The sequence below is a fragment of the Streptomyces sp. NPDC030222 genome, assembly GCF_055573115.1.
The window spans coordinates 1-111,712 of sequence record NZ_JBVICA010000020.1 but is presented as its reverse complement, the minus strand read 5'-3'; the positions used below and the strand labels follow the sequence as shown (position 1 = coordinate 111,712).

103 protein-coding genes, 4 tRNA genes and 3 pseudogenes (1 of these 110 cut by a window edge) are annotated in these 111,712 nt (G+C 71.7%); 49 read left to right on the top strand and 61 right to left on the bottom strand.

Translation table 11 applies throughout. From position 1 onward, the window contains the following. Together ppdK and ACZ4Z5_RS25910 are read left to right on the top strand one after the other, a co-directional pair. Nucleotides 1–1,187, top strand: partial view of a pyruvate, phosphate dikinase gene (gene ppdK, locus ACZ4Z5_RS25915; protein ID WP_468266728.1) — the 3' end only. Its footprint begins 1,525 nt before the window's first position; 1,187 of the gene's 2,712 nt are visible here — the last part of the coding sequence; its start codon lies beyond the left edge, outside the window; the stop codon is at nt 1,185–1,187. A gap of 565 nt (nt 1,188–1,752) precedes the next feature. Continuing rightward, nucleotides 1,753–2,763 (top strand): ArsR/SmtB family transcription factor, encoded by a 1,011-nt coding sequence (locus ACZ4Z5_RS25910; protein WP_468266726.1) that lies wholly within the window; start codon nt 1,753–1,755, stop codon nt 2,761–2,763. Here ACZ4Z5_RS25910 and ACZ4Z5_RS25905 read toward each other — a convergent pair. Further along, entirely contained in the window at nt 2,729–3,889 is a 1,161-nt protein-coding gene (locus ACZ4Z5_RS25905; protein ID WP_468266724.1) for an alkaline phosphatase PhoX, read from the bottom strand. The genes ACZ4Z5_RS25910 and ACZ4Z5_RS25905 overlap by 35 nt on opposite strands. A 429-nt stretch (nt 3,890–4,318) precedes the next feature. Between ACZ4Z5_RS25905 and ACZ4Z5_RS25900 the strand changes: the two genes are divergently transcribed. Both ACZ4Z5_RS25900 and ACZ4Z5_RS25895 read left to right on the top strand, forming a co-directional pair. Beyond that, complete coding sequence (locus ACZ4Z5_RS25900) at nt 4,319–5,542, top strand: hypothetical protein (protein ID WP_468266721.1); 1,224 nt, start codon at nt 4,319–4,321, stop codon at nt 5,540–5,542. Between the two features lie 76 nt (nt 5,543–5,618). Continuing rightward, entirely contained in the window at nt 5,619–6,059 is a 441-nt protein-coding gene (locus ACZ4Z5_RS25895; RefSeq protein WP_468266719.1) for a VOC family protein, read from the top strand. A 29-nt stretch (nt 6,060–6,088) separates the two neighbouring features. Here ACZ4Z5_RS25895 and ACZ4Z5_RS25890 read toward each other — a convergent pair whose 3' ends face one another. The 4 genes from ACZ4Z5_RS25890 to ACZ4Z5_RS25875 form a co-directional block, all read right to left on the bottom strand. Continuing rightward, nucleotides 6,089–7,018, bottom strand: a complete 930-nt coding sequence (locus ACZ4Z5_RS25890) for an oxidoreductase (protein WP_468266717.1) — start codon at nt 7,016–7,018, stop codon at nt 6,089–6,091. Nucleotides 7,019–7,146: 128 nt separating this feature from the next. After that, complete coding sequence (nirD, locus tag ACZ4Z5_RS25885) at nt 7,147–7,473, bottom strand: nitrite reductase small subunit NirD (protein WP_468266715.1); 327 nt, start codon at nt 7,471–7,473, stop codon at nt 7,147–7,149. Beyond that, on the bottom strand, nt 7,470–10,046 hold the full coding sequence (gene nirB, locus ACZ4Z5_RS25880) for a nitrite reductase large subunit NirB (RefSeq protein WP_468266713.1): 2,577 nt from the start codon (nt 10,044–10,046) through the stop codon (nt 7,470–7,472). The genes nirD and nirB overlap by 4 nt, the downstream gene beginning before the upstream one ends. Next, nucleotides 10,046–11,524, bottom strand: a complete 1,479-nt coding sequence (locus ACZ4Z5_RS25875; RefSeq protein WP_468266712.1) for an NAD(P)/FAD-dependent oxidoreductase — start codon at nt 11,522–11,524, stop codon at nt 10,046–10,048. The genes nirB and ACZ4Z5_RS25875 overlap by 1 nt, the downstream gene beginning before the upstream one ends. Before the next feature lie 204 nt (nt 11,525–11,728). Here ACZ4Z5_RS25875 and ACZ4Z5_RS25870 point away from each other — a divergent pair, with 204 nt between their 5' ends. Beyond that, nucleotides 11,729–12,511, top strand: coding sequence for a sulfite exporter TauE/SafE family protein (locus tag ACZ4Z5_RS25870; protein ID WP_468266710.1), 783 nt, complete (start codon nt 11,729–11,731; stop codon nt 12,509–12,511). A 46-nt stretch (nt 12,512–12,557) separates the two neighbouring features. Here ACZ4Z5_RS25870 and ACZ4Z5_RS25865 read toward each other — a convergent pair whose 3' ends face one another. After that, nucleotides 12,558–13,187, bottom strand: coding sequence for a class F sortase (locus ACZ4Z5_RS25865; RefSeq protein WP_468266708.1), 630 nt, complete (start codon nt 13,185–13,187; stop codon nt 12,558–12,560). Next, nucleotides 13,184–14,560 (bottom strand): hypothetical protein, encoded by a 1,377-nt coding sequence (locus ACZ4Z5_RS25860; protein WP_468266706.1) that lies wholly within the window; start codon nt 14,558–14,560, stop codon nt 13,184–13,186. The genes ACZ4Z5_RS25865 and ACZ4Z5_RS25860 overlap by 4 nt, the downstream gene beginning before the upstream one ends. A gap of 284 nt (nt 14,561–14,844) precedes the next feature. On the opposite strand from ACZ4Z5_RS25860, the gene ACZ4Z5_RS25855 reads away from it, so the two are divergent. The 3 genes from ACZ4Z5_RS25855 (at nt 14,845) to ACZ4Z5_RS25845 (ending at nt 16,278) form a co-directional block, all read left to right on the top strand. Next, complete coding sequence (locus ACZ4Z5_RS25855) at nt 14,845–15,444, top strand: NADPH-dependent FMN reductase (protein WP_468266704.1); 600 nt, start codon at nt 14,845–14,847, stop codon at nt 15,442–15,444. A 91-nt stretch (nt 15,445–15,535) separates the two neighbouring features. Then, nucleotides 15,536–15,859: a divalent-cation tolerance protein CutA gene (cutA, locus tag ACZ4Z5_RS25850; RefSeq protein ID WP_468266702.1), complete on the top strand. Its 324-nt coding sequence runs from the start codon at nt 15,536–15,538 to the stop codon at nt 15,857–15,859. Next, complete coding sequence (locus tag ACZ4Z5_RS25845; protein WP_468266700.1) at nt 15,856–16,278, top strand: gamma-glutamylcyclotransferase family protein; 423 nt, start codon at nt 15,856–15,858, stop codon at nt 16,276–16,278. The genes cutA and ACZ4Z5_RS25845 overlap by 4 nt, the downstream gene beginning before the upstream one ends. A gap of 118 nt (nt 16,279–16,396) precedes the next feature. Here ACZ4Z5_RS25845 and ACZ4Z5_RS25840 read toward each other — a convergent pair whose 3' ends face one another. Further along, nucleotides 16,397–18,652, bottom strand: a complete 2,256-nt coding sequence (locus tag ACZ4Z5_RS25840; protein WP_468266698.1) for a molybdopterin oxidoreductase family protein — start codon at nt 18,650–18,652, stop codon at nt 16,397–16,399. Nucleotides 18,653–19,178: 526 nt separating this feature from the next. After that, nucleotides 19,179–19,910, bottom strand: coding sequence for a SanA/YdcF family protein (locus tag ACZ4Z5_RS25835; RefSeq protein ID WP_468266696.1), 732 nt, complete (start codon nt 19,908–19,910; stop codon nt 19,179–19,181). Nucleotides 19,911–20,100: 190 nt separating this feature from the next. Between ACZ4Z5_RS25835 and ACZ4Z5_RS25830 the strand changes: the two genes are divergently transcribed. From ACZ4Z5_RS25830 to ACZ4Z5_RS25810, 5 genes are all read left to right on the top strand, one after another. Beyond that, the gene (locus tag ACZ4Z5_RS25830; protein WP_468266694.1) at nt 20,101–21,009 is read left to right on the top strand and encodes a sirohydrochlorin chelatase; all 909 of its coding nucleotides are present in this window, start codon (nt 20,101–20,103) and stop codon (nt 21,007–21,009) included. A 37-nt stretch (nt 21,010–21,046) separates the two neighbouring features. Further along, nucleotides 21,047–22,336 (top strand): deoxyguanosinetriphosphate triphosphohydrolase, encoded by a 1,290-nt coding sequence (locus ACZ4Z5_RS25825; RefSeq protein WP_468266692.1) that lies wholly within the window; start codon nt 21,047–21,049, stop codon nt 22,334–22,336. Nucleotides 22,337–22,461: 125 nt separating this feature from the next. Then, on the top strand, nt 22,462–23,730 hold the full coding sequence (locus tag ACZ4Z5_RS25820; protein WP_468266690.1) for an NAD(P)/FAD-dependent oxidoreductase: 1,269 nt from the start codon (nt 22,462–22,464) through the stop codon (nt 23,728–23,730). Nucleotides 23,731–23,739: 9 nt separating this feature from the next. Then, complete coding sequence (dnaG, locus tag ACZ4Z5_RS25815) at nt 23,740–25,638, top strand: DNA primase (RefSeq protein ID WP_468266688.1); 1,899 nt, start codon at nt 23,740–23,742, stop codon at nt 25,636–25,638. Nucleotides 25,639–25,717: 79 nt separating this feature from the next. Then, nucleotides 25,718–27,082 carry an RNA polymerase sigma factor gene (locus ACZ4Z5_RS25810; RefSeq protein ID WP_468266686.1) on the top strand — a complete coding sequence of 455 codons (1,365 nt, stop codon included), beginning with the start codon at nt 25,718–25,720 and terminating at the stop codon, nt 27,080–27,082. 4 nt (nt 27,083–27,086) lie between these two features. Here ACZ4Z5_RS25810 and ACZ4Z5_RS25805 read toward each other — a convergent pair whose 3' ends face one another. The 5 genes from ACZ4Z5_RS25805 to ACZ4Z5_RS25785 all read right to left on the bottom strand — a co-directional run bounded on the left by ACZ4Z5_RS25805 (nt 27,087) and on the right by ACZ4Z5_RS25785 (nt 33,062). Then, nucleotides 27,087–27,278: a glycine zipper domain-containing protein gene (locus tag ACZ4Z5_RS25805; protein WP_468266684.1), complete on the bottom strand. Its 192-nt coding sequence runs from the start codon at nt 27,276–27,278 to the stop codon at nt 27,087–27,089. Between the two features lie 26 nt (nt 27,279–27,304). After that, the gene (locus tag ACZ4Z5_RS25800; protein ID WP_468266803.1) at nt 27,305–29,218 is read right to left on the bottom strand and encodes an ABC transporter ATP-binding protein; all 1,914 of its coding nucleotides are present in this window, start codon (nt 29,216–29,218) and stop codon (nt 27,305–27,307) included. Between the two features lie 20 nt (nt 29,219–29,238). After that, the gene (locus ACZ4Z5_RS25795; RefSeq protein ID WP_468266682.1) at nt 29,239–30,972 is read right to left on the bottom strand and encodes an ABC transporter ATP-binding protein; all 1,734 of its coding nucleotides are present in this window, start codon (nt 30,970–30,972) and stop codon (nt 29,239–29,241) included. 320 nt (nt 30,973–31,292) lie between these two features. After that, on the bottom strand, nt 31,293–32,726 hold the full coding sequence (locus tag ACZ4Z5_RS25790) for an FGGY family carbohydrate kinase (protein WP_468266680.1): 1,434 nt from the start codon (nt 32,724–32,726) through the stop codon (nt 31,293–31,295). A gap of 36 nt (nt 32,727–32,762) precedes the next feature. Further along, nucleotides 32,763–33,062: a YtxH domain-containing protein gene (locus ACZ4Z5_RS25785; RefSeq protein WP_468266678.1), complete on the bottom strand. Its 300-nt coding sequence runs from the start codon at nt 33,060–33,062 to the stop codon at nt 32,763–32,765. A 135-nt stretch (nt 33,063–33,197) separates the two neighbouring features. Here ACZ4Z5_RS25785 and ACZ4Z5_RS25780 point away from each other — a divergent pair. From ACZ4Z5_RS25780 to ACZ4Z5_RS25760, 5 genes are all read left to right on the top strand, one after another. Beyond that, nucleotides 33,198–33,270 (top strand) — tRNA-Asn (locus tag ACZ4Z5_RS25780). A gap of 5 nt (nt 33,271–33,275) precedes the next feature. Then, nucleotides 33,276–33,348: transfer RNA gene (locus tag ACZ4Z5_RS25775), tRNA-Asn, on the top strand. Nucleotides 33,349–33,547: 199 nt separating this feature from the next. Continuing rightward, a tRNA-Ile gene (locus ACZ4Z5_RS25770) sits at nt 33,548–33,621 on the top strand. 473 nt (nt 33,622–34,094) lie between these two features. Then, complete coding sequence (locus ACZ4Z5_RS25765; RefSeq protein WP_468266676.1) at nt 34,095–34,466, top strand: type II toxin-antitoxin system RelE/ParE family toxin; 372 nt, start codon at nt 34,095–34,097, stop codon at nt 34,464–34,466. After that, the gene (locus ACZ4Z5_RS25760; protein WP_468266674.1) at nt 34,466–34,804 is read left to right on the top strand and encodes a helix-turn-helix domain-containing protein; all 339 of its coding nucleotides are present in this window, start codon (nt 34,466–34,468) and stop codon (nt 34,802–34,804) included. The genes ACZ4Z5_RS25765 and ACZ4Z5_RS25760 overlap by 1 nt, the downstream gene beginning before the upstream one ends. 880 nt (nt 34,805–35,684) lie before the next feature. Here ACZ4Z5_RS25760 and fxsT read toward each other — a convergent pair. Continuing rightward, nucleotides 35,685–37,823 (bottom strand): FxSxx-COOH system tetratricopeptide repeat protein, encoded by a 2,139-nt coding sequence (gene fxsT, locus ACZ4Z5_RS25755; RefSeq protein WP_468266672.1) that lies wholly within the window; start codon nt 37,821–37,823, stop codon nt 35,685–35,687. 389 nt (nt 37,824–38,212) lie between these two features. On the opposite strand from fxsT, the gene ACZ4Z5_RS25750 reads away from it, so the two are divergent. The 4 genes from ACZ4Z5_RS25750 (at nt 38,213) to ACZ4Z5_RS25735 (ending at nt 40,775) form a co-directional block, all read left to right on the top strand. After that, nucleotides 38,213–38,659, top strand: a complete 447-nt coding sequence (locus ACZ4Z5_RS25750) for a sigma factor (RefSeq protein WP_468266670.1) — start codon at nt 38,213–38,215, stop codon at nt 38,657–38,659. 105 nt (nt 38,660–38,764) lie between these two features. Beyond that, nucleotides 38,765–39,382 (top strand): hypothetical protein, encoded by a 618-nt coding sequence (locus tag ACZ4Z5_RS25745; RefSeq protein ID WP_468266668.1) that lies wholly within the window; start codon nt 38,765–38,767, stop codon nt 39,380–39,382. After that, nucleotides 39,379–40,470, top strand: coding sequence for a cytochrome b N-terminal domain-containing protein (locus ACZ4Z5_RS25740; protein WP_468266666.1), 1,092 nt, complete (start codon nt 39,379–39,381; stop codon nt 40,468–40,470). Before ACZ4Z5_RS25745 ends, ACZ4Z5_RS25740 begins: the two co-directional genes overlap by 4 nt. Next, entirely contained in the window at nt 40,470–40,775 is a 306-nt protein-coding gene (locus tag ACZ4Z5_RS25735) for a hypothetical protein (protein WP_468266664.1), read from the top strand. Before ACZ4Z5_RS25740 ends, ACZ4Z5_RS25735 begins: the two co-directional genes overlap by 1 nt. A gap of 475 nt (nt 40,776–41,250) precedes the next feature. On the opposite strand, the gene ACZ4Z5_RS25730 is transcribed toward ACZ4Z5_RS25735, so the two are convergent. After that, entirely contained in the window at nt 41,251–41,913 is a 663-nt protein-coding gene (locus ACZ4Z5_RS25730) for a hypothetical protein (protein ID WP_468266662.1), read from the bottom strand. A gap of 86 nt (nt 41,914–41,999) precedes the next feature. Further along, nucleotides 42,000–42,437 carry a DUF6153 family protein gene (locus ACZ4Z5_RS25725; RefSeq protein ID WP_468266660.1) on the bottom strand — a complete coding sequence of 146 codons (438 nt, stop codon included), beginning with the start codon at nt 42,435–42,437 and terminating at the stop codon, nt 42,000–42,002. Nucleotides 42,438–42,531: 94 nt separating this feature from the next. Between ACZ4Z5_RS25725 and ACZ4Z5_RS25720 the strand changes: the two are divergent. The 5 genes and pseudogenes from ACZ4Z5_RS25720 to ACZ4Z5_RS25700 form a co-directional block, all read left to right on the top strand. Next, a pseudogene (locus ACZ4Z5_RS25720) lies at nt 42,532–42,651 on the top strand (helix-turn-helix domain-containing protein); the annotation flags it as partial. An 81-nt stretch (nt 42,652–42,732) separates the two neighbouring features. After that, a pseudogene (locus tag ACZ4Z5_RS25715) lies at nt 42,733–42,837 on the top strand (VapC toxin family PIN domain ribonuclease); the annotation flags it as partial. A gap of 520 nt (nt 42,838–43,357) precedes the next feature. After that, nucleotides 43,358–44,581, top strand: a complete 1,224-nt coding sequence (locus ACZ4Z5_RS25710; RefSeq protein ID WP_468266658.1) for an MFS transporter — start codon at nt 43,358–43,360, stop codon at nt 44,579–44,581. Between the two features lie 259 nt (nt 44,582–44,840). Then, nucleotides 44,841–46,196, top strand: coding sequence for a flavin monoamine oxidase family protein (locus ACZ4Z5_RS25705; protein ID WP_468266657.1), 1,356 nt, complete (start codon nt 44,841–44,843; stop codon nt 46,194–46,196). A 321-nt stretch (nt 46,197–46,517) separates the two neighbouring features. Further along, nucleotides 46,518–47,246, top strand: a complete 729-nt coding sequence (locus ACZ4Z5_RS25700; RefSeq protein WP_468266655.1) for a flavodoxin family protein — start codon at nt 46,518–46,520, stop codon at nt 47,244–47,246. Nucleotides 47,247–47,584: 338 nt separating this feature from the next. On the opposite strand, the gene ACZ4Z5_RS25695 is transcribed toward ACZ4Z5_RS25700, so the two are convergent. The 3 genes from ACZ4Z5_RS25695 to ACZ4Z5_RS25685 form a co-directional block, all read right to left on the bottom strand. Next, nucleotides 47,585–49,069: a carboxyl transferase domain-containing protein gene (locus ACZ4Z5_RS25695; protein ID WP_468266653.1), complete on the bottom strand. Its 1,485-nt coding sequence runs from the start codon at nt 49,067–49,069 to the stop codon at nt 47,585–47,587. Next, on the bottom strand, nt 49,062–50,513 hold the full coding sequence (locus ACZ4Z5_RS25690; RefSeq protein ID WP_468266651.1) for an acyl-CoA synthetase: 1,452 nt from the start codon (nt 50,511–50,513) through the stop codon (nt 49,062–49,064). Before ACZ4Z5_RS25690 ends, ACZ4Z5_RS25695 begins: the two co-directional genes overlap by 8 nt. A 209-nt stretch (nt 50,514–50,722) precedes the next feature. Then, entirely contained in the window at nt 50,723–51,502 is a 780-nt protein-coding gene (locus ACZ4Z5_RS25685) for a LysE family transporter (RefSeq protein ID WP_468266649.1), read from the bottom strand. Between the two features lie 69 nt (nt 51,503–51,571). Between ACZ4Z5_RS25685 and ACZ4Z5_RS25680 the strand changes: the two genes are divergently transcribed. Further along, nucleotides 51,572–52,003, top strand: a complete 432-nt coding sequence (locus ACZ4Z5_RS25680) for an Lrp/AsnC family transcriptional regulator (protein ID WP_468266647.1) — start codon at nt 51,572–51,574, stop codon at nt 52,001–52,003. A 43-nt stretch (nt 52,004–52,046) separates the two neighbouring features. Here the strand turns inward: ACZ4Z5_RS25680 and ACZ4Z5_RS25675 are convergent, their stop codons facing one another. The 3 genes from ACZ4Z5_RS25675 to ACZ4Z5_RS25665 all read right to left on the bottom strand — a co-directional run bounded on the left by ACZ4Z5_RS25675 (nt 52,047) and on the right by ACZ4Z5_RS25665 (nt 55,596). Next, nucleotides 52,047–53,483: a GAF domain-containing protein gene (locus ACZ4Z5_RS25675; RefSeq protein ID WP_468266801.1), complete on the bottom strand. Its 1,437-nt coding sequence runs from the start codon at nt 53,481–53,483 to the stop codon at nt 52,047–52,049. 53 nt (nt 53,484–53,536) lie between these two features. After that, nucleotides 53,537–54,580: a rod shape-determining protein gene (locus tag ACZ4Z5_RS25670; RefSeq protein WP_468266645.1), complete on the bottom strand. Its 1,044-nt coding sequence runs from the start codon at nt 54,578–54,580 to the stop codon at nt 53,537–53,539. A gap of 458 nt (nt 54,581–55,038) precedes the next feature. Then, nucleotides 55,039–55,596 (bottom strand): hypothetical protein, encoded by a 558-nt coding sequence (locus ACZ4Z5_RS25665; RefSeq protein WP_468266644.1) that lies wholly within the window; start codon nt 55,594–55,596, stop codon nt 55,039–55,041. Between the two features lie 172 nt (nt 55,597–55,768). Here ACZ4Z5_RS25665 and ACZ4Z5_RS25660 point away from each other — a divergent pair, with 172 nt between their 5' ends. Then, nucleotides 55,769–56,518, top strand: a complete 750-nt coding sequence (locus ACZ4Z5_RS25660) for an SCO2400 family protein (protein ID WP_468266642.1) — start codon at nt 55,769–55,771, stop codon at nt 56,516–56,518. Between the two features lie 388 nt (nt 56,519–56,906). Here the strand turns inward: ACZ4Z5_RS25660 and ACZ4Z5_RS25655 are convergent, their stop codons facing one another. Beyond that, nucleotides 56,907–57,350, bottom strand: a complete 444-nt coding sequence (locus tag ACZ4Z5_RS25655) for a MarR family winged helix-turn-helix transcriptional regulator (protein ID WP_468266640.1) — start codon at nt 57,348–57,350, stop codon at nt 56,907–56,909. A gap of 89 nt (nt 57,351–57,439) precedes the next feature. Here ACZ4Z5_RS25655 and ACZ4Z5_RS25650 point away from each other — a divergent pair, with 89 nt between their 5' ends. Continuing rightward, nucleotides 57,440–58,459, top strand: coding sequence for an NADP-dependent oxidoreductase (locus ACZ4Z5_RS25650; RefSeq protein ID WP_468266638.1), 1,020 nt, complete (start codon nt 57,440–57,442; stop codon nt 58,457–58,459). A 255-nt stretch (nt 58,460–58,714) separates the two neighbouring features. Here ACZ4Z5_RS25650 and ACZ4Z5_RS25645 read toward each other — a convergent pair whose 3' ends face one another. Continuing rightward, nucleotides 58,715–61,270 (bottom strand): M14 family zinc carboxypeptidase, encoded by a 2,556-nt coding sequence (locus ACZ4Z5_RS25645; protein WP_468266636.1) that lies wholly within the window; start codon nt 61,268–61,270, stop codon nt 58,715–58,717. 127 nt (nt 61,271–61,397) lie between these two features. Between ACZ4Z5_RS25645 and ACZ4Z5_RS25640 the strand changes: the two genes are divergently transcribed. Beyond that, on the top strand, nt 61,398–62,204 hold the full coding sequence (locus ACZ4Z5_RS25640; protein ID WP_468266634.1) for an EI24 domain-containing protein: 807 nt from the start codon (nt 61,398–61,400) through the stop codon (nt 62,202–62,204). Here the strand turns inward: ACZ4Z5_RS25640 and ACZ4Z5_RS25635 are convergent, their stop codons facing one another. The 3 genes from ACZ4Z5_RS25635 to ACZ4Z5_RS25625 form a co-directional block, all read right to left on the bottom strand. Beyond that, complete coding sequence (locus ACZ4Z5_RS25635) at nt 62,205–63,503, bottom strand: pyroglutamyl-peptidase I (protein ID WP_468266632.1); 1,299 nt, start codon at nt 63,501–63,503, stop codon at nt 62,205–62,207. A 109-nt stretch (nt 63,504–63,612) separates the two neighbouring features. Beyond that, the gene (locus ACZ4Z5_RS25630) at nt 63,613–64,197 is read right to left on the bottom strand and encodes a TetR/AcrR family transcriptional regulator (RefSeq protein ID WP_468266630.1); all 585 of its coding nucleotides are present in this window, start codon (nt 64,195–64,197) and stop codon (nt 63,613–63,615) included. Between the two features lie 339 nt (nt 64,198–64,536). Beyond that, the gene (locus ACZ4Z5_RS25625) at nt 64,537–65,466 is read right to left on the bottom strand and encodes an SGNH/GDSL hydrolase family protein (protein ID WP_468266628.1); all 930 of its coding nucleotides are present in this window, start codon (nt 65,464–65,466) and stop codon (nt 64,537–64,539) included. A 231-nt stretch (nt 65,467–65,697) separates the two neighbouring features. Here ACZ4Z5_RS25625 and ACZ4Z5_RS25620 point away from each other — a divergent pair, with 231 nt between their 5' ends. Next, nucleotides 65,698–66,192: a DUF3145 domain-containing protein gene (locus ACZ4Z5_RS25620; protein ID WP_468266626.1), complete on the top strand. Its 495-nt coding sequence runs from the start codon at nt 65,698–65,700 to the stop codon at nt 66,190–66,192. 320 nt (nt 66,193–66,512) lie between these two features. Here the strand turns inward: ACZ4Z5_RS25620 and ACZ4Z5_RS25615 are convergent, their stop codons facing one another. The 5 genes from ACZ4Z5_RS25615 to fasR form a co-directional block, all read right to left on the bottom strand. Next, nucleotides 66,513–67,784 carry a beta-ketoacyl-[acyl-carrier-protein] synthase family protein gene (locus tag ACZ4Z5_RS25615; RefSeq protein WP_468266624.1) on the bottom strand — a complete coding sequence of 424 codons (1,272 nt, stop codon included), beginning with the start codon at nt 67,782–67,784 and terminating at the stop codon, nt 66,513–66,515. Nucleotides 67,785–67,859: 75 nt separating this feature from the next. After that, complete coding sequence (locus tag ACZ4Z5_RS25610) at nt 67,860–68,108, bottom strand: acyl carrier protein (protein WP_468266622.1); 249 nt, start codon at nt 68,106–68,108, stop codon at nt 67,860–67,862. Nucleotides 68,109–68,168: 60 nt separating this feature from the next. After that, complete coding sequence (locus tag ACZ4Z5_RS25605) at nt 68,169–69,170, bottom strand: beta-ketoacyl-ACP synthase 3 (RefSeq protein WP_468266620.1); 1,002 nt, start codon at nt 69,168–69,170, stop codon at nt 68,169–68,171. 12 nt (nt 69,171–69,182) lie between these two features. Continuing rightward, nucleotides 69,183–70,121: an ACP S-malonyltransferase gene (locus ACZ4Z5_RS25600; protein ID WP_468266618.1), complete on the bottom strand. Its 939-nt coding sequence runs from the start codon at nt 70,119–70,121 to the stop codon at nt 69,183–69,185. Between the two features lie 89 nt (nt 70,122–70,210). Then, a complete protein-coding gene (gene fasR, locus ACZ4Z5_RS25595) occupies nt 70,211–71,392 on the bottom strand; it encodes a fatty acid biosynthesis transcriptional regulator FasR (protein WP_468266616.1) in 1,182 nt (393 codons plus the stop codon). A gap of 57 nt (nt 71,393–71,449) precedes the next feature. Between fasR and ACZ4Z5_RS25590 the strand changes: the two genes are divergently transcribed. After that, the gene (locus tag ACZ4Z5_RS25590) at nt 71,450–72,127 is read left to right on the top strand and encodes a pirin family protein (RefSeq protein WP_468266614.1); all 678 of its coding nucleotides are present in this window, start codon (nt 71,450–71,452) and stop codon (nt 72,125–72,127) included. 70 nt (nt 72,128–72,197) lie between these two features. Here the strand turns inward: ACZ4Z5_RS25590 and ACZ4Z5_RS25585 are convergent, their stop codons facing one another. The 3 genes from ACZ4Z5_RS25585 to ACZ4Z5_RS25575 are packed head-to-tail and all read right to left on the bottom strand — an operon-like array spanning nt 72,198 to nt 75,205. Beyond that, the gene (locus ACZ4Z5_RS25585; RefSeq protein WP_468266612.1) at nt 72,198–73,028 is read right to left on the bottom strand and encodes a serine hydrolase domain-containing protein; all 831 of its coding nucleotides are present in this window, start codon (nt 73,026–73,028) and stop codon (nt 72,198–72,200) included. 47 nt (nt 73,029–73,075) lie between these two features. Then, a complete protein-coding gene (locus ACZ4Z5_RS25580) occupies nt 73,076–73,387 on the bottom strand; it encodes a hypothetical protein (RefSeq protein ID WP_468266610.1) in 312 nt (103 codons plus the stop codon). Between the two features lie 9 nt (nt 73,388–73,396). Beyond that, nucleotides 73,397–75,205, bottom strand: coding sequence for a midas domain-containing protein (locus ACZ4Z5_RS25575; protein ID WP_468266608.1), 1,809 nt, complete (start codon nt 75,203–75,205; stop codon nt 73,397–73,399). 242 nt (nt 75,206–75,447) lie between these two features. Between ACZ4Z5_RS25575 and ACZ4Z5_RS25570 the strand changes: the two genes are divergently transcribed. Continuing rightward, nucleotides 75,448–75,888: a MerR family transcriptional regulator gene (locus ACZ4Z5_RS25570; protein ID WP_468266606.1), complete on the top strand. Its 441-nt coding sequence runs from the start codon at nt 75,448–75,450 to the stop codon at nt 75,886–75,888. Beyond that, nucleotides 75,885–76,898, top strand: coding sequence for an aldo/keto reductase (locus tag ACZ4Z5_RS25565; RefSeq protein WP_468266604.1), 1,014 nt, complete (start codon nt 75,885–75,887; stop codon nt 76,896–76,898). The genes ACZ4Z5_RS25570 and ACZ4Z5_RS25565 overlap by 4 nt, the downstream gene beginning before the upstream one ends. A gap of 720 nt (nt 76,899–77,618) precedes the next feature. Here ACZ4Z5_RS25565 and ACZ4Z5_RS25560 read toward each other — a convergent pair. From ACZ4Z5_RS25560 to ACZ4Z5_RS25545, 4 genes and pseudogenes are all read right to left on the bottom strand, one after another. Next, nucleotides 77,619–77,717: pseudogene (locus tag ACZ4Z5_RS25560) on the bottom strand (DNA-binding response regulator); the annotation flags it as partial. Nucleotides 77,718–78,212: 495 nt separating this feature from the next. Further along, nucleotides 78,213–79,067: a DUF4429 domain-containing protein gene (locus ACZ4Z5_RS25555; protein WP_468266602.1), complete on the bottom strand. Its 855-nt coding sequence runs from the start codon at nt 79,065–79,067 to the stop codon at nt 78,213–78,215. Between the two features lie 74 nt (nt 79,068–79,141). Continuing rightward, nucleotides 79,142–80,353, bottom strand: coding sequence for an alpha/beta hydrolase (locus tag ACZ4Z5_RS25550; protein WP_468266600.1), 1,212 nt, complete (start codon nt 80,351–80,353; stop codon nt 79,142–79,144). Nucleotides 80,354–80,529: 176 nt separating this feature from the next. Beyond that, nucleotides 80,530–81,195 (bottom strand): TetR family transcriptional regulator, encoded by a 666-nt coding sequence (locus ACZ4Z5_RS25545; RefSeq protein ID WP_468266598.1) that lies wholly within the window; start codon nt 81,193–81,195, stop codon nt 80,530–80,532. A 157-nt stretch (nt 81,196–81,352) separates the two neighbouring features. Between ACZ4Z5_RS25545 and ACZ4Z5_RS25540 the strand changes: the two genes are divergently transcribed. After that, a complete protein-coding gene (locus tag ACZ4Z5_RS25540; protein WP_468266596.1) occupies nt 81,353–82,957 on the top strand; it encodes an MFS transporter in 1,605 nt (534 codons plus the stop codon). 247 nt (nt 82,958–83,204) lie between these two features. Beyond that, complete coding sequence (locus ACZ4Z5_RS25535; protein ID WP_468266594.1) at nt 83,205–83,654, top strand: peptidase inhibitor family I36 protein; 450 nt, start codon at nt 83,205–83,207, stop codon at nt 83,652–83,654. A gap of 63 nt (nt 83,655–83,717) precedes the next feature. On the opposite strand, the gene ACZ4Z5_RS25530 is transcribed toward ACZ4Z5_RS25535, so the two are convergent. After that, nucleotides 83,718–84,551, bottom strand: a complete 834-nt coding sequence (locus ACZ4Z5_RS25530; RefSeq protein ID WP_468266592.1) for a potassium channel family protein — start codon at nt 84,549–84,551, stop codon at nt 83,718–83,720. A gap of 119 nt (nt 84,552–84,670) precedes the next feature. Then, the gene (gene aceE, locus ACZ4Z5_RS25525) at nt 84,671–87,418 is read right to left on the bottom strand and encodes a pyruvate dehydrogenase (acetyl-transferring), homodimeric type (protein WP_468266590.1); all 2,748 of its coding nucleotides are present in this window, start codon (nt 87,416–87,418) and stop codon (nt 84,671–84,673) included. A 456-nt stretch (nt 87,419–87,874) separates the two neighbouring features. Here aceE and ACZ4Z5_RS25520 point away from each other — a divergent pair, with 456 nt between their 5' ends. The 6 genes from ACZ4Z5_RS25520 (at nt 87,875) to ACZ4Z5_RS25495 (ending at nt 92,412) form a co-directional block, all read left to right on the top strand. Then, complete coding sequence (locus ACZ4Z5_RS25520) at nt 87,875–88,312, top strand: DUF3052 domain-containing protein (RefSeq protein WP_468266588.1); 438 nt, start codon at nt 87,875–87,877, stop codon at nt 88,310–88,312. Between the two features lie 120 nt (nt 88,313–88,432). Next, nucleotides 88,433–88,891, top strand: a complete 459-nt coding sequence (locus ACZ4Z5_RS25515) for a peroxiredoxin (RefSeq protein ID WP_468266586.1) — start codon at nt 88,433–88,435, stop codon at nt 88,889–88,891. A gap of 144 nt (nt 88,892–89,035) precedes the next feature. Then, nucleotides 89,036–89,611: a TerD family protein gene (locus ACZ4Z5_RS25510; protein ID WP_468266584.1), complete on the top strand. Its 576-nt coding sequence runs from the start codon at nt 89,036–89,038 to the stop codon at nt 89,609–89,611. A 91-nt stretch (nt 89,612–89,702) separates the two neighbouring features. Then, nucleotides 89,703–90,278 carry a TerD family protein gene (locus ACZ4Z5_RS25505; RefSeq protein WP_468266582.1) on the top strand — a complete coding sequence of 192 codons (576 nt, stop codon included), beginning with the start codon at nt 89,703–89,705 and terminating at the stop codon, nt 90,276–90,278. Between the two features lie 72 nt (nt 90,279–90,350). After that, on the top strand, nt 90,351–91,478 hold the full coding sequence (locus ACZ4Z5_RS25500; protein ID WP_468266580.1) for a DUF475 domain-containing protein: 1,128 nt from the start codon (nt 90,351–90,353) through the stop codon (nt 91,476–91,478). Nucleotides 91,479–91,677: 199 nt separating this feature from the next. Beyond that, a complete protein-coding gene (locus tag ACZ4Z5_RS25495; protein WP_468266578.1) occupies nt 91,678–92,412 on the top strand; it encodes a TerD family protein in 735 nt (244 codons plus the stop codon). Nucleotides 92,413–92,537: 125 nt separating this feature from the next. On the opposite strand, the gene ACZ4Z5_RS25490 is transcribed toward ACZ4Z5_RS25495, so the two are convergent. Then, on the bottom strand, nt 92,538–93,443 hold the full coding sequence (locus ACZ4Z5_RS25490) for a TerD family protein (protein WP_468266576.1): 906 nt from the start codon (nt 93,441–93,443) through the stop codon (nt 92,538–92,540). Between the two features lie 194 nt (nt 93,444–93,637). Between ACZ4Z5_RS25490 and ACZ4Z5_RS25485 the strand changes: the two genes are divergently transcribed. Genes ACZ4Z5_RS25485 through ACZ4Z5_RS25470 form a run of 4 tightly spaced genes read left to right on the top strand, consistent with a single transcriptional unit; the run spans nt 93,638 to nt 98,949 of the window. Beyond that, nucleotides 93,638–94,801 (top strand): HpcH/HpaI aldolase/citrate lyase family protein, encoded by a 1,164-nt coding sequence (locus ACZ4Z5_RS25485; protein WP_468266574.1) that lies wholly within the window; start codon nt 93,638–93,640, stop codon nt 94,799–94,801. Between the two features lie 6 nt (nt 94,802–94,807). Continuing rightward, entirely contained in the window at nt 94,808–97,303 is a 2,496-nt protein-coding gene (locus ACZ4Z5_RS25480; protein WP_468266572.1) for a phosphoribosyltransferase, read from the top strand. Beyond that, a complete protein-coding gene (locus ACZ4Z5_RS25475; RefSeq protein ID WP_468266570.1) occupies nt 97,300–98,250 on the top strand; it encodes an HAD family hydrolase in 951 nt (316 codons plus the stop codon). The genes ACZ4Z5_RS25480 and ACZ4Z5_RS25475 overlap by 4 nt, the downstream gene beginning before the upstream one ends. A gap of 39 nt (nt 98,251–98,289) precedes the next feature. Continuing rightward, nucleotides 98,290–98,949 (top strand): O-methyltransferase, encoded by a 660-nt coding sequence (locus ACZ4Z5_RS25470; protein ID WP_468266568.1) that lies wholly within the window; start codon nt 98,290–98,292, stop codon nt 98,947–98,949. Between the two features lie 184 nt (nt 98,950–99,133). Here the strand turns inward: ACZ4Z5_RS25470 and ACZ4Z5_RS25465 are convergent, their stop codons facing one another. The 4 genes from ACZ4Z5_RS25465 to ACZ4Z5_RS25450 all read right to left on the bottom strand — a co-directional run bounded on the left by ACZ4Z5_RS25465 (nt 99,134) and on the right by ACZ4Z5_RS25450 (nt 102,546). Then, a complete protein-coding gene (locus ACZ4Z5_RS25465) occupies nt 99,134–99,364 on the bottom strand; it encodes an FmdB family zinc ribbon protein (protein ID WP_468266566.1) in 231 nt (76 codons plus the stop codon). A gap of 10 nt (nt 99,365–99,374) precedes the next feature. Beyond that, nucleotides 99,375–99,974 carry a DUF4383 domain-containing protein gene (locus ACZ4Z5_RS25460; RefSeq protein WP_468266564.1) on the bottom strand — a complete coding sequence of 200 codons (600 nt, stop codon included), beginning with the start codon at nt 99,972–99,974 and terminating at the stop codon, nt 99,375–99,377. Nucleotides 99,975–100,366: 392 nt separating this feature from the next. Beyond that, on the bottom strand, nt 100,367–101,728 hold the full coding sequence (locus tag ACZ4Z5_RS25455) for a hypothetical protein (RefSeq protein ID WP_468266562.1): 1,362 nt from the start codon (nt 101,726–101,728) through the stop codon (nt 100,367–100,369). A 71-nt stretch (nt 101,729–101,799) separates the two neighbouring features. Beyond that, the gene (locus tag ACZ4Z5_RS25450; protein ID WP_468266560.1) at nt 101,800–102,546 is read right to left on the bottom strand and encodes a DUF4097 family beta strand repeat-containing protein; all 747 of its coding nucleotides are present in this window, start codon (nt 102,544–102,546) and stop codon (nt 101,800–101,802) included. A 255-nt stretch (nt 102,547–102,801) separates the two neighbouring features. On the opposite strand from ACZ4Z5_RS25450, the gene ACZ4Z5_RS25445 reads away from it, so the two are divergent. After that, a tRNA-Val gene (locus ACZ4Z5_RS25445) sits at nt 102,802–102,876 on the top strand. A 72-nt stretch (nt 102,877–102,948) separates the two neighbouring features. On the opposite strand, the gene ACZ4Z5_RS25440 is transcribed toward ACZ4Z5_RS25445, so the two are convergent. The 14 genes from ACZ4Z5_RS25440 to ACZ4Z5_RS25375 form a co-directional block, all read right to left on the bottom strand. Then, the gene (locus ACZ4Z5_RS25440; RefSeq protein WP_468266558.1) at nt 102,949–104,100 is read right to left on the bottom strand and encodes a site-specific integrase; all 1,152 of its coding nucleotides are present in this window, start codon (nt 104,098–104,100) and stop codon (nt 102,949–102,951) included. Beyond that, nucleotides 104,100–104,291, bottom strand: a complete 192-nt coding sequence (locus ACZ4Z5_RS25435; protein ID WP_468266556.1) for a helix-turn-helix domain-containing protein — start codon at nt 104,289–104,291, stop codon at nt 104,100–104,102. Before ACZ4Z5_RS25435 ends, ACZ4Z5_RS25440 begins: the two co-directional genes overlap by 1 nt. Continuing rightward, on the bottom strand, nt 104,288–105,712 hold the full coding sequence (gene repSA / locus ACZ4Z5_RS25430; RefSeq protein WP_468266554.1) for a replication initiator protein RepSA: 1,425 nt from the start codon (nt 105,710–105,712) through the stop codon (nt 104,288–104,290). Before repSA ends, ACZ4Z5_RS25435 begins: the two co-directional genes overlap by 4 nt. After that, the gene (locus tag ACZ4Z5_RS25425; RefSeq protein ID WP_468266552.1) at nt 105,709–105,942 is read right to left on the bottom strand and encodes a hypothetical protein; all 234 of its coding nucleotides are present in this window, start codon (nt 105,940–105,942) and stop codon (nt 105,709–105,711) included. The genes repSA and ACZ4Z5_RS25425 overlap by 4 nt, the downstream gene beginning before the upstream one ends. After that, entirely contained in the window at nt 105,942–106,127 is a 186-nt protein-coding gene (locus ACZ4Z5_RS25420; RefSeq protein WP_468266550.1) for a hypothetical protein, read from the bottom strand. The genes ACZ4Z5_RS25425 and ACZ4Z5_RS25420 overlap by 1 nt, the downstream gene beginning before the upstream one ends. A gap of 90 nt (nt 106,128–106,217) precedes the next feature. Then, nucleotides 106,218–106,781 (bottom strand): GGDEF domain-containing protein, encoded by a 564-nt coding sequence (locus ACZ4Z5_RS25415; RefSeq protein ID WP_468266548.1) that lies wholly within the window; start codon nt 106,779–106,781, stop codon nt 106,218–106,220. A gap of 88 nt (nt 106,782–106,869) precedes the next feature. Beyond that, the gene (locus ACZ4Z5_RS25410; RefSeq protein WP_468266546.1) at nt 106,870–107,166 is read right to left on the bottom strand and encodes a SpdD protein; all 297 of its coding nucleotides are present in this window, start codon (nt 107,164–107,166) and stop codon (nt 106,870–106,872) included. Nucleotides 107,167–107,189: 23 nt separating this feature from the next. Next, on the bottom strand, nt 107,190–107,345 hold the full coding sequence (locus ACZ4Z5_RS25405) for a hypothetical protein (RefSeq protein WP_468266544.1): 156 nt from the start codon (nt 107,343–107,345) through the stop codon (nt 107,190–107,192). Nucleotides 107,346–107,362: 17 nt separating this feature from the next. Further along, nucleotides 107,363–107,551, bottom strand: a complete 189-nt coding sequence (locus tag ACZ4Z5_RS25400) for a mobile element transfer protein (protein ID WP_468266542.1) — start codon at nt 107,549–107,551, stop codon at nt 107,363–107,365. Nucleotides 107,552–107,557: 6 nt separating this feature from the next. Continuing rightward, on the bottom strand, nt 107,558–107,812 hold the full coding sequence (locus tag ACZ4Z5_RS25395) for a hypothetical protein (protein WP_468266540.1): 255 nt from the start codon (nt 107,810–107,812) through the stop codon (nt 107,558–107,560). 12 nt (nt 107,813–107,824) lie between these two features. Continuing rightward, nucleotides 107,825–108,460, bottom strand: a complete 636-nt coding sequence (locus ACZ4Z5_RS25390; protein ID WP_468266538.1) for a DUF2637 domain-containing protein — start codon at nt 108,458–108,460, stop codon at nt 107,825–107,827. Between the two features lie 4 nt (nt 108,461–108,464). After that, nucleotides 108,465–109,811, bottom strand: a complete 1,347-nt coding sequence (locus ACZ4Z5_RS25385; protein WP_468266537.1) for an FtsK/SpoIIIE domain-containing protein — start codon at nt 109,809–109,811, stop codon at nt 108,465–108,467. A gap of 3 nt (nt 109,812–109,814) precedes the next feature. Beyond that, complete coding sequence (locus tag ACZ4Z5_RS25380; RefSeq protein WP_468266535.1) at nt 109,815–110,147, bottom strand: SCO3933 family regulatory protein; 333 nt, start codon at nt 110,145–110,147, stop codon at nt 109,815–109,817. Nucleotides 110,148–110,285: 138 nt separating this feature from the next. Then, a complete protein-coding gene (locus ACZ4Z5_RS25375) occupies nt 110,286–111,065 on the bottom strand; it encodes a GntR family transcriptional regulator (protein WP_468266533.1) in 780 nt (259 codons plus the stop codon). Nucleotides 111,066–111,083: 18 nt separating this feature from the next. Between ACZ4Z5_RS25375 and ACZ4Z5_RS25370 the strand changes: the two genes are divergently transcribed. Next, on the top strand, nt 111,084–111,593 hold the full coding sequence (locus tag ACZ4Z5_RS25370) for an NUDIX hydrolase (protein WP_468266531.1): 510 nt from the start codon (nt 111,084–111,086) through the stop codon (nt 111,591–111,593). The last annotated feature ends 119 nt before the right edge of the window (nt 111,594–111,712 follow it).

The following is a 111,712-nucleotide window of genomic DNA, read 5'->3' as shown; positions in this document are numbered from 1 at the left end:
TCGGTGAGGTCCCGGTCGTGCCGTCCCCGGTCGTCGAGTACTTCGAGGGCCGGATGCACGCCGGCGCCGACGACGCCGACGAGCTGGTCGCGGCCGTCCACCGGATCATGGCCTACGCCGACCGGGTACGCCGCCTGCGCGTACGGGCCAACGCCGACAACGCCGAGGACGCCGCCCGCGCCCGCCGCTTCGGCGCCCAGGGCATCGGCCTGTGCCGCACCGAGCACATGTTCCTCGGTGAGCGCCGCGAGTACGTCGAGCGCCTGATCCTCGCCGACACCGACGAGGAGCGCGAGGAGTCCCTCGAGGCCCTGCTGCCCCTCCAGAAGAAGGACTTCGTCGAGCTGTTCGAGGCGATGGACGGCCTGCCGGTCACGGTGCGGCTGCTCGACCCGCCGCTGCACGAGTTCCTCCCGGACATCACCGAGCTGTCCGTCCGCGTCGCGCTCGCCGAGGCCCGCAAGGAGACCCACGAGAACGAGCTGCGGCTGCTCCAGGCCGTGCACCGGCTGCACGAGCAGAACCCGATGCTGGGCCTGCGCGGCGTCCGCCTCGGCCTGGTCATCCCCGGCCTGTTCACCATGCAGGTCCGGGCGATCGCCGAGGCCGCGGCCGAGCGGAAGAACGCCAAGGCCGACCCGCGCGCCGAGATCATGATCCCGCTCGTCGGCACCGTCCAGGAGCTGGAGATCGTCCGCGAGGACGCCGAGAAGGTCATCGCGGAGGTCGAGGCCGCGACCGGCGTCGAGCTGAAGCTCGCGCTCGGCACCATGATCGAGCTGCCGCGCGCCGCCGTGACCGCCGGCCAGATCGCCGAGGCCGCGGAGTTCTTCTCCTTCGGCACCAACGACCTCACCCAGACCGTGTGGGGCTTCTCCCGCGACGACGTGGAGGCGAGCTTCTTCACCGCGTACCTGGAGAAGGGCATCTTCGGCGTCAGCCCGTTCGAGACCATCGACAAGGACGGCGTCGGCGCCCTGGTCCGCAGTGCCGTGGAGGCCGGCCGGGCCACCCGCCCCGACATCAAGCTCGGCGTCTGCGGCGAGCACGGCGGCGACCCGGAGTCGGTGCACTTCTTCCACGAAGTGGGCCTCGACTACGTCTCCTGCTCGCCGTTCCGGATCCCGGTGGCGCGCCTGGAGGCGGGCCGTGCGGCGGCGCAGTCCTCCGGCAGCGACAGCCGGTAGCAGACCCACCGGAGCCACTCCCCGCCTCCCGGGCGGGGACCCGCCGGTCCATCCGGACCCTCACCGGACCGGCGGAAGGCTCCGGTCAACCCGAAGCGGCGGCACCTTGTGCGGGGTGCCGCCGCTTCCCGTGTGTATGCCATACGTCCGTGCCGCCCGCGGGTGTCACCCGCGTCTGCCGATCGTTCATGCTGCGTACACCGTCTAATCCCGGGCCCGGTTGAATTACGGACTTCAGTATCCGTCAGCTGAATTAGGGCATTCCCTGGAGTAAACGCGCAGGGCACGGCCCGCGGGTCCCCACCCACGGGCCGTGCCCTGTCACTCGAGCCGGGCACGGAGCCGCCGACCTTTGCGGCCGCCGCCGAACGCTGCAAAGCCCCCCACGGTCTTCACTGCGTCTTTCCGGTCGCTCGGCCGGCGTGCCCGACGACGTACAGCTTTTCCCGTGACCCGCAGGTCGCGCGATGCCTTTCAACCCTGGCCGAAACATCGTGGTAACGTGCTGTGATTGAGTGCATACTCTAGGGCGGGGGGTGATTGCGGCTGCATAGGTGGGGGTTTGGTGCTTCGTATCCATTTCACAGAAGTGGACCTGGCGAGGGTGAGGTTGGCGACAGCACCCGACGCCTTGTGGGAAACGATTCTGAGCTTTCATCGATTGCGCGACCGCCGGGGCGCCCTCGTCTTCGGGGAATGGCGGAGGGAAACCCGCACCCGGTTGAACGGTGAAACACGGCTGCTCTCCGGGGTGGTGCCTTCCCGTGGCTATTTCCCGGATTTCCTGACGCCGTCCAGGGAACCCCTTGGCATCGACGCGGGACTGGAGCAGCTGCGCGAGACCCCGGTGAAGCGGCTGCGCCGGGAGCTCGGCGTGCTGGCCGGTGTCCGGCGCCTGCCCGGCTGGCTGGACGCGCTCGCCGACGGCCGCGCCGACGAGCTGACCCGGCTCATCGGCGCGCTGCGCAGCTACCACCGGGCGGCCGTCGACCCCTACTGGCCCGACATACGCACCAGGATAGAGGCCGACCGGGCCGCCCGCGGCCGGGCCCTCCTCGACGGCGGCGCGGACGAACTCCTCGCCTCCCTGCCGCCGATGCTCCGCTGGCGCGCCCCGGTGCTGGAAGCCGACTACCCCGTGGACCGCGAACTGCACCTCGACGGACGGGGCCTGCTGCTCCAGCCGTCCTACTTCTGCCGGCGCACCCCGGTCGCCCTCCACGACCCTGATCTGCCACCGGTCCTGGTGTATCCGGTCACCCACTGCTCGGCACCGGTGTCCGGGGGTTCGGAGCCGATTCCGTCGCTCGGCCGGCTCCTCGGGCACACCCGTTCCGCGGTCCTCCAGGCCATCAGCAGTGGCTGCACCACCAGTGAACTGGCCCGCAGGGCAGGGGTGTCACTGGCCTCGGCCAGCCAGCACGCCGCCGTGCTGCGCGAGGCCGGTCTGGTCTTCACCCTGCGGCACGGGAACGCCGTACTGCACACCCTGACGCCGCTGGGCGCCGCCCTGCTGCGCGGCAGCGCCCAGCCCGAGTCCGTTACGCGCGGAACGGTCCCGTCACCTCGTAGGTGATGCCGCCCGAGGAGCTGCCGCTCGTGCCGCGCTGGCTGGAGAAGTACAGCCGGTTGCCGGCGGGGGAGAAGGCCGGGCCGGTGACCTCGGACGAGGACTGGCCGTTGATCCGCAGGAACGGTGCGACGACGTCGTCCGGGGTGATGATGCAGATCTCCATGTTGCCGCCGTCCTCGGCGACGAACAGGTCGCCGGAGGAGGAGCCGGTGACGTTGTCGACGCCGGTCAGCGGGGCGCCGCCGCCCACCACCAGCGAGTCGTCGTAGGCGAGTTCGTAGGTGCTGTTCGTGAGGTTGAGCTGCCAGACGCGGTTGTCGCCCTTGGTGGTGAACCAGACGGTGTCGTTGGCGTAGTGGCAGCCCTCGCCGCCGTTGAACTTCTTCGACCCGGAGACCTGGCTGCGGGTCGCGGTCGGGGAGCCGTCCGGGTCCGGCACGTTCGCCCAGGTGAAGCTGCCGGAGGTGCCGGTTCCTGCCATGAGCACCTGGAGCGTGCCGGACGAGAGGTTGCCCCATGTGTCGGGGATGAAGCGGTAGAAGCAGCCGTTGCTCTCGTCCTCCGTCAGGTAGATCACCTGACGGACCGGGTCGGCCGCCGCGGCCTCGTGCTTGAACCTCCCCATCGCGTCCCGGCGTACGGCGGCGTTGACGCCGTAGGGGTCGGTCTCGTAGACGTACCCGAGGCTGACCTCCTCGCAGGAGAGCCAGGTGTTCCACGGGGTCTTGCCGCCCGCGCAGTTCTGGCGGGTGTTGGAGAGGATGCGGTAGGCGCCGGTGATCGCGCCGGTGGAGGAGAACACGACCGCGCTCGCGCCGCCCGACGGGTTGATCTCCGAGTTGGAGACGTAGACCCAGCCCGAGCCGTTGGCGAAGCAGGCGCCGCCGTCGGGGGCGTTGTGCCAGGTGTAGCCGGTGGAGGCGACCGTCCGGCCGGAGCGGGCGATGACCCGGCTGCTGAAACCGCTGGGCAGCTGGATGCCGTTGGCGTCCGCCGCACCGAGCGGTCCGTACGGTCCGGGACCGGGCTGGGCCGGTGCCGCGTAGGCCGCGCCGTGCATGAGGGTGCCGCCGAAGGCGGCCGCCGTACCGCCGATGACCGCCCCGCGCAGGAAACTGCGACGTTCCACTTGTCACTCCAGGAAGGTGGTGGTGGACCAGCCCGGCACCGGTCGGCGCCGGGTTCGCGCGGTACGGGAAGCTAGAAGGGGTGCGTGGCTGCCGCGGCAACGATCGGTGAAGCGCAGACGACGGTCAGCGGTTGACCGGATGCGACGGAGGGCTCCGGTCGGCCATGAGAGCCTCTGACCTGCGACGTATGCCTGTCATGGCTCGTCATGGGCTGGTTCGGGGACGGGTGGTGCGCAGATTTTCGGCCGTGCGCCGGTAGACGTCGGCCGCGCGGTTGACGTAGCCGAAGAGGACTTCCGGCTGGTCGGGGGTCAGCCGCACCGGAGGGGCGCAGGCCGGCCGCCGACGGTCCTCGGCCAGTCCGTTCGGCTCTTGTCCAATTGTTCGTCCCGCGGTGCGTCCGGGCACCCGGGCGCTACCGTGCCGGTATGTCGATCACCGCACACCTGCTCGGTTCCGTCCCTCTCCCCGACGCCTTCGACGTGGTCAACGGCGTCGCGCTGGAGAGCCGGGCAGGGCTGACGGGGCAGCGCCCGCAGCACCGGGCGCTGCTGCTGCACGGCACCACCCTCGCCGTCCACGACCTGGAGGCGCTCTTCGCCGGCGACACCCGGCCCTTCGTACGCTTCCCCTGTCCCTGGCCCGACTGGGACCAGGGACTCCACTCGGTGAGCCCCGACGGCACGTTCGCCGTGTTCTCGGGACAGCGCGCGGTACGGGCGGTGGACGCGGACGGCCGCACCCGGTGGGAGCTGCCCCACGGCTGCTGGGGCGTGCCGGCGGACCACGGGCACGACCGGAAGGACGGCGACGACGGGCGGCCGTGCGGGGGCCATGCCTCGGGGTCGTGCCGCATATCCGACGACGGCAGGTTCGTCTGGGCCCATGTCCCCGCCGCGCGCGGGGCGGACGCGTCGGGAGCGGCCTACGGCGGGGACGCGGCGGGCTCCGACGCGGCGTACGGCCCGGGTGAGGGGAATGTTCCGGGTGACGCGTACGAGGAGCAGTGGCTCGTGCTGGACGCCCGGGCCGGCACCGTCCTCGCCCGGCTCGCGCTGGACAGCGACACCTCCGGATCGAACCACCTCTCCCATCCGGACGGCGTCCACATGGGCCTCGGCATCGGCATGGTCGACGGCGCCCTCCTCCACTGGGGCAGGTGGGACGGGAGGGAGCTCACCAGCTGGGACGTCAACACGTCCATCGACCGGATCCTCGCCGACGTCCATCCCCGGTGCGACGGCTTCCTGACCGTGGAGCACCACGGCGGGGACGTGATGCTGCACGCCCTCGACGGCACGGTCCGCGCCACCGCGGCGAGTGCCGCCCTGCCCGCGCGCGGCGACGAGGACGACCTGCCCTACTGGGACCTGCCCTGCGGCTTCGTCGACGCCCGTACGGTCATCGCGACGACCGTCGAGTCCGACGACGACCCGGACGGGGCCCGCCACTGGCTGCTCGACGCCCGGGACCTGCACGTGCTCGGCACCGTCGGCTACCCCGAGCCGGTCGACGGCTACGTCAGGCCCCTCGGCGACGGCACCTGGCTCACCCACGACAGCGTCAACGACCTGGTCAAGCGCTGGACCGCGGCCGGTACCGAGCCCCGGCAGCAGTCACCCGGAGAAGAAAATCCCCCGGACGAGCGATGAGTTCCGCGAGGGCCGCCGGTCCGACCTCTCGAACGGCACGCCACCCGGGCGGGCCGGCCGCGAGACAGGGACCACCATGGCCACGCAGATCTTCGTCAACCTCCCCGTGAAGGACCTCGAGACCTCGAAGGCCTTCTGGACGGGACTCGGCTACTCGTTCAACCCGCAGTTCACCGACGAGAACGCGGCCTGCCTGGTCTTCAGCGACACGGTCTTCGCGATGCTGCTCACCGAGGCCCGGTTCAAGGACTTCACCCGGAAAGAGATCGCCGACGCCTCGAAGGCCACCGAGACCATCCTCGCCCTCGGCGTCGAGAGCCGCGCCCGGGTCGACGAGCTGACGGACGCGGCACTCGCCTCCGGCGGTCGGCCGGCGAACGAGCCGATGGAGTACGGCTTCATGTACGGCCGTTTCTTCCAGGACCCGGACCACCACCAGTGGGAGGTCATCTGGATGGACCCGTCCGCGGTCCAGACCGAGGGCCGGACCGATGCCCAGGCGGAGGCCCAGGCATAGGGGCCTGCTCAGCCGCCATTCAGGCCCGGTCAGCTCCCCTTCAGACCCTCGGCGGCCACGCCGGTCAGCTGCTCCGAGGCGACCCACAGCCGCTCGCCGGCCACGTCGTCCAGAGTCCACCTGGCCCGCGGGGACCTGGCAGGGGCACCCCGCATGTTCAGGAACGCCGGTCCGGTGAACGAGTCGGGGCGCACTCCGGGCGCGGTCGCCGCGTACAGCGTGGGCAGCGCCCCGGACTCGGCGGGCTGGGCGAGGATCCGGTTGCCCAGCTCCACGACGCGCTCGGCGAACCGGCGGCCCTCCATCCGGACGCCCGCCGTCTGCAGGTTGGTCGCCGCGTAGCCGGGGTGTGCGGCCGCCGCGACCACGTCGGAGCCGACGGCGGCCAGCCGCCTCGCCAGTTCGTGGACGAACAGCAGGTTCGCCGTCTTGGACCGGGCGTAGGCGATCCAGCGGCGGTAGCGGCGCTCGCTGTTGAGATCGCCGATGTCGATGTCGGCCAGGGCGTGCATGCCGCTGGACACGGTCACCACGCGCGCGCCCCGGGTGCGGAGCAGTTTGGGCAGCAGCAGCCCGGTGAGGGCGAAGTGGCCGAGGTGGTTGATCCCGAACTGGGTCTCGAAGCCGTCGGCGGTCCTGCCGTAGGGCAGGGCCATGACGCCCGCGTTGTTGACGAGCAGATCGAGGCCGGGCCGTTCGTACGACTCGGCGAACCGCCGTACGGACGCGAGGTCGGCGAGGTCCAGCGGCGCGAAGACGGCGTCCGCGCCCGGGACGTTCCGCCGGATCAGCTCGGCCGCCTGGGTGCCGCGGGCCTCGCTGCGGCACGCGAGGACCACCCGTGCTCCGTGCCGGGCCAGTTCGCGTGCCGTCACCAGTCCGATGCCGCTGTTGGCTCCGGTGACCACGGCGGTACGACCGCTCTGGTCGGGGATGTCGCTCGCACTCCAGCCGGTCATGCGGCGCTCCTCGTGAGTGGGGGAAGGATCAACGGCTTCCGTACTCAAGAGTAGGCGCGGACGGCAGTGGCGGGGGAAATGCCAGGTGCAGGTGCAGAGCCGTGGCCCGGGCCACGGCTCTGCAGCTTTCAGGCGGCCGCGCGGACCTCGTAGGTGCGCAGGGTCACCGTCTCGTCGTCGAGGCACCGGCCGCTGCCGAGGTCGAAGCGCTGCTTCAGCAACGGCGAGGCGACGAACGGCCGGCCGGACGAGGAGCCCACCAGGCCCCGGGAGAGGACCTGGGCGCCGGTGAACGGGTCGCGGTTGTCGATCGCGTACGGCCGGCCCGTACGGTCCAGGAAGAGCGCGGCCTGCCGGCCGTCCGGGAGCAGTGCGGCGACACCGCGCCCGGGGGTGAGGCGGTCGACGGGGCAGACCTCGACCCACGTCTCGTCCACGCGGACTTGGAGCGTCATCGGGCAATCGCCCCTTCCATGGGTTCCAGGGTGAGGATGGTCAGGTTCGGCTTGATCTGGCCGCGCTCGGGGACGAACTGCACCGTCGGGTCGGGCGTTCCGGGCGCGTTGACGAAGGAGACGAAGCGGCGCAGCCGGTCCGGGTCCTGCAGGGTGTCGGCCCACTCGTCGCTGTAGCCGGCGACGTGGGCGGCCATCAGGGCCTCCAGCTCGTCGCAGATGCCGAGGGAGTCGTGGACGACGACGTCCCGGACGTGGTCGAGGCCGCCCTCGATCCGTTCCAGCCACGTGGAGGTGCGCTCCAGTCGGTCGGCCGTCCGGATGTAGAACATCAGGAACCGGTCGATGAGCCGGATGAGTTCGGCGTCCGAGAGGTCCTGGGCCAGCAGGTCGGCGTGGCGCGGTGTGGCGCCGCCGTTGCCGCCGACGTACAGGTTCCAGCCGTTCGCGGTGGCGATCACACCGAAGTCCTTGGACTGGGCCTCGGCGCACTCGCGCTGGCAGCCGGACACCGCCGACTTCAGCTTGTGCGGCGCGCGCAGGCCGCGGTAGCGGAGTTCCAGGTCGATCGCCATGCGCACGCTGTCCTGCACGCCGAAGCGGCACCAGGTCTGGCCCACGCAGGACTTGATGGTGCGCAGCGCCTTCCCGTACGCGTGCCCGGACTCGAAGCCCGCGTCCACCAGCCGCGCCCAGATCTGCGGGAGCTGGTCCACCTGGGCGCCGAAGAGGTCGATGCGCTGGCCGCCGGTGATCTTCGTGTAGAGGCCGAAGTCCCGGGCCACCTCGCCGATCACGATCAGCTTCTCGGGCGTGATCTCGCCGCCGGGGATGCGCGGCACGACCGAGTACGAGCCGTTGCGCTGCATGTTGGCGAGGAAGTGGTCGTTGGTGTCCTGGAGCGCGGCCTGTTCGCCGTCGAGGACGTGTCCCTCGGCGCCGATCGACGGGGCCAGCGAGGCGAGGATCGACCCCACGGTCGGCTTGCAGATCTCGCAGCCCTCGGTGCCGCGGGCATCCTCCCGCCCGTGCTCGTCCAGCAGGGTGCGGTACGAGGTGATCTGCCGCACCCGCACGATCTCGTAGAGCTCCTGGCGGGTCAGGGCGAAGCATCCGCACAGGCCCTTGTCGACCTCGACGCCGGACGCCTCCAGTTCGGCGGTCACAAGCTGGCCCAGGACCTTGACGCAACTGCCGCAGCCCGTACCGGCCTTGGTGCACTTCTTCACCTCGGGCACGGTGGTGCAGGAGTGCTCGGTCACCGCACCACGAATGGTGCCCTTGGAGACGTTGTGGCAGGAGCAGATCACCGCGTCGTCGGGAAGTGCGGCGGGCCCCAGTGCCACCGGGGCGCCCGCGCCGGCGGGCAGCACGAGCTGGTCGGGGGCGATCGGCGGCACGGAGCCGGTGAGCGGGCGGAGCATTCCGTACGCCTCGGCGTCACCGACCAGCACTCCGCCCAGCAGCGTGCCGTCGGGGGACACCACGAGCTTCTTGTAGACGCCGGACCGCGAGTCGGAGTACACGACGTCCAGGCAGTCCTCGGTCGTGCCGTGCGCGTCGCCGAACGACGCCACGTCCACGCCGAGCAGCTTCAGTTTCGTCGAGGTGTCGGCACCCGTGAAGGGGCTCACCGTGCCGCCCGCGATCACGTCCGCGGCCGTGGCGGCCATCTCGTACCCGGGCGCCACCAGTCCGTACACCCGGCCGTCGGACGCCAGCGCGCACTCGCCGATCGCGAGGACGTGCGGATCGGAGGTGACGCAGCGCTCGTCGACCGCGATGCCGCCGCGCTCGCCCACGGCCAGACCGCAGTCCCGGGCCAGCTGGTCGCGCGGCCGGACACCCGCGGAGAAGACGACCACGTCGGTCTTGAGGACCGAGCCGTCCGACAGCGCCATGCCGGTGACCCGGCCGGCGTCGTCCGCGGTGACCTCCTGGGTGCCGGTCCCGGTGTGGACCGTCAGGCCCATGCCCTCGATGGTCCGCAGCAGCGCGGCGCCGCCGCCGTCGTCCACCTGCACCGGCATCAGCCGCGGCGCGAACTCCACGATGTGGGTGTCGAGTCCGAGGCCCTTCAGCGCGCCCGCGGCCTCCAGCCCGAGCAGACCACCGCCGACCACCGCACCCGTGGTGGCCGTCTTCGCGAACTCCTCGATGGCCAGCAGGTCCTCGATGGTCCGGTAGACGAAGCAGCCCGTGGCGTCCTTGCCCGGCACGGGCGGTACGAACGGGTACGAGCCGGTCGCCAGTACCAGGGTGTCGTAGGAGAAGACCTGCCCGGAGCGGGCGGTCACCGTGCGGGCCTCGCGGTCCACGGCCTCGGCGGGGTCGCCGACGTACAGTTCGATGCCGTGCCGCTCCATGAATCCCGGCTCGACCATCGACAGGTCCTCTGGGGTGCGGCCGGCGAAGTACGAGGTCAGCTGGACCCGGTCGTAGGCGGGGCGGGGCTCCTCGCAGAGCACCACCACCCGTGCGGTCTCGGTGACCCCGCGGTCGGCCAGGGCCTCAAGGAATCGCTGACCGACCATCCCATGGCCGATCAGGACGATCGTCGCAGTGCGCGTCATCAGCAGATGCCTCCGTCATCGGTGAGCAGGTGGAGCAGGTCTGTGGTGGTGGGCAGGGCCTCGTCGCCCGCCCAGGAACGGGCGAGGGCGCCCACCGTGGCCAGATCGCCGAGCAGGATGCCGCCGACCAGCCGGTCACCGCGGACCACGACCTTCCGGTAGGTGCCGCGGGTGGCGTCGGCGAGCCGCACCACGTCGTCACCGGGCAGCGGACTGGTCTCGCCGAACGCCGCGAGGTCGAAGGGCCGGGGCGGGGTGTCGCGTTCCTGTCCCGCGGGGTCGTGCGGGGCCGTGCCGGCGTCGGCCGTGTCGGTAGGGGCCGTGTCGGTACCGGGTGCCTCTGCGACGGCCACGTGCGGGCCGGAGCCGGGGCGGGACACCGGGTGGGGTTCGGTCCGGTCTTCCGGGCGGGATCCGAGGTGGGATGCGGTGGAGAGGTCCCCGGCGGCGCCGGTCCCGGGGGCGAGCGGGGTCAGTGTGAGCCGGGTCAGCAGCCGGCTGCCGGAGTAGCGCACCGAAGGGCCCCCGGCTCCGGCGGAGGCCACGGGGAGCGCCTCGGCAGCCAGTACCCCGGCCAGCACATCGGCCTGTTCGATCGCGGGACCCGCCAGGCCGTACACCGTCCCGGCGTGCTCGGCGCAGTCGCCGATCGCGTGGACGTACGGGTCGGAGGTGCGGAGTTCGTCGTCGACGACGATCCCGCGGCGCACCTCCAGTCCCGCCGCCTGCGCCAGACCGGTCCTCGGGCGCACACCGCAGGCCACCACCACGACCTCCGCGTCGAGCACCCAGCCGTCGGCGAGCTCGACACCCGTGACGGCACCGCCGTCGGTGCCGCGCAGACCGCGCACCCGGCACTCGGTGTGCACCTCCACGCCCAGCGACTCGACATGGCCGCGCAGCAGCAGCCCCGCACCCTCGTCGAGGTGGCCCTCCATCAGCCGGGTGCCCTGGTGGGCGAGGACCACGTCCGCGCCCCGCTCCGCGAGCGCCCGCGCCGCGGACACCCCGAGCAGGCCCCCGCCGATCACCACGGCCCGCACACCGGGCCGTACCGCCGAGGCCAGCGTGGTGCAGTCGTCGAGCGTCCGGAAGGGGAGGACGCCGTCCGGGAGGTCGCGGGCGCCGGGGGGGAACAGTCCGCGCAGCGGCGGGAGCACCGGGTTCGACCCCGTCGCGAGCACCAGCCGCCCGTACGGGACCACCGCGCCGTCGTCGCAGAGCACCAGCCGCTCAGCGCGGTCGATGCGCACGACCCGCACCCCGCGCCGGACCGACACGGACGGCCCGTCGGCGGCGGGAAGCGCGATCACCTCCGGTGCGTACCGTCCCGCGAGCACCTCGGCGAGCAGCACGCGGTTGTACGCGGGGTGCGGTTCCTCGCCGATCACCGTCACGGGAAGGCCGGCGGGCGCCAGCCGCTGGGCCAGCCGCGCCCCGGCCGTCCCACCGCCGATCACCACGATCTCCGTACTCATGTACGCAGACTGCGGCCTGCCTGTTTCCCGACCGCATCGCGGTCGTTTCCCCGGGGCAACGGCCCCCTCAGCGGCGACCCCGGTCCGTTGTGAGCCCTCGGGCGCACGGGGACGCCATCGGGGAGAGGACGGGAACCTCAGGGGTTGCTCAACAAAAAGGCGATCGTTGGACGGGGCATGTACCGCCTCCGTAGGGTCGTCGACATGCCCGACATATCACTGACCATGATCGTCGTCCTCTGCCTGGCGGCCGCCGCGGCCGGCTGGATCGACGCGGTCGTGGGCGGTGGCGGGCTGCTGCTCCTGCCGGCGCTGCTCATCGGCATGCCGCACGTACCCGCCGCACATGTGCTCGGCACCAACAAGGCCGTGGCGATCGTCGGCACCACCGGCGCCGCGGTCACCTACGCGCGGAAGGCCCCCGTACAGGTCGGCACGGCCGTCCGCATCGGGCTGATGGCCATGGCCGGCGCGGCGGCGGGGGCGTTCTTCGCAGCGGGCCTGCGCAGCGAGGTGCTCCGTCCGGTGATCCTGGTGGTGCTGCTCGGCGTCGCCGCGTTCGTCATGCTCCGGCCCACCTTCGGGACGGAGGCTCCTTCCGGGGCGAAGGTCACCCGCACCCGAGCTCTGGCCGCGGTGGTGCTGGTGGGCGGCGGCATCGGTTTCTACGACGGTCTGTTCGGCCCCGGCACCGGCACCTTCCTGGTGCTCTCGCTCACGGCCCTGCTCCACCTCGACCTGCTCACGGCGTCCGCCACGGCGAAGATCGTCAATGTGGGCACCAACGCGGGCGCCCTCGCGATGTTCGCGTATCAGGGTTCCGTGCTGTGGCAACTGGCCGCCTTCATGGCCGTGTTCAACCTGGCGGGCGGCATGATCGGCGCCCGTATGGCGCTCAGGAAGGGCAGCGAGTTCGTCCGGGGCGTGCTGCTGGTGGTCGTCTTCTCGCTCGTCGCGAAGCTCGGCTTCGACCAGTGGAGCGGCTGAGCGGCGTCCTCCGGTCAGGCGCACGGTCCGGGGCGGTCGTACCGGCTCACGCCGTCCCCGTCAGGTGGGCGTACGCCACCACGTTGCCCCGGTAACCGGTCCGCGGGTCGAAGCCGCCGCCGCAGGTGATCAGCCGCAGCTCGGGCCTGCCCACCGTGCCGTACACCTTGCGGTCGGGGAAGGCGTCGTTCGCGTAGACCTCCACGGCGTCCACGGTGAACACCGCCGTCCGCCCGTCCCGGCGCGCCACCTCGATCCTGCCGCCCCTGCGCAGCGACCCCAGGTGGTAGAAGACGGCCGGCCCCTCCGCGGTGTCCACATGGCCGGTGACGACCGACGTCCCGTCGGCACCGGGCGCCGTGCCGTCCCGGTACCAGCCGGCCGCATTGCCGTTCCCGGCCGGCGGTACGTCCGGGCTGCCGTCGGCGCCCAGGCCGAGGCGGACGACCGGGGCGTCCACCCGGATCGCGGGGATACGGATGCGTACCGGTTCCGAGGGCGGGATCGGGGCCTTGTCCCGCGCCGCCGACCGTGCGTCGGCCGCTCCCCGGCCCGGGGCGAAGCCCTGCGAGGCGTGCGGTACGGGCGGCAGCGGCGGATCGGAACCGTGCTGGATCAGCCAGATGCCGATGCACGCCGCCACTGCGACGGAACCGGCCCGGCCGCGCCGGTTCACGACTCACGGCGCAGCAGCAGCCAGGCTCCGGCCGTCCCGGCCGCGACCAGGACGGCGACTCCGGCCGCGATCTGCGCCGCATTGCTGTTCATGCTGCCGCCGACACCGCTCTTCACGTATCCCCTGGGCGCGTCGGCCGTTCCGGAGAGGTCCTCGTCCTGCCCTGTCCCTTCCTCGGCCTCCGCTTCCGCCTCCGTACCGGACTTCGAGCCCCTGGACCCGCCGTCGCCTGCAGCCGGGACGTTCTCCGCCGCCCGGCCGAGGTCTTCCGGGGCCTCGATGTCACTGCCCAGGTCGGGGTCTATCAGCACCTCGCCCTCGGTTTCCCGGCCGGGGGCGTCGGCCGGTGCGTCGTCCGCCGCCGCCCGGGAGCCTGCCTGCTCGTCGTCCTCGGCCGACGGTCCGGTGCCGGACGACGCGTCGTCGTCCCCGACCGTGCCGGTGTCCTCCGCGAGGGCGCCGTCGTCGCCCTCCGCACCGGAGTCGGGCGGCGTCACACCGCCCCGCGCCGGGTCCGGGCCGGTCTCCTGGCCCTCGTCCGTCCGCCGGTCCGGGCCGGTCTCCTGGCCCTCGTCCGTCCGCCGGTCCGGGCCGTCCGCCGCCTCGCCGTCCCGCCCGCCGCCGGAGCCGTCCGCCGCCTCGCCGTCGCGTACGTCGTCGGGGTGGTCCGCCGCGCCGCCGTCCCTTGCCGGGGCGGAGCCGGTCGCGGTCGCCGTGTCCGTGTTCATGCCCGTGTTGGTGTTCGTGTCCGTGGTCGTGGTCGTATCTGCGTCCGTGGCGCCCGGTGGTCCGGCGTCGGAGCCGCCACCGGCTGCGGGGCGGCGACCGGGGTCGGCTGCGGTGCCCGGCTCGGACGCGGAACCGGGCTCGGACGCCGAGGCCGTGCCGCCCTCCGTACCCCCGTCCATGCCGGCGTCCGGGCGCGCGGTGGTGTCGAGACCCGCGGCCGCCTCGGCGTTCTCCGGCCGGCCGACAGGTGCCGTGGGGGCTGACAGGACGGTCACGTCACCGGAGAGGTCCTTGCCGTCGGCGCAGGACACGTCGACCGCGTACGTCCCGGACCGTGCGTCCTCCGGCACCTCGAACCGGCCGACGGAGACCTCCCGGTGCGCCCCCGGCACCAGCCTGAAGCGGCCCGCGCCGACCGCCGCCGCGTCGCCGGTGCCCTCGCCGTCCACCCCGCACGCCGTCGTGCTCACGGTCACGGTGGTGCCCGGCGTGACGCTCCGCGGATAGACCTCGAGCGTGGTGTCCCCGCCGGTCGCGTACGCCGCCGACGCACCGCACAGGCCCAGGGCGGCGACCGCCACGGCCGCACCGGTGACCAGTCCCGGCCTCAGGACCGGACCCGACCTCAGCCCCACACCGCGCATGACCAAACCCTCCGAGTGAGCGACGACGTACCCCCTCCGAGCAAACGGCCCGGGCCGCCCCCGCGCACGTCATGCGCCGCCAATCGCTTGAGCGGGCGGGCCCCGGCCGTGCTCACCGGGTGCTTGCTCACCGGGTGGGGCCGCGACGCCCAGCACCCTGCACCCCGCACGGTTCCCCGGAGACGCGTGGGGCCGCCAACCTCCACCCGGCGGGGTGGCTGCCGGGAACGTCCCGGTCGAACCGGCTTGACCTCAATCAGACTTGAGGTACCAAGCTCTTCCGCATGGACACCACTTCCACCACGCAGAACCGCATCCGCCTCGCCGTCATCCTCGGCAGCAACCGCCAGGGCCGCTTCGGAACGGTCGTCGCCGACTGGTTCCTCTCCCACGCACGACTACGCGACGACATCGACATCGATCTCGTCGACCCGGCCGAGATCCTGCTGCCCACCGCCCTGTCGGCACAGCCGGATCCCGAGGCGCGGGCCGCCCTCGCCGCGGTCTCGCCCCGCCTCGCCGCCGCCGACGCGTTCGTCGTCCTCACCCCCGAGTACAACCACTCTTTCCCTGCGCCCCTCAAGAACCTCATCGACTGGCACCTCACCCAGTGGCAGGCCAAGCCCGTCGGCTTCGTCTCGTACGGCGGGATCTCGGGCGGTCTGCGGGCCGTCGAACAGCTCCGTCAGGTCTTCGCCGAACTGCACGCGGTCACGGTGCGGGACACCGTCAGCTTCCACAACGCCTGGAACCACTTCGACGACGACGGCAGGCCCAAGGACCCCGCCGCGCCCGACGGCGCGGCCAAGACCATGCTCGACCAGGTCGTCTGGTGGGCACGGGCCCTGCGCGACGCCAAGGCCGTACGGCCCTACGCGAGCTGATTCCGCGGGCGGGCGGTGGGCGACGGGCCGGACCGTTCGCCCGTCCAAGGCTTCAGGACGGTCCGGGCCGCTGCTGGGGTACGGTCCACCCGTGACGACGCTGACCGTACTGACCACGACCGACAGCGCGGAGAAGGCCGCGGCGCTGGCCCACGGCGCGGTCGAGGCGCGCCTCGCCGCCTGCGCGCAGATCTCCTCGCCGGTCACCTCCGTCTACCACTGGCAGGGCGCCGTCGAGACCGCCGTGGAATGGCAGGTGCTCTTCAAGACGACGGCCGCACGCTACGAGGAACTGGAACGCCATCTGCGGGCGGCCCACGACTACGACAACCCCGAGATCATCGCCACCCCGGTGGTGGCCGGCAGCGCCGCCTACCTCGACTGGATCGCGGAGGAGACGGAGGCGGGACGATGAGCCGTCTGCCGTTCTTCGTGTACGGCACGCTCCGGCCCGGCGAGTACAACCACGAGCTGTTCCTCAAGGGCCGCGTCGCGTCCCAGGAACCGGCCCGACTCGCGGACGCCGTGCTGTACGAGGGGCCCGGCTACCCGTACGCCCTCGCCGCGCCCGGCTTCGACGTCGCGGGCGACCTCGTGACGCCCGCCGCCGACGTGTACGACGAGGTGCTGGCGACTCTCGACCTCCTGGAGGAGCACTACGGGCCCGGCGACCCTCGGAACGTGTACGAGCGGGCCGCCCTCGACGTGGCGCGGGCCGACGGCAGCACGGTCCGCGCCTGGGTCTACCTCGCGGCGGGGGCCACGGCCCGCGGACTGCGGACGGCAGGAACGATCATCCCGGGCGGCGACTGGCGCAACCGCCGGCCGGGGTGACGGGTCCTCACCCGGCCGAGCAGGGTCGTCACATCGACAGGGCCGTCACACGGCCGACAAGGTCGTCATAGGGCTTGACGGCCCTCACGCGACCTCGGCCGCCCTCGAACGGCCGGCCTCATACGGCCTCGTCCGCCGGATCCGTGCGCTGCACCGGCTCCACCCGCACCGCGCACACCTTGAACTCCGGCATCCGGGACACCGGGTCGAGCGCCGGATTGGTGAGCGTGTTCGCCCGGCCCTCCCCGGGCCAGTGGAACGGCATGAACACCGTGTCCGGGCGGATCGCCGCGGTGATCCGGGCCGGGGCGACGGCCCGGCCGCGGCGGGACACCACTGCGACCGGGTCCCCCTCGGCCGCCCCCAACCGGGCGGCGAGCCGTGGATGCATCTCGACGAAGGGGCCCGGGGCGGCGGCGTTGAGCTCCGCCACCCGCCGGGTCTGGGCGCCGGACTGGTAGTGGGACACCACCCTGCCGGTGGTCAGCAGAACGGGGTACGCGTCGTCGGGCTCCTCGCCTGCCTCCCGGTGGCCCACCGGCACGAAACGCGCCCGGCCGTCCTCGGTGGCGAACCGCTCCAGGAACAGCCGTGGTGTCCCGGGGTGCACCGGGGGTGCGGCGGGCACCCGTGCGTCCCGGCCTGCTCCCGCGTTCCGCTTCTCTGCGTCTGCGTCCGTGTCCGCTTCCGTGTTCGGGTCCGCGTTGCTCGGGCACGGCCAGAACACGCCGTTCTCCTCGCCCAGCCGCTCGTAGGTGATGCCGGAATAGTCGGCCGGCCCGCCCGCCGAGGCACGTCGCAACTCCTCGAAGACCTCTTCCGGTTCCACGGGGAAGCCCTTCTCGTGCCCGAGCCGTGCGGCCACCCCGTGGAGCACCTCCAGATCGGTGCGTACACCGGGCGGGGGAGTGAGCGCACGCCGCCGGAGCAGCACCCTCCCCTCGAGGTTCGTCATCGTCCCCGCTTCCTCCGCCCACTGGGCGACCGGCAGCACCACGTCCGCGAGCTCCGCCGTCTCCGAGAGCACCACGTCCGCGACCGCCAGGAAGTCCAGCGAGCGCAGCCGGTCCTCCACGTGCGCGGCGCGCGGCGCCGACACCACCGGGTTGGAACCCGTCACCAGCAGCGCCCTGACATCCGTGCCGAGCGCGTCGAGCAGTTCGTACGCGCTGCGTCCCGGTCCCGGCAGGGAGTCGGGGTCCACCCCCCACACCCCTGCGACGTGGCGGCGCGCCTCCGGGTCCGTGAGCTTGCGGTACCCGGGCAGCTGGTCGGCCTTCTGGCCGTGCTCCCGGCCGCCCTGGCCGTTGCCCTGGCCGGTCAGGCAGCCGTAACCGGACAGCGGCCGCCCGGCCCGGCCGGTGGCGAGGCACAGATTGATCCACGCACCGACCGTGTCGGTGCCCTTCGACTGCTGTTCCGGACCGCGTGCGGTCAGCACCATGCCGTCCGGCGCGTCGCAGAACATCCGCACGGCCTCGCGGAGTGCGGGCACGGGCACGCCCGTCACCCGCTCGGCCAGCTCCGGCCAGTGCGCCATGACCGCGGCCCGCGCCTCCGGCCAGCCGCTCGTCCGGTCCCGGATGAACTCCTCGTCGGTACGCCCCTCCGCGACGACCAGGTGCAGCAGCCCGAGCGCGAGCGCCAGGTCCGTGCCCGGCCTCGGCGCCAGATGGAGATCCGCCTGCTCGGCGGTACGGGTGCGGCGCGGGTCGACGACGATCAGCTTCCCGCCGTTCTCCTTCAGCTCGGTGAGATAGCGCAGAGCGGGCGGCATCGTCTCGGCAAGATTCGAGCCGACGAGGATCACGCAGCCGGTCCGCGGGATGTCCTCCAGGGGGAACGGCATCCCCCGGTCCAGCCCGAACGCCCTCTGGTGCGCGGCCGCCGCCGACGACATGCAGAAACGGCCGTTGTAGTCGATCTGCGAGGTGCCCAGTACGACCCGGGCGAACTTGCCGAGGGCGTACGCCTTCTCGTTGGTGAGCCCGCCGCCGCCGAACACACCGACCGCGTCGGCGCCGTACCGTTTCCGCGTCCCGGCCAGGGCCCCGGCGATCATGTCCAAGGCCTCCTCCCAGGAGGCCGGTTCGAGCCTGCCTGTGGCGGGGCGTCGGATCAGCGGCTCGGTGAGGCGAACCCGGGAGGAGAGCACTGCGGGCGCTGTGCGGCCCTTTCCGCACAGCGCGCCCCGGTTGACCGGGAAGTCCGCCCGCTCCACCAGCTCGGCCACCTCGCCCGAACCCGGAAGGCCCGCCCGCAGGCTCATACCGCACTGGAGAGCGCAATACGGGCAGTGCGTCGGAACCGGTCCCGTGCCCGCGTCTGCGGCCGGGACGGGGGTGGGCGCGGAAGCAGCGAACGGTGCGGACATGACGTCAGCGTGCTCCGCCGGTGTTACACCGGGCGGCGTCCCGGGTTACACGACCGGAACACGCGGCTCAGCCACACGCCTACCGTCCCGTGAGGTGCGGCCGACGTGCCCACGGCCGCAGCGCCACGGCTGTAAGTGAGCCGGCGCGCCGAGGGCAGCCGGGCCATGGCTGTCCGTGAGGTGCCGCCGTCGCCGGGCGGTCGGCCGACGTCTGCACGTGAGCCGACGTGCCCCGGGGCGCCGGGCGACGGCTGTCCGTGAGGTGCCGCCGTCGCCGGGCGGTCGGCCGACGTCTGCACGTGAGCCGGCACATCCAGGTCGGCCGTCGGCCACGGTTGCCCATGAGGTGCCGGGCCACGACTCAGCGTGAAGCCGCCGCCGCAGGTACGAGGGCAGGCGCCAGCGCGAGCACGCCGAGGCTGCCATCCAACCCCGTCAGCGCGGTGACGCCCGAGCCTGGTCGCGCCCGGCACCGAGCCTCACGCCCGGCACCGCGAGTACGCGAGAGCCTCCCTCGTCACGCCCGTCACCGCGCGGACGCCAGCGCCTCCGTCACACCCCTCTCCTGGCGGCCCAGGAACCTCGGGTCCGGCTCGAACGTCGCGTCCAGCGCCGCCTTGCCCGCCGCGAACAACTCCCGCGTCCCGCCGTACAGCCGGGTCACGTCCCGGGGTTCCGCCACACCCACGCCGTAGGAATCGATCCCCGCGGCCTGGCACAGTGCGATCGCCCTGCGTATGTGGAAACCCTGCGTGACGAGCACGGCCCGCTCCACCCCGAATATCTTCCTGGCCCGCACGCACGAGTCCCAGGTGTCGAAGCCGGCGAAGTCGCTGACGATCTGCTTGTCCGGCACCCCACGCCGCGTCAGATAGATGCGCATCGCGTCCGGTTCGTCGTACTCCGCCCGGCTGTTGTCACCCGTCACCAGGACGACCTTCACCTTGCCCGTGCGGTAGAGCTCGGCCGCCGCGTCGAGCCGGTGCGCGAGGTACGGGGTGGGTCTGCCGCGCCACAGCCCCGCCCCGAACACCACCGCCACATCGGTACGCGGCGCCCCGGCGGTCGTCACGATCCGGTCCGACGCCACCGCGTACATCCACGTCGCCGGCATCAGCGCCAGCACACAGCCCAGCATCACGGCCTGCACCGCCCGCCGTCGCCCGCGCCGTGACCGAGGCAGCGTCCACCGCACCGAGCGCAACGCGCGCAGTACGCCCCACGGCCGCCCCGGCCGCTCCCCCCGCGCTCCCCGCATCGGAACTCCCCCTGCTCGCCCGCCACCCCGTGATCCACAGTGTCCGACGACCGGAGCCCGGAAAAGGTTCCCGTCCCCGTCACCGAACGTGACCGGTCTGACAGCTCCGGCCCGCTCGGCGTGAGCCGCCGGAAAACACCTGTCACTCCCGCGCAACGGCACGGCAACGTGCGCCCGTCAGCATCGGTTCATGACGGAGCCGGCAACGCACCGGGAGTCCTTCCCCCTCGACACCACGACCGAGCTGCTCACCCGCATCACCGTCCAGCTCGGCCGTCAGCTCAGCCACGTCAACCTGAACGGGAGCCGCAGGCACATGACCCCGACGCCCACCGCAGCCGCCGGCCCGCCGCCCGCTCTCGTCGCCGTCGCCCACGGCAGCCGCGAACCGCGGGCCCTGCAGACCGTCACGACCCTCCTCGAACGCGTCCGGGAACTGCGGCCCGGGCTCGACGTCCGGCTCGGCCACATCGAGATCGACGAGCCGCCGCTGCCCGAGACCCTCGCCTCCCTCGGTGCGGGACGCGCGGTGATCGTCCCGCTGCTGCTCGGCCGCGGCTACCACGTCAAGCACGACATACCCGCGGCGCTGGCCGACGCCCCCGCGCTGGAGGCCCGGACCGCCGCCCCGCTCGGCCCCCACCCGCTGCTCGTCGAGGCCCTCTACGCCCGGCTCGTCGAGGCCGGCTGGCGCACCGACGAGACCACCCTCCGCAGCGGCGGAGTCGTCCTCGCAACGGCCGGGTCCCGCGACCCCGAGGCCGTCGCCGACGCCCGTCGCACCGCCGGGCTCCTCAGCGAGCGCCTCGGCGGGGTCCCCGTGGTGCCCGCCTTCGCCTCCGCCGCCTCGCCCACCGTGCCCGAGGCCGTGCGCGCCCTCGCCGCCCGCGGCCGGTACCGCACCGCGGTCGCCTCCTGCTTCACCGCCCCCGGACGGTTCGCCGCCCAGTGCGCCGCCGCCGCACCCTGGATCGCCTCGGCCCCGCTCGGCGACCATCCGGCCGTCGCCCGGCTGGTCCTGCGCCGCTACGACACCGCCCTGCACACGTGGGCCACGGCCCCCTCCCGCATCCCCCACCGGCAACTGGCCTCCGTCTGACCACCCGGTCGTCACCCGGAGCGTCTACTGTCGGTGCATGGAAGGCTTCGAAGACCACCCGGGCTACACCCCGTCCGACACGGAACGATGGGCGGCCGAGCCAGACAAACGTCCGGGCCGTACCGCCTTCCAGCGCGACCGCGCCAGGGTGCTGCACTCCGCGGCCCTGCGCCGGCTGGCCGGCAAGACGCAGGTCGTCACCCCGGGCTCGCGCAGCCACGCCTGGGACCCCAGCCCACGCACCAGGCTGACCCACTCCCTCGAATGCGCCCAGGTCGGCCGGGAGCTCGGCGCCGCCCTCGGCTGCGACCCCGACCTCGTCGAGGCGGCCTGCCTCGCCCACGACATGGGTCATCCGCCCTTCGGCCACAACGGCGAACAGGCACTGAACGACTTCGCCAAGGACTGCGGCGGCTTCGAGGGGAACGCCCAGTCGCTCCGGCTGCTCACCAGGCTGGAACCCAAGCGCTTCGTCCCCGCGCCCGGCGGGGAGGAGACCAGCGTCGGTCTGAACCTCACCCGCGCCGCACTCGACGCCGCCACCAAGTACCCCTGGACGCGCGGCGGTCACCCTACCGATCCCGGATCCCCCAAGTTCGGTGTGTACGAGGACGACCTGCCCGTCTTCGACTGGCTGCGCCAGGGCGCCCCCGGCCGCCGCAAGTGCTTCGAGGCCCAGGTCATGGACTGGTCCGACGACGTGGCGTACTCCGTGCACGATTTCGAGGACGGCCTGCACGCCGGCCACATCGACCCGAATCTGCTGTTCGCCGAGCCGGAGCGGCGCGAGATCTGGGCCGTCGCGATAGGACGGTACGTACCCGAGGACACCGACCCCGGCGAACTCGCCGAGGCGCTCGACGGGCTCGTCGCCCAGGAGTGGTGGCCGCACGGCTACGACGGCACGGCCGTCGCCCAGGCCCGGCTCAAGGACGCCACCAGCCAGCTGATCGGCCGGTTCTGTCTGGCCGCGGAGGGCGCCACCCGCGAGGCGTACGGCACCGGCCGGCTCACCCGGTACGCGGCGGAACTGGTCGTTCCGCGCGCGGCCAGGAACGAGTGCGCGGTCCTGAAGGCCGTCGCGGACCGCTACGTGATGCAGCGCGAGGAACAGGAACGGCTCCGCGCCGACCAGCGCATCGTGGTCGCCGAGCTCGCCGACGCCCTCACCGCCCGCGCACCCGAGGGGCTGGACCCGCAGTTCCGCGCGATGTTCTCCGCCGCGTCCGACGACCGGGCCCGCAAACGGGTGATCGTCGACCAGATCGCCTCGCTCACCGACGACTCGGCGCGCACCCTGCATGCCCGGTTCGTCCGCCGGAGGTGACCGAAACACCGTCCCCGTCCCGGGTGAACCGCCGCTGAACGGAGCAGCCCCTCTTCCGCCATCACGCTGCGTGCGGGAGGCTCGCAGGTGGCGGCGAAGCGGGCAGACACACAGGAGGCACCCAAGTGGTCGACGCACACCAGACGTTTGTCATCGTCGGCGGAGGACTGGCCGGAGCGAAGGCCGCCGAAACCCTCCGTTCGGAGGGATTCACCGGCCGGGTGATCCTCATCGGTGACGAACGCGACCACCCCTACGAACGGCCGCCCCTGTCGAAGGGGTACCTGACCGGCAAGGACGAGCGGGACAGCGTCTTCGTCCACGAACCCGCCTGGTACGCGCAGGCCGAGGTCGAGCTGCACCTCGGCCAGCCCGTCGTCGCCGTCGACCGCGACGCCAGGTCGGTACGGCTCGGCGACGGCGCAACCGTCCACTACGACAAACTGCTGCTCGCCACCGGTGCCGAACCCCGCCGCCTCGACATCCCCGGCACGGACCTCGTCGGAGTCCACCACCTGCGGCGGCTCTCGCACGCCGAACGGCTCAAGGGCGTGCTGACCGCGCTCGGGCGGGACAACGGCCACCTGGTGATCGCCGGCGCCGGCTGGATCGGCCTCGAGGTGGCCGCCGCGGCCCGCGGCTACGGGGCGGAGGTGACGGTCGTCGAACCGGAACCCACCCCGCTGCACCGCGTCATCGGCCCGGAGATCGGGCAGCTCTTCACCGACCTCCACCGTGAGCACGGCGTCCGCTTCCACTTCGGGACCGTCCTCACCGAGATCACCGGCCAGGACGGCATGGTCCTCGCAGCCCGCACCGGCGACGGCGAGGAACACCCCGCGCACGCCGTGCTCGCCGCGATCGGCGCCGCGCCCCGCGCCGCCCTCGCCGAGGCCGCCGGCCTCGCCCTCGTCGACCGCGCACACGGCGGCGGCATCGCCGTCGACGCCTCCCTGCGCACCTCCGACCCCGATATCTACGCGGTCGGCGACGTCGCCGCCGTCCACCACCCGCTGCTCGACCTCCGGATCCGCGTGGAGCACTGGGCGAACGCCCTCAACGGCGGACCGGCCGCCGCCCGCGCCATGCTCGGCCAGGACGTGAGCTACGACCGCGTCCCCTACTTCTTCTCCGACCAGTACGACGTGGGCCTGGAGTACTCCGGCTGGGCGCCGCCCGGCTCGTACGACGAGGTCGTCCTGCGCGGCGACGTCGGCAAGCGCGAGTTCATCGCCTTCTGGCTGAAGGACCGCAAGGTCCTCGCCGGGATGAACGTGAACGTCTGGGATGTCACCGGCGACATCCAGGACCTGATCCGGGCCGGCGCGGCCGTCGACCCCGAGGCCCTCGCGGCCCCGTCCGTCCCGCTCAGCGGAGTCACTCCGGCCCCGTAAGATTTACGCGTGGCAGGCAGGATCAACGACGACGACGTGAAGGCGGTCCGGGACGCGGTCCCGATCGACGCCGTGGTCTCCGACTATCTGCAGCTGCGCAACGCCGGCGGCGGGAACCTCAAGGGGCTGTGCCCCTTCCACGACGAGAAGTCGCCCTCCTTCCAGGTCAGCCCCAGCAAGGGACTCTTCCACTGCTTCGGCTGCCAGGAAGGCGGCGACACCATCACCTTCGTGATGAAGGTCGACCACCTCACCTTCTCCGAGGCGGTCGAGCGGCTCGCCGCCCAGGCCGGCATCACCCTGCGCTACGAGGAGGGCGGCTACAACCCCGCCCACCAGCGCGGCGAACGCATCCGCCTGGTCGAGGCCCACAAGATCGCCGCGCAGTGGTACGCCGAGCAGCTCGGCAGCCCCGAGGCCGAGATCGGCCGCAGGTTCCTCGCCGAGCGCGGCTTCGAGCAGGCCGCCGCCGAGCACTTCGGGGTGGGCTACAGCCCGGCCGGCTGGGACCACCTCACGCGCCATCTGCGGGGCAAGGGCTTCAGCGACAAGGAACTGGTCCTCTCCGGGCTCTCCCAGGAAGGCCGCCGCGGGCCCATCGACCGGTTCCGCGGCCGGCTCATGTGGCCCATCCGGGACATCACCGGCGAGGTCGTCGGCTTCGGCGCGCGCAAGCTCCGCGACGACGACAACGGCCCGAAGTACCTCAACACCCCCGAGACGGCGATCTACAAGAAGTCGCACGTCCTCTACGGCATCGACCTCGCCAAGAAGGACATCGCCCGGACCAGCACCGCCGTCGTCGTCGAGGGCTACACCGATGTGATGGCCTGCCACCTCGCCGGGGTCACCACCGCGATCGCCACCTGCGGCACCGCCTTCGGCGGCGACCACATCAAGATCCTCCGGCGTCTGCTGATGGACAACGCCACCGCCGAGGTGATCTTCACCTTCGACGGCGACGCCGCCGGTCAGAAGGCCGCGCTGCGCGCCTTCGAGGACGACCAGAAATTCGCGGCGGAGACGTCCATCGCGATCACCCCCGGCGGTATGGACCCCTGCGAGCTGCGTCTTGCCGACGGCGACGAAGCGGTCCGGAAGCTTGTGGGCTCCCGCACCCCGCTCTTCGAGTTCGCCCTCCGCCAGGTGGTGCAGCGGCACAACCTCGACACCCCGGCCGGCCGGGCCGCCGCCCTCGACGAGGCCGCGCCCATCGTGGCGAACATCAAGAACATCGCCATCCAGCACGAATCGGCCGTCCAGCTCGCCGGAATGCTCGGGATCCTGGACACCCAGTTCGTCGTCAAAAGGGTCGCGCAGCTCGCCCGCTGGGCCCGGGAGCGCGGCGATCGCCGCCCCGCGCCGCCCGCCTCCGCACGGAACGGAGCCCCGTACGACTCTGTCCGGGCCCCGAGCGCACCCTCCGGCCCCGCCCTCAACCTGCGCAGCCCCGCCCACCGCACCGAGCGGGAGCTGCTGAAACTCGCCCTCCAGCACCCGGCACTGGTCTCACCGGCCTTCGACGCCTATGGAGTCGACGAGTTCACCGCGCCGCCCTACGCCGCCGTGCGCCAGGCGATCGAGGACGCGGGCGGCGCCGCGCAGGGCACGCCCGACTACGTCGCACGGGTGCGGGACGCCGCACCCGACGACACCGTCCGGGCCATGGTCACCGAACTGGCCGTGGAGGCCGTGCACTCCAGGACCGTCGACGAGGTGTACGCCGGGACGCAGCTCGTCCACGTCCGGCTGCGGGCGGTGGACCGCCGTATCCGCGACGTCCAGGGCACCCTCACCCGCCTGGGCCCGCATGCGGACCCCGAGCAGCTTGCCGCCGTGCAGAACGAGCTCTGGATCCTCCAGCAGTACGCGCAGTCCTTGCGCAACCGCGGCGCAGACGCCCTCTGAACCCGCCCGCCCCCGCGGCGGGTAACCGCCCGGTCACCTCCCGGACGCAAAAAGTCACCGCACGCCCCTACTGGCGGTGATGTGTCGTACTCCACACTGGTGGGCGGTGCTGAGTCCGCTGCCGCACGTCCCCCGGACGGCAGCGATCCCCCTGGAGGTCGCCCCCGTGCAGACCCGGACCCTGAGCGAGACCGAGATCCTTCCGGCCGTACCGGCACAGAGCCGGGCCGAGCACCACCCCGAAGCCGTCCCCGACGCCGTGGGGGATGCGGTGCCCGACGACATGCCCGATGCCGACGACATGCCCGGCGCGCCCGACCCGGCCGACAGCCGGGGCCTACCCGACGGCCCGGGCCTGCCGGACGCGGCAGACCCGACGGGCCTCCCCGACGGCCCGGGCCTGCCGGACGCGGCAGACCCGACGGGCCTCCCCGATGGCCCGGGCCTGCCGGACGCGGCGGATCCGGCGGACCCCACGGACCTCCCCGACGTGCCGGAGCGGGCCGCAGCCCGCGAACGGGCGGACGCTGCAGCACCGTCCTCGGACCTCTTCCGGCAGTACCTGCGCGAGATCGGCCGCATACCGCTGCTCAGCGCCGCCGAAGAGGTCGAGCTCGCCCGCCGCGTCGAGGCCGGGCTCTTCGCCGAGGAGAAACTGGGCAGCACCCCCGACCTCGACTCCCAGCTCGCCGTCGACCTCGACAAGCTGGTCGTGATGGGCCGGATGGCCAAACGCCGGCTCATCGAGGCCAATCTGCGCCTGGTCGTCTCGGTCGCCAAGCGGTACATCGGCCGCGGCCTGACCATGCTGGACCTCGTCCAGGAGGGCAACCTCGGCCTGATCCGCGCGGTCGAGAAGTTCGACTACGCACGCGGCTACAAGTTCTCCACGTACGCCACCTGGTGGATCCGCCAGGCCATGTCCCGTGCCCTCGCCGACCAGGCCCGCACCATCCGGGTGCCCGTCCACGTCGTCGAACTCATCAACCGCGTCATCCGCGTCCAGCGCCGGCTGCTCCAGGAACGCGGCTACGAACCGACCGCCGAGGAAGTCGCCCTCCAGCTCGACCTGCTGCCCGAGCGCGTCGGCGAGGTGCTGCGCCTCGCCCAGGAACCGGTGTCCCTGCACGCGCCCGTGGGGGAGGAGGACGACGTCGCCCTCGGCGACCTCATCGAGGACGGCGACGCCGCGTCCCCCGTCGAATCGGCCGCCTTCCTGCTGCTCCGCGAGCACCTGGAGGCCGTGCTCTCCACCCTCGGCGAGCGGGAGCGCAAGGTCGTCCAGCTCCGCTACGGCCTGGTCGACGGCCGGCCCCGCACCCTGGAGGAGATAGGACGGATCTTCGGCGTGACGCGCGAACGCATCCGCCAGATCGAGTCCAAGACCCTCGGCAAGCTGCGGGACCACGCCTTCGCCGACCAGCTCCGCGGCTACCTGGACTGAGGCCTCAGGAGTCGACCCGCTTCCCGCGGAACGCGTCGATGCCCAGGCCGACGGTGGTGCCCAGGGACATCCCCAGCGCGATGCCCAGTCCCACGTTGTCGGTGAGCACGCCGAAGGCGACACCCAGCGACATCCCCAACGCCATGCCCGAGCCCGTGGCCCCGCCGGACGCCGCCTTGCCCCCGCTGTCCTTCATGCTCCGGTCCTCCCCGTGTGATGCGGTCAGTCGACCTCGGCCACCGCCTGGGCGAACTGCGCCGCGTACAGACGCGCGTACGCGCCCCCGGCCGCCAGCAGTTCGTCGTGGGCGCCCTGTTCGACGATGGCACCATTCTCCATCACCAAGATCACGTCCGCGTCCCGGATCGTGGAGAGCCGGTGCGCGATCACGAAGGACGTGCGGCCGTGCGCCAGCCGTGCCATCGCCTTCTGGATCAGCACCTCCGTACGGGTGTCGACCGAGCTCGTGGCCTCGTCCAGGACCAGGATCACCGGGTCCGACAGGAACGCCCGGGCGATCGTGATCAGCTGCTTCTCGCCGGTGCTCACCCCCGTGCCGTCGTCGTCGATCACGGTGTCGTAGCCGTCCGGCAGGGTACGGACGAACCGGTCCGCGTGCGCCGCCCTGGCCGCCTCCTCGATCTCCTCCCGGGTCACCGGGCGCCGCGCCCCGTACGCGATGTTCTCGGCGATCGTGCCGCCGAACAGCCAGGTGTCCTGGAGCACCATGCCGATGGAGGCCCGCAGGTCGTCCCGCGGCATCGCAGCGATGTCCGCCCCGTCCAGTGTGATCCGGCCGCCCGTCACCTCGTAGAACCGCATCAGCAGATTGACCAGCGTGGTCTTGCCGGCGCCCGTCGGGCCGACGATCGCCACCGTCTGGCCCGGCTCCACCTTCAGCGACAGGTCCTCGATGAGCGGTTTGTCCGGCTCGTAGCGGAACGACACCTTGTCCAGCGCCACCGCCCCGATCACTTCTTCCGGGCTCTCCGCGGAGGACGAGACCGGGGAGTCCGGCTCCTGCTCGTCCGCGTCCAGCAGCTCGAAGATCCGCTCGGCCGACGCCACGCCCGACTGCACCAGGTTCGCCATCGACGCCACCTGCGTGAGCGGCATCGAGAACTGCCGGGAGTACTGGATGAACGCCTGTACGTCACCGATCGAGAGCGAGCCGGACGCCACCCGTAGTCCGCCGACGACCGCCACCAGTACGTAGTTCAGGTTCGACACGAACAGCATCAGCGGCTGCATCACGCCGCTGTTGTACTGGGCGCGGAAGCCCGCCTCGTAGAGCTGCCCGTTGTGCTCCGCGAACTCCCGGGCCGACTCGTCCTGCCGGCCGAAGACCTTCACCAGCGCGTGACCGGTGTACATCTCCTCGATGTGCGCGTTCAGCGAGCCCGTGGACTTCCACTGCTGCACGAAGTGCGGCTGGGACCGCTTCCCCACGTGCGTCGCCACGTACACCGACAGCGGCAGCGTCGTCAGCGCGACCAGCGCCAGCAGCGGCGAGATCCAGAACATCATCACCAGCACGCCGAGGATCGACAGCAGCGAGTTCGTCAGCTGCCCCATCGTCTGCTGCATGTTCTGCGAGATGTTGTCGATGTCGTTCGTGGCCCGGCTCAGCACCTCGCCGCGCTTCGCCCGGTCGAAGTACGCCAGCGGGAGCCGCGACAGCTTCGTCTGCACCTCCTCGCGCAGCCGGAACATGGTGCGGTTGATCGCCCGGTTCGACAGCCGGGTCGCCACCAGCAGCAGCAGGCCCGACAGCGCGAACACCACCAGCGCGGTCAGCAGGACGCTGCCGACCGCGGTGAAGTCGATGCCCTGGCCCGGCGTGAAGTCGGTGCCCGACAGCATGTCGGCGATCCCGTCGTCACCCTTCGCCCGCAGGCTCTCCAGCGCCTGCTCCTTGGTCGGTCCCGCGGTCATGGACCGCCCCACGATCCCGGCGAACACCAGGTCCGTGGCCGTACCGAGGATCTTCGGGCCGACCACGGACAGCGCCACGCTGCCCAGCGTCGCCACGAGCATCATCGCCAGCGTCAGCCGTTCCGGTGCCAGATGCCGCACCAGCCGCCTGAACGACGACCTGAAGTGCAGCGACTTCTCGACGGGCGGGCCGCCCGTCATACGTGCCCCGGGTCCCCCGCTCATGCAGCCTCAGCCTCCGTCAGCTGGGAGAGCACGATCTCCCGGTAGGTCTCGTTGCCCGCCATCAGTTCGTGGTGCCGCCCCGCGCCGACCACCCGGCCCTCGTCCAGCACCACGATCCGGTCGGCCTCCCGGATGGTCGACACCCGCTGCGCCACGATCACCACGGTGGCGTCCGAGGTTTCCTCGGCCAGTGCCGCACGCAGTGCCGCGTCGGTGGCGTAGTCCAGCGCCGAGAACGAGTCGTCGAAGAGGTAGATCTGCGGCCGGGCCACCAGCACCCGTGCGATCGCCAGCCGCTGCCGCTGGCCGCCCGACACGTTCGTGCCGCCCTGGGCGATCGGGGCGTTCAGACCGCCCTCCAGCGCCTCCACGAAGTCCCGCGCCTGAGCCACCTCCAGCGCCCGCCACAGGTCCTCGTCGGTGGCGTCCGGATTCCCGTACCGCAGGTTCGTCGCCACCGTGCCCGAGAACAGGTACGGCTTCTGGGGCACGAGCCCCACGGTGCGGGACAGCAGGCCCGGATCCAGCTCGCGCACGTCGATGCCGCCCACCCGCACCTCGCCGTCCGTCACGTCGGACAGCCGCGGTACGAGCCCCAGGAGCGTCGACTTGCCGCTGCCCGTCGACCCGATGACCGCCGTGGTCTCGCCCGGCCGGGCCACCAGGTCCACGGCCCGCAGGACCGGCTCCTCGGCCCCCGGATACCGGAACTCCGCGTTCCGGAGCTCCAGATGGCCGTGCCGGTCCAGCTCCCGCACCGGCTCGGCCGGCGGCACCACGCTCGTCCGGGTGCCCAGCACCTCCTCGATCCGCTCGGCGCAGACCTCGGCACGCGGCACCATCATGAACATGAAGGTGGCCATCATCACGGCCACCACGATCTGCATCAGGTACGCGAGGAACGCCGTCAGCTGACCGATCTCCATCGCCCCGCTGTCGATGCGGTGCGCCCCGTACCAGACCACCGCGACGCTCGACAGGTTCACCACCGTCATCACGGTCGGGAACATGAGCGCCATCAGCCGTCCGGTCGCCAGCGACACGTCCGTCATCGCGGTGTTGGCCCGGCGGAAGCGCTGCTGCTCGTACTCGTCCTTCACGAAGGCCCGGATCACCCGGTTGCCGGTGATCTGCTCGCGCAGCACCCGGTTCACCGTGTCCAGCCGTTCCTGCATGGCCCGGAACAGCGGCCGCATCCGCCGGACGATCAGCGCGATCGAGATGCCGAGCACGGGCACCACCGCCAGCAGCACCGCCGACAGCGGAACGTCCAGACCGAGCGCCATGACGATGCCGCCGACGCACATGATCGGCGCGGACACCATCAGGGTGAACGCCATGAGCACCAGCATCTGCACCTGCTGGACGTCATTGGTCGTACGGGTGATCAGCGAGGGCGCCCCGAACTGAGCCATCTCGCGCGCCGAGAACGACTGCACCCGGTCGAACACGGCGGCCCGCACGTCCCGGCCCAGCGCCGCGGCGGTCCGGGCACCGAAGTACACGGCTCCCATGTTGCAGATCACCTGGAAGACGCTGACGGCGATCATGATCCCGCCGAAGCGCAGGATGTAACCCGTGTCGCCCTTGACGACACCCTCGTCGATGATGTCGGCGTTCAGCGTGGGCAGATAGAGCGTGGCGCTGGTCTGCAGCAGCTGGAGCAGCACCAGCAGCCCTATCGGTTTCTTGTACGGACCGAGATGGGTCCGCAGGAGTCTGATGAGCACGGGCGTCTCTCGGGGGGTCGAGGGCGAGTCGGCAAGATCGGGCGGCGTTCCCCCCATCTTCCGGCAATCCGCCCCGCGAGCCCCAGGTGATTAAGCCAAGGAGGGGTCAAGAAGTACGGAGCCGGGGCGTCCGTCCTGGCCGGAGGCGTTCGCGGCGGGTACCTCCGGGCGGAGGCGCGGGCCCCGCCGTACGTCCGAACCGGCGGCCGGACCGTCCGCCGGGTGCCGGGTCCCGCCGCGGGGTGCCGGCTCCTGCCGGGTCCCGCCGGACGCTGCCGGGATACGCCGGGCGTCGCACGGCTCCCGCCGGGTCCCGCCCGTCAGGCGAAGGCACCTGGGTGGATCTGCTCGCGCGTCGCCACGTACTGCTGCCGCACGGCCTGGCCGACGGCCAGTTCGTCGCCCGGTTCGAAGACCTGGGCCGCCGCTCCCTGCCAGGCGGGCGGGGTGTGCGGGGCCAGCGTGCCCTGCGTCACGCCGAGGGCCCACGCCGCCTGGCGGGCGGCGCCAAGGGCGGTGTAGTCGGCCGGCTGCGGCACGACGACCTGCGCGCCGAGCAGCGCCGGGGCGATGGCCTGTACGGCGGGCAGCTCCGCTGCCTGTCCCAGCAGGAACACCCGGCGGACCTCCACGCCGCGGCCGCGCAGCACGTCCATCGCGTCCGCGAGCGAGCAGAGCATCCCCTCGACGGCCGCGCGGGCCAGGTGCTCGGGCTTCATCGACTCGCGCCGCAGCCCGGCCAGAGTGCCCGCGGCGTGCGGCAGCTGCGGGGTGCGCTCCCCCTCTAGATAGGGGAGCAGCACCAGGCCGGAGGAGCCCGGGGTGGACTTCAGGGCGAGCGCGGACAGCCCGTCGAGGTCCGTTCCGAGCATCTCGGCGGTGCCGCGCAGCGCCCGTACCGCGTTGAGCGTGTACACGACCGGCATATGCATCCCGGTCGCGTCGGCGAAGGAGGTGATCGTGCCGCTCGGGTCGGCCAGCGCTTCGTGGTGCACCGCCATCACGGAACCGGATGCCCCCAGCGACACCACGGCATCCCCGGGCCCGACCCCGAGCCCCAGGGCCGCGGCCATCGTCTCGCCGGTGCCGGCGGAGATCAGCAGCCCCTCGGGGGTGGTCCCGGCCGCCTCGGCCGGGGCCAGCACCTCGGGCAGCGCCGCCTGGTGCCCCAGCGCCAGTTCCACCAGGTCCGGCCGGTACGCGCCGGTGGCGGCCGACCAGTAGCCGGTGCCGGAGGCCGCGCCGCGGTCGGTGGTGCGCCGGACCGGCCTGCCCAGCAGCTGCCACACCAGCCACTCGTGCGGCTGCATCACCACGGCGACCCGCTGGGCCGCCTCGGGCTCGGAACGCGCCAGCCAGCGGAGCTTCGCCACGGGATGGGAGGCCTGGGGGACCGCGCCCACGGCCTCGGCCCAGGCCTGCCGGCCGCCGAACCCGTCGATCAGGTCGGCGGCGGCCACCTGCGCCCGCTTGTCGTTGCCGACCATCGCGAGGCGCACCGGGGCGCCCTGCCGGTCGAGGGCGACGAGTCCGTGCTGCTGCGCGGACACCCCGATCGCCTGAACGCCCTCCAGCAGCCCGCCGGTCGCGGCCTCGCCCAGGGACAGCAGCCATGCCTGGGGATCGACGTCCGTGGCCTTGGGCCCGACGGGATGCGCGGCGTAGCCCTGCCGCAGCACGGCACCGGTGTCCGTGTCGCAGACGACGATTCGTGTATGGGCGGAAGAGCTGTCCAACCCGGCGACTATCCCCATGCCACGATTCTGCCGTACGGGGGCAGATGCTCCGGTTCAGGTGTTACTGGTCCCCCAGTCGTCCTCGAAGCCGCCGCGGCTGCGTTCCCGCAGCGACCGGACCCGGTCGGCCACGCTCTCCGGCATCCGGTCGCCGACCCTGTCGCTCACGGAGGCGAAGGCCTTCCCCGCGACCTGCCGTCCGCTCTGGGCGGCCGACTCGGCGGCGTTCCGCACGGCGGGGTTCTGTGCGAGCTGCCGGGCCGACTTCTTCAGCGCCTCGTAACGCTCCCGGCCGGCTCGGGTACCGAGCACGTATCCGACAGCGAGACCGGCGATGAACGTGACGCGGTGCATGGCAGTCACCCTTCCCTGGTGCCCGGGGCGAACCGATTGGCGGAGCACCCCCCAGCTTGCGCTAATGTATGTGTCGCAGCGAGCGAGCGCCGCCCGGAGAAGTCCCAGGTAGGTACGTTCGGTGCAACGAGGCATTCCCCTGTAGCTCAATTGGCAGAGCAGCCGGCTGTTAACCGGCAGGTTACTGGTTCGAGTCCAGTCGGGGGAGCTCGGTCCCCTGTAGCTCAATTGGCAGAGCAGCCGGCTGTTAACCGGCAGGTTACTGGTTCGAGTCCAGTCGGGGGAGCAGCGGAAGAGGACCCTCCGGGGTCCTTTTTCATATCCCGGGCAGCCCTCGTCCGGGGCTGATTCCCCCTCCGGCGGAACCGCGCAGCCCGCAGCGCTGTCCTCATGGTCGTGCGAAGCCGACCATGCCGGAGCAGGAGATCGTATGAGCGGCTATGCTGCGGCAGACGGCGCGCACAAATGTGCGCGACGCGCCGTGAGGGGCGGTAGCTCAGCCGGTTAGAGCAGCGGACTCATAATCCGTCGGCCGTGGGTTCGAGTCCCACCCGCCCCACCGCAGAGCGGTGCCGCAGGATCGTTTCTACCTGCACAAACGTGAGAACGAGGGTCACCACTCGTGGGTGGCGACCCCCGTTCACTCCCTCAGACCAAGATCCAGGGACCCGTTCAGGGACCCGCGCCGCGTCCGAAATGCTGGTTTGGCTGGCCAACCTCTCAGGGCTCGCTGCCGGGCCGGTGCCACCGTGATGCGACCGTCGGGCGTGCAGCCGGCGGGGTCGGCCGGGGAGCGGCTTGCCGCCGGAGCGGACAGCTTCCCGCTCTCGCGGGCACTCGCCCGGGGTCGACGCGCACTTCGCCATCCATCTACGGCCGACCCTCGGCCGGCGATCATGTCGGGCCACCGCGGCACCGCGTGGCCGTCGCCAGCACCCCGCTTGCGGACTGCGTAACGCTTAACAGTCGTGCGAATATAACGCTGCCGGTGTATGCTGCTGATGTAATAAATCGCAGGTTCAGAGGGCGGGCGTGACTTGGAAGATCGTCGTGGTCGAACCGGCACTCTCGTGGCTTCACGCATTGCGTCGCACCGACCGTGAGACGCTCGTCCAGGTCAGCCAAGCCATCACTGCTCTCGCAGAAGAGGGGCCGGCACTCGGTCGGCCGCTGGTGGACACGATCAAGGGTTCCGTCCTGCCCAACCTCAAGGAACTGCGCCCCGGGTCCGCCGGGGCCACTGAAGTGCGGTTGCTGTTTGTGTTCGATCCTGATCGTCAGGCCGTGATCCTGGTCGGTGGTGACAAGGCAGGGAACTGGTCCGGCTGGTATCGCGTTGCCGTGCCCCAGGCGGAACAGGCGTACGCGGAACACCTGAAGCGAATCGATGGAGAGGACGGGTGATGACCGACCATCTGAGGGACCCGCAGGCCGTCTCCTGGGATGATCTGGCCGAAGATTTCGCCTTCACCGACGCCGAGAATGAGCAGATCGCGCAGGGAGCCCAGGCGATGATCACCGCTTCTCGGGCGCACCGTCTCGCGGAGTTGCGTAAGCGGCAGCACACCACGCAGGTGCAGGTGGCGAAGGCAATGGGCGTCAGTCAGGCTCGGGTCTCCCGTATCGAGAAGGGACAGTTGGAACGGAGCGAGGTCGATACGCTCGCTGCGTACGTCAAGGCTCTCGGCGGCAAACTGAAGATCGTCGCTGACTTCGGTGACGAAACCTACGTCCTCGGCTGACCGCACCCACCAGTCGGGTCGTGCCGCTTGGTGCCGACCGTGGCTGGCAACGCGTCGTCTCGCCCAGTGGTCGGCCTCGTGATCTGGCTGGCCGCTGCCCAGTGCTGTTCACCGCGCTGCGTTCGTTTCCACGATGGCCGCCACGCTCGCGCTGGGAAGATGCCAGCCTGTCTCAGCGTACCGGCAGTAGAGCACGAGGGCGGGACGCTGGCCACCGAGCCGGTCCGAGAGTCGTGCCGCGGCGACGGCGGCGACGGCGGCGCCAAGGTCGTGCAGGGGCCCCTGAGGGATGCCGAGGTAGGGGGCGAGCGGATTGTGACAGCCCGTCCTGCATCCGTGGATGCAGGCAGCCGCAGTTGCTCATCGAAAGATTTGCTCGAGGCCGAAGACGAGTTGGTGTGCCTGAGGCCATCCTGCCTCTACGAAGACATCGCAGATCTCGCGGAGGGCCGTGAGGCATTCCGGGTTGCGTAGGACGCCCCGGTGGTCGGCTACTGAAATTGAACTCGTGATGACGACCAGGCGCGCGCACAAGGACTCAGCGCCGCCCTGGCCGCTCGCAGCTCGCTGGACCCCGACTTCGACGCCAGCCTGCGGCAGTGGCACGAGGGGGCGAGGCTGATCCTCAGGGAAGGCGGCGACGTGCGCAACAGCATCAGCGGGGGCAACCAGTACGGGCCTGTGTTTCAGGGCCGGAACTTCTCCGGGCTCTCCTTCAGCACGCAGCCTCCGCCGCCGGCCGCCCCTGAGGGCGGAACTCCTGCGGCGCGTTGACTGAGCGGCACTGAGGCGACCTCCGCGCGGGGTGGGCGCACGCCGGCCGGCGCGCCAGCAGCGGTCACCGTCCGGGGACCGCGAAGGTGGGCCGGGCCCGCACCGTTCAAGGGGAGCCGTCGGGACCCGGAGCAGGGCGCTGCTGTTCCCGCACGGCTTCGAGTCGCTCACGCGACCGGCGGGTGTCCGGCTCCTCCGGTCCGAGCGCCCGCTCCCGCTGGGCGAGCGTGCGCTCGTGCAGCGCAACGGCTTCGGACACCCGGCCCGCGGCGAGATACGAGTCGGCCAGATTGGACTGGGACCGGAGAGTGTCACGGTGCTCCGGCCCCAGGACACGTATGCGGTCCGCGACGCTCTGCTCCTGGGCGGCGATGGCTTCCTCGTAGCGCCGCGCATCGTGGTGGGTGTTGGCGATGTTGTGCAGGCACCTCAAGGTGTCCGGGTGGTCCGGCCCCAGCACGGCCGTGCGGCGTTCGAGGACCTGCTGGTGCAGATCCAGCGCCTCGTCGAGCCGGCCCGCCTGCTTGTAGGTGAGTGCAAGGTTGTGCATCGACCACAGCACGTCGGTGTGATCGTCGCCGAGGACCGTGGCACGATCACGCAGGATGGCCTCGTGCTGGACGATGGCTTCGTCGGTTCGCCCCATGGCCTTGTAGGTGATGGCCAGCGCCTCCCGTGTCTGCAGGGTGAGCCGGTGCTCCGCGCCGTGCAGCCTCAATCGGGCGTCCAGCGTGGCGGAGTGGACGTCGAGCGCCTCCTCGAGGCTGCCGAGAGCGCGGAACGCCTCTCCGAGACGATGGCGGGAGGCGAGGGTGTCGGCGTGCCTCTCTCCCAGTGCCGTTGTCCGCCGCTCGGCGGCCCGCGCCAGAGACCCACGCGCCTGGCCGGTCCACCCCTGGGCCAGCATGAACGTCCCCACTCCGTGCAGTGCTCCCGCGAGGTCAGCGACCGCTTGCTCCGGCACACCACCGATCGAGTCGACGAAGGCGTCCAGGGCCTCGGTGTGCGAGATCAGGCGGAGCCAGTGCGGCCAGTCGGCGACCGTCGAGAACGGGTCCTCGGGGAGGGCGGACCTGAGCAGCTCGCAGGCCATGGCCGCTTCCCCGCCGTCCACCGTCATGCCCGACCGGAGCAGCCTTCGCAGGAGTTGGTGGATGCTCACGCTTCCGCAGTCCGCCGTGATCAACGAATAGGAGCGCAGGAGTTCGATGTCGGAGCGTTGGCGTATCGACGTCTGAGGTTCGGACGTCAGCAAGCCAAGCGGGATGGTCTCCGGCGCGTAGCAGCAGGCCGTCTTGAGGAGGCGGACGGCGCTCGGCCGTAGCGCAGCGACGGCGTCGACACTCAGGCGAAGGCTTCGCGCCGTGTTGCGGCGGTACACGTCCGTCCATGCTGGTGAGTCGAGGAGTTCGCCAGGCTCGGCGTCGAGCAGCCGCTGATAGCTTTCGTAGGACAGCCCCTGTGCGCGCAGGTAGGCCGAGGCCTGCTGGAGAGCGAGCGGGAGCCCTCCCAGGTCCGCCGCCAGCCTGTGGGCGCCGTCGTCGGCGTCCAGGCCCGTGTGCCCGGAGAGCCACGCTGCGCCGACGGGGGCGGGCAGGGGCTCGACGGTCGTTGCGGCCAGCCTGCACTCCGTCCAGTCCACGTGCCACCGAGTGGTCACGACCACCGGCCCGCGATCGATCCGGGCCAGCACGACGGCCACGTCACTCGGCGTCTCGACACTGTCGAGGACGAGCAGCCAGCCGTCGTGGTGGTGCAGCCAGTCCATGGCCCAGGCGGCCGCATCCGCCGGTGTGCGCCAGTGCCGGTGTCCGGGCAGCAGATGATGGGCCAGGGCTGCGAGGCCCCGGGTCACGGCCACGCCGTCCTGCGCACTGACCCACCAGGTGATCGGATACTGCTCTCGCAGCGTGCGGGCGGCGTGTAGGGCGAGTTCGGTCTTGCCCACACCGGGCATGCCGACGAGCGCCACGCCGAAGCCGTCGTCCGGGGGCGCCTCGAGCAGCCGGACGACTTCGTCCAGATCGTCGCCGCGGCCCCACAGCCGACCGGACGGAGGCCGTGGTGGGTTCGCCACCGGCGTGAACGCGTGGACGTCCGATGCCAGCGGCAGGCCCGACTCGTGGATGTGCGTGTGTACGCCGCCCTCGACCGTGCGGGCTTGGACAACCGGCCCGAAGGCGGTCCCCGACAGGTCGTTCCTGGTGACTTCCCGCTCCGTGCCGTCGGCCGCGTCCTCCGCCATGCCTGCCCCCGTTCGTCCCGGATCACAGCGTGGCACAGGTCGACCCTGGAGCAGGCGGTGTTTTCAAATGATCTCGTTTGGTGGGTCATGGTGCAGGCATACGCCGCCATGAACTGCCGGATGCCGAGTGGGAGTTCGTCAGGCGCTGCTGCCCGAGTCGTCGCGGGGGTGGAAGCGGCTTGAACGGTGCTTCAAACCGCTTGAAGCAGAGGCGAGGCAACGCCACCCGCTACGACGAGATCACCCAGTCTCCACGAAGCCGCCGTAACCTCGCCGATCTCCTGGATGTAGGCGTGACACTTGACGACAGACCCTGGGCTATCCGGGTACGCCGCTGAGGCCGTAGCCCCAGACCGCAAGGTCGGGCGGGAGTCCGAGGGCGGTTGATCATGGACGGACAGCACCCCCGCCGGGAGGAGTTCGACCGTTTTTGCGCCGCCAACGCGAAGCGGCTCATTGCAGCGGTCCATGCCGTGACCGGTGACGCGGCCGAGGCGGAGGACGCGGTCCAGGAGGCGTACGCCAGGGCCTGGCAACGCTGGGAACGGCTCACTGCGGACAGCGACGATCCGACGCCCTGGGGGCGCACCGTGGCGATGCGGCTGGCCGTCAGCTCCTGGCGCGACTCCCGTAACCGCACCTTGCCCACTTCCGGCACGGACCGCCCCCGGACCTGCCAGGACTCGGTCCCGACCACGTCGCCCTCGTCGACGCGCTGCGCAAGCTGCGGCCCGAACGGCGACGCGCGGTCGTACTGCACCATCAACTACCGTCCGCGAGCGCGGCTGTCGCCGGACCGGGCCGGTGCCCCACCGCGCCGGTGCGCGGAGGAGTGATGCTCTCAGCGTCTCGGCGGGTCACGGAGCGGGATCCCTCCTGGTACCCGCCAGTCTCTAGGGAGACGGTGGCGCTGGTCAGGCAGCCGCGGAAGGGAGTCACTCATGGGTGAGGACCCACCCGCCCGGAGAAGAGGCACGGAGTCGACGGTGTACGGCCGCCTCGACCTCCGGAGTAGCGCGGTGCTGGCTGTCACGGCGCTCCTCCTAGTCCTCGCCGCGGTGGTCCCTGGGCAGGCCCGGGCGGATGAGGAAGAGAGCCGGGAAGCACCGGTGCTCGTCGAGCAGGCCATCGCCCTGATCGCCAACGACGCCGGCGAGGAGCAGGTGGCCGAGCGTATCGAAGACGCCCTGGAGGCACCGGACAAGGAGGGCGTCGACCTCGGTCTCGTCCGTCAGGCCCTCGAAGTCGTCGAGGGTCCGGGGCCGGAGGAGACCGCCCTTCAGAGGGCGCGCGTGCTGCTGCTGGACGCGCTCGGCGGAAAGCTGCCCTCCGCCCCGGCGAGCGGGCGGTTCGCGACCGGGACCGAGACCGGGACGAGTGTGGTCCTCGAGGAGTTCCGGCCCGCGCGTGGCATCGCCGGCACCGGGGACGCGGTCCTGCTCGCCCTGTCCCTGGCCGCGATCGCGGTCGGGCTGTGGCTGTCGGTGCGGCTGCGTCCCCCGCACAGGATCCGTGAGCTCGAGCGCCGAGCTGCCCAGCAGCAGGGCAAGAGGCAATGACCCCCGACCAGACGTCACCGAGCGCCGACAAGAGCGCCGGCAAGAGCGCCGGACCAGATGACCGCGGGCGGCTCCACCGCGCGATCGATGCGATCGATGAACGGATGGGCATCAAGGCCCTGACCTATCCGGTGCCGGAGCACGCGAACAACCTGGCGTGGAGCCTGGGCGGCATCACCGCGGTGGCGTTCGTGATCCTCCTGGTCACCGGGATCTACGTCACGCAGTTCTACACACCCATCCCGGAGGACGCCAACCAGTCGGTGCGCGACCTGGTAGCCGACGTCTGGCTCGGCGGCTTCGCCCGCGCCCTGCACTACTGGGCGGCGCAGGCGATGTTCGTCTTGGCCCTGTTGCACCTGCTGCGGGTGTTCTTCCACGCCTCGTACAAGAAGCCGCGCGAGGGCAACTGGGTCTTGGGCGCGGCGATGTTCCTGCTCACCTTCCTCGCCGTGTTCACCGGCACCGTACTGAAGTGGGACCAGGAGGGGTACGAGGCGCTCATCCACAACCTGGACGTGGCCGAACTCCTCGGCGGCGCCGGGATCTGGTTCACCCCCGAGCTGACCGCCCGGGTGCCCATCCTGCTGCGGCTCTACAGCGCCCACGTGGTGATCATCCCCGGCCTGGTCCTGCTGCTGTTCGTATGGCACGCGCTGCTGGTCAAGCGGCACCAGATCTCACCACATCCGGAGATCCCGGTGCCCGAGGTGGAGACGCCCGAGCCGTTCACCGCGCACCTGAAGCGGGTGGCTGCGTTCGGCCTGGTGCTGCTGGGGGTGCTGGCCGTTCTCGGCGTGCTGGTGCCGCCCGTGGTCGGCCCGACCCCGGTCGAGGGGATCGAGGTCACTCGCCCGCTGTGGATGTTCTGGTGGTTCTTCCCGATGGAGGAGTGGTTCGGGGTCGCGTCGATCGCGTATGTCATCGCGGGCGTGTTCGGGCTGATCTTTCTGGTGCCGTTCCTTGACCGGAGCCCGAGGCGGCGATGGCGCGAGCGCAAGCTCGCCCTCGCGGCTGCCGGCGTGCTGCTGCTCGCGCTTGTCGCGATCACGGTCCAGGTGTGGGTTACCAGCCCGAAGGGGCACTGATGACCGTCATCGACGTCAAGCGCGCACGGCGCTGGTTCTGGGCGCTCACCGCGACAGCGGTCCTCGCCACGGGAATGCTGTACCACGCGCTGCGCTCGGCTCCAGGGCCCGCCACCGGAGTCCTCGTCCTGGTCAGTTCCTTGATGGTGGCCGCGTCGGTCGTCCAGGCGGCCCGAATCCTGGCCGCGCTCACCGGTCCGTCTCAGCTCCGGCTGTTGCCCGGCCGCGGGGCCCGGCGACGCTCGGCCACCGGCCCTCACGCTCGGCTGTCCGTCGCATGTCAGGGGACTGGGTGCAGGCAGTAGGCCGTCCGCGGCCGGCGTACCCCACACGGTCCCCACCGACCGCCGGATAGGCCGCGAGCGCCCGGCGCACCCGGGGCCATCCGGCTGGACCGTCGGGCAGCGCCATCCCCGTGGGCACCAAGAGAGGATTGCCGTCGGCCGGTGCCCTCAGATGATCCACAGCTTGGCCAAGGGCCGCACTCGCCGTGGTGAGCCGGGGAAGACCACCGGCGAGGAGGACCGGCTGGAGGAACGCCTCGCCGAGCTGCGCGCCCGCAAGAGCACGCCGCATCCCGGGGCGACGGCAAGCGCAAGCGCCATGAGTCGTCAAGACCTTGAGCGTGCCGACAACAGGTCCGCGGGCCCCGTCCGACCTACGTCGAACGGGGCCCGGACGGGGGCTGCGCGGTGCCTGTGACGCCCATGGGGCCCACTACAAGCCCAGCGTGGTCGACGCGTGGGCCCGCGAGAACGGCTACGAGCTGCCGGACCGGGGTCAGTGGCTATGGGATGTATGGCCATCCTCTGCCGGCCCGGCAGGTGCCTTGGCCGGACGGTCCTGCTCGACGGGAGCCTGGTCCGGCTTGGCGGGGGTCCCGGTCGTGGAGCCGTGGTCGTGGCTGTGGCCATCGGAGTCGATGGTGTCGGCGAGGGCGGTCATGCCCAGCCAGGCGAGGGCCGAGATGACGACGACGACGGCCGCGAACGGGCTGACGAGGTGCCGCCAGCGGCCCTTGGAGTCCTTGGCGACGAACGCGACGAACGACATGAGCAGGCCGATGGGGGTCATCCAGGCGCTGCGCTCGGGGAACTGCTCGAAGTGCTGGATGCCGCCGCCGACCAGGCCGACACCGAAGGACAGCAGCAGGGAGAAGGCGACCAGCGAGATTGCCTGGCTCAGCGCCGGACGCTCGTCGGCCAGCACGAACTCGTTGACGATGGTGCCGAGGAGGAACACGAAGGCGCCGACGACGCAGATGATCGTGTACAGCGACGGATCGATCGGGTAGTGGACGACGGCGCCGGCGATGAGGGCGGCGCCCATGAAGTAGAGCATCTGGCCGCTGTAGCGAGCCGGGAGTGACTTCTTGTCGAAGGTGGGGCGGCGATGTTTCGAGGCGGGAGTCCGGTGGCGCTCGGGCTCGAGAACGGTGGTCATGCGGGTGGGGCCTTTCAGATCCTGGTGGGCGAGAGCAGGCAGAAGCGCGCCGACACCAGTGGTGCGGCGTCACGCTGGCGCAGCTCTCAGCAGCGCAGGATCGAAAGTCGGTGTAGGCACGGTGGGTCGCCGGTGAGGCTGGTCCAGCGGTGCGTGGGTGCTGCCCGTCGGCGGAGCACGAAGAGGACGCGGCTGGAGCCCCCGAGCCTGAGGGCGGACGCGAGCAGGGCGGCGACGATGCACAGCAGCGCCAGGCAGATCTCTCCGGCTCCGCCGTGGTCGCAGGGGGATTCGCCATCCGGGCTGTCCGGTGCTTTGGTGGCGTTCCCGGGGGTGACGTCAGAGTGAGCGGGCTGAGCCTTGCCCCCTGCGTCGATGAGCGGCACCGCGGCGGCGTGCCCGCTGTGATCTTGATGATGTGAGGTCAGGGCGTGCATCCCGAATACGGCAAGCACCACCGCGAAGACCGTTGCCAGCAGCAACGCTCCCGTGTGGTGGCCGCGACGGACCTTGCCTGAGATCACGCGTCACGACCATAGGCGGGCTTGGTGGCGAAATTGCCAACAGGAGGCGTCCCCACCCCCGCGATGAGAGGAAGATCACATAAGGTGTGGATGCGGCGGTAAGCTCCACGTCTCCTGCAGCGGCTCCGGCGCCACCCGGCTGATGCACCGGCTCGGCGTCAGCCCGCGGTGCCCACGCGGCGGGTGGCCGAGCGTGACGGGCAGGCCGTGACCGCCCTTCCACGCCGGCGACCGGGCGGATTCCCTGCAGCCCTTTCGGATCTGTGTCAGTGGCCGTGGTCATCGCCGATTCGGCGCGACGGCGGTCCACCACGGTCACACCGTGCTCCACGTGGACAACGACTTCGCCGCCGTGGCGGCAGTTCTCAAAGAAGTCGAGCAACGGGACGCACGGGCGTGACCTGACCCCTGTGTCCGGCAACCTTCCGGCCGCCCTACCGGGGCTGCGACGGCACTCGCCCGCCGGCGCGCCCCGTTGAACACCGTGGCTGTCGGGTGGTCGGCGCGGCGGCGACGTGTTGCCGGCACCACGCGGTCGCACGCCCCCAGGCGTGCTCGTCACTTCCGGCAGGTACGCGAGGGGTGCCGCCGTCCGCCTCGATCATCACCTCTTGCCTGCGTGCGGGCCATGGGACACCTGAACGTCCAACTTGCCCACGTGGTGCATTTCGTCACGAATTCGGCCATGTGAAGTGGCTGCGGTTGTTCCCTCCACAGTCCACCTCAGCCGTGACGAGGTGTCGCCGCCAGGAGCCCATGCTCCGGTTCTCGACCTGTCCGGCCTCGCGGACCTTGGCCCGCTCGGCAGCATCAACCCGTGGCGGCGGGCGTGTCGCGCGGATGGCCGGGCGAGTGCGCACCAGCATCGTGGGCGGGTCGAGGAGCGGGGCAACCCGTCTCCGGGACAAGGAGGAGGGCCCATGAGCCGCACGTCAACGCCACGGTCGGGTGAGCAGGCGGCATCCGGGCAGTCCACGCGGATGCTCGTCCTGGCAACAGCCGGATTCATGCTCTGCTTCTGGGCGTGGGCCCTCCTGGCACCGCTCGGCCCGACCCTGCGGGAGGACCTCGACCTGACCTCCTTTCAGCAGTCCCTCGCGGTGGCCGTACCGGTGATCGTCGGCTCGGTCGGCCGGATCCCTGTGGGCGCCCTCACCGACCGCGTCGGTGCGCGCCGGATGTTCCCCCTCGTCGCCGCCCTCACCGCTCTGCCCGTGCTGTACCTCGGCCACCTGGCCGACTCCCTGCCCGAGGTGCTCGTGGCCGGCTTCTTCCTCGGTCTGGGTGGCACGGCCTTCGCCGTCGGCGTGCCGTTCGTGAACGCTTGGTACCCGCCCGAGTGGCGCGGACTGGCGCTGGGAATCTTCGGTGTCGGCACGGGCGGAACCGCTCTCGCCTCCTTCACCACCGTGCAACTGGGTGACGCCGTCGGCTATGCGTTCCCCTTCGACCTGGTGGCCGGCCTCCTGGTCGTATACGCCATCGCGGCCCACGTGCTCCTGCGCGACAAGCCGGAACGCGCCGTCCCGGCAGGCTCCCTGCTCGCACGCACAGCGGCGACGCTGCGGATGCCCGCCACCTGGCAGCTGGCCCTTCTCTACGCGGTGGCCTTCGGTGGCTTCGTCGCCTTCAGCGTCTACCTGCCCACCTATCTCACCACCGCCTACGGCCTCGGACGGTCCGACGCCGCCCTGCGCACTGCAGGCTTCTCCGTCCTCGCCGTCGCCATGCGCCCGGTCGGCGGATGGCTCTCCGACCGGCTGCACCCGGTGCCCGTGCTCATCGCCGCGTACCTGGTCCTGACGGCACTCGCCCTCCTCGCCTCCTTCGAGCTGCCGCTGATCCCGCTCGGCACGCTCGCCTTCCTCGGCATGGCCGCCGCCCTGGGCGCGGGATCGGGCGCCCTGTTCGCACTCGTCGCCCGTGTCGTGCCCCCGGAACAGGTCGGCTCGGTCACCGGTGTCGTGGGCGCTGCCGGAGGACTGGGCGGCTTCTTCCCCCCTCTGGTCATGGGCGCCATCTACGGCGTCACAGACGACTACGCATGGGGATTCGTGCTGCTGGCGGCCACGGGGGGTATCACCGCGGCGTTCACCGCCACGACGGTGCGGCGCCGGGCCCGGCAAGCCTCCCGGTCGGCGTAGCCCGCAAATCCACGTCCGGCTTCGTGCGTCGGCTGCACTCCGACGCCGGCGTCACCTCCTTCCGGGTAGTCACCTCAGGGGCAGGCAGGCCGTCTCTCCGGGGGAGATCTCTCTCATCGACACGGTCACGGTCGGCGAATGGCCCCGCCGGCTCCGGCCGGCAGGACGTCACCCGCCGAACGGACCGCTGTCCGCCGTGTGGATCACCCGCCGGGCGGTGCCGGCGTCCGCGGGTGAGGCTGCACCTCGGAGGTGCGTCATGAAGCAGGTCAGGGCGGACGTGTGTGTGGTCGGTGCCGGGTTCGCGGGGCTGGCCGCGGCGAGGAAGCTGGCCGGGGCCGGGCGTGAGGTCGTGGTGCTGGAGGCGCGGGACCGGGTGGGCGGGCGGGTCTGGAACCGGGAAATGCCCGACGGCACCGTGGTCTCCGTGGGCGGCACCTGGCTGGGCAAGGGCCAGGACCGTATGTTCCGGCTCTGCCGGGACCTGGGCCTCACGGTGTACCCGCAGTACGAGGAGGGGGACAGCCTGCTGCGCCTGGACGGCGTCAACCATCGCTACAGGGGCGGCATCCCCCAGGCCGGACCGGCGGTGCTCGCCTCGCTGGGCCTGGCGTTCATGCGGTTGAAACTGATGGCACGCCGGCTTCCCCTGGACGCCCCCTGGCAGGCCCGGAACGCACACCGGCTGGACTCGCGCACGCTCGGACAGTGGCTTGCCGACCCCTGCAACGTGCCGTCGGGAACGGCGTACACCATCATCAGGTCGGCGATGAACCTGCTCTTCTGCGCGGACCCGGCGGAGGTCTCCCTGCTGGGTGCACTCGTCCTCGCCCGGGGCGGCGGCGGATTCGACTACTACACCGACTCCCGCAGGACCGAAACGCACCTCGTGGACGGCGGGTCACCCGAACTGGCCCGCAGGATGGCGCAGCGGCTCGGCGAGGCGGTGCACCTTTCCAGCCCGGTCCGGCACATCACCTGGAACGCCACCCATGTGGACGTCGGCACCGACGAGTTCACCGTGAGGGCGCGCCGGGTGATCGTGGCGACCCCGCCCGCCCTGGCCGGACGGATCCGCTTCGACCCGCTGCTGCCCACGGCGAACAGCCATCTGCTGCAACGCGTGGTGCCCGGGACGATCATCCGTGTCCACACGGTGTACCGGGAGCCGTTCTGGCGCGCCCGGAACCTGACGGGCCAGACGCTCGCACCCACCTCCGCCGTACCGGTCACCATCGACCAGACGCCGCGGAACGGGAATCCGGGGGTGCTGAGCAGCTACGCCTTCGGCCCCGTGGCCGTACGGCTGAACAGCCTGCACCCCAAGGAGCGGCAGGACATCTGGCTGCGGGCCCTCGCCGAGCGCTTCGGCCGCGAGGCCCTGTACCCCGCCGGATACCTGGAGACCGACTGGTCGGACGAGCCCTGGTCCCTCGGCGGAATGATCGGCCACTTCCCGCCCGGCACCCTGACGACCTACGGCTCCGCCCTGCGCGAGCCGGTCGGCCGCATCCACTGGGCGAATACGGAAACCGCGACACGCATGCACGGCCTGATGGAAGGCGCGGTGCGCTCGGGGGAGCGGGCCGCCGCAGAGGTCCTGGCCGCGATCTGACGACGGCCGTGCCCTCGGCCACCGGACCGCCTCCGCGGCCGTCCTCTACGGTGGTCGGTTCCTTCCGGGTCCAGGCCGACTGCGCAGGGCTCGGTCCGCAGTCGGCCTCCACTCGCGCGCGCGGGCGATGACGCCGCGCCCACCGGGCATTCCCACGGCGAGCGCCAGCAGCGCGCTGCCGAGAGGCGCCGGCACCATCGGTTCCGGTGCTCATGGCCGTCCCGGGTACGGTATGCGACGTGTTCCGGTGTGCCCACCCGTACCCGGATGGCCGTGGCGTCCTCCCCGGTCGTGGGGCGGGCCGGGGCTACGCTCCCGAGCGTGACTGATGCGTCCGCGAACGACGGCCCGCGCTTCGGCGACCTCGGTGCCCTCTACGTCAACTGCACGCTCAAACGCTCGCCCGAGGTGAGCAACACCCAAGGTCTGATCGACCGGAGCCGAGCGGTGATGGACTCCTGTGGGGTGCGGACCGAGGTGGTGCGGGCGGTCGATCACGACATCGCGCCCGGGGTGTGGCCCGACATGACCGAGCACGGGTGGAAGTCGGACGCCTGGCCCGCGCTGTACGAGAAGGTGATGGCCGCCGACATCCTGGTGCTGGCCGGGCCGATCTGGCTTGGGGACAACAGCTCCGTGACGAAGAAGGTGATCGAGCGGCTGTACGCGTGCTCGTCGATCCTCAACGACCGTGGGCAGTACGCCTATTACGGGCGGGTCGGCGGATGTCTGATCACCGGCAACGAGGACGGCGTCAAGCACTGCGCGATGAACGTGCTCTACAGCATGCAGCATCTCGGGTACACCATCCCGCCGCAGGCCGACGCCGGATGGATCGGGGAGGCCGGGCCGGGACCGTCCTATCTGGACCCGGGGTCCGGCGGGCCGGAGAACGACTTCACCAACCGCAACACGGCCTTCATGACCTGGAACCTGATGCACGTCGCGGCGCTGCTGAAGCGCAACGGCGGAATCCCCGCCCACGGCAACCAGCGCTCCGAGTGGGACGCCGGGTGCCGCTTCGACTTCCCCAACCCCGAGCACCGCTAGGTGCATTGCCCTGTGAGGGCCGGGGAAGCTGCCGGGCCCCGGCACCGCCCGATCGACTGCCCAGGCCGATAAAAGTAAGGCGCACGTCGTACCGGAGGAACCCGCCCCGGCCCCGTTCGCCCGCCGCCGCATCCTCGCCGATCCGACGCCGCTGCGTACCTCACGCGACTACCGGCGGCTCTGGGTCGGCAGCACCATCTCCTGGATCGGCCAGGGGATGACCATGGGTGACCGGCACAGGTACCGGCACGGGCACGGACGGGATGCCCGACGGGATATCCGCAAGGTCCGGTGGGTGTTCCGGTCCCGCCCACGGCCCGGGAGCGGGGCAGGAGACTTCAGGATTCCGCGTACGGCACCATCCCCCGGGCGATCCCCAGGTCCACGAGGTCCCGGGGCCGCAGCCGGAGCTGTTCGGCGGTGGCCGGGGCCTCTTCCGGCGGGCGTTTGAGGATCGCCGCGGCGAGCTCTGGCGCGATCACCGAGAAGTAGCCGTCCGGGGTGACCCAGGTGCTGCCGGGGGAGGCCAGGGCAAGGGCGCCGCCCGAACCGCCCTCGCCGATCAGCAGGGTGGTCACCGGCACGGGGGAGTCGGCGACGGCCGCGAACGTGTCGGCGATCGCCGCGCCCGCACCCGAACGCTCGGCCTCGGCGTCGTTCGAGGCGCCCGGCGTGTCGACGAGGGTGAGCACGGGGATGCCGAGCCGTCCGGCCAGCCGGATCAGTCGCGCGGCGGTGCGGTACCCGGCGGGCAGCGTCGCGGTGCCGCACTGCGCGGCGTAGGCGATGCTCCTGCCGTTCCGCAGACCGAACCCGCACAGCAGGCCGGGGTCGGTGCCGCCGCAGCGGTCGCCGGAGACGGGCAGCCGGGTCTCGAAGTACGCGTCCAGATACGCCCCGGCCCGCGGACGCCCGGCCGCCCGCGCCCGCCGCACGGCGTCCCAGCCGCTGCCGGGCACCGGCGGTGCCGGTTCGGGACGGGCGTCCAGGCCCTGCGCGGCCACTCCGCTGACGTCCTGCCCGCTGGTCCGGGCGTCCCCGTCGGATCCCCAAGTGGCGTCGCCGTCGCCGTCCCCGCCCCCGTCGCCGGGGACGGCGGTCGGCCGGAGTGCCGCCGGAGGGGGCGCCGGGTCGGTGGACCCGGAGGTGAGCAGCAGGAGCCATGCCGCCAGCATGTCGCGGAGGTCCTCCGGGGCGACGATCGCGTCGATGTGACCGGTCGCCAGCTGGCCCTCGGCCGAGTAGGCGGCCGGGTCGGCGTCCGCCGGCCGTACCCGTGAACCCGCGAAGCCGACCTGGGCGCCGGGAAGCGCCAGGACCACGTCGGCTCCGGCCCCGAGGGTCGCCCATCCGCCGCCGGTCGTCGGATCGCGCAGCACCGCGATCTGCGGCAGCCCGGCCGCCCGCAGCAGTGCGGACGCGCGGGCCACCCGCTGGAGCTGGACCAGGGCCCGCATGCCCTCCTGCATCCGGCTGCCGCCGGTGGCGACGAGGGAGACGAGCGGGAGGCGGCGCTCACGGGCGTACCGGTAGGCGTTCTCCAGCCGGTCCCCGGTCCGTTCGCCGAGCGAGCCGCCGAGGAAGCCGAACTCGAAGACGACCAGCACGGCGCGGCGGCCGCCGATGAGGGCCTCGCCGCAGACCACCGACTCGGACTCGCCGGTCCTGGTCCGGGCGCGGGCGTGCGCCCCGTCGTACCCGGTCCAGCCGATCGGCCCGTCCGGTGCGCAGTCCCGTGCCGGGGGCGGGAGTTCGGTGAAGCCGTCGGCGAGGCCGGCTATGGTCTCGCGCGCCGTGGGGCGGGACGGGCGGCGGTCAGGCATGGAGCGCCCGCTTCATGACCTTGCCCATGTCGTTGCGGGGGAGCCGCTCCAGGAAGCGGACCACACGGGGCCGTTTGTACGCGGCGAGCCGCGCCACGACGTGCTGCACGAGCTCGTCCCCGGACGGCGGGTCCGCCGGATCGGCGGGCACGATCCACGCGACGACCCGCTCCCCGAGATCCGCGTCGGGCTCGCCCGTGACGGCGGCCTCGCGCACTCCCGGGTGTTCGACCAGGGCGTTCTCCACCTCGCCCGCGCCGATCTTGTAGCCGCCGCACTTGATGAGGTCGGTGGCCCTGCGGCCCACGATGCGGACGTAGCCGTCCGGGTCGCGGACCGCCATGTCGCCGGTGCGGAACCAGTCCCCGTCGAAGGCCGCGGCCGTCGCCTCCGGCCGGTTCAGGTATTCCGAGAAGAGGTTGGGGCCGCGCACCTGGATCTCGCCGACCGTCTCCCCGTCGTACGCGGTGATCTCCGTACCGCCCTCGTCGACCAGGCGGAGGTCCACCCCCGGGAGAGGCGGCCCGACCGTGCCGGGGCGGGCCTCGCCGTCGGCGCGGATCGCGGTGTTCATCAGCGTCTCGGTCATGCCGTACCGCTCGATGACCCGGCGGCCGGTCGCCGCGGCGATCCGTTCGTGGTCGTGCACGGGGAGTGCCGCCGAGCCCGACACCAGCAGCCGCGCCCCGGCGAGCGCCTTCACCAGTTCCGGGGTGCCGCCGAGCGCCTCGGCGATCCGGTGGTACATCGTCGGTACGCCGAACAGCATCGTGCCGCCCGCGGCCAGCTCCCTCGCCACGCCCTCCGTCGAGAACGTGCCGAGGTGGCGCACCGCACCGCCGCGCCGCAGCGGCCCCAGCACGCCGAGGATCAGCCCGTGCACATGGAACAGCGGCAGGGCGTGGACGAGCACGTCGTCCGCGGTCCACTGCCAGGCGTCGGCCAGCGCGTCCAGACTGGCCGCGACGGCGCGGCGCGTCAGCACCGCGCCCTTGGGCGGGCCGGTGGTGCCGGAGGTGTAGACGACGAACGCGGGTGCCGCGGCAGGGGGTTCGTCGGGCAGCGGTCCGGTGGACGGCGTTGCGGCGGGGTCGCCGGTGAGGACGTCGGCGCGGGGCGTCCCGTGCAGAGCCGACGGCAGCTCCGTGCCCGGCGCGGTCAGCACCAGGGAGGGTGCGCTGTCGGCGAGGATATGGCCCAGTTCCCGTTCACCGGTCCGCGGGTTCAACGGCACCACCGGCACCCCGGCGAGCAGCGCCGCCACCACCGCCACGGCCGTCTCCAGGGTGGGCGTCGCCCACACCGCGACCCGGCCGGCGCCCGCCAGGCGCGGCGTCAGCGCGCCCGCGGCGTCGGCCAGTTGCGCGTAGGTCAGCGCACGGTCGCCGAACCGTACGGCCTCCTCGCCGGACCGGCCGCGCAGAGCCGGAAAGAGATCGGACACCTCTCGCACCCCTCAGTGTCGACGGCACTGTCCCGAACCCTACGCGGAGTGGGCGAACGGCACGTTCCGTGCACGTGTCAGGGCGGCCGGCCCGGGAGTGACATCCGCCACGCCGTATCGGAGGGCGGGCGTGGTGCGGTCGTCGTGTGCGGCCGCACCTGCCCGGGCGCGGGCACCACCGGGGCGACGGCCGTGTCACCGGCGCCGGCTCAGAACGGCAGGGGCAGCGCGACCTTCACCGCGTACACCGCGACGAGGCCGAAACCGATGCGGAAGGTCCAGGCCCGGGTCCGCGGGGAGATCCGCGCTCCCGCGAACGAACCGGCCACCGCCAGCGTCTGCTGCCAGAGCAGCGACGCCACGAAGACCCCGGCCGCGAACACCGTGCCCGCCGCGCCGCCGCGCAGCTCGGAGCCCTGGGCGGTGGTCAGCGCCGCGAAGTACAGCGCGGTCGTCGGGTTGACCAGCGTCAGGCCCGCGAACCGCAGGAACACGCGGTGGGCCGGCGGGGACTGCGCCGTGCCGTCTCTGCCCGAGGACGCGCCGGGGGAGAGTCCGCGGGAGGACCACAGGCCGTGCGCCGCGATCGCGCCGAGGACCACCGCGGAGACGAGCCGCACCTTGGCTTCCACGTCCGACAGGGCGGAGGCGACCAGCGGGCCCAGCACGGTGGCCGCCGCCGCGTACACGAGGTCGACGAGCGCCACCGCGGTCGCCGCGGCGACCGCGCCCCGGCGGCCGCGCATGCCCTCCTGGATCAGCAGCACCCCGACCGCGCCCATCGGCATCGCCACGCCCAGTCCGGCGGCCGCGCCGGCGAGCGCGGTCGGCACCAGGTCCCCCATGGCGGCCAGGTCGCCTGCGGCGGTCAGGTCGCTCATGGCCGTCGGGTCGCTCATGGCTGTCGGGTCGCTCATGGCTGTCGGTTCAGCCATGGCGATCAGGTCACCCATGGCGATCGGTTCACTCATGGCGATCGGTTCACTCATGGCGTCACTGTCGGACCCCGGCCGTCACCGTCGCGGCCGAATATCGGCGGAGGCTGCGACAATCTCGGTATGGACCGGCTCGACAGAGAAATCCTCGGCGTCCTCCAGGAGGATGCGCGGATCTCCTACCGCCATCTGGGCGTCCGGGTCGGGCTCAGCGCCAATGCCACCGCGGACCGGGTGCGCCGGATGCGGCGCGAGGGCGTCATCCGCGGGTTCACCACGCTGATCGACCCGGCGGCCGGTGGTGATCGTCCGGGACTGGTCGTCTTCATCGACGTGACGCTGCGGCTGGACACCACGAACGAGGAGTTCGAGGCCGCTGTCCTGAAACTGCCCGGCATCACCGAAGTGGTCCATGTGACCGGGGCGCACGACTACATCGTCCGCGCCCGCGCGGCCGATCCCGGAGCCCTGGACACCCTGCTGCGCCGTCTCAAGCGCGAGGCCGGCGTGGCGCAGTCCAGTACCCGCATCGCCCTGCGCGCCGCCCGCGGCTGACGCGGCGGTCGGGCAGCCGGCATGGCGTCAGTCGGGCATCTGGTCAGAGGGGGGCCTGCCAGGTCACCGTCGTGCCGCGGCCGCCGTCGTCGCGCCGGCCGTCGTCCGTCACGGCGAGCCGCACACCGGAACGGCCGTCGGGGAGGCGGACGCCCGCCGCGATCGCCACCTCGACGGACGAGACGTCGGGCCTGCGGTGGGCGGCGGCGAGCGCGCCGCGCAGGGAGGCGAGCAGCCGACGGGCCACCGGTTCGCCGACCAGTGCGTCGACCGCGCCGGAGAACTGCACGGAGGGGGCGAAGCCGAACAGGACGCCCGCGCCGCTGGTCTCGCGCAGCACTCGGCCGCGGAACGACGTGGGGGCGTCCGCGGGCGGCTGCTGCAACGCGAAGATCGCCGTCCGTACCTCCTGGATGGTGGAGTCCAGTTCCTCCACGGCCCGGGCGAGCAGCGCGTCCGCCTCGGTCGCCGCCGCCCGCCTGCGGGTGGACTCCAGCATCATCTCGGTCGCGAACAGCCGCTGCACGACCAGGTCGTGCAGATCGCGCGCGATGCGGTCGCGGTCCTCGTACACCGCCAGTTGCTCGCGGTTGTGCTGGGCGTCCGCGAGGACCAGGGCGAGCGCGGCCTGCGACGCGAACTGTGCGGCGAGCAGCCGCTCCACCGCGGTGTACGAGCGGGCGCCCCGGTGCCGGGGGAGGGCCAGGGTGCCGATCAGCCGGCCGCCGCTCTGCAGCGGCAGCAGCATGCTGGGGCCGAAGCGGTGCCGGATGTGGGTGGTCATCCGCGGATCGGTTGCGGCGTCCTCGACGAACACCGGTTCTCCGCCCAGGAGTTGCTTCAGCACCGGCGCGCCGCGCTCGATCGTGGTGCCGACCAGGTCGCCCGGGTCGTCGGGGGTGGAGGCCGCCACGATCTCCATGCCGCCGTCGGACGTCGGCTGGAGCACCACGCCGGCCGCCGCGTCGGCGAGTATCCGGGCCTGTTCGGCGACGATGGTCATGGCGTCGCCCCCGCCGCTGCCGGAGAGCAGTGCGGTCGTCACGGTGGCCGCGCCCTTGATCCAGCGCTCGCGCATCCGCGCGGTCTCGTACAGCCGGGCGTTGCCGATCGCGATGCCCGCCTGGGTCGCCAGCACGCCGAGCATGGCGCGGTCCTCCGCGGTGAAGTGGCCGCCGCGCTTCTCCGCGAGGTAGAGGGTGCCGAACTCCTCGCTGTTCAGCATGATCGGGAGGCGCAGCGAGGGCCGTTCCGGACGGTCCGACGGCATGTCTCCCAGCCGGACACGTGCCTCCTTGCCCACCCCCGAGGTGTACAGCTCGACGAGCTGGCCCCCGTCCGGGGCGCCGCGCTCGGGGTCGACGACGAGGAGTGCGCCGTATCCGGCGCCGGTCAGTTCGGTCGCCGTGTCCACGATGTGCTGGAGCGTGGCGCGCAGTTCGAGTTCGGAGCCGACGCCGATGACGGCGTCCAGGAGCATCGGCAGCCGCGGGGTGACCTGGGTGTCGTCCACGTCGCTGCCTCACATGGTCGTCAGCCGGCTTCGGTGATCGGATCCGGCACCATCGAGCGGACCCTGCCCTCCATCATTGCGCCGAGGCCGAGGACCGCGCACACGTCGGGCCGTTCGGCGATGTGCACCGGCATGCCCGTGGCGTCGCGCAGCATCTGGTCCAGGCCGGGGAGCAGGGCGCTGCCGCCGACCATCATGATCCCGCGGTCCACGAGGTCGGCGACCAGGTCGGGCGGGCAGTCGCGCAGGACCCGGCCGATCCCGTCGAGTACGGCGGTGAGCGGGGTGTGGATGGCGTCGCGGACCGCGGCGGTGTCCACGATGACGCTGCGGGCCAGGCCGGTCGCCACGTCCCGGCCGTGGATCTCGGTGGCGGCGGGACCGGACGGGGTCAGCCCGTTACCGTGCAGCGCCAGTTGCAGGGGTCGCACGGACTGGGTGGGCAGCATCAGTTCGTGCCGGTGGCGCAGGTGCTGGATGACCGCGTGGTCGACGGCGTTGCCGCCGACCGGGATGCGTTCGGCGGTCACGATCGAGCCGAGGGAGAGGACCGCGATCTGGGTGGTCGCCGCACCGCACACCATGATCATGGTGGCGGTGGGCTGTTCCACGGGGAGTCCGCAGCCGACTGCGGCGGCGATCAGCGTGTCGACCAGCTCCACTCGGCGTGCGCCGAGGCCGACCAGCGTCTCCACGGTGGCCCGCTGGGCGAGCGGGTCGCTGTCGTGCGGGTTGCACGCGGCGGCCCGGAGTCTGGGCCGGCGTCGCAGCTGGCGGCGCAGCTTCTCGCCGAGCAGATGGCGGAGCATCCGCTGCGCCATGTCGATGTCGATGACCGTACCGCCCGACACCGGCCGCATCACCCGGATGTAGTCGGGCGTACGGCCGGTCATCTTCTCGGCGAAGGTCCCGACGGCGATCAGCGAGCCGCTGCGGGTGTTCACGGCGGCACAGCTCGGCTCGTCCACCACGAGTCCGGCACCTTTGACGTACACCCGGGTCCTGGCGGCCCCGAGGTCGACGGCGACATGGCAACGGTGCAACTGCTCAAGACTCGTGGACACGGCAGTTCCTCCCGAGAGCGCGGACGGCGAAGTGTTCCAATTGTGTGACTTACGTACTTACTCCCGCATCCTGTGCGGGCCCTGGCCCGACCGCGAATCCGGGTGCGCCGGTCGGGGGTGCGGGGCGCTCTGTGTGGGTGGGGTGCCCCGGTGGCCGCGGTGGCCGCGGTGGCGGAGGGGGCGAAGGGGTACGGGGTGCGCGGTTGGTGCCGGGGTAGGCGGAGGGGGCCGGGGTACGCGCAAGGGGTGCCGTGCCCGGCATCCGGGGCCCGTGCCCGGCGTCGGGATCTGCCGCGGGCCGCGCACGAGCGGCGCCGCGCCGCGGCGGCGTCCTGCCGGTGGCCCGGCGCCCGACGGCCGGCGTTCGCGGTTGATGCCGCCGACGGTCCGGGCCCGGCGGCGCCGGTGACGTGTCGCCCGCGGCACCGCCGGGCCGCACCCGCGACCCCCGGAAGGTGTCACCCCGTCAGAGTGCGCTGGAGCAGCCCCCAGGTGAACTCCGCGATGCACGGGCTGCCGTCCGGGAGGTCGAACGCGAGGCGCCACCGGGTGGGTGCCGTGCCTTCCATGGGGTGGGCCGGGGCGAAGGCCCGGGCGACCTCGTCCACGGTGCACGACCAGGGGCGCAGGTCGTCGCCGGTGTGCAGGTCGGGTCCCGCCGCGCCCGGGGCCCTGACCAGCCACTCGTTCCACACTGCGCCGCCGGGGCCGGTCAGCACCTCGAAACGCAGATCGGGCCAGAGCGGCACGGGCCAGAGCAGGGCCTCGCACTCCATGTCGCCGATACGGCGTGGTGTGCGGGACTCCGGAAGGCCGAGCACCGAGAGGTAACGCTTCAGTGCGCCGCGGCCCCGGGGCGCGCGGACCATCGCCTGCCAGCGGCGATTGGCCTCGCGCATCTCGCCGAGTGATACGCCCAGTCGGTGTCGCGAGTCCTCGACGAGGCCGGGCTGGAAGTCGGCCATACGGCGCAGCAGGACGAGCTGGAAGTCGAGTGGGCCGAAGGGTTCGGTCATGGGTACATCCTGCGATGGCCCGCCCGGCCGTGAGGCGCGGAGTCGGGAGGTGCGTAGGTCACGGCACGTACGGCGGGCTGCGGGGCCACATTGCGGAATGGAGGATTCCACACAGGATCCTCACAGGCCGGGCTCCTCTTGTTGCCCGGATGGCGCATAGCCTCCGTTGGCCATGGATTACTGCCCCCTCTGCCGGAGGCACCTCAATGGCGCACTGGTGTGCGCCGGATGCGGCACCCCCGCCGAGGACCTGCGGCAGCACCACGTGACCGAGCCCGAGACCCGGGCCCACTCCAGTCCGCGGGACGAGGAACCCCCGTGGGACGAGGAACCCCCGTGGGACGAGGAACCCCGGCGGGACGAGGAACCCCCGCGCACCGAACCCCGGCGTGCCCGGCGGGCCGCCCCGGAGACGGGCCGGTCGGCCCGCATCCGGAGTTCGCGCCGGGCGCCCAAACGGCGAGGCGGCCGCGCGGCCGTCGTCGTGTCCGTGGGCGCGGTGCTGGCCGCGGGCACGCTCGGCCTGGTCGAACTGGGCTCGGACGCCCCGTCCGACGATGTCGCCGCGACCGCGGTGCGGGAGGACATGTCGCCGGAGGAGTCGGAGACGCCCACCGTCTGGGAGGGCGCCGACGACGATCCCGGTGAGCTGCCCGGGGCCGAGCCGTCGGCGTCCGGGTCGGTGAGCAGCAGCCCCTCGCAGAGCGCGAGCTCGAGTGCTTCCGCCTCGCCGAGCGCGTCGGCGTCGGCAACCAAGCCACGGACGCCGCTCTCCGGTCCGGCCTCGCGGCCCGGCGACGGCGGCGCGACCACCTCCGAGCCGAAGCCCCGGCCACCGGCGAACTCGCCCGCCCCGGTCCCCAGCAAGCCGGTTCCGACTCCGACGAAGACCTGCACCCCCTTCCTGTGGTGGTGCACCTGAGCGCCCCGGCCCCGACGCGGCGGGCGGCTGCCCACCGGCCGTTCGTCCCCCGGCCGTTCGCGTCGGGCGGGCCCCGCATCCCCTCGTAGGCTGCGCTCCCGCCCGACGGCGACGGGATTACGGCCGGTCGTGCGCCCCACGGCGACGGGATTACGGGCCGGTCGTGTCGCCTTCCCGGCTGCCCCGACGTTGTGCTCCGAGGCCGCCGCTCGCGCGCCCTCGGTGGTGACCGACTCCCGGCTGCGTTCCGTCGCGCCGGCGGGATCCCGGCTGCCGGCCGCGTCTCGTCGGGGGCCGGCCCCGGTGGGCGGGTGCACCGACAGTCCTGTCGACTCCTCCGCTGCCTGCCGCGCGCCCGGGCTCCCGGCTTTTGGCCGCTCGCCCCGCGTCAGCCCCCTGCCCCCGCGTCGCCGGCACCCAGCATGCGCCGCAGCAGATCGCGCAGCACCGTGCGCTCGTCCACCGTGAGTTCGGCGAGGGGTTCGCGGGCGAAGCGCAGGGCCTCGCCGAGCTGTGCGTGCGTGCGGCGGCCGTCGTCGGTCAGGGCGGCGATCTTGACGCGGCGGTCGGCCGGGTCGGGGCGGCGTTCGACCAGGCCGCGGGAGGCGAGCCGGTCGACGATGCCGGTGATGTTGGAGGGCTCGCACTTGAGCTTCTGCGCGATCTGCCGCATCGGGGTCGGCTCCAGGGAGAGCAGCCCGAGGACGCGGGCCTGGGCGCCGGTGAGGGCGTGCTCTGCGGCGGCGCGTTCGTACTCGTCGTGGTAGCGGGACACGACGCTGCCGATGAGGTCGATGACTTCGAGGGTCAGCGGGTCGATACGAGGGGGCATGCGTTCAGGGTACCCAGTTGCTTGACAATCTTAAATATCGAGCTGCATGGTTGTTTCACACCCTGAAACATCTAGGAAGGGCCGTACCCATGCCCGCACTCCCCACCGTCAGCCGTGAGTGGCACCTCGTCGCCCGCCCGCAGGGCTGGCCGAAGCCGGAGGACTTCGCCCTGCGTGAGGCGCCGGTCGGCGAGCCCGCGCCCGGCCGGATCCTGGTCCGCAACCTCCACATGTCGGTCGACCCCTATATGCGGGGCCGGATGAACGACGTGAAGTCGTACGTCCCGCCGTTCCAGCTGGACCGGCCGATGGACGGCGGCGCCGTGGGCGAGGTCATCGCCTCCGCGGACGAGCGCTTCGCCGTGGGTGACCACGTGCTGCACCCTCTCGGCTGGCGCGAGTACGCCGATGTCGACGCGGCGCACGCGACCAAGGTCGACGCCTCACTGGCGCCGCTCTCCGCCTACCTGGGCGTGCTCGGCATGCCGGGTCTGACCGCCTACGCGGGCCTGCTGGAGGTCGCCTCCTTCAAGGAGGGCGACGCGGTCTTCGTCTCCGGCGCGGCGGGCGCGGTCGGCAGCCTGGTCGGTCAGATCGCGAAGCTCAAGGGTGCCTCCCGGGTCATCGGCTCGGCCGGTTCCGACGAGAAGGTCAAGCTGCTGGTCGAGGAGTACGGCTTCGACGCGGCCTTCAACTACAAGAACGGTCCCGTCGCCGAGCAGCTCGCCGCCGCAGCCCCGGACGGCATCGACGTCTACTTCGACAACGTCGGCGGCGACCACCTCGAAGCGGCGATCTCCGCGCTGAAGGTGCACGGACGCGCCACCCTCTGCGGCGCCATCGCCCAGTACAACGTCACCGAGCCGGCTCCCGGCCCGCGCAATCTCGTGCAGGTCATCGGCAAGCGGCTCACCCTGCGGGGCATGCTGGTCAACGACCACAAGGAGCTCCAGCAGCAGTTCGTCCAGGAGGTCGCCGGCTGGATCCGCTCCGGTGAGCTCACGTACGCGGAGACGGTCGTCGAGGGCATCGAGAACGGCGTCGAGGCCTTCCTCGGAATGCTGCGGGGCGAGAACACCGGAAAGATGATCGTCTCCCTCGGGGGCTGACTTCCTCGAGGTCCGACTCCCTCAAAGTCTGCCGCCCGCTGCGGCCACGGGCGCGGGCCGCGGCACCGGCAGGAGGAACGCGCGGCCATCGGCTGACCGCGCCTCGCGGTGAAGGCCCGCGCCCCAGGGCGAAGGTCCGCGCCCCACGGCGAAGGGCCGCACCCGGGTGCGGCCCTCCTTCCTGATCGGCCGACGATCTCCAACGGACCGGCAACCCGGGCCGGCTGGAGATGGGAGATCATGCCCGCCCGGCCGTCACCTTCCGGCCGTCGTCAGCAGGGCCCGGCCGAGCTGTGCGAAGGACCCCTTGGGGTGGGCGCGGAACAGCGGCTCCGTGCCGAAGAGCACGACCCGCCCGCCGCGGGCGGAGGTCCCGCTCACCACCGACGCCTTCCCCGCCGCGTCCCGCGGGCCGTCCGGGCCGTCGACCGTACCGTCCACCGCGCGCCAGTGCCCGGACACCAGAGGGCCGGTCCCGTACCGTTGGTCGGCCCGCACGCCGGCACCCAGACCGGTGAACCACAACGGCGAGTAGACGAAGGCATGGTCCGGCGCGCCGGACGTGACCGGACCTCCGGTGTTCACCACCCGGACCACGCCGTTGGCGTCCGGGTGGCCCGCCACCGCGCGTACGCCGAGCAGTCCCGCCGCGGAGTCGAGGGCCGCTCCGGCGGCGCCGACCCCGACGACACCGCCGCCGCCCGCCAGGAACGCGTCGAGCCTGCCGCGCGCGGCCGGAGCCAGCTCCGCGTAGGACAGGCCTGAGGAGACGAACAGGACGTCGGTGCCCGACCAGTCGAATCCGGCGTTCAGCATCCCCGTCGAGACCGGGAGCACGTCGAAGCCCATCTCCCGCAGGGCGAACAGTTCGCCCGGCGTGACCGCGGCCGCCACCCTGACCCGGGTCAGGGCCGTCGTGCCGGGCCGCCGCGCGGCGTCGAACACCACCCCGTACCGGTCGGCGAGTTGCCGCGCCCGTGCGCGCGCCGATCCGGGGACGACGGCCGAGCCGTCGTCGGTGCGCCGCACCCGGACGCCCTGGGCGAGCAGCGAGTTGAGCGCGGCAAGTTCCTGCGGGTCGTCGAGGCGAAGCGCCAGGTCGCCGTGGGATGGGACGCGGCCGGTGGGTGCGGCCGCGGTGACCGGCCGGCCCGGCACCCGCAGCGGTCCCTTGCGGACTCGGTCGACGGTGGCGCCCCACAGCAGCCCGTGACTCCATCCCGAGATGTCGTACATCGTGGCCACGTCCCGGGTGATGTCCCGCCCGGCGGCCAGCATCACATTGGCCATGCCGCGCTTGGGCTGGTGCATGTCCACCACGTACGAGCCGGCCGGGTACCGCCGGCCTCCGGCCCGGAACGGCTCCTCGGCCCGGACGACCCGTACGTCATTGGCCACCAGGTGGTCCACCAGCCGTGCCGCGGCGACCGCCGACCGCTGCCCGCGTCCGGCCGGGACGACGTACGCCCGGGGGAACTCCGTGGTGTACACGTCCTCAGGACCGATGCCCGGGACGCCCGGCACGGTCCGTTCCGAGACCGGCACCTGGGGCTCGCCCGCGGCGCCCCGGCGGAACGTCTCGATCTGGTCGGCGATGACGGAACGGCGGTGGTCCAGGGTGTGGTCGAGCGTCGCCCGCATCACGGCGCCGGCGACGGCGGTGTTGATCGCGGACCTGCGCCGCAGTTCCTCGGCCGGCAGGGTGTCGTAGGCGCGGTTGTTCACCTGCATCGGGAACTCGACGGTGTGCGCGGCGACCGCGCCCTGGAAGGGCATGTACTGCGGGGCGAAGACCGGCGGCCAGTCGTCCCAGCCCTCCTTCTCGTCGCGGAACGGGATGACGGCGGGCCGCACACCGTCCTTCTTCTCGGTGTAGCCGAGGCCGTTGACAGCCTTCTCCATGCCGAGGGCGTTGGCGTAGGCGTTCTTGAGGAAGAGGTCGTACTCGTAGTTCTCGCCGTGCGGCGGAGTCGTCGGCTCGATCAGGGTGCCGTTCACATAGCCGTGCAGGTCGAGCATGGTCACCGGTTGCCGCTCGACGGCGATGCGGCGGATCGCGCGGGCCTCCGGCTGGGTGGCGGTGACGAGGTCGCGGTTCAGGTCGAAGCCGTTGGCGTTGCCACGGGTGCCGGCGATCCGCCCGTCCGGGTTGGCGGTGACGTTGATGTGGATACGGGTCTTCGCCAGGAGTTCCGCCGTCCGGGGGTCCTTCGCCGTGGCGAGGCGCCCGATGAGCTCCAGCGCGGCGTCGGTGCCCTCCCACTCGTTGCCGTGGATGTTGTTGTTGATGAACACCGGTGCCTTGTAGTCCGACTTCAGCCGCCGGTCCTTCGCCGCCGCGGCGGGCGCGTTCTCGATCAGTTCGCGCCACCGTTCCTGCCGGCGTGCCTCCCGCGCGGACTCGGGAGCGGTGACCGTCACCAGATACAGCTCGCGCCCGCCCGCCGAGCGGCCCGCCACCTCGACGCTGACCCGGTCGCCGAGCCGCTGGAACGCGTTCAGCCGGGGCGCGATGGCGTGGTACGGGACGAGGCCCGGCTTCACCGACTTGTCCGACGGGTCGACCGGCGGGGGCACCAGGACCGTACGGCGGGGATAGCCGCCGCCCCGTACCGGTGCCGGGCCGGCCGCGGTGAGCGCGGCACGGGCCGCGGCTGCGGGAGCCCGCACCACGGCAGCGTCGTGCCCGCCGCCCTCACGGACCGGGTGCGGCCGGCCGTGGCCGGGGGTGGCGGTCGCGGGCGGTGGGGCCAGGAGCAGCGCTCCGGCCAGTGCCGCCGTGGCGGTCAGGACGGTTCTGGGCATACGCATGCGTGGATGCCTCCGCTGTCGGATCGGGAGTGATCGCTACGGAGGGGTCTATCGGCTCGCCGCGTACACAACAAGAGTGCCTCGCGAGGCTCCGGGAGGTGAACACCCGTGCCAGTAACCTGGACCCATGCGCGATCTCGGGGTGGGTTTCAGGTATCTGGCCAAGGGCCAGCGCTGGGTCTTCCGGAACGGCAAGTGGCTCGGCATCGGACTGCTGCCCGGCCTGATCACCCTCGTCCTCTACGCCGGCGCGCTCATCGGCCTGGGGTACGGCGCGGACGACCTGGTCGCCTGGGCGACCCCGTTCGCCGACGACTGGACCTCTCCCTGGATCGGTCTCTTCCGCGGATTCCTCACCGCCCTGGTCTTCGGCCTCGGCCTCTTCCTCGCGGTGATCTCCTTCACCGCGGTCACGCTCCTCGTCGGACAGCCGTTCTACGAGGAGCTGTCGGAACAGGTCGACAGGTCAGAGTCGCCCGACGGCTCCGCCCCGGAATCCGGACTGCCGCTCTGGCGCGAACTGTGGATCTCCGCCCGCGACAGCCTGCGCATCCTGGTGCGTGTCGCCTTCTACGGCATCCTGCTGTTCGGCCTCGGCTTCATCCCGGTCGTCGGCCAGACCGTGGTCCCCGCCATCGGGTTCTGCGTCTCCGGCTTCTTCCTCGCCCATGAGCTGACGTCCGTCCCGCTGCAGCGCCGCAAGACCGAACTCGCCGACCGGCTCGCCCTGCTGCGCGGCCGCCGGCTGATGACGCTGGGCTTCGGCGTCCCGCTCGCCCTCGCCTTCCTCGTCCCGTTCGTGGCGGTGTTCCTCATGCCGGGAGCCGTGGCGGGCGCGACCCTGATGGTCCGCGACCTCACGGGCGCGTCGGACGAGGGCGGCGACGACGGCCACCGCTCCCGGCCGGCGACGCTCAGCTTCGACAAGTCCTGATCAGCGAGCGGTACCCGGGCCGGCTGGCGAGCCCGGGTCGGCCGCGGCGTCCGCTGCGACCACGAGGGACACCCTGACCTGGGCGATGATGTCCAGCCGGTTCCGGACGAACTCGGGGTCGGTCACGGTACCCGTCGCCGGATCGGTGTTGCCCGCGCCGAACCGGAGCACCGGGGTGTGCAGATGGCCGCCGGGGATTCGCAGACCCAGCCGGTCGCGCAGCAGCGTGGCGCGGTAGGCGATCTCGTTCGACAGATAGCTGCCGCCGCCGCCCGCGCGCGCGGTGGACCCGGCCGTGGGCCCGTCCGTCCGCAGGACCGGCTCGGTGGCCCCGGCCGGTATCTCCGTCACCGACGTGTTGTCCCGTACGGGGAACCGGCCGGTCGGCGCGGCGACGATCGCCGCGTACGGAAGGCTCGTGGTCGTCCACTGCGGCTGGGACGCGGCATCGGCCACGGGCACCGTCTCCAGCCGGCCGACGCCGTCGTTGTCCGGGAAGCCGCCGCGCCACGCCCCGTTGAAACGTTCCACGTCGAACCGGCCGATCCGCCCCTGGCTGATCGTGGTGAAGAGGTCGACCTCCCGAAGACGGGGACGCAGCGTGCGCTCCACGGTGCCGTCCGCGAAGTCCTTCCAGCGCACCGGGAAGACGGCCGCCTCGATCCTGGCCGGGCCGCGGGCGGTCCGGACCCAGGTACCGTCCAGTGCCAGGGCGGTGGCGCCCGACGGGTTGCTGATGCGTATGTCGCTGTCCAGGGTGAACGGATCGAAGCCGGTGATGAGGATGCGCCGGACGCCGGAGCCGGACGGGTAGCGGATGCTCTCCTGGCCGCGTGAGGTCCGCTCCAGCCGGTCCAGCAGCCGGGCCCGTTGCACGGCGGTGAGCGGGAAGCCGGGCGCCCAGGTGCGCAGTGCACGGGTCATCCCCAGCCGTGCCCAGTACAACGGCCGGTCGTCGTCCCGGCTCAGGTCCCCGGCGGCCGGGCCGCGCCCCTGCGCCCGGTCCACGGCCCGCTGCCAGAGCCGTCCGCCGTGCCGTTCGACGGCCCGCTCGGCCGCGCGGTACGAACCGGCGCGTCCCAGGGCGCTCACGAACCCCGCGGTGGGGACGTCGAACCCGCTGCGGCGCAGGATCTCCTGCGGAACGGCCCGGTCGAGCCGCTGTTCCTCGACGGTGGGTGCCTCCGCGGCCGGTGACGGCTGCGCCGTGCCCGGCGGGGCGGCCGCACCGATGGTCAGCGCGGCGGAGGCGAGCAGGACGAGGCCGAGGGTGCCCAGCCGGGCGCGTATCGGGCGCACGGGTCTCCTTCCGTAGGGTGCCCGAAGTATGCCTACGGAAGCGGGAGTTGTTGTCGTACTCGGCGTGACGTCGGCTGTGTTCCGACGCTTTGTGGCCTGCGGGCGTCGCTCAGGGCACTGCCTTCGGCGCTTCGCCGTGCAGGAGCATCAGGAAGCTCCGGAACGCCGCGGCCATGTCCACCGCGTCCGGTTCCAGCAGCCACTGGTACTGCAGCCCGTCCATCACCGCCACCAGCAGCGGCGCCGCGGCCTCCGGCGTCAGCCCGCCCGGCAGCCGGTCGCCGAACTCGCCGCGCAGCACCGCCGCCATGTCCTCGCGAACGTGTGCGTAACGCCGGGTGAAGAACGGGCGCGCCGGATGCCCGTCGGTCACGCTCTCCCCGAGCAGCGCGGAGAACGTCTGCACGATGCCCGGCCGCATCACGTTGTACTCGACGAGTGATTCGAGCAGGTCGAGCCGCCAGTCCCGGGTGGAGTGCCCGCCGCAGCCGGTGTCCCAGCGGTCGCGTTCCTCCAGCACGGCGACGAGGAGCGCGTCCTTCGTCGGGAAGTGGTGCAGCAGGCCCTGCTGGGTGAGCCCGACCCGCTCGGCGACCGCGCTCAGGGACGCGCCGCGGTAGCCGCGCTCGGCGATCACCTCAAGGGCCGCTCGGACGATCTCGGCGCGCCGCTCCTCGCTCTTCGCTCTGACCATCGTGCGCCGCCCCTTCCTGCGTGACGCTGCCATAGTAGAGGTAACGGAAAGGTAACAATGCCTGTGGTCCGCCAGGGGGACGGCCCGCCAGGTGCTCCAGGTGCTCCAGGTGCTCCAGGCGCTCCAGGGGTGGCGCGGTGGCCGCTGTCCGTCTCCGCACCGCGTTCGCCGTCGACTCCGGCTCCCCGGTCGGGTATGCCCTGGAGGGGTGACCCCGGCGACCGGAATCCGGCCCGCGGCCACCCCGCTCGAAGTGACACGGCATCACCATCCGTCACCCGTACGGAAGATGCGTCAATTCCGGTCCTCGCGGGCCGTCACCCGCACGACCGACACCGCCTATGCCGGGGGTTTCTTCGACGTGACCATGCGGTAGGCGATGTCGGCCAGCCGGCGCTGGCCCTCCCGGCTCGGGTGGAAGAAGTCCCAGGGGCTCAGATGCTCCGTCGCGAACGGGAACGCGTGCACCGCGCCGCCGTCGTGGCGGCAGCGCCGGTCCCGTTCGCAGACCTCGCGCAGGGCGGTGTTGTACGCGGCTACCCGGTCGCGTACCGCGGCTCGGCGCGCCACCGCTTCCGCGCCCATGTCGTCCGGGTCGCCCAGCATCGACGGGCAGACGCCGAGCTTCCACACCTCCCGGGCGCTCGGGTCCCCACGGCTCGTGGACCACAGGCGTTCCAGGTCCGGGACGCTCGACACGTACACCTGGGCCCCGGGCGCGTCCCGGCGCAGCCGGGCGAGCGACGCCTCGAAGGACGCCCGGAAGTCCGCGGCCGGCGTCATCTCGGCCACCGTGGCGCGGCAGGCGTCATTGGCCCCCGCCATCACGGTGACCAGCGCGGGACGCCTCGCGGCGGCCGCGGTCATCTGCTCCGGGACCTCGGCCATCAGGGCGCCCGTCCGCGCGTGGTTCCAGGAGCGTTCCGCCGCGCCCGCCCTGCCGAGCAGCCGGGTGGCCAGGCTGGCGACCGCCGTGTCGCTGCCGGTCGCCCAGGACACCTCGGGGCAGTCGGCGAGCACCGAGCAGGCGTCGAAGCCGCGCGTGATGGAGTCGCCCACGGCGGCCACCGAGGCGGGGCTCGGGTCCCAGCCGGTGGTCGGGGAGGGGCGCGGTGAGGGCGGACGCCGGGCCGCCGGGGTGTTCCCCGGAGGTGCCTCACACGCCGTCAGCACACCGGCCGTAACGGCCGTCACGGCCGTCAGCCCCACGACGGCGACACGCAGACGGCCCCGTCGGCCGGCCCCTCGCACACGGTCCCCTTCCGTCATCCGGCCCCCGCGTCCCGGCGGGTGAAAGCTCGGTGTCCATCGCGTCCCGGGCGACGGTACGTCACACCTCTGTCCCCGTCGCGCGATAGCTTTGGCCCGTCCAACCAGCGGTACCCCCGCCATGTCGGCTCGTTAAATTAGACCACGTCACATACTGTCCCATTTCGGGAGATACAACCCTCGATGCGAGGCCGCTGGGGAAGGCGAACCTCGACCACACTGGAGGTCCCGGTGACGACACGTGGAGTCCTGTACGTTCACTCCGCCCCCCGTGCGCTGTGCCCGCACGTCGAATGGGCAGCGGCGGGCGTCCTGGGGGTGCGGGTCCAGCTCGACTGGATCCGGCAGCCGGCGTCGCCCGGGACCTGGAGATCCGAGTTCTCCTGGCAGGGCCGGCCGGGCATCGCCTCCAAGCTCGCCTCCGCACTGCGCGGATGGCAGCAGCTGCGCTACGAGGTCACCGCCGATCCCTGCCCCACGGCCGAGGGCGAGCGCTACAGCTCCACCCCCGAACTGGGCATCTTCCACGCGGTCACCGGCATCCACGGCGACATCCTGGTCCCCGAGGACCGGCTGCGGGCGGCCGTCGCCCGCTCCGCCCGCGGCGAGACGGAGCTGGAGGCGGAGATCGCCAAGCTCCTCGGCAAGCCCTGGGACGACGAACTCGAACCCTTCCGCTACGCCGGCGAGGGCGCACCCGTCCGGTGGCTCCACCAGGTCGTCTGACGCCGCGTCGCCCGGAGGCCGCGGCTGCGCTACGGGCGCGTTCTCCGGTGACCCGCCGCGATGCGAGCCATCGCGTGGCGAGGGCCCCACGCGACGCGAGCCGTCGCACGACCAGAGCCATCGGGGACGGCGGCCGAGAGCACGGTGACGCTGGTCGAGAGCACGGTGACGGGCCCCGGGCACGAGAGGAGCCCGGGCAGGAAACAGGCCCGGGCAGGAGACAGGCCCGGGCAGGAGACAGGCCCGGCAGGAGAAGAGGCCCGGGCACGAGAAGAGGCCCCTGCCAACGGCGGGGGCCTCTTGTCATGCCTGTACGGGTGTCACACCGTGCGGAACGCCAGGACCACGTTGTGGCCGCCGAAGCCGAACGAGTTGTTGATCGCCGCGATCGTGCCCTGCGGCAGTGCGCGCGCCTCGCCGCGGACGATGTCCGCGCCGTCGGCCGCGATCTCCTCGTCGAGTTCGTCGACGTTGATGGTCGGGGGAGCCGTCCGGTGGTACAGCGCGAGCACCGTGGCGACGGTCTCGATACCGCCGGCGCCGCCCAGCAGGTGACCCGTCATCGACTTGGTCGCGGACACCGCGACGTGGTCGAACTCCTCGCCCAGCACCCGGCGCAGCGCCTTGATCTCGGCGGTGTCGCCCTGCGGGGTCGAGGTGGCGTGTGCGTTGAGGTGGACGACCTCGGACGGCTTGAGGTCGGAGAAGTCGAGCAGGTTCTGCAGCGCGGCGGAGATGCCGCGGCCGGTCGGCTCGGGCTGCGCGATGTGGTGGCTGTCCGCGGACAGGCCCTGGCCCAGCACCTCGCAGTACACCTTGGCGCCGCGGCGGGCGGCGTGCTCGGCCGACTCCAGGACGACGACACCGGCACCCTCGCCGAGGACGAAGCCGTCACGTGCCTTGTCGTAGGGGCGCGAGGCCTTCTCCGGCTCGTCGTTGTTCTTGGACATCGCCATCATGTTGGCGAACGCCGCGACGGGCAGCGGGTGGATGGCCGCCTCGGTACCGCCGGCGACGACCACGTCGGCGCGGCCCGTACGGATCATCTCGACCGCGTAGCCGATGGCCTCGGCGCCGGACGCGCACGCGGACACCGGAGTGTGCACGCCCGCCTGGGCGTTGACCTCCAGGCCCACGTTGGCCGAGGGGCTGTTGGGCATGAGCATCGGCACCGTGTGCGGGGAGACCCGGCGAGCACCCTTGTCCCGCAGGACGTCGTACTGGTCGAGCAGGGTCGTGACACCGCCGATGCCGGAGGCGATGACCGCACCCAGCCGCTCGGGGGCGACGGAGGTGTCATCACCGGCCTTGGCGGTGAAACCGGCGTCCGCCCAGGCCTCCCGGGCGGCGATCAGCGCGAACTGCGCCGAGCGGTCCAGCTTGCGGGCGAGCGGCCGGGGAAGCACCTCACCGGGATCGACGGCCACGGGCGCGGCGATCCGGACCGGGAGGTCGACGAAGCGCTCGTCCTCCAGCTGCTTGACGCCGGAGCGTCCCGCGATCAGACCCTCCCAGGTCGATGTGGTGTCGCCACCCAGCGGTGTGGTTGCGCCGATACCGGTGACGACCACGGTGCGATTGGTCGAGCTCACAGGAAATTTCTCCACTGTCTGAGGTGCGGATGATGCGGCGCCACCGCCGGGTGGCGGTAGTCACGCGGGCCTTGATCAGGCCTGGTGCTTCAGGATGTAGTCGGCAGCATCACCGACGGTCTTGAGGGTCTTGACGTCGTCGTCCGGGATCTTGACGTCGAAGCGCTCTTCGGCGGCGACGACGACCTCGACCATGGAGAGCGAGTCGACGTCCAGGTCGTCGGTGAAGGACTTGTCCAGCTGGACGTCCTCGACCGGGATACCGGCGATCTCGTTCACGATTTCGGCGAGACCGGCGACGATCTCTTCCTGAGTGGCGGCCATGTTGGCGCTCCTTCGTGGGTTTCTTCAGGTGATGTGGCGTCCGGGAAGATCCCGGTGTGCCTAGGGGAGGGTAACGACCGCGGCTGCGTAGACGAGACCCGCCCCGAAGCCGATGACGAGCGCGGTGTCGCCGCTCTTCGCCTGCCCGGTCGCCAGGAGCCGCTCCATGGCGAGCGGGATCGAGGCGGCCGAGGTGTTGCCGGTGGTCTCCACGTCACGGGCGACCACGACGTGCTCCGGCAGCTTGAGGGTCTTCACCATCGAGTCGATGATCCGCATATTGGCCTGGTGCGGGATGAAGACGTCCAGGTCGGCGGCGGAGATCCCGGCGGCGTCCAGCGCCTGCTGGGCGACCTTCGCCATCTCGAACACGGCCCAGCGGAACACCGCCTGGCCTTCCTGGGTGATGGCCGGGAACTTCTCCACGGAGCTGTCGCGGTAGTCCGTCCACGGTACGGTCTGCTTGATCGTCTCGGACTTGTCGCCCTCCGAGCCCCACACCGTCGGGCCGATCGCCGGCTCACTGGAGGGGCCCACGACGACGGCGCCCGCGCCATCGCCGAACAGGAAGGCCGTCGCACGGTCCTCCAGGTCGGTGAGGTCCGACAGCCGCTCCACGCCGATGACGAGGACGTACTCCGCGGAACCCTCGACGATCATGCCCTTGGCCAGGGTCAGGCCGTATCCGAAGCCGGCGCAGCCCGCCGAGATGTCGAACGCGGCCGGCTTGTGCGCGCCGATCCGGTCGGCGATCTCCGTCGCCACGGCCGGGGTCTGCTTGAAGTGCGACACCGTGGACACGATGACGCCGCCGATCTGCTCGGGCGTGATGCCCGCGTCCGCGATCGCCTTGCCGGCCGCCTCGACGGACATCGCCGCGACGGTCTCGTCGGGGCCCGCCCAGTGACGGGTGGCGATACCGGAACGGGAACGGATCCACTCGTCGGAGGAGTCGATCGTCTCCAGGATGACCTCGTTGGGCACCACGCGGGTCGGGCGGTAGCCGCCGACCCCGAGGATCCGCGCGTAGGGGGCACCCTTGCTGGGCTTGATCTTCGCCATGGACTTCGGCTCCTATTCGGCGACGGGCGGCTGTTCGGCGAGCAGCTCCCGCGCCGCGTCGAGGTCGTCGGGGGTCTTGAGCGCCAGGGTCTTCACCCCGGGCAGAGCCCGCTTGGCGAGGCCCACCAGGGTGCCGCCGGGGCAGACCTCGATCATGGCCGTGGCGCCGAGCTCCTGGAACGTCTCCATGCACAGGTCCCAGCGGACCGGGTTGGAGACCTGGCTGACCAGCCGCGACAGCACCTCGGCGCCGGACGCCACGGTCTTGCCGTCGGCGTTCGAGACGTAGGTGAGCGCCGGGTCCTGGACGTCGAGCTGCTTCGCGTACTCGTCGAGACCGGCGACCGCGGGGGCCATGTGGTGCGTGTGGAAGGCGCCGGCGACCTTCAGCGGGACCACCCGGCGGGTGCCCTCGGGCTTGTCCTCGGCCAGCGCGGCGAGCTGCTCGGCGGTGCCGGCGGCCACGATCTGGCCCGCGCCGTTCACGTTCGCCGGGGTCAGCCCGAGCTTCTCCAGGTGCGGCAGGACGGCGTCCGGCTCGCCACCGAGCAGCGCCGACATGCCCGTCTCGGTCACGGCGGCCGCCTCGGCCATGCCCTGACCGCGCCGGCGGACGAACGCCAGGGCGTCCTCCTCCGTGAGCACCCCGGCATACGCGGCGGCGGTGATCTCACCGACGCTGTGGCCGGCGACCGCGCCGAAGCGCTCGCCCTCGCCGACGGCGTTCCGGAGGGCCTCGGCGGACAGCAGGCCGGCGGCGACCAGCAGCGGCTGGGCGACGGCGGTGTCGCGGATCTCGTCCGCGTCGGCCTTGGTGCCGTAGTGGACGAGGTCGAGCCCGATGGCCTCCGACCACACGCCGAGCCGGTCGGCGGCGCCGGGGAGGTCGAGCCAGGGGGTCAGGAAGCCGGGCGTCTGGGCGCCTTGGCCGGGGGCGACGAGTACGAGCACTCTCACACTCTCTCTTGTGGACGGTCCGGGACGCCCGTGGGGACAGGGACGAAGAACCGTCGGGGGAATTGTGGGTGTCCGACAAAAGTCTAGGACTGGGGATCTCCGTCGACCAGACGCCCCAGAATCAGGGCGATGCGGAGAGTGAACGCCGAGCGAACATCAGACGGTGACCACCCGGTGACATCGGTCACACGTCTCAGCCGGTAGCGCACGGTATTGGGGTGCACGAACAGCATCCGCGCGGCACCTTCGAGGCTGCTCGCCTGCTCGAGATAGACGCTCAGCGTCTCCAGCAGCGCCGAACCGGCTTCCTCGAGGGGTCTGTAGATCTCCTCCACCAGCTGCTCGCGAGCCGCCGGGTCACCGGCGATCGCCCGCTCCGGCAGGAGATCGTCCGCCAGCACCGGGCGCGGCGCGTCCTGCCAGGCGCCGCACGCCTTGAGGCCCGCGGCGGCCGCCTGCGCCGAGCGCGTCGCGGCCAGCAGGTCGGGCGTCACCGGCCCCGCCACCACCGGCCCGGCCGCGTACGGGCCGATGAGCGACTTCGCCACGTGCAGCGGGCTGTCACTGCCGCCCGCGATCACCACCAGCCGGTCACCGAGCACACCGGTGAGCACCTGGAGCTTGGCGTGCCGGGCGGCCCGGCGGATCGCCTCCACCGTCAGCTCGCTGTCCCCGTCCGGGGCCGTGCCGAGCACGACGCACACGTGCTCCGGAGCGTTCCAGCCGAGCGCCGCGGCACGGGACACCGCGCCCTCGTCGGCCTCGCCCGACAGCACCGCGTTCACCACCAGGGACTCCAGCCGGGCGTCCCAGGCGCCGCGTGCCTCGGCGGCCTGCGCATAGACCTGGGCCGTCGCGAAGGCGATCTCCCGGGCGTAGACGAGCAGGGCCTCGCGCAGCACGGACTCGTCGCCGGGCGCCGCGACCTCGTCGATCGCCGACTCCATCACCTCGATGGTGGTCCGCACCATCTCCACCGTCTGCCGGAGGGTGATCGCCCGGGTCAGCTCGCGGGGAGCGGTGCCGAACACGTCGGTGGAGATCGCCTGCGGGGTGTCCGGATGCCGGAACCACTCGGTGAAGGCGGCGATGCCGGCCTGGGCGACCAGGCCGATCCAGGAACGGTTCTCCGGTGGCATCGCCCGGTACCACGGCAGCGTTTCGTCCATGCGGGCGATCGCACTGGCGGCGAGACGGCCGGAGGACTGCTCCAGTCGCTTCAGGGTCGCGGAGTGCGGATGGGCGTGGTTCGCGGGTTCAGGCACGGGACAAGACTGCCTTATCCGGACGGGTGACCGGGGTGGCGGGTCTACGGTGGACCTGTGATTTCCACTCTGCGTTCCCGTGACCGCTACCCGGGCGGTGACCCGGCCGCGGGCATCGAGACCCTCCACGCCCTGTCCTTCGGACGCTTCTATGATCCGGACAACCTGCGGTTCGGCGCGATCCTGGCGTGCAACGAGGAGCGGCTCGCACCCGGTGCGGGGTTCGCCGAGCACCCGCACAGCCACACCGAGATCGTCACCTGGGTCGTGGAGGGCGAGCTGACCCACCGCGACTCGACCGGCCGCACCACCGTCGTGCGGCCCGGGGACGTGCAGCGGCTCGGCTCGGGGAACGGCGTGCGCCACGAGGAACGCAACGACGGCTCGGAGCCGCTGGTCTTCGTGCAGATGTGGCTGGCCCCCCGGGACCCGGGCGGCGAGCCGTGCTACGACGTCGTGCGCGGCCTCGCCGACGACACCCCGTACGGCCTTCCGCGGGCCGGTGCCCGGCTGCATGTGCGGCGGCCCGCCGAGGGCATGGCCACCGCCCTCCCGGACGCGCCGTTCGTGTACGTGCACGTGGTGCGCGGCGGGGTGCTGCCGCCGGACCACGCGCAGGGACGGGAACCGCTGGAGGCGGGCGACTCGCTGCGGATCACGGACGCGAAGGGTCTGGAGCTCGTGGCGCTGCGGCCCGGCACCGAGGTGCTGGTCTGGGAGATGCCGTCGGACTGAGCAGGCTCACCGGTGCCGCGTCGTCCGCCGAGGTCAGGGCCTTCCTGCCCGACGCAGGGGAGGCGATGCGCTACGCCCGCGCCGCGGAGCCGCGCAGCTCCGCCAGGACCGCGTCCGTGAACGGCGGCCATGCCTCGACCGCCCAGGGCCCGAAGGCCCGGTCCGTCAGTGCCACGCACGCCGCCCGGGCGTCCGGGTCGATCCAGAGGAACGTGCCCGACTGGCCGAAGTGGCCGAAGGTGCGCGGCGAGGACGAGGCACCCGTCCAGTGCGGGGACTTGCCGTCGCGGATCTCGAAACCGAGCCCCCAGTCGTTCGGGTTCTGGTGTCCGTACCCCGGCAGGACGCCCTTCAGCCCCGGGTGGACCACGGACATCGCCTCGGCGACCGTGACCGGGTGCAGCAGCTGCGGCACCTGCACCTCGGCGGCGAACCGGGCCAGGTCGTCGACCGTCGACACACCGTCCTTGGCGGGCGACCCCTCCAGGCTCGTCGAGCTCATGCCGAGCGGCTCCAGCACGGCCTGCCGCAGGTATTCCGCGAAGGGGATGCCGGTCGCCTTGGCGACGTGGTCGCCGAGCACCTCGAAGCCGGCGTTCGAGTAGAGCCGCCGCTCGCCGGGCGGGGCCGTCACCCGGTGCTCGTCGAAGGCCAGTCCGCTGGTGTGGGCGAGCAGATGACGGACCGTGGACCCCTCGGGTCCGGCCGGTTCGTCGAGCTCGACCGCACCCTCCTCGTAGGCGACGAGCACCGCGTACGCCGCGAGCGGCTTGGTGACGGAGGCCAGCGGGAAACGCCGTCCGGCCGGCCCGTGCACCCCGGCGACCGACCCGTCCGCGCGTACGACGGCGGCAGCGGCGGTGGGCACCGGCCAGGATTCGATGATCCGCAGACTCTCCATGCCCCGAGCCTAGATGGTCGGCCACGTCGCAGGACCGGGGGGCGGGCTCAGGCCCCGGGCCGGTCCGGCAGCTCGGTGGCGTCACCGAAGAAGTAGTCGTAGGCCCTCGCGAGGTACGCGTACAGGTCGTGCTCGCTGGTGAAGAACAGCACACCCTCCGTGATGTCCTCCCAGTCGGCGAGTGACATCTCGCGGGTACGGATCACCTCGGCGAATCCGTCGCGCTGGATCTCCGACGTCCGCGAGTAGGGCCCGGGGTTGGCGAGGCTCTGCTGCAGACCCTTCTTGAGGACCTCCGGCTCGTTCACGTAGTCGGGCCCGAAGGCACTGCCGATGAAGCTCCTGGTCTTCGCGTCCACACGCATCTCCTAGGGGTGCCGGCCCTGCCGGGGGTCGGCGTACATGGTGTGCAGGCCACCGGTGCCCGGGTTGTAGACCGCAATGATATTTCCGCCTTCGAAGTCCACCGGGAGGTAATTCACCGAACCGTCCTCGGCCCGCGGGTCGTTGGTGTCGATGTAGTAGCCCTCGAACTTGTCCGAGTGGTCTCCCGGGCCGAAGATCTCCTCGATGGTCGCCGCCACCTTGGTGTCCCCGGAGTCGCGGGATTTCTGGCGCATGTATTCCTCCGCGCGCACATAGTCCTCCGCGTTCGTGAACTTCGTCGCGTAGTCCCCGCAGAAGTGGTCATCCCCCGGTTCCTGCTCGGGATAGGTCTCCGGATTCACGTGGTTGGTCGACCGCACGTGGCCGTTGGTCTTGTACTGCACCTCGCCGTCCTTGGTCTCCGGCTCCCCCTTGCGCGCCTTGAGGGCCTCCGTGGACGGGTGGAGATGACGCTGCGGCCCGTGGCCCTCGCCCTCGAGCTCACTGATCTTCGCGGCGATCTCGGCGGAGTCGGACGCCTCGCTCCCGGAGTCCGCGTCGCCGGAATCCTCGGCGGTGCCGGCACCCTCGTCGGGGGCTGATTCCTCGTTCTCTTCCTCGTCCTCCTGGGCGGCTTCCGGCGTGTCTGTCGTACCGGCCGCGTCGGCCGCATCCTGGTCATCCGGTTCGCCATCCGCCCCGGCGTCCGCCTCTTCGCCGGGAAGCTCGTTCGCTCCCGCCTCGGTGTCGTCCTCGGCGGTGGTGTCGGGGGCATCGTCGGACGACCCGGCGGGTTCCTGGGGGTCCTGGTCCTCTTGCGGTTCCTCGGCGGGTTCCTGGGGGTCCTCGTCCTCTTCCGGTTCTTCCACGGGCTCCTCGGAGTCCGTGTCCTCTTCCGGCTCCTCGCGGCCCTCGTCCTCGTCGGAATCCCGGGTGTCCTCGGTCTCCACCTCGGCGTCCTCGGCCCCCGGTTCCCTGTCTTCGGCTGCGGGCTCCCCGTCCTCGGAGTCCGTGTCAGAGGCGTCGTCCGTCAGCTCCGGCCCGTCGTCGACCTGTGCGTGCTCCTCGGCGTCCTTGGCCTCCTCGGCGTCCTTGGCCTCCTCGGCGTCCTTGGCCTCCTCGGCGTCCTCCGCCTCCGGTGCCGACTCGTGCCCGGTCCGTACCTCGGGAGTCTCCTCCGTGTCCCCGGTCCCGGGATCCTCCTCCGTGTCCCCGGTCCCGCCCGGCTCCTCCGGCTCGCCTGCTCCGCCCGGCTCCTCCGGCTCGCCTGCTCCGCCCGGCTCCTCCGGCTCACCGGTCCCGTCTCGCTCCTCAGGCGCGTCCGCGTCCGCCGTATCCTCGGGCCACTCCGCGTCCGTCGCCGCGGGGGGCTCCTCCGGTACCTCGTTCCGCTCGGTACCGGCCGATGTGTCGGTCTCCTCGGTTCCCTCGGCTTCGGCCTCCTGCTCACGGACACCGTCAGCGGGTTCCTCCGGCTCATCGGGCAGGCCCGTCCCGCTCTCGGCCTCCTCCTGTGCGGAGGCGTCCGCGTCCGTGAGTTCCGCCGGTTCGAGCGGTTCGGCGTCCTCCCGGTCGGCCTCTGCCTCATCGGTGAAATCGGCGTGCTCTTCGGGCCCTTCGGGAACATCCGGCCCGTCATCGGAGGAGTCCGCCGAGTCCCCGGGCTCCAGGTTCCCTGCCTGGTCGCCGAGTTCCGTCTCCTGCGCCGGTTCGTCGGGCTCGCCGGAGTCGTCGGTGCCGGGCACCTCGGGTGTCTCCAGCGGCGAAGGGATCTCCGCAGCGATGTCCCCGCCGGTGTCGAGCTCGCTCATCCAGCGTCCCCCTACGGCAAGTCCCCGTCCTGACGGAACAGCGGTTCCCGCTCTCCGGGATGCCGCAGCGCGGACCACAGGACAATCCGAAACTACCCTTCGGGGAAAGGGAATTCCGCGAAACAGCGGTGATCTCGAAGGGCAACCGGGCTGGTATCAGGGGACGTCGGAGTCGGTGCGCGCCGCACCTCGTCGGGATCGGCCTTGCCTGGAGTGCACTCCAAGGTCCTAGCGTTGACGCCATGACGGTGACCGAACGCACACCGGTGGCCAGGACCTGCGAGGACGGGCCCGGCACGCACCCGCGCCCGGACGGCCGGGACCGCTACACGATCAGCGAGGTCGCGGCCTGGACGGGGCTCAGCGCCCACACGCTGCGCTGGTACGAACGCATCGGGCTGATGCCGCACATCGACCGTTCCCACACCGGGCAGCGGCGCTTCACCAACCGCGACCTGGACTGGCTGGACCTCGTGGGGAAGCTGCGGCTGACCGGGATGCCGGTCGCGGACATGGTCCGCTACGCCGAGCTCGTGCGGGAGGGCGAGCACACCTTCGCGGAGCGCCGCGAGCTGCTGGAGCGCACCCGGCGCGACGTCCTCGCCCGTATCACGGAACTCCAGGACACGGTCGCCGTGCTCGACTACAAGATCGACACATACGGGGAGGCGGGGAAGACATGAGCGACCGGAGGATCGGCACCGTGGAACTGGGCACCGGCGGCCCGCGCGTCGGCGTCCAGGGCTTCGGTGCGATGGGCATCAGCGAGTTCTACGGGGACACCGACGAGGCCACGGCCCGGGACACCCTGGAGGCGGCCCTCGAAGCGGGCGTCACGCTCGTCGACACCGCGGACATGTACGGGCGGGGCGCCAACGAGGAGTTCCTCGCACCGTTCGTGAAGGCCCACCGCGACGAGATCACGCTCGCCACGAAGTTCGGGATCGTCCGTACCGGCGATCCGTACCACCGGGGCATACGCAACGACCGGGGGTACGTCCGCGAGGCCGTCGAGGGGTCGCTGAGGCGTCTCGGCGTCGAGACGATCGACCTGTACTACATGCACCGCCGCGACCCGGCCGTCCCGCTCGCCGAGTCGGTCGGGGCGATGGCCGGACTCGTCGCGGAGGGCAAGGTCCGGCACCTCGGCCTGAGCGAGGTCACCGGAGCCGAACTCCGCGAGGCGTATGCGGTGCACCCCATCGCCGCGGTGCAGTCGGAATGGTCCCTGTTCAGCCGGGACGTCGAACGCACGGTGGTCCCGGCGGCCGCCGGACTGGGCGTCGCGTTCGTGCCGTACTCACCGCTCGGACGGGGCTTCCTGACGGGGGCGTTCACGGACGCGGGGGCGGACCTGCCGGACGGGGACTTCCGCCGGGACCAGCCGCGCTTCAGCGGGGACAACGCGCGGACGAACACGGCGCTGCTGGAGCCCGTACGGGCGCTCGCACGGGCACGGGGCGTCACCCCCGCGCAGATCGCCCTCGCCTGGGTACAGCAGCGGGCGCGGGTCCACGGACTCGCCGTGGTGCCGATCCCGGGGACGCGCAGGCGTTCCAGGCTCCTGGAGAACGCGGCAGCCACCGGGCTCGTGCTCGACGCCGCGGAACTGGACCTGCTGGAACCCATCGCCGGGCGGGTGGCGGGCGACCGCTACCCGGACATGGCGTTCACGTCGGCGTCGCGGGAGTAGCCGCCGCGGGTCGGCGGGACGGGCGTACGGGCCGCGCGGGGGGCGGCCCGTGCGGAGCGGTGCCGACGGGCGGGTCGGGGACGGGCCCCGGGGCGGCCGGGGCGTTGTGGTCGGTGCCTTGTGGTCGGTGTGAGGCGGCGACACGGGCGGTGACGGATCGCCGTCGACTGCGGGCGCGCTGCGTGGTGAGGGGAGCGAGGACACCGCGGGGGTCGGCCGGGCAGCGGGTGCGCTTCCGGAGCGGGCGGTGCGGGCCTGCGGGCGGTGCGGGCCTGCCTGTGGTGCGGGCGGTGCCCGCTGGGACGGGTGCGTTCAGGGGTGGTCATGGGAGCGCGGCCGGCACCGTCCCCGGCCGCGGGTAGGAAGGGGGTGCGTGGCGTGGCATCACCCCGCGGAGCCAACCCGGGGGTGCTACCGGGGTATCCCCGGTGCCGTGTGCGAAGGGACAGGCCCCGCAGGTCGGTCGCGGTTGAGCGAGCCCGTCACGTCCGCGACGACGGCGGTGGTGAGCAGCCGGTCCGACGCGATCGGCGCATGGCCGAGCCAATGCAGCGGGGTGTCCCGGTACCACGGGCCGCGCGGCCCGAACCCGCCGACGGGGACGCGCAGATCGAGCGCGTGGGCGAACGCGCCGAACGACGCCTTCCGGTGGTCCCGAGGCGATGTGCGGCGAGCTTGGTTCCGCCTCCGCCGGCTTCCGCTACCGGGAGCAGCGTGACGTCATCTCCGGTCGCCGGGAGCCACCAGGCCCGACTCGTAGGCGAACACCACGGCCTGGGCGCGGTCGCGCAGGTCCAGCTTGGCCAGGACCCGTCCGAGGGCGACCACGTACGGGAGGACGCGCTGCCAGCGCTTCGGGGCGTCGGCGAGGAGCGGCCGGGGCGGCTGCGCGCTGATCAGCGCGCCGAGGAGCGAGCGCGGTGCCCGGCGCAGCGCCCGGAGCGGGGCGTCGAGTTCCGGGGGGAGCCGCCGGACTCGCGGCCCGGCGGAACGGGGGCCCTGAAGGCCGGCGGGGCGGCTCGGCGGGCCGGAGGGTTCACGGCCGGGGGGTGTGGTGGTCATGGCGCCGCCCAGCGTAGGCGGATCCGCCCGGGTGCCGCGTCATACCCGGGTTCCGGTCCCGGGGCGGGGTGATACCCCGGTATGAGGGCCCATACGAGGGGCCTGATGGCGTTTCCGCGTGACGGCCGGTATGAGGGCCCGGATGGTGTTCCGTGCGACGGGGCCGGATCGCATTCCGTGCGACGGCCGGTGCGACGGGCCTGATGGCGTCCCGTACGACGTCCGGTGCGACGCCCCGCAAAACCCCCGCCGTCACAGCTCGGCGAGCAGCTCCGCCTTCTTCGCGCTGAACTCCTGGTCCGTCACCAGGCCGGCTCGGTGCAGTTCGCTGAGGTGGTGTATGCGGTCGGCGACGTCGCCGGGGGAGGGCCGGGCGGTGCGGGCGGGCTCCGGCGCGGCGGATCCGCCGGCCCGTACTGCTTCGAGGACCGCGGCGGCGAACGGCAGCGACTCGTGTACGGGTCCGTAGCCGAGGCCGAAGACGACCGCGGCCGGGTCCTGGTCGGGCTGGGCGCTCCCGCCGTCCCCGTCCCGCCGGAGCAGTCGCAGATGGCCGTCGAACACCTCGGGCGAACGCCACTCGACACCGCTCAGCTCACCGACCGGGAAGGTCTGGTCGCCGGCCTTCCACTTGGCCGTGGACGCCCCGGTCCGGAACCAGCGGAACGCCACCTTCGATCCGTCGAAGGACGCCTTGCCGTCGTACGCCTTGAACTGGTGCGGGCCGCGGGGCGCCGGCACCAGGAACCGTTCCGCCGCGGTGTCCGCGTCGGCGGGCAGCAGGGCGCGCAGTGCGTCGGCGTAGTACTCGGCGAGTACCTCGCGGTCGGCGGGCAGCACCAGCCGGTACGGGTCGGCGGTCTCCTTGAGCTGGCCGGCCGCGGCCTCCGTCAGCGGATCGGCACCGGGACGGGGCACGGCGTGCAGCACGACCGTGCCGCGCTTGCCCGGGGACAGCGTGACGGACGCCAGCGCCTCGACCGGGATGCGGCGTTCCCGCAGTGACTGAAAAAGCTTGGGCGTACGAATCCCCCGTTCGTAGCGGATGATCACAGAGTCGGTCTCGAACTCCCAGACGGCGTGAATACCGGCCAGCACATCACCCATGGGCCACATCGTAGGCGGCGCACGCCCGCGCGTCCCCTCCCGGTAAGGGCCCCTTTCGCCGCTTTCTACGCGCGTCAGACGTGCTGGTGACCGGAAATTCCGGCCCGGCAGCCGCCTCCGCCGCCGGCGCAGCTCACCTCGCGGTAGGCGCCCACGCCTATCTCCGCGAAGTTCCGCAGACTTTCCGTACCTGGCTCGAAATAGCCGGTGTGCCCGGCGGCGCCGGTCGCCGACAGCACCCGCGCGCCGAAGTCGGGGGACACCGGATCGGCACCGTGTCCCAGTCCGCCGACCGCCATGTGCGGAACGCCCTCGATCCAGTCCTCGCTGTCCCGCATCGCCCACACCCGGGCGGCGGTGTCCAGCGAGGCGGCGGTCTCGGCACGCATGCCCGGACTGCCCGCCACGGCGATGTCGGTGACGCGGGACGGCAGCGACCGCGCCGCGATCCCGCACAGCACCGAGCCGTAGCTGTGGCAGAAGTAGGCCACCGAGGACCGGCCCGGCAGGGCCGTCGTCAGGGCGTTCAGCCGGATCGCGCCCTCCCGCGCCCGCTTGCCGATGGCCGCGTCCATGCCGACGCCGGTCGGCGAGGTGTAGTCGGCCCAGGCGATGACGGCCGTCCTGCCGTCGGCGTCCGCGGCGCGCTGGGCCGCGTACAGCGATTCGGCCATGCCCACCGGTGCGCTGTATTTCCGCCGGGTCCGCTCGAACCTCAGCACGTCCGTGTCGACCCCCGGGACGATCACCGAGACGCGGCGGGCCCGCTCCAGGTCCCCGAAGACCTCGGCGATGCGGCCGCCGCCGGCCGGGTCGAAGGCCAGGATCTGACGCGGTCCCTCCAGCAGCGAGGCGTACCGGTGCATCCGGAGGCTCGCCTGTGCCCGTCCGTCGGGGGACAGCCGGGTGTCGCGCATCCGCTGCTGCTCCACCGCCCGGGCCAGGCCGAGTGCGATGCGGTTGGCGCGGTAACGCAGCGCCGGGGGTGCTCCGTTGAGGTTTCCGACGACCAACGGGTAGCGCTGTGCGAGCCGGTCGCGCCGGCGCTCGCCGAGCGAGGCGAAGAAGCGCGCGTGCACCCGGGGGGACGCCGCGGGGTCGGGCAGCCGGCGGCCCGCCGCCTCGCCCCGGGCCCAGGCTGCGAGGGACCGGTCCAGGGAGAGACCGTCCGGCTTCTGGCGGTGCACGGCGGTCCAGCCGGTGGTCGCGAGCATCACGAACACCACTGCCAGCGCCAGGAGGGCACGCCAGAAGTTCAGCGTGGGGGATGGTTCGAAGGGAATCACTGCCGGACACCCTAGGAGACGGGCAGAGCCGACGGCGAAGACCGTGACCGGTATCACGTTTGACAAGAGGCGCGTTCCGGGCCCCCAACATGCGCCGGATCAGCGGGAGTACGCCCCCGTCGCGCGGGCGGCGGCCGACTCCGTGCGAGCTGCCAGGTCAAACGCCCGGCCCGTGGTCAGCCATCCGGGTGACGCCAGTCGGTCGCCAGTACGGGCGTCAGATGGTCAAGGTATTCCTCGGTCAGTTCCCGGATGGCCTCGATGCTGACCTCCCGGCCCCGCCCCCAGAGCCGGCCTGCGACCCTCGTCACACCGACGAACGCGGCCACGGCCACCCTGGGCCGGGGGTCGGTGTCGACGTCCAGCCCCTCGCGTTCCGCGATCAGCCGGGCGACGTTCTCCTCCAGCTCCGTGGAGCGCCGCAGATGCACCGCGAGCAGGGCCGGCGTGGACTCGATGACCTGGTACGTCCGCAGGTACAGCTCGACCGGCACGATCGGCGACAGGATCGGGTCGAGGGTGTCCCACGCGTCCGCCACGGCACGCCGCATCGCGGTGAACGGCCCCTCATCCGCGGGGCGTTCCCGCAGCGCCCGGACGAAGTGCGACTCCACCACGTCCTGCGCGGCGAACGCCACCTCCTCCTTGTTCGCGAAGTAGCGGAAGAAGGTGCGCTGCGAGACCTCGACGGCGGAGGCGATCTCGTCGACGGTGGTCTCCTCGTACCCCCGTGTCGTGAACAGCTCCAGTCCCACCCGCAGCAGTGCGTCCCGCGTGCGCTGCTTCTTGCGCTCCCGCAGACCTGCCGGGGGGTTCGTCGCCGCCTGCTGTTCCACCGTCACCGTTCGTTCGTCCCGCCTCTCCGTGCCCCGTCCGGCGCTGTCCCTGCAGCTCGTCCGGCGCTGTTCCTGCTGATCAGCCTAGCTGTGAGGGAAGTGACAGTCACCGGCCAATGAATTCGTTTGTCAACTGTCAGCGGCTGACATTAGCCTCCGCGATATGACTAGTCAGACCACCATCGCCAAGGCGCCGCAGGACATCGCTCCCGCTCCCGCCAAGGGACTCCGCGGCCACCCCTGGCTGACCCTGATCGCCGTGGCCGTCGGCGTCATGATGGTCGCGCTCGACGGCACGATCGTCGCGATCGCGAACCCGGCGATCCAGAAGGACCTCGGGGCCTCGCTCTCCGACGTGCAGTGGATCACCAACGGCTATCTGCTGGCGCTCGCCGTCGCCCTGATCACCGCCGGAAAGCTCGGCGACCGCTTCGGCCACCGCCAGACCTTCCTCATCGGCGTGACCGGCTTCGCCGCCGCCTCCGGTGCCATCGGACTGTCCGGCAGCATCGCCCTCGTCATCGCCTTCCGGGTGCTCCAGGGCCTCTTCGGCGCCCTGCTGATGCCCGCGGCCCTCGGTCTGCTCCGGGCCACCTTCCCGGCCGAGAAGCTGAACATGGCCATCGGCATCTGGGGCATGGTCATCGGCGCGTCCACCGCCGGCGGCCCGATCGTCGGAGGCCTGCTGGTCGAGCACGTCAGCTGGCAGTCCGTCTTCTTCATCAACGTCCCGGTCGGCGCGCTGGCGCTCGCCGTCGGCCTGCTGATCCTCAAGGACCACCGTGCCGAGAACGCGCCGCGGTCCTTCGATCTCCTCGGCATCGTGCTGCTCTCCGCCGCGATGTTCTTCCTCATCTGGGCGATCATCAAGGCCGGCGAGTCCTGGGGCTGGGACAGCGTCAGCACCTGGGCGTTCCTCGGTGCCGCCGCGCTCTGCTTCACGCTCTTCGCCCTCTGGCAGACCAAGGCGAAGGAACCGCTCGTCCCGCTCGGCATGTTCCGCTCGGTGCCGCTGTCCGCCGGCACCGTGCTGATGGTCCTCATGGCCTTCGCCTTCATGGGCGGACTCTTCTTCGTGACGTTCTACCTCCAGGGCGTGCACGGAATGAGCCCCGTCGACAGCGGTATGCACCTGCTGCCGCTCACCGCGATGATGATCGTCTCCTCGCCGGTCGCGGGCGCCCTGATCACCCGGTTCGGGCCGCGCGTGCCGCTCGTCGGCGGCATGGTGCTGACCGCGGTCGCCATGTTCGGCATGTCCCGGCTCACCCCGGACACCGGCACCGTGACCATGTCCGTCTGGTTCGCCATGCTCGGCCTCGGCCTCGCCCCCGTCATGGTCGGCGCCACGGAGGTCATCGTCGGCAACGCCCCGCTGGAGCTGTCCGGCGTGGCCGGCGGACTCCAGCAGGCCGCCATGCAGGTGGGCGGCAGCCTCGGCACGGCCGTCCTGGGCGCGGTCATGTCCGGCAAGGTCGGCTCCGACTTCGCCGCCAACTGGAAGGACGCGGGCATCCCCGTACCGCCCGACCCGCGCCTGGAGCAGGCCGCCGAGTTCGGTGCCGTGCCGCCGGAGCTGGCGAAGGCGCCCGGGATGACTCCGGAGGTCTTCCAGCGGATCGGCGGCGTCATCCATGACACCTTCGTGTCCGGCATGGGGCTGGCCTTCACCGTCGCGGGTGTCGTCGCGGTGCTCGCGGCCCTGGTCGCCATGTTCACCAAGCGCGGTGAGAACGCCGGGGCGGGCATGGGCGGTGGCCACATCTGAGGGCCCGGCCCGCGGACGCGCTCCTGGTCCGGGGCTGCGCTCCCGGGCCGGGGCCGCTCCCCGGCTGGGGAGCGGCCCCGCGCCACGCCCGCGTCAACCCGACGCACCACAGACGGCCCCGCCGGACGGCGGGGCCGTCCCCTATCCGGGTGGATCCGCCCCCGTGGTCTTCCGCCCGGTCCGCGGCGCTGGTCATCGTGCGGGAGACCGATCCGTACGACAGCACAGCAAACGGGGACCGATCCACATGCCTGCGACCCTGCGTACCGCCGCCGTCCTGACGGCCGCGCTCCTCACCGCCCTGCTGCCGTGGACCGCGACACCCGCGGAGGCGGCGGAGAAGGGAAGATCCGCGCCGGGAGCGGCGACCGGGGCCGGGGCGGCGGGGCCCGTACGGCTGGGAGCCTGCGCGCCGGGCGAGCTCTGCCTGTGGGAGAAGGCCGACTTCAAGGGCGCGCGACAGGTCCATGAACTGGCCGGCACCGACATCGACAGCTGCATCGTCCTGGCGGGCGACGCGGGCGACGCGGGCGACGCGGGCGCGTTCGCGCTGGCCAACCGGACCGGTCGGCCGGTGACCACCTTCCAGTCCGCCGAGTGCGCCGAGACGGGCGAGTTCCAGACGTACCCGGGCGACGGGGTCTGGCTGCCGCGGTCGCCCTACCGCATCCGGGCCTTCAGACTCTGGGAGCGCTGAGGCGGGGGCGGGTGTCGGCACCGCGGCCCGAGCGCGGGCCGAAGGGCCGTTCGGAGCGGCGTGTCACACGGCCGGACGCCCGCAGTCGCAGTGGCCGGCGGCCGGAGCGGCAGCCTGGTGGGGGACGGCGTCCCGCGGTGCAGCTGCGATGGCCGCGACGGTGGTGGTGACGGACTCGCCCGAGAGCACGGCGACCTGCGTCCGCAGCGCCCTGACCTCACGGGTGAGCGATTCCAGGAGCTCCGTCTGACGTCGTTCCTCCGCGTCGTCGCGCTCGAAGCGCGCGATGAACCATGCCGCGATGTTCGCGGTCACCACACCGAGCAGCGCGATACCGGACAGCATGAGCCCCACCGCGAGGACCCTGCCGAGCCCGGTCGTCGGCGCGTGGTCGCCGTAGCCGACCGTCGTCATCGTCGTGAACGACCACCAGACGGCGTCGCCCAGCGTCTTGATGTTCCCGTCGGGCGCGTCCCGCTCCACGGCGAGCACCGCCAGCGAACCGAACATCATCAGCCCGACCACCGCACCGGCCACATACGTGGTGAGCGTGATCTGCGGAGCCATCCGGGCCCGCCGTCCCACCAGGAGCAGCGTGGCCACCACCCGGAGCAGTCGCAGCGGCTGCACCAGCGGCAGCAGCACCGCGAGCAGATCCAGCGGGTGCTTGCGCACGAACAGCCACTTCGCGGGGGCGAGTGACAGCCGCACCAGGTAGTCGACCGCGAACGCGCCCCACACCACCCACTCGACGTACAGACAGGCCTGATGGACCCACGGCGTCGCGTCGGGGGCCATGATCGGCACCCCGTACGCCACGCCGAATGCCAGCGCGAGCGCCATCAGCACCCCCTGGGTGCGCTGCTCCCACCGGACCTGGGCCGTCTGTTCCTTCATGCGGGCATGTTAAGGAGTCGTGGCCGCGGCACGGCGAAGGGCGGGGGTACGGCGAAGGGCGGGGGTACGGCGAAGGGCGGCGGGCCCGACGGCCCACCGCCCTCCTCGAACAGCCCGTGCTACGCGTCGCCGCCCGCGGCACCCGGATCCGCGGCCGCCACGTCCAGCAACTGGTAGCGGTCCACCGCGGTCTTCAGCGCCGAGCGGTCGATCCTGCCCTGCTTGGCCAGCTCGGTCAGCACCCCCAGCACGATCGACTGGGCGTCGATGTGGAAGTAACGACGGGCGGCGCCGCGGGTGTCCGCGAAGCCGAAACCGTCCGCACCCAGCGAGGTGTACGGGCCGGGCACCCAGCGCGCGATCTGGTCCGGGACGCTGCGCATCCAGTCCGAGACCGCCACGAACGGGCCTTCCGCGCCGGAGAGCTTCTGCGTCACGTAGGGGACGCGCTGCTCCTCCTCGGGGTGCAGGAGGTTGTGCTGCTCCACGGCGACGGCCTCGCGACGCAGCTCGTTCCAGGAGGTCGCCGACCAGACGTCCGCCTTGACGTTCCACTCCTCGGCGAGGATCCGCTGCGCCTCCAGGGCCCACGGCACGGCCACACCGGACGCCATGATCTGGGCGGGGACGGCGCCCCGGTCGCCCGCCTTGATGCGGTGGATGCCCTTGAGGATGCCCTCGACGTCCACGTCGTCCGGCTCGGCCGGGTGCAGCATCGGCTCGTTGTAGACGGTCAGGTAGTAGAAGACGTCCTCGCCGTGCGGGTGGCCCGGCGTCTCGCCGTACATCCGGCGCAGACCGTCCTGGACGATGTGCGCGATCTCGAAGCCGTACGCCGGGTCGTAGGCGATGCAGCCCGGGTTGGTGGAGGCGAGCAGCTGGGAGTGGCCGTCGGCGTGCTGGAGGCCCTCCCCGGTGAGGGTGGTCCGGCCGGCCGTCGCGCCGAGGACGAAGCCCCGGGACAGCTGGTCGGCCATCTGCCAGAACTGGTCACCGGTCCGCTGGAAGCCGAACATCGAGTAGAAGACGTACACCGGGATCAGCGGCTCGCCGTGCGTGGCGTACGCCGAACCCGCGGCGATCAGCGAGGCCGTGCAGCCCGCCTCGGAGATGCCGTCGTGCAGCATCTGGCCGGTCGGCGACTCCTTGTAGGCGAGCAGCAGCTCCCGGTCGACCGACTCGTACTGCTGGCCCAGCGGGTTGTAGATCTTCGCGCTCGGGAAGAACGAGTCCATGCCGAAGGTGCGGTACTCGTCCGGGGCGATCAGGACGAAGCGCCGGCCGATCTCCTTGTCCCGCATGAGGTCCTTCAGCAGCCGGACGAACGCCATGGTGGTGGCGATGGGCTGCTGACCGGAGCCCTTCTTCACGGCCGCGTACGTGGTGTCGCCCGGCAGGGCGAGCGGCTTCGACCGCACGACACGGGTCGGGACGTACCCGCCCAGCGCCTTGCGGCGGTCGTGCATGTACTGGATCTCCTCGGAGTCCCGTCCGGGGTGGTAGTACGGCGGCGGGCCGCTCTCCAGCTGCTGGTCGGTGATCGGCAGGTGCAGCCGGTCGCGGAAGCCCTTGAGGTCGTCGACCGTCAGCTTCTTCATCTGGTGCGTCGCGTTGCGGCCCTCGAAGTTCGGGCCGAGGGTCCAGCCCTTGACGGTCTGGGCCAGGATCACCGTCGGCTGGCCCTTGTGGGCGCGGGCCGCGGCGTAGGCCGCGTAGATCTTCCGGTGGTCGTGGCCGCCGCGGCCCAGCATCAGGATCTGGTGGTCGGTCATGTTCTCGACCATCTGGCGCAGCCGGTGGTCGTCACCGAAGAAGTGCTCGCGGATGTACGCGCCGGTCTCGGTGGCGTACGTCTGGAACTGGCCGTCGGGCGTGGTGTTCAGCTTGTTGACCAGGACGCCGTCCCGGTCCTGCGCCAGCAGCGGGTCCCAGGTGCGGTCCCAGATCAGCTTGATCACGTTCCAGCCGGCGCCGCGGAAGATCGACTCCAGCTCCTGCATGATCTTGCCGTTGCCACGGACCGGGCCGTCGAGGCGCTGCAGGTTGCAGTTCACCACGAAGGTCAGGTTGTCCAGGCCCTCGCGCGCCGCGATCGACAGCTGGCCGAGGGACTCGGGCTCGTCCATCTCGCCGTCGCCGAGGAACGCCCACACGTGCGACTTGGAGGTGTCGGCGATGCCACGCGCCTCCATGTAGCGGTTCATCCGGGCCTGGTAGATCGCGCCGATCGGGCCGAGGCCCATCGACACGGTCGGGAACTCCCAGAAGTCCGGCATCAGCCGCGGGTGCGGGTAGCTGGACAGCCCGTACGGCGCCTTCGACTTCTCCTGGCGGAACGCGTCGAGGTGCCGCTCGGACAGCCGGTCCAGCAGGAAGGCACGGGCGTAGATACCGGGCGAGGCGTGCCCCTGGAAGAAGATCTGGTCGCCGCCGTCGCCCTCGTCCTTGCCCCGGAAGAAGTGGTTGAAGCCCACGTCGTAGAGGGAGGCGGAGGAGGCGAACGTGGCGATGTGCCCGCCGACCCCGATGCCGGGGCGCTGGGCCCGGGAGACCATCACGGCCGCGTTCCAGCGGGTGGCGTTGAGGATCCGGCGCTCGATGTCCTCGTTGCCGGGGAAGAAGGGCTCGTCCTTGGTCGCGATGGTGTTGACGTAGTCCGTGCTGCGCATCTCGGGCACGGCCACACGCTTCTCGCGGGCGCGCTCGATCAGGCGGAGCATCAGATAGCGGGCCCGTTCCCGGCCCCGCTCGTCCACGGCGGCGTCGAGCGAGTCGAGCCATTCCCGGGTCTCCTCCGGATCGAAATCCGGGACCTGGCTCGGAAGGCCGCCAATGATGATCGGGTTGCGATCGGATCCGGAAGCCACGCTGTTCCTTCGCTAGTCAGGATCGTGCCTGTGCACGCGGTCGGGTCATCTCTTGAGCTGTACGCGCCTCCATCGTGTACCGCGGGGACGCAAACGTCATCTCTACCGATTGGTAACCACTGGTACGTGGAGACTTCGGCCAAATCGCAACCTTACGCCCATCCCGATCGCCCGTTCCGAACGGCCGCACGCCCCTTCCGGACGGGCGTACGACCCCGAATGGCCTACCCGAGTAACGGATGGGTACATCCATGGCTAAATGGAAGGAAGCGGGTCGTCTCACGGCTGCCGTCACCGCCGGCCGGCCGGTGAGCCGCACCCGGGACACGCCCACCAAAGGGCGGGTTCGGCGGCCGGGTACTTGCGCGATTCGTCCCGCCCGTGTGGACTACGCCCCATGCCCCGCGCGCACGCGCGGGCCGAAGCACTTACCGAAACATGATCAGGAGGCAAGCCGTGAGCGCGACCGCGGACCACGCGGAGGAGCGGACCAACCCGGCCGCACGGCTGGGGTTCGAGCCCGGACAGGTGGTCCAGGAGATCGGCTACGACGATGACGTCGAGCAGGAGCTCCGCGAGGCCATTGAGACCGTGACCGGCCAGGAGGTCGTCGACGAGGACTACGACGACGTGGCCGACGTTGTCCTGCTGTGGTTCCGCGACGAGGACGGCGACCTTACGGACGCGCTGGTGGACGCCATCGGTCTGGTCGACGACGGCGGCACGGTCTGGCTGATGACCCCCAAGACCGGCCGCGACGGATACGTCGAGCCGAGCGACATCAACGAGGCGGCCCAGACCGCGGGCCTCTCGCAGACCAAGAGCATCAACGCGGGCAAGGACTGGACCGGCAGCCGGCTCGTCACCCCGAAGGCGGCCAAGTCCAAGCGCTGAGCCGCACCGGAGCACCCGGGATCCGCCGCAGGGCCCCCGCCGACGTCCGTCGGCGGGGGCCCTGTGCGTAGGCTGAGTCACCCGGACAGACCGAAAGCACTCCGAAGGGAATGTGTATCCATGGCGATCGAGGTCGGCACCAAGGCCCCGGACTTCGAGCTGAAGGACAACCACGGCCGTACCGTGCGGCTCTCGGACTTCCGAGGCGAGAAGAACGTGGTGCTCCTTTTCTACCCCTTCGCCTTCACCGGTGTGTGCACCGGCGAGCTGTGCGCCCTGCGGGACGAGCTGCCGAAGTTCGTCAACGACGACACCCAGCTGCTCGCCGTGTCCAACGACTCCATCCACACCCTGCGGGTCTTCGGCGAGCAGGAGGGCCTGGAGTACCCGCTGCTCTCCGACTTCTGGCCGCACGGCGAGACCTCGCGGGCGTACGGCGTCCTCGACGAGGAGAAGGGCTGCGCGGTGCGCGGCACCTTCGTCATCGACAAGGAGGGCGTGGTGCGCTGGACCGTCGTCAACGCCCTGCCCGACGCGCGTGATCTGAACGACTACGTCAAGGCGCTCGAGACCCTCTGAACCCGCGGGTGAACCGCCGCCGAGAGCGGGGGTGTCCGCCGGAAACCGCACGTGGGCCGGGAACCGGTCACTAGGATCCACACGTTGATCCGAATGCCAATGCACTACGGGGGCGCTGCCCCTCAGACACCAATGGGAGGACTCGTGGGAGTCAGCCTCAGCAAGGGCGGCAACGTCTCGCTGACCAAGGCCGCCCCCAACCTGACCGCGGTCACCGTCGGCCTGGGCTGGGACGTGCGTACGACCACCGGTACGGACTTCGACCTCGACGCCAGCGCACTGCTGACGAACGCCGAGGGCAAGGTGGCCAGCGACGCCAACTTCGTCTTCTTCAACAACCTCAAGAGCCCGGACGGCTCCGTCGAGCACACCGGTGACAACCTCACCGGTGAGGGCGAGGGCGACGACGAGCAGATCAAGGTGAACCTGGCGGGGGTGCCGGCCGACGTCACCAAGATCGTCTTCCCCGTCTCGATCTACGACGCCGAGACGCGCCAGCAGTCCTTCGGCCAGGTCCGCAACGCGTTCATCCGCGTCGTGAACCAGGCCAACAACGAGGAGCTGGCCCGCTACGACCTGAGCGAGGACGCCTCCACCGAGACGGCGATGGTCTTCGGCGAGCTGTACCGCCACGGCGAGGAGTGGAAGTTCCGCGCCATCGGCCAGGGCTACGCCTCGGGCCTGCGCGGCATCGCGCAGGACTTCGGCGTCAACGTCTGAGCCGGAGAAGCACCACCCCGTCCGGCGCCGCACGGATGTGCGGCGCCGGACGCGCTCACCTTTGTGCCACACCCAGGGGAGGAACACGAACATGGGCGTCACGCTCGCCAAGGGAGGAAATGTCTCCCTGTCCAAGGCCGCACCGAACCTCACCCAGGTGATGGTCGGGCTCGGCTGGGACGCGCGGTCCACCACCGGTGCACCCTTCGACCTCGACGCCAGCGCGCTGCTGTGCCAGAACGGCAGGGTCCTCGGGGACGACTGGTTCGTCTTCTACAACAACCTCCGCAGCCCGGAGGGATCCGTCGAGCACACCGGCGACAATCTGACGGGTGAGGGCGAAGGCGACGACGAGTCCCTGATCGTCGACCTCTCCCAGGTCCCGCAGCACTGCGACAAGATCGTCTTCCCGGTCTCCATCCATGACGCCGACAATCGCGGCCAGACGTTCGGCCAGGTCAGCAATGCCTTCATCCGCGTGGTGAACCAGGCCGACGGCCAGGAACTCGCGCGCTACGACCTGAGCGAGGACGCCTCCACCGAAACGGCGATGATCTTCGGCGAGCTGTACCGCTACAACGGCGAATGGAAGTTCCGAGCCGTGGGTCAGGGGTACGCGTCCGGCCTGCGGGGCATCGCTCTAGACTTCGGGGTCAACGTTTCGTAAAGCCGGGTGCGGGCGCGGGGGAATCCTCCTCCCAGGTTCCGCCCGGGGGGACCGCCAACGATTGGGTAGCCAGTGCTTCTGAGAACCTTCGGCTGGTCGTTCGCCATCACGGCGCTCGGCCTCGCTTTCGCCGCGTGGCAGTGGGGGTGGGAGGCGTTCGGGGTCGTACTGATCCTGTCGATCCTCGAGATCTCGCTGTCCTTCGACAATGCGGTGGTCAACGCCGGCATCCTGAAGAAGATGAATGCCTTCTGGCAGAAGATCTTCCTCACCGTCGGCATCCTCATCGCTGTCTTCGGCATGCGGCTGGTCTTCCCCGTCGTCATCGTCGCGATCAGCGCCAAGGTCGGGCCGATCGAAGCGGTCCAGCTGGCCATGAACAACCCCACCCGGTACGAGCACCTGGTCACCGACGCGCACGCCGCCATCGCGGCCTTCGGCGGCATGTTCCTGCTGATGATCTTCCTGGACTTCATCTTCGAGGAGCGGGAGATCAAGTGGCTCGGATGGCTGGAGCGCCCGCTCGCCAAGATGGGCAAGATCGACATGCTGTCGGTCTGCATCGCGCTGATCGTCCTGCTGATCACCGCGATGACCTTCGCCACCCACGCCCACACCAGCACCGGCGTCCAGGACAAGTCCGCCACAGTGCTGCTCTCCGGCGTCGCCGGCCTCATCACGTACCTCGTCGTGGGCGGCCTGTCCGGCTACTTCGAGGACAGGCTCGAGGAGGAAGAGGAGCGCGAGCACGAGGAGGAGGAGAAGGCCAAGAAGGAGGGCAAGCAGGTCTCCGCGGTCGGTCTTGCCGGCAAGGCGGCCTTCTTCCTGTTCCTCTACCTCGAGGTGCTGGACGCGTCCTTCTCCTTCGACGGCGTCATCGGCGCCTTCGCCATCACCAACCACATCTTCTGGATGGCGCTGGGCCTCGGTATCGGCGCCATGTACGTCCGTTCGCTGACCGTCTACCTGGTCCGCCAGGGCACGCTCGACGACTACGTCTACCTGGAGCACGGCGCCCACTACGCGATCGGCGCGCTCGCCGTGATCCTGCTGATCACCATCCAGCACGAGATCAACGAGATCATCACCGGTCTCGTCGGCGTGGTCCTGATCGGCTGGTCCTTCTGGTCCTCCGTCCGCCGCAACCGTGCCCTGGAGGCCGAGGACGGCGAGGAGAAGACCGAGCTCGAGAAGGTCTGACCGGCCGGGGGAGCCCGGTGATCCGTCCGTCTCCCCGAGGGGGGACGGGCAGCCCTGCGGGGGTGCGACCACGGGGAGAACCCGGGGTGTGACCCGGCAGGGGAAGAGGGAACGCTCTGTGCGGGGCGGCCACGAGGCAGCGGGCCTCAGGCCGCCCCGCAGTCGTTCGCGGGGACGCGAGAAACATGGGGGTGGGGACATGGCCTTCTGGGACAACCTGCGCGGCGGGAGGGCAGCGCAGTTCGACTCGGGCAGCGCCGCGTCGAACGCGATCGAGCTGACCAGACGCCGCCCGGTGGTCTCGCTGGCGAAGCAGGGCGCCGACACCGGCAACCTCCGCGTGAACCTCTCCTGGCGGATGCGCACCTCCGACATCGGCGGCCGCTCGCGCGGGAGCGGCATGCTGCGGCACCCGCTGAGGCTGTTCCAGCCCGAGCCGGTCCAGGCGCACACCGGCGTCGTGGTCAACGTGGACCTGGACATCGGCTGTCTGTACGAGCTGGCGGACGGCACCAAGGGGGCGGTCCAGCCCCTGGGCAAGCTCCTCGGCAGCCTCAACGCGCCGCCCTATGTGAAGGTCACCGGCGACGACCGCTTCGGCTCGGGGTCGGGCGAGGACCTGTACGTCAACCTCGACCACCGCGACGCGATCAAGCGGCTGCTGGTCTATGTGTACATCTACGACAGCACGCCGGCCTTCGACCGCACCCACGCCCTGGTGACCCTGTACCCGAGCAACGGCCCCCGCATCGAGATCGCACTCGACGAGCGCGCCCCGCAGGCCCGCTCCTGCGCGGTCGTCTCCCTGGAGAACGTCAAGGGCGAGATGGTGGTCCGCCGCGAGGTGAAGTTCGTGTACGGCTTCCAGGCCGAGCTCGACCGGCTCTACGGGTGGGGCCTGCAGTGGGGGCGGGGCTACAAGTCCAAGGTCTAGGGGCGTCCGATCCGTCGGGCACCCCATAGCCGGGCACCCCGTGGCCGGACACTCCCAAGGCGGATGCCGTCACGACCAGGTCCGCCGGCCCGCCGACCGGCGGTGAAGCGGCCGTCGCCGAGTCCCTAGCCCCGCAGGAACTGCGGCCCCATCGGGGGCAGCCGGAAGCCGGGATCGGGGGCGGGTGCAGCGGCTGCCGCGGGCTGCGGATAGCCGTAGCCCGGGCCGTCGGGGCCCGTCGGCCCGGAGGACGGCTGCGGATACCCGTAGCCCGGCTCGGGCGACGAGGGCTGCGGGTAGCCGTAGGAGGGCACGGGAGGCGCGGGGTGCGGCCGCGGATGGGCGACCGTCGGGGCCACCGGCTCCACTGGGGGGCGCGGCGGTACCACAGGGGCGGCCGCGGCGCCCGTACCGGACGTTCCCGAGGACCCCGCACCGGAGGGCCCCGTGCCGGCGGACCGCCCCGAGTCGTCCGCCGCTGAGTCCTCGTCCACGGAGATGCCGTAGTCCGTCGCCAGGCCGACCAGCCCGGTCGGATACCCCTGGCCCACCGCGCGGAACTTCCACCCGTCCCCGCGCCGGTACAGCTCGCCGCAGATGACCGCGGTCTCCTCGCCGGTCTCCGCGGTCACCTCGAACGTCGCCAGCGGGGTGTCCCCGCCGGCCGCGTCGAACACCATGATCCGCAGGTCCGGTACCGACCGGAACGTTCCGCCGTCGGAGGACGCCGCGATCACCACACGGTCCACCGACGCCGCCAGCGCGGCCAGATCCGCCTCGACGGTGTCCGTCAGGCCCTCGGCGGTCCGCTTCTTCGGCAGCCGGCGCACCAGCCCGGACGGGTGCCGCGGCTGGTTGTAGAACACGAAGTCGTCGTCGTCACGCACACGGCCGTCCGCGCCCAGCAGCAGGGCGGAGGCGTCCACGTCGGGAACACCGGTGCCCGGGGTCCAACGCAGTACGGCCCGTACCGCCGGCGCGTCGAGCGGGACGTTGGAGCCCTTCAGCATCGCGTGCGTCATGCCCGTCATCCTGCCTTCCCTGCCGGGGGCACGACAACGCGGGGGCTGGAACATGCCGCGCAGCGCCGCTATACCGAAAGACATGTGGTCGAAGTGGGCGAGTTACCTGAATTTCATCAACCATGGGAACTGTTGACTCGCGTTTGTACGTACTATTACCGGCCATCTGACATCCGGCCTCATGGGCACCACGGGGGAAACATATGCGTCATTTCGGGTATATCGCACCCTCCGTACGTCAGGACCTGTTCCTTCAGGAGCCGTGCGAGTTCACCGCCGATTCCCCGCGCCGACTGCTCTCCGTGGCGCTCGGTGCCACGCTGTACAGCCCCGCCACCCGGCCGCAGCTCGCCGACGACATGGTCAAGCAGGCCGCGCGCGGGGTGGTCTCCATGGTGCTGTGCCTGGAGGACGCCATCAGCGACGCCGAGGTCGGGGAGGCCGAGCGCAACCTCGTCCAGCAGCTGACCGAACTCGACGCCCGCGGTGCCGACCTCCCCCTGCTGTTCATCCGGGTCCGCGAACCCGAGCAGATCCCCGACCTGGTCCGCCGCCTCGGCCCCGCCCGGCGGCTGCTGTCCGGATTCGTACTCCCGAAGTTCACGGCGAAGACCGGCATCCCCTACCTCGAGGCCCTCACCGCAACCGACACGGACGGTGACCGTCCGCTCTACGCCATGCCCGTCCTGGAATCGCCCGAGCTGCTCCACCTCGAGACCCGTGTCGAGACCCTCGGCGGCATCTCCGGCACCATCGAGCAGTACCGGGACCGCATCCTCGCCCTGCGCCTCGGCGTCACCGACTTCTGCTCCGCCTACGGACTGCGCCGCTCGCCCGACATGACCGCCTACGACGTCCAGATCGTCGCCCAGGTCATCGCCGACGTGGTCAACATGCTGGGCCGCGCCAACGGCACCGGGTTCACGATCACCGGCCCCGTGTGGGAGTACTTCCAGGCCAAGGAGCGGATGTTCAAGCCGCTGCTGCGCCGCAGCCCCTTCCTCGAGGGGAGCGCGGAGGAATTGCGTGACACCCTGATCGAGCACGACATGGACGGGCTGCTCCGGGAGATCGAGCTGGACCGTGCCAACGGCCTCCTCGGCAAGACCTGCATCCACCCCACGCACGTCCTGCCCGTCCACGCACTGTCCGTGGTCAGCCACGAGGAGTTCAGCGATGCCCAGGACATCCTCCGCCCCGAACGCACCGGGGGAGGGGTCATGCGCTCCGCGTACACGAACAAGATGAACGAGGTGAAGCCGCACCGCGCCTGGGCGGAACGGACCCTGCTGCGCGCCGAGGTCTTCGGCGTCGCCCGCGAGGACGTCGGCTTCGTGGATCTGCTCGCCGCCGGACTGAACGGCTGACGAAGGGTGACGAACGACGTGGTGTGGTCGGGAACATGGGTCGCAGAGCGGCTGGGAGTCCGGATCCTCGGGGACGAGAAGCTGGGCGAACTCCTGGGACTGGCTCTGCGCCGCAATCCCAAGCGGGCACACCTCCTGGTGTCCAACGTGCTGGGCAAGCACGTGCCGCAGAGCCCCGCCACCGTGTGGAACACCGGGTACGAACTCGGTTCCCGCGTCCGTGAACTGCTCGGCGACGCGGACGCCCGGCGCGCCGTCGTCCTCGGGTACGCCGAGACCGCGACCGGCCTCGGCCACTCCGTGGCCGACGGCCTGGGCCTCGCCCCCTATCTGCACTCCACCCGGCGGCCCGTCGACGGAGTGGCGGCCGCCGGAGGCTTCGAGGAGTCCCACTCCCACGCCACCTCGCACCTGCTGCTGCCCGAGGACCCCCGGCTGCTCTCCCGCGACGGCCCGCTGGTGCTCGTCGACGACGAGTTCTCCACCGGCAACACCGTCCTCAACACGATCCGCGACCTCCACGGGCGCCACCCCCGCGACCGCTACGTGATCGTCGCCCTGGTCGACATGCGCTCGCCGGAGGACCGGGAGCGGTTCGACGGGTTCGCCCGGGACATCGGTGCCAAGGTCGACCTGGTCGCCACCGCCTCGGGCACGGTGAGACTCCCCGAGGACGTCCTCGAGGCGGGCATGCGGCTGGTCGCCGAACACGAGACGTCCGCCCCGGCCACCACCGTCGCGGCCGCGCCCGCCGCCGACGTGGTCCGCGTAGACCTCGGCTGGCCGCGGGACGTACCGGACGGCGGACGCCACGGATTCACACCGGCTCACCGCGCGGCACTGCACGGCGCGCTCCCCGCCATGGCGGACCGCATCGCGGGCGGACTCGACGGCACGCTCCACGACTCCGCCAAGGTGCTCGTACTCGGTTTCGAGGAGCTGATGTACGCGCCGCTGCGCCTCGCCGTCGCGCTCCAGAGCAGGCTCCAGCGCACCGGCGGCGGTGCCGAGGTGCGCTACTCGACCACCACCCGCTCGCCCGTCCTCGCCGTCGACGACCCCGGATACGCGATACGCACCCGGATCGCCTTCCCCGCCCACGACGACCCCGCCGACGGACCCGGCGAGCGCTACGCCTACAACGTCGCGGGCGGCGGGTTCGACGCCGTCGTCGCCGTCGTCGACTCGGCCGCCGACACCCCGGAACTCCACGTCCCCGGCGGGCTCCTCGCCCAGCTCGCCGCGCACATACCCCGTGTGGTGCTCGCCGTCGTGCCCACGTACACCCCCCGTACCCCGCAGGCCGCGGCCTCCCGCGCCCCGCACACACCCCAACGGCAGGAACCCACCACGATGCCCCCGCTGCCCGAGCCCCTGCGCGGTCCGGACTTCTCCTCCTACGCCCCCGAGGACGTCGGCTGGCTCCTCAAGGACCTCTCCGACGCCGTCCTGGAGGCACCCACCGAGGAACGCGAGGAAGCCATCCAGAACGGCGGCGCCCACTACGCCGAGTCGCTGCCCGTCGAGTACCAGCCCTCCGACGAGTACCAGGACCTCTTCCGGGCCGCCCTCGACACCTCGGCCGCCCGGATCGCCCGCGCCGTCGGCACGGTCACCGAAACCGTGCTCGCCGAGCGGTCCCAGCGCCCCGTCCTCGTGTCCCTGGCCCGCGCCGGCACCCCCGTCGGTGTGCTGATGCGCCGCTGGGCGGCCGCCCGCCACGGCCTCGACCTGCCCCACTACGCCGTGTCCATCGTCCGCGGCCGCGGCATCGACCCCAACGCACTGCGCTGGCTCGCCACACACCACGACCCCGCCGACGTCGTCTTCGTCGACGGCTGGACGGGCAAGGGCGCCATCACCCGCGAACTGGCCGCTGCGCTCGGCGAGTTCGAGGGCTTCGACCCGGAGATAGCGGTACTCGCCGACCCCGGCTCCTGCGTCCGCACCTACGGCACCCGCGAGGACTTCCTCATCCCCTCCGCCTGCCTCAACTCCACCGTCTCCGGCCTGATATCCCGCACGGTGCTCCGCGCCGACCTCATCGGGCCGGGCGACTTCCACGGCGCCAAGCACTACCGCGAACTCGCCGGCGCCGACGTCTCCGGCATGTTCCTGGAAACCGTCGCCGCCCGCTTCGACGAGGTCGCCGCCGATGTCGACCAGGCCGCCAAGGAACTCCGCGGCGCCGACCGCACCCCCACCTGGGCAGGCTGGGCCGCCGTCGAACGGATCAGCGAGGAGTACGGCATCCACGACGTCAACCTCGTCAAGCCCGGCGTCGGCGAGACGACCCGCGTCCTGCTGCGCCGCGTCCCCTGGAAGATCCTCGCCCAGCGCGACGCCGGCGCCGACCTCGACCACGTCAGACTGCTCGCCGCCCAGCGAGGCGTACCCGTCGAGGAGGTCGACGGCCTCCCCTACAGCTGCGTCGGCCTCATCCACCCCCGGTACACCCGGGGCGCGACCGGCGTCGACGGCAAGGCGGTGACCGTCAAGTGAGCGTGCTCGTCGCCAGCGACCTGGACCGGACCCTCATCTACTCCTCGGCCGCCCTCCAGCTCGGCGTCCCCGACGCCCAGGCACCCCGGCTGCTCTGCGTCGAGGTCCACGAGGGCAAACCGCTCTCGTTCATGACCGAGACCGCGGCCCGGCTGCTCGCCGGGCTCGCCGCGGACACCGTGTTCGTACCGACCACCACCCGCACCCGCAAGCAGTACCAGCGGATCTCCCTGCCCGGCCCCACCCCCCGCTACGCGATCTGCGCCAACGGCGGCCACATCCTCGTCGACGGCGCCTCCGACCAGGAATGGCACCGCAGCGTCACCATCCGGCTCGCCGACGAATGCGCGCCCCTGGAGGAGGTCCACTTCCGCCTCGCCGCCACCGCCGACCCGGCCTGGCTGCGCAAGCACCGCATCGCCGAGAACCTCTTCACCTACCTCGTCGTGGAACGTGACCGGCTGCCCGCCGAGTGGACCGAGGAACTGGCCGTCTGGGCCGGGGAACGGGGCTGGACCGTCTCGCTCCAGGGCCGCAAGATCTACGCCGTCCCGAAGCCGCTCACCAAGAGCGCAGCCATGCACGAGGTCGCCCGCCGCACCGGAGCCACCCTCACCCTCGCCGCCGGGGACTCGCTCCTCGACGCCGACCTGCTGCTCGCCGCCGACCGTGCGTGGCGACCCGGACACGGCGAGCTCGCCGACGTCGACTGGACCGCCCCGCACCTCACCCCGCTCACCGAGCGCGGGGCCGCCGCGGGGGAGGAGATCCTCCGCCGGCTCGGCTCCTTCACGGAGGCGTTCAACGGCTCCTTGAACGACTCCGTCATCCCGGCCCGGACGGGCTTCCCGGGCGGTGTCCGTACGGATTCCTCCGGCGGTGTTCGCACGGACTCCCCCGGCGGTGTTCGGACGGACTCCTCGGGTGGTGTCCGTACGGACTCCTAGACCAGGGCCGGTGTCTCTGCCGCCGGTTAGAGTTCCGGCATGACCAAGGGGAACGCAACCAGGATGACCGACGAGTTGTACGCCTACATGCTGGCGCACAACCCTCCGCTGGACGCCGTGCAGCGGCAGCTGGTCGAGACGACGTACGCCGAACTCCCCGACTACGCCGGGATGCAGTCCGCCGAGGAACAGGCACCACTGCTCGCATTCCTCGTCCGGCTCGTCGGGGCCCGCCACGTGGTCGAGGTCGGCACGTTCACCGGCTTCTCCGCTCTCGCCATGGCCCAGGCCCTGCCCGCGGACGGACGGCTGATCGCCTGCGACATATCGGAGGAGTGGACCGCGTACGGCCGCGATGCCTGGGCCAAGGCGGGTGTGGCGGACCGTATCGACCTGAGGATCGCCCCCGCGCTGGACACCCTGCGGGCCATGCCCGAGGAGCCGCACATCGACTTCGCGTACATCGACGCGGACAAGGAGAGCTACATCGCCTACTGGGAGGAGCTCGTGCCGCGCATGCGGCAGGGCGGCATGATCGCCGTGGACAACGTCTTCTTCCACGGCGACGTCCTGGACGGGGCGCCGGGAACGGCCGGCGCGGCGATACGGGCGTTCAACGAGCACGTGAAGGCGGACGCGCGGATGGACAGCGTCATGCTGCAGGTCGCGGACGGCGTCACGCTGTCGCGCAAGCGCTGACGGATGGTGGGGGTGGGTGCCGCGGCGGAGCGGCGCCCACCCCGCGGACCGGTCTCATGTGTTCGGGCGGGTCACGTGTTCGGGCGGGTCACGTGGTCGGCCCAGTCACGCACGTGATCGGCTGGTACACGCGCTCGGCCCGGTCACGTGCTCGGCCCAGTCACGTGGTCCTCAGCCGGGCTTCTCAGCCGCAGCAGCCCCCGCCGCAGCAACCGCCTCCGCCGCCCGCGCCGCCGGAGGACGGGGCCGGGGCGGGCCCGGACCTGGCGGATCCGCCGACCGCCACGGTGGAGAGCAACTTGACGGTGTCCTCGTGCCCGGCCGGGCACACCGCGGGCGCGGACGACTCCGCCATCGGACGACTCAGCTCGAACGTGTCGCCGCAGGGGCGGCACCGGTACTCATAACGTGGCATGCGCCCCAGGTTAACCGCCGAACGGGGTCCGCCAGGTGCGCTCCCGCTCCGCGGTCGTCGCGATATGCCGCTGCCTGCCCGCCCGCTCCTCCTGGGCGGCCAGCTCGGGATGGCGTGCCCGCCAGTACGGGTTGTCGTGCGGCAGGGCGCTGCCCACCCTCCCGTACATCCCGAACACCATCAGCATCAGGCCCACCACATAGCTGAACAGCACGTTCTGGATCCGGAAGGCGAGGAAGTTGTAATCCGTCTCCAGCAGGGCGAGATTCACGAAGCCGCTGAGGATGAACGCGATGCCCAGGACCATGTTGAGCGTCGACGCGGCATTGCCGCCGATCACCATCCCCACGAACAGCAGCAGCCCCACACAGATCGACAGCACGCTCAGCGCGCCGTTCGTATTGAGCCCCCCGACCGTGTCCCCGCGGGTGTCGAACCAGCCGACCTTGTCCAGCAGCCCGAGGATCCCGAACGCCAGCAGCACCAGCCCGGTCAGCCCGGCCCCGATGCGGTAGACCTTGCTGAGCCGGTGATCGACGGGGAGGTGCTCGTCCAGCCGGATGCGTCTCCGGTGGGCCTTGGAGCCCCCGGAGTGCACGTGAGCGGCCATGCGCGGGTCTCCCTCCACTCGCTCCCAGGATCCGCCCCTGCCCGAGCGGGGGCCACCCGGGAACGCGGCGGCCGGGAGGGGGCGTCCGAGGAGGGGGCGGCCGGGTCGGGGGTCGTTCGGGGAGGGGGCGGCCGGGTCGGGGGGCCTGGGAACGGGCTGACCGGGTCGGGGGTCGCTCGGGAACGGAGGCAGCCGGGTGGGGGGCTGGGAACGGGCTGGCCGGGTCGGGGGTCGTCCGGGGACGGGGCGGCCGGACCGGGGGGACGCTCGGGAACGGATGCCGCCGGGTCGGGGAGCTTCCGGAAAACGGACGGGCTGGCCAGGTCGGGGGCCGCCGGGGAGCGGGTCGGCCGGAGCGGGCGCACCCGGGGGTCGAGCCGGCCCGCCCCCGGTCAGCCCGTCCCCGCGCCGCGCTCCTCGCGGATCCGGGCGACGACACGGGAGGCGGTGGCCCGCACCGCCTCGGTCTCCGTGAGGAAATGCCAGTAGTCGGGATGACGGCCCTCAAGGGTGCCGGCCGCCCGTTCCAGCCGGGCGACCGCGTCGTCCAGGGGCCCGGCGTCCCGCGGGTCGGGCGTGCTGCGGCCCGACATGGCCAGCCGCTGCGCGTCCCTGATCGCGAAACGGGTCCGCTCTATCTCCTGCCGCGGGTCCTTGGCCACCGCATCGAGCCTCCGGAGCCGGTCCCCGGCAGCGGACACGCTCTCGTCCGTGGAGTTCAGCAGCGCCCGTACGGTGCTCAGCAGCGAGGTCGCATCGGCCCAGCGCTGCTCCTCACGCGCCTTGGCGGCCTCCTTCAGCTTGCTCTCGGCCTGCCCGACGGACTTCGCCGTCTGCTCCGGAACGTGCTGGAGGTCCTGCCAGCAGGCGGCCGTGAAACGCCGGCGCAGCTCGCTCAGCACCGGCTCCACACCACCGGCCCGCGTGGTGAGCGCCTGGGCGCGGGTGCGCAGCGACACCAGACGGCGGTCGATTTCGGCGGCCCGCTCGGGCAGCCGCTCGGCCTCGGCGCGCACCGCCTCGGCGTCGCGCAGCACCCGGTCCGCGCGCTGGAGCGTGGCGGCGACACCGTGCCGCCCCGCGCCCTCGTTGAGCCGCGTCAGCTCGGGCGCCAGCGCCGCGAGACGCGCGGCGAGGTCGCCCGCCTGCAGGCCGGAGGCCCGTACCGCGTCGAGGGCGTTGCTCGCGGACAGGAGTGCCTGCCGCGCCCGCTCCACCGCCGGAGCCAGCCGCGCGAGCTGGGTCTCCGCGGTCTCCAGCAGCGAGCCCAGCCCCTGCCCGAACCGGTCCAGGTCACCCTTGACCCGCACCAGCTCGTCCTTGGCGGCCGTCAGTTCCGTACGCGCCCGGGACGCAGCAGCCGCCTCCAGATCGTCGCGGTCCAGATCATGCGCGTCGACCGCCGTGATGTACCGGTGGCTCACCTCGTCGATGCGCCTGCCCAGCGCCGCGAAATCCTCCGCGGCGCGCCGGGCCGCCGGAGAGTCGTCCACCGCCGTGATCGTCTCGATCGAGATCCGCAGATCCCGCTGCGCCGTGTCCAGCTCGTAGAACGCCGCGGCCGCCGCGTCCTTCGCGGCCTGTGCCTCGGCCCGCAGCCCCTCGCCGCGCCCCCCGAACCAGCGGCGCGTCCCCCCGCCCGTGATCGCCGCCGGCAGTACGGCGGCGATCACGGGCAACGGCAACAGCGCCAGCGTGAGAACGTCCCGGACGGCACCGGCTTTCGTGTACGGCCGCGAGTGTGTCGCCGTCACATCCCTCTCCCGTGCTGTGTCCGTCGTGTCCGGTCATTCTCCCACCCGGTAACGACGAACACACGGGCCGTTCAGTTCACTCCGCGCACGTCGACGTCCCCGTTGACACTGCGCACCGATACGACGTGCGTGCTGCTGTCGTCGCGCCGCACGCCCACCCCGACGTCCCCGTTGGTGCTGTCCGTCGTCAGCCGGTACGCGGCGTCCGGCAGCCGGACCCCGAGGTCACCGTTCCTCCCGGAGAGCGCGACCCGGTCCGGCACCACCGCGAACCCGACCCGGACGTCACCGTTCGACGAGTCCACGGCCACCGACCGGCCCCTGACGCCCTCCGCCGTGATGTCCCCGTTGGATCCGCTCAGCTTCAGCTCCCCGGCCGAGTCACGCACGGTCACGTCCCCGTTGCTGGACCTCACCTCGAGACGCGCGGTGAACTCCCTGGCGGTCACGTCCCCGTTGTCCCCGTCCACGACGACGGCGAGCCCCCGCGGCACCGTCACCTCGTACCGTGCCCGGCACGCACTGGCGAGCCCGTCGCAGTCCACCCCCAGGTCCAGCCGCCCGTCCTCCATCGTCCACCAGGCGTCGGGCCCGTTCCCCAGGAACACCCACCCGTCGACGCGCCGCTCGACCTGCACGTCCTTCACGTCTCCCGGGACGATCACCAGGTCCGCGCTCTCCACGTCGACGACGAGCGCCTTCCCCGCGACGGGGAAGGCTCGCCGCTCCACGGGCGCGCTCTCCAGGTCCCCGTCCCCGCATCCCGCCAGCCCGAGCGCCAGCAGGGCGCCGCCGCCGACGGCGAGCAACGCGCGCACATTCCTCCGCCGAGGCCTCCCGCCGGCCTGCCCATCGGTCCTCACGTGATCGTCTCCCCCGTCGTCCCGTGCCCGGCAGCTCCCGCTGGCTCCGGCCTCCGCCCCAAGCCAACCACCCCCACCTCCACCCCACGATCCGGCGTCCCACCCTCCCCACGGTGGGGCTACCCCCAGGCGGGCCACCCCGGCCACACCACCCCGGGTAACGGTTTGCGACCGTCCCCCGTCGGCCATGTACGCTGTTCCCTCGTCCACGGGTGCGTAGCTCAGGGGTAGAGCGCTGCTCTTACAAAGCAGATGTCGGCGGTTCGAAACCGTCCGCGCCCACCAGTGCAAAGGCCCCTCGCCGATCATGGCGAGGGGCCTTTGACATCTATTGCTGACATCAACGGGGACGGTCGGTCACGACCGGGGACGCCTCTTGAGCAGCCGGTCCATGTGGCTGACGGCCTCGCGCTGCGTGTCCTGGACGACGTGCGTGTAGACGTTCATCGTGACGGCGATCTGGCTGTGCCCGAGGATCTCCATCACGACGCGGGGAGCGACCCCCGCCGCGGTGAGGAGAGTCGCGCAGCCATGCCGCGCGTCGTGGAGCCGGATGACACGAAGGCCGGCGCGGTCGGCGACGCGGGTGAACGAGCGGTAGAGGTTCCGCGGCTCGATCGGCAGTCCGGTACGGCTCGTGAAGACGTAGCCGGTGTCCTTCCAGTTCTCGCCGGCGCGGGCGCGCTGGGCCGCCTGCCGCATGCGCTGCCAGCGGAGGGGAGCAACGCAGATGGCGGGGAGCGGCAGGGTCTGCTTCCGGCGGCGTCCTTTGGGGTCGTCCTCGTACACCTCACCGCGGACACGCTGGCGCTGCGTGCGGACACGGATCTCGCGCTTCTCCAGGTCCAGGTTTTCCCAGCGAAGCCCGACGATCTCACCACGGCGGAAGCCGAGGGCGATGGCGAGCACGAAGGCCGCGTAGAGCGGATCCCGGCGCGCAGCCGTCAGGAAGCTGAGCGTTTCGTCCAGGGACCACGGCGACAGGTCGCGCGCCTCGACCGAGGGAGGCTCGACCAGCGTTGCCACGTTCCGCATGACCAGCTCTTCGCGGCAGGCGGCCGTCAGGGCCGTGCGCAACACGCGGTGCGATTCCTTGGCGGTGGCGGCGGTGGTCTTCTTCTCCAGCTGCACGAGGAAGCGACGGACGTCGGCGACGCTCAGCGATTCCAGCCGCTTGGAGCCGAGCATAGGCACGAGGTAAAGCCGGACGTGGACCTCGTACTTGGCGTAGGTCGTGCGCTTCCGCCGGGGCTTGACGATGTTGTCCAGCCAGTAGGGCAGCCACTCAGCGAGCTTGGCCGACTTGGTGGGCACTGGGATGCCGTGGTCCACCTTGTCGAGTAGCTCCCGGCGCTTGGCGTCGCACTCGGCCCAGGTCTTGCCGTAGGCGAACTTGCGGGCACGGGTGCCGTCCGGCTGGAGGACGTAGACCGCGGCTTGGTAGCGGCCGTCCTTGCGCTTGGTGATGGTTCCGGCGCCATTGGGGTTGCGCTTGCGCTGCGTGGCCATCAGGAAGCTTCCTCCTCGATCGTGTGGGCGATGAAGTCGCGGACGGCGTCGGCGGGGATGCGCCGGGCTCGGCCGATGGTGATCGAGACCAGGCGACGGGAGCGGATGAGGTCATAGACCGTGGAACGTCCGAGTTTGAGCCGTGCCATGACCTCGGGCACGGTCAGCAGTTCGGCGGTGGCGGTGGTCATGCTGCGGCTCCTTCCAGGGCGAGTTGGTCGTGTAGGGCTTCGCGGGCCGCTTCACGGTTGAGCTGGAGGTCCCGGGCGATGGAGGCCGCGAGGACGGATTCGCCGGGGCTGTGGCCGTGGCCGGCGTACTGCCAGTCGGTGAGGACGAGGACGGTGGGGTCCTGGCCGGGGTCGGGCAGGTCGAGGGCTTCGCGCTGTTCGGCGGCGCGATAGTCGGCGCGGATCTGGCGGAGTGCGCCGAGGGTGGTGGAGTAGTGGCGGGACTTGCTGGAGAAGTGGCCGCGGAAGCCGAGCATGTGGGCCCAGGCCCACAGCCGCCGGTCCTGGTAGACGGGGTCGAGGTCCTTGCAGGCCCGGATGAGGCGCCGGGCGTGTTCGGGGACCTGGTGGCGGTCGAGTTCGGCGAGTTCACCGATCCGGCGGTCGAGGGTGCCGGTCGTCTCGGCAGCTTTGGTGGCGTACTTGGCGACGTAGGAGGCGACGGCCTGTTCGGTGATGTCGGCACCGTCGTCGAAAGCACGGATGGGCCGGATGTCGAGCTGGGTGCCCCAGCGCAGGGGCCGGGCCGGGTGACCCTCGGCGGCCGGGACAGTGATCGTGGTGTACCGGTGGGCTGCAGCGGCGCGGATGGCGTCGGTCAGAAGCTGGACGGTGGCCCAGGCCGGCGGGGAGGTGCCCGGGCCGTCCGATCCGTCGAGGCGGATGACGGCATGGAAGTGGACGGCGCCGCGCTTCTGGAACTCGGCGACCTTGCCGTAGGAGAGCCGGGCTTCTTCCTTCAGTTCGCGTTGGGTGAGTCCGGCGCGGGCGGCGATCTCGCGGCGGAGGCGGTTGGTGAAGCGCTGCCACAGCTCGCCCGCGTGGTTGTTGAAGAGGACGGCGGCGGCGTAGTCGTAGGTCTCGGGGTCCAGCGGTGTGCCGAGCGACGGATCATCGGCGGCGTGGCTCGTGCCGCAGCGGCAGCGGCCGGTGTCGGGGCGGTTGTGGACCGGTCCGAAGGACGGGGCGGTGAGGGTGGCGAAGACGCGGGGGTGGTCGCGGACGGTTGCCGGGATGTCCTTGCCTTCGTCGCCCGCGAGGCCGGCGTGGATGAGGTGGTAGGTGTCGGCGGCGTACAGCCAGGCGCAGGAAGGGCAGCGGGAGGCTCGGCGGTTGCCGCAGGCCAGGCGGAGCCGTCCGCCCGGTTCGGCCTGGGTGGTGTAGCTGTGCAACGTCTCGCCGGTGGCCTTGTCCTTGGTGAGGGTCCAGCCGGTGACGTGGATTGGTCGGGCGCAGCCTCCGGTCCGCCGGACCTGGTCCTGCCAGCGGTCGAAGTCGGGAGAGCCTGCGACGCGCAGCGCGTCGGCGAGGAACAGCGGGTCGATGCCCCCGGCCGCCGCCACATCAGCGACGGCGACCGAGGACACGGGCAGGTGACTCACCAGCGACACCCCCGCCGGTAGTCGTTGGCGGAGTTGCAGGTCGGGCCGGACACCGGGGCGTCACGGCCGGCCTTCTTCTCGACGGGGCGGTGCCGCTCCAGGTCGTCGTGGAAGTACCTCACGTGTCCCTGGTGACTGCCCTCACGCTTGGCTTCCTCGATCGCTTGGTCCATGTCGCGCTCGAACCGATCGCCAGCGTCGTCGTCGTTCTTGCGGCTGAAGAGCCCCATCAGACCGTCACCGCCGCGAGCTTGGTGCGGACGGGGACGGTGCCGGTGCCGAGGCAGGCCGGGCAGTGGGCGGTGATGGTGCGGAGGTGGCCGGCGCGGTCGCGTCCGCCGAGGGTGACGGCGACGGCGGGGAAGCCGTCGCAGCTGGGGCAGATGCGTGTCGGGGCAGGGGTGGGCTGGGCCATGATGGGGGCTTCCTTTCGATTGCGGTTGGAAGGGGCCGGACCGTCCGGGCGGCGGCGATGCTTGGCGGCTTGTGCGCCGCCCGGGGCCGGTCAGTGTGTGATGGCGCGGGGACCGCGGCGGCCGGGGGTGTCCTTGGCCGCGTACATGGCGGCGTCAGCGGCAGAGAGCGCGTGGGTGAGGCTGCGGACCGGCAGGTCTGCCAGGCGGCAGGAGCCGATCGAGACGGACACAGGCAGCGTCCGTCCCTGGAAAGCCAGGGGCCCATTCAGTGCGTGGGCCAGGGCGTCGAGCTGCGGGCAGCCGCTGACAGTGGGGCGGACGATGGCCACGAATTCGTCTCCGCCGAGTCGGCCAGCGATGCCGTGGCGGCCGCACCAGTTCGCGAGCCGGGACGCGGTGGCGGTCAGAGCGGCGTCTCCGGCGGCGTGGCCATGCGTGTCGTTGAGGTTCTTGAAGTCGTTTAGGTCGAGCAGCAGGACGAGTGCGTCACCGTGGCGGCGGATGAGGCGTTCGGCGCGGGCGGTCCATCCGGCGCGGGTGCGGAGTCCGGTGAGCGGGTCGCGGCGGGCGGCGGCCAGGCGGTGAGCGAGGAGGCCTGAGTGGGCGGCCCAGCCGAGGAGCGGCAGGCATAAGGCGAGCGCGGGCAGGTCCATGGTTCTCCTTTGCTGCGGTTGGAGGGGGCATGGTGGCCGTCCGGGCGGTGGCGATGCTTGGCGGCTTGTGACACCGCCCGGCGGCCGGTCAGTGGTTGAACTCCTGGCGGAGCAGGCGGACCAGGAGCAGGAGGACCGCGCCGCTGATGGCCAGGGCGAGGCCGGTGATGGCAACCGCGAGGAGCGTGGAGGTGAGCACCACGCCGACCACGACGACGCCGGTCACGGTCGCGGCCGGGTTGGCGCGGACCAGGTCAACCAGACCGGGCCCGGCGGTGGACGCGGGGGCCGACGGGGCGGTCCGCTCGTCCGGGGCCAGTACGGGGCTGTGGGTGTGGGCGGCCGGGGCGTAGGTGTCGGGCGTCGGGTACTTGGGCTTGAACACGGTCGTTCTCCTTTCGGTTCGGGTCACTTGGCGAACGGGTCGATGGCCGGGGCCAGGAAACTGTCGGCGAGGAGGTAGCCGCCGAGCAGCAGGACGGCGACCAGCCAGATCGGCGGGCGGACGAGTTTGATGCCGAGGGCACCGACGACGATCAGCGCGAGCCAGAGCGGGACGTCCATGGCGGTCTCCCTTGCGGTCAGCGGGGGTTGCAGCGGTGCGTGCGGGCGGCGAGTTCGGCGGCCGGGCGGTTGAGGTAGTCGGCCGACCAGTCGCAGCCGGGTGCGGTGCAGGCGGCGGCGTGTGCTTCGCGGCCGTACCGGTCGGTGTGGGTGCCGATCTGGACGGGGCCGATGCGGTCGACGTCCCAGAAGCGGTTGCGTGCCATGTCGGGTCACCCCCTCTCGGCGAGTTGAGCGTCGGTGTAGGTCTCGACCGCGGTGGCGTACGCGGTGGCGGCGGCCAGCAGTTCCCGGGCGAACTTGAGCTGCTCGGCGGCGGGGACGCTGTCCTCGGCGCAGAGCGTCAGCGAGGCGTACTTGTCGTGCACGACGAGGATCGGAGTGCGCTTCGTGCCGTAGTCGTGGCACAGGACGAACGGTTTCTCGGTGATGTGGAAGCTGATGGATGCGGCGGTGGGACTGGACACGAGGGACCTCCGTCAGGCGAGCTGGGCGGCGATGGCGTCGGCCATCGGGGCGGGGACACCGAGGCGGGCACGCAGCGTCTCGGCGTCGATGGCGCGGCCGGTCGTCGAGCGGTGGGCGTCGGCGAGCTTCCGCGCGTGGGCGATGAGTGCGGGCGGTACGTGTGGTGCCGGGGGCAGAGCCGGGGCGGGGTCGGGCTCGGTGATCTCTTCGCACACAGGCTCGGGTTCGGTATCGGCGGGTTCGACCGGTAGCGGTTCGGCGATCCCGGGTTCCGCGGCCGGGGTGTGGACGAGGAGGGTTCCGCCGAGGAAGGCGAGTGCCGGCCATCCCGCGACGAGGATGCGAAGCCAGTCCGGTACGTGATTCAGGTCGAGCAGTCCGGCCGTGGCGACGTTCGCGCCGAGTGACGCGGCGAGTGCGACCGCGAACCAGGTCCAGGCGGCCCGCCGTGGCGTGTCGGTGTCCCGCAGGGCCCGGAGGCGTCGCCAAGCGGCGACGAGCAGCAGGTCCACGGAGACCGGGTAGGCCCACGCCTTCCAGCCGTCCTGCCCTGCGGCGGCAGCCAGGTCGTGCAGGTGGGAGAAGGACAGGGCACCGGCGATGACGGCTTGTACGAGTGCGGCATCCAGGCGGAGCGAGGACCGCATGAGGTCACTCCTTGTCCGGGACCAGGGCGAAGGCCGACAGCGAGGCGTCGGGGCGGAAGGCGGCGAGACCGGGGATGTCCGGCGTCAGGTGCGCATGCTCTGTGCAGGCTGCGACGGCGTCGTTCAAGGTCGTCAGGGGACTGCGGACGAGTGACCACCCGCCGGACGAGTCGCCCGCCACCGCCGTGCCCCGCTGATCGGGACCGATCGACGTCGCAGCCAGGACCGCGAGCGGGCTGATGTCACCAAGGGCCATCTTGGCGGTGGCTTCGTCATTCACCCGGTGCGAGATACGGCCGGTGAGCTGGGCCCGAAGAGCCGTCGCACCCTTGCCGAGTTCGGCGCCGAACCTCTGGCCGCACACCTCCAGGTAGATGCCGGCGGCCCGGCCGAGCTGGGCGAGCCGTACGAGCTGGGTGACCATCTGGTCCCGGCGCTTTTCCTCGGCCGCGGTCGCAGTGAGGAAGAGTTCCGCCACCTCGTCGATGAACACCACGAGCGGGACGGGCCGGGTGTCTTCAGGCAAGCCCCAGATGTCCGAGGTGATCGACTCCGGAGCGGTTCCAGGCGCGAGGCGTTGCGCGGTGCGGATCAGCTCGTATCGCTCGGTCATCTCGACGACCAGGGCGTCCAGCAGGTCCGCGGCTTCCTCAGGGGTGCAGGCCAGCGCCGACAACCGCGGTGCGAACGGCGCGAGTTCCACACCCCATTTGCAGTCGATGCCGACGAGGGCGACCGGCTGCGGAGCCAGCCCCGCGAACAGGCCACGCAGGTAGACCGACTTCCCCGACTCCGTCGCGCCCATGACCAGCTCATGCGCGATGGCCCTGAAGTCCCGTACGTGCGCGATCCCGTCGGAACGGAGAGCCACCGGCACCTTCAGCAGGCCAGACGGAGCCTTGCGGGGCATGACGACCCTCCGCAGAACGTCGTAGCCGATCAGCCGGACCTGAAGCCATCCCGGTTTGAGCGCCGTGACGTGGATGCCGTTCGCCCGCCAGGAGTGCCGAAGCCGCTCGGTCGCAGTCTGGAAGTCGTGGACTTCCTGTCCGGGCTGCATCCTGATCCGTAACACCAGCCCGCTGGTGGTGATCCGCACTCCGGTGAGCCGGGGCACCATGCGGGACGGGGGCCGCTTCATGGCCGCCGCAATGGCGAGCCGGAGCCGGGACGGAGGCTCGGTCAGCCCGCACGCCTCCATCACCGAGCGGTACGTGGCCGCGATCCGAACGAGCTTGGCGAGCGCGCCGAAGGCGAGCCAGTACCAGACGGGCCGCTGCCAGCGCAGCGCCACCAGCCCAGCGGCTATGAGCGCCAAGCCGATGAGCGCGGTTGTCTGTCCGCCGGTCATCGGTCAGCCCGCCAGCGAGGTGACCGCAGCGGCGCGGAAGGAAATCCCGTGCCGCTTCTGCCCGTTGAACTCGTTCTCCCACGGCCGGGCCACCAGGCCGGTCAGCGCGACCGGGGTACCCATGGCCAGCTCGCCGGAGATGTCCGCCTCGGCCACGGTCACCGTGACGACCTCGGCGTTGCCGTGCGCGACGAACAACACGTCCACCGTCATCAGAGCGCCGCCGGTCTCGGCGTCCACGGCGAGCACACCGTTCTTCTTGTCCTTCATCTTCTGCTGGGGCGGCTGGGCGACCATCACGGTCACGCCGGTCATGTCCACGGGGATCAGACGCACAGAGATCACTCCTCTAGAAGTGCTGAACTCCGTCACTCATGTATATGAGTGACATGAAGAAGAGTGCATCACTCCTGTATATGAGTCAACCCGCCGCGGAGAAGAAATCGCGGCGGGCTGGAGGGAGTTGAGTGGGTGTCAGTCGGTGGCGGGGATGCGGTAGCTGAAAACGAACTGGTCAGCGGCCATGAGCGTGTCGCACACCTCGACCACACGACCCTCCTCGGTCACCGCGTTGCGGACGAGGTGAATGACTGGTGCACCAGGGCTCAGGGCCAGTTCTGATGCCTCGGCCTTGGCCGCCGGCCGGGCCTGAAGCATCTCGACGAACTCGGCGAACTCATGGCCGTGGTCTTCGAGTCGGGCGTAGATGCCACCGGGGCCCGGGTTCTCGGCGAACAACTCGGGGATGTCCTTGACCACGTCCCACGGAAGGTACGAGGTGGCCGTCTCGACCGGGGTGCCGTTGCGGAAGTAGAGCCGCCGACGCGCGAGCACCTGGGCGCCGGCCTCGACGCCGAGCCGTTCGGCGATGTCCTCGGGGGCCTCCATCGGGCCGATGTAGAGGACGCTCACTTTGGCCGTGGCGCCGGACTGCTCGGACTCAGCCAGGTACGCGGCCTTGCCGCCCCGCCGATGCGATGCCCGGAACCGGTCCGACGACCGCAGCCGTACGGGCGGCCTGTCCTTCACCATCGAGCCCTTGCCGTGGCGAGTGTCCACCAGGCCACTGGCCCGGACCTCCACCATCGCCTTACGAATCGTCCCGCTGGAGACGCCGTAGCGCTCGACCAGCTCGGACTCACTCGGCACCATGTCACCAGGCTTGAGGACACCTGCCCGGATCTGCTGAACGATCTCGTCGGCGATCTGAACGTACCGAGGTACGGCCCTGCCACCTCCTACCGCGGTTCCCATAGTCCTTCTCTTCCTCCTATGCTCCTGTACATGAGTACGGGTTCCCCGCAGCACAAGTCAACGCCACCACTGCACTCCGTGTCCGTCGCCGGAGCCGTGGTACGCGAGGACGGACGGCTACTGGCGATCCGCCGAGCGGACAACGGCACTTGGGAGCTCCCGGGCGGGATCCTCGAACTCACCGAGTCCCCCGAAGAAGGCGTCTGCCGCGAGGTCTGGGAAGAGACCGGCATACACGTCGAGGTGGACCGCCTGACAGGCGTCTACAAGAACACGACACGGGGCATCGTCGCCCTGGTCTTCCGATGCAAGCCCTCCGGGGGCACCGAGCGCACATCCGAGGAATCAACGGCAGTCGACTGGCTCACGCCCGACGAGGTCGCCGAGCGCATGTCCGAGGTCTTCGCGATCCGACTCCTGGACGCCCTAGAGGGGGACACACCCCACGTGCGGAGCCACGACGGCAAGCACCTGATCCCTGTCGGATCCCAGCTGATGCCTGACGTTCTGGTCCCAGGTGATGCTTGACGGTGGGCCTAGACAACGTAGGGGGCCCCGTGGGGCTTGTTGGCTTTCACGTTACGGACCGGGACGTCGGTCGTGCGCCGGATCACCCGGACCTGGCCATCCAGATCGACGGTGATCGT

Excerpts from the sequence above, each read along its gene's own strand:
- ACZ4Z5_RS25900 (WP_468266721.1), top strand. The coding sequence starts at position 4,319 with ATGTCGATCACCGCACACCTGCTCGGTTCCGTCCCTCTCCCCGACGCC.
- ACZ4Z5_RS25895 (WP_468266719.1), top strand. The coding sequence starts at position 5,619 with ATGGCCACGCAGATCTTCGTCAACCTCCCCGTGAAGGACCTCGAGACC.
- ACZ4Z5_RS25890 (WP_468266717.1), bottom strand. The coding sequence starts at position 7,018 with ATGACCGGCTGGAGTGCGAGCGACATCCCCGACCAGAGCGGTCGTACC.
- nirD (WP_468266715.1), bottom strand. The coding sequence starts at position 7,473 with ATGACGCTCCAAGTCCGCGTGGACGAGACGTGGGTCGAGGTCTGCCCC.
- nirB (WP_468266713.1), bottom strand. The coding sequence starts at position 10,046 with ATGACGCGCACTGCGACGATCGTCCTGATCGGCCATGGGATGGTCGGT.
- ACZ4Z5_RS25875 (WP_468266712.1), bottom strand. The coding sequence starts at position 11,524 with ATGAGTACGGAGATCGTGGTGATCGGCGGTGGGACGGCCGGGGCGCGG.
- ACZ4Z5_RS25870 (WP_468266710.1), top strand. The coding sequence starts at position 11,729 with ATGCCCGACATATCACTGACCATGATCGTCGTCCTCTGCCTGGCGGCC.
- ACZ4Z5_RS25860 (WP_468266706.1), bottom strand. The coding sequence starts at position 14,560 with ATGCGCGGTGTGGGGCTGAGGTCGGGTCCGGTCCTGAGGCCGGGACTG.
- ACZ4Z5_RS25855 (WP_468266704.1), top strand. The coding sequence starts at position 14,845 with ATGGACACCACTTCCACCACGCAGAACCGCATCCGCCTCGCCGTCATC.
- ACZ4Z5_RS25845 (WP_468266700.1), top strand. The coding sequence starts at position 15,856 with ATGAGCCGTCTGCCGTTCTTCGTGTACGGCACGCTCCGGCCCGGCGAG.
- ACZ4Z5_RS25840 (WP_468266698.1), bottom strand. The coding sequence starts at position 18,652 with ATGTCCGCACCGTTCGCTGCTTCCGCGCCCACCCCCGTCCCGGCCGCA.
- ACZ4Z5_RS25835 (WP_468266696.1), bottom strand. The coding sequence starts at position 19,910 with ATGCGGGGAGCGCGGGGGGAGCGGCCGGGGCGGCCGTGGGGCGTACTG.
- ACZ4Z5_RS25830 (WP_468266694.1), top strand. The coding sequence starts at position 20,101 with ATGACGGAGCCGGCAACGCACCGGGAGTCCTTCCCCCTCGACACCACG.
- ACZ4Z5_RS25825 (WP_468266692.1), top strand. The coding sequence starts at position 21,047 with ATGGAAGGCTTCGAAGACCACCCGGGCTACACCCCGTCCGACACGGAA.
- ACZ4Z5_RS25810 (WP_468266686.1), top strand. The coding sequence starts at position 25,718 with ATGTGTCGTACTCCACACTGGTGGGCGGTGCTGAGTCCGCTGCCGCAC.
- ACZ4Z5_RS25805 (WP_468266684.1), bottom strand. The coding sequence starts at position 27,278 with ATGAAGGACAGCGGGGGCAAGGCGGCGTCCGGCGGGGCCACGGGCTCG.
- ACZ4Z5_RS25800 (WP_468266803.1), bottom strand. The coding sequence starts at position 29,218 with ATGACGGGCGGCCCGCCCGTCGAGAAGTCGCTGCACTTCAGGTCGTCG.
- ACZ4Z5_RS25790 (WP_468266680.1), bottom strand. The coding sequence starts at position 32,726 with ATGGGGATAGTCGCCGGGTTGGACAGCTCTTCCGCCCATACACGAATC.
- ACZ4Z5_RS25785 (WP_468266678.1), bottom strand. The coding sequence starts at position 33,062 with ATGCACCGCGTCACGTTCATCGCCGGTCTCGCTGTCGGATACGTGCTC.
- ACZ4Z5_RS25760 (WP_468266674.1), top strand. The coding sequence starts at position 34,466 with ATGACCGACCATCTGAGGGACCCGCAGGCCGTCTCCTGGGATGATCTG.
- fxsT (WP_468266672.1), bottom strand. The coding sequence starts at position 37,823 with ATGGCGGAGGACGCGGCCGACGGCACGGAGCGGGAAGTCACCAGGAAC.
- ACZ4Z5_RS25750 (WP_468266670.1), top strand. The coding sequence starts at position 38,213 with ATGGACGGACAGCACCCCCGCCGGGAGGAGTTCGACCGTTTTTGCGCC.
- ACZ4Z5_RS25745 (WP_468266668.1), top strand. The coding sequence starts at position 38,765 with ATGGGTGAGGACCCACCCGCCCGGAGAAGAGGCACGGAGTCGACGGTG.
- ACZ4Z5_RS25740 (WP_468266666.1), top strand. The coding sequence starts at position 39,379 with ATGACCCCCGACCAGACGTCACCGAGCGCCGACAAGAGCGCCGGCAAG.
- ACZ4Z5_RS25735 (WP_468266664.1), top strand. The coding sequence starts at position 40,470 with ATGACCGTCATCGACGTCAAGCGCGCACGGCGCTGGTTCTGGGCGCTC.
- ACZ4Z5_RS25730 (WP_468266662.1), bottom strand. The coding sequence starts at position 41,913 with ATGACCACCGTTCTCGAGCCCGAGCGCCACCGGACTCCCGCCTCGAAA.
- ACZ4Z5_RS25710 (WP_468266658.1), top strand. The coding sequence starts at position 43,358 with ATGAGCCGCACGTCAACGCCACGGTCGGGTGAGCAGGCGGCATCCGGG.
- ACZ4Z5_RS25705 (WP_468266657.1), top strand. The coding sequence starts at position 44,841 with ATGAAGCAGGTCAGGGCGGACGTGTGTGTGGTCGGTGCCGGGTTCGCG.
- ACZ4Z5_RS25695 (WP_468266653.1), bottom strand. The coding sequence starts at position 49,069 with ATGCCTGACCGCCGCCCGTCCCGCCCCACGGCGCGCGAGACCATAGCC.
- ACZ4Z5_RS25685 (WP_468266649.1), bottom strand. The coding sequence starts at position 51,502 with ATGAGTGAACCGATCGCCATGAGTGAACCGATCGCCATGGGTGACCTG.
- ACZ4Z5_RS25680 (WP_468266647.1), top strand. The coding sequence starts at position 51,572 with ATGGACCGGCTCGACAGAGAAATCCTCGGCGTCCTCCAGGAGGATGCG.
- ACZ4Z5_RS25675 (WP_468266801.1), bottom strand. The coding sequence starts at position 53,483 with ATGCTCCTGGACGCCGTCATCGGCGTCGGCTCCGAACTCGAACTGCGC.
- ACZ4Z5_RS25665 (WP_468266644.1), bottom strand. The coding sequence starts at position 55,596 with ATGACCGAACCCTTCGGCCCACTCGACTTCCAGCTCGTCCTGCTGCGC.
- ACZ4Z5_RS25660 (WP_468266642.1), top strand. The coding sequence starts at position 55,769 with ATGGATTACTGCCCCCTCTGCCGGAGGCACCTCAATGGCGCACTGGTG.
- ACZ4Z5_RS25655 (WP_468266640.1), bottom strand. The coding sequence starts at position 57,350 with ATGCCCCCTCGTATCGACCCGCTGACCCTCGAAGTCATCGACCTCATC.
- ACZ4Z5_RS25650 (WP_468266638.1), top strand. The coding sequence starts at position 57,440 with ATGCCCGCACTCCCCACCGTCAGCCGTGAGTGGCACCTCGTCGCCCGC.
- ACZ4Z5_RS25645 (WP_468266636.1), bottom strand. The coding sequence starts at position 61,270 with ATGCGTATGCCCAGAACCGTCCTGACCGCCACGGCGGCACTGGCCGGA.
- ACZ4Z5_RS25640 (WP_468266634.1), top strand. The coding sequence starts at position 61,398 with ATGCGCGATCTCGGGGTGGGTTTCAGGTATCTGGCCAAGGGCCAGCGC.
- ACZ4Z5_RS25630 (WP_468266630.1), bottom strand. The coding sequence starts at position 64,197 with ATGGTCAGAGCGAAGAGCGAGGAGCGGCGCGCCGAGATCGTCCGAGCG.
- ACZ4Z5_RS25625 (WP_468266628.1), bottom strand. The coding sequence starts at position 65,466 with ATGACGGAAGGGGACCGTGTGCGAGGGGCCGGCCGACGGGGCCGTCTG.
- ACZ4Z5_RS25610 (WP_468266622.1), bottom strand. The coding sequence starts at position 68,108 with ATGGCCGCCACTCAGGAAGAGATCGTCGCCGGTCTCGCCGAAATCGTG.
- ACZ4Z5_RS25605 (WP_468266620.1), bottom strand. The coding sequence starts at position 69,170 with ATGGCGAAGATCAAGCCCAGCAAGGGTGCCCCCTACGCGCGGATCCTC.
- ACZ4Z5_RS25585 (WP_468266612.1), bottom strand. The coding sequence starts at position 73,028 with ATGGAGAGTCTGCGGATCATCGAATCCTGGCCGGTGCCCACCGCCGCT.
- ACZ4Z5_RS25575 (WP_468266608.1), bottom strand. The coding sequence starts at position 75,205 with ATGAGCGAGCTCGACACCGGCGGGGACATCGCTGCGGAGATCCCTTCG.
- ACZ4Z5_RS25570 (WP_468266606.1), top strand. The coding sequence starts at position 75,448 with ATGACGGTGACCGAACGCACACCGGTGGCCAGGACCTGCGAGGACGGG.
- ACZ4Z5_RS25565 (WP_468266604.1), top strand. The coding sequence starts at position 75,885 with ATGAGCGACCGGAGGATCGGCACCGTGGAACTGGGCACCGGCGGCCCG.
- ACZ4Z5_RS25555 (WP_468266602.1), bottom strand. The coding sequence starts at position 79,067 with ATGGGTGATGTGCTGGCCGGTATTCACGCCGTCTGGGAGTTCGAGACC.
- ACZ4Z5_RS25540 (WP_468266596.1), top strand. The coding sequence starts at position 81,353 with ATGACTAGTCAGACCACCATCGCCAAGGCGCCGCAGGACATCGCTCCC.
- ACZ4Z5_RS25535 (WP_468266594.1), top strand. The coding sequence starts at position 83,205 with ATGCCTGCGACCCTGCGTACCGCCGCCGTCCTGACGGCCGCGCTCCTC.
- ACZ4Z5_RS25530 (WP_468266592.1), bottom strand. The coding sequence starts at position 84,551 with ATGAAGGAACAGACGGCCCAGGTCCGGTGGGAGCAGCGCACCCAGGGG.
- ACZ4Z5_RS25515 (WP_468266586.1), top strand. The coding sequence starts at position 88,433 with ATGGCGATCGAGGTCGGCACCAAGGCCCCGGACTTCGAGCTGAAGGAC.
- ACZ4Z5_RS25505 (WP_468266582.1), top strand. The coding sequence starts at position 89,703 with ATGGGCGTCACGCTCGCCAAGGGAGGAAATGTCTCCCTGTCCAAGGCC.
- ACZ4Z5_RS25495 (WP_468266578.1), top strand. The coding sequence starts at position 91,678 with ATGGCCTTCTGGGACAACCTGCGCGGCGGGAGGGCAGCGCAGTTCGAC.
- ACZ4Z5_RS25490 (WP_468266576.1), bottom strand. The coding sequence starts at position 93,443 with ATGACGGGCATGACGCACGCGATGCTGAAGGGCTCCAACGTCCCGCTC.
- ACZ4Z5_RS25485 (WP_468266574.1), top strand. The coding sequence starts at position 93,638 with ATGCGTCATTTCGGGTATATCGCACCCTCCGTACGTCAGGACCTGTTC.
- ACZ4Z5_RS25470 (WP_468266568.1), top strand. The coding sequence starts at position 98,290 with ATGACCAAGGGGAACGCAACCAGGATGACCGACGAGTTGTACGCCTAC.
- ACZ4Z5_RS25465 (WP_468266566.1), bottom strand. The coding sequence starts at position 99,364 with ATGCCACGTTATGAGTACCGGTGCCGCCCCTGCGGCGACACGTTCGAG.
- ACZ4Z5_RS25460 (WP_468266564.1), bottom strand. The coding sequence starts at position 99,974 with ATGGCCGCTCACGTGCACTCCGGGGGCTCCAAGGCCCACCGGAGACGC.
- ACZ4Z5_RS25440 (WP_468266558.1), bottom strand. The coding sequence starts at position 104,100 with ATGGCCACGCAGCGCAAGCGCAACCCCAATGGCGCCGGAACCATCACC.
- ACZ4Z5_RS25435 (WP_468266556.1), bottom strand. The coding sequence starts at position 104,291 with ATGACCACCGCCACCGCCGAACTGCTGACCGTGCCCGAGGTCATGGCA.
- ACZ4Z5_RS25425 (WP_468266552.1), bottom strand. The coding sequence starts at position 105,942 with ATGGGGCTCTTCAGCCGCAAGAACGACGACGACGCTGGCGATCGGTTC.
- ACZ4Z5_RS25420 (WP_468266550.1), bottom strand. The coding sequence starts at position 106,127 with ATGGCCCAGCCCACCCCTGCCCCGACACGCATCTGCCCCAGCTGCGAC.
- ACZ4Z5_RS25415 (WP_468266548.1), bottom strand. The coding sequence starts at position 106,781 with ATGGACCTGCCCGCGCTCGCCTTATGCCTGCCGCTCCTCGGCTGGGCC.
- ACZ4Z5_RS25405 (WP_468266544.1), bottom strand. The coding sequence starts at position 107,345 with ATGGACGTCCCGCTCTGGCTCGCGCTGATCGTCGTCGGTGCCCTCGGC.
- ACZ4Z5_RS25400 (WP_468266542.1), bottom strand. The coding sequence starts at position 107,551 with ATGGCACGCAACCGCTTCTGGGACGTCGACCGCATCGGCCCCGTCCAG.
- ACZ4Z5_RS25390 (WP_468266538.1), bottom strand. The coding sequence starts at position 108,460 with ATGCGGTCCTCGCTCCGCCTGGATGCCGCACTCGTACAAGCCGTCATC.
- ACZ4Z5_RS25385 (WP_468266537.1), bottom strand. The coding sequence starts at position 109,811 with ATGACCGGCGGACAGACAACCGCGCTCATCGGCTTGGCGCTCATAGCC.
- ACZ4Z5_RS25375 (WP_468266533.1), bottom strand. The coding sequence starts at position 111,065 with ATGGGAACCGCGGTAGGAGGTGGCAGGGCCGTACCTCGGTACGTTCAG.
- ACZ4Z5_RS25370 (WP_468266531.1), top strand. The coding sequence starts at position 111,084 with ATGCTCCTGTACATGAGTACGGGTTCCCCGCAGCACAAGTCAACGCCA.